The organism is Clostridium sp. MD294 (assembly GCF_000364165.2).
GTDB lineage: Bacteria > Bacillota > Clostridia > Lachnospirales > Anaerotignaceae > Coprocola.
In genome coordinates this window covers 2,364,529-2,479,871 of sequence record NZ_CP097810.1, presented here as the reverse complement: position 1 = coordinate 2,479,871, position 115,343 = coordinate 2,364,529, and the positions used below count along the sequence as shown (strand labels likewise).

98 protein-coding genes and 2 tRNA genes (2 of these 100 only partly in view) are annotated in these 115,343 nt (G+C 31.2%); 72 read left to right on the top strand and 28 right to left on the bottom strand.

Annotated features, from left to right (window positions below; translation table 11 throughout):
* Positions 1 to 234 carry the 5' end (the start) of a sigma-54-dependent Fis family transcriptional regulator gene (locus tag C820_RS12250; protein ID WP_004033404.1) on the bottom strand. 1,557 nt of this gene lie to the left of the window's left edge, so only the first 234 of its 1,791 coding nucleotides appear in the window; its start codon is at positions 232 to 234; its stop codon lies beyond the left edge, outside the window.
* Between the two features lie 206 nt (positions 235 to 440).
* Here C820_RS12250 and C820_RS12245 point away from each other — a divergent pair, with 206 nt between their 5' ends.
* From C820_RS12245 to dapA, 8 genes are all read left to right on the top strand, one after another.
* On the top strand, positions 441 to 1,589 hold the full coding sequence (locus tag C820_RS12245; RefSeq protein ID WP_004033406.1) for an iron-containing alcohol dehydrogenase: 1,149 nt from the start codon (positions 441 to 443) through the stop codon (positions 1,587 to 1,589).
* Between the two features lie 12 nt (positions 1,590 to 1,601).
* Positions 1,602 to 2,639: a 4-hydroxythreonine-4-phosphate dehydrogenase PdxA gene (gene pdxA / locus C820_RS12240; protein ID WP_004033408.1), complete on the top strand. Its 1,038-nt coding sequence runs from the start codon at positions 1,602 to 1,604 to the stop codon at positions 2,637 to 2,639.
* 16 nt (positions 2,640 to 2,655) lie between these two features.
* Positions 2,656 to 3,915, top strand: a complete 1,260-nt coding sequence (locus tag C820_RS12235; RefSeq protein ID WP_004033409.1) for a four-carbon acid sugar kinase family protein — start codon at positions 2,656 to 2,658, stop codon at positions 3,913 to 3,915.
* A 13-nt stretch (positions 3,916 to 3,928) separates the two neighbouring features.
* On the top strand, positions 3,929 to 4,900 hold the full coding sequence (locus C820_RS12230; protein WP_004033410.1) for a hydroxyacid dehydrogenase: 972 nt from the start codon (positions 3,929 to 3,931) through the stop codon (positions 4,898 to 4,900).
* A gap of 19 nt (positions 4,901 to 4,919) precedes the next feature.
* Positions 4,920 to 5,423, top strand: a complete 504-nt coding sequence (locus C820_RS12225; protein ID WP_004033411.1) for a tripartite tricarboxylate transporter TctB family protein — start codon at positions 4,920 to 4,922, stop codon at positions 5,421 to 5,423.
* A 13-nt stretch (positions 5,424 to 5,436) separates the two neighbouring features.
* Positions 5,437 to 6,933: a tripartite tricarboxylate transporter permease gene (locus C820_RS12220; protein WP_004033412.1), complete on the top strand. Its 1,497-nt coding sequence runs from the start codon at positions 5,437 to 5,439 to the stop codon at positions 6,931 to 6,933.
* 21 nt (positions 6,934 to 6,954) lie between these two features.
* Positions 6,955 to 7,965: a Bug family tripartite tricarboxylate transporter substrate binding protein gene (locus C820_RS12215; RefSeq protein ID WP_004033413.1), complete on the top strand. Its 1,011-nt coding sequence runs from the start codon at positions 6,955 to 6,957 to the stop codon at positions 7,963 to 7,965.
* 132 nt (positions 7,966 to 8,097) lie between these two features.
* Entirely contained in the window at positions 8,098 to 8,997 is a 900-nt protein-coding gene (gene dapA, locus C820_RS12210) for a 4-hydroxy-tetrahydrodipicolinate synthase (RefSeq protein ID WP_004033414.1), read from the top strand.
* 338 nt (positions 8,998 to 9,335) lie between these two features.
* Here dapA and C820_RS12205 read toward each other — a convergent pair whose 3' ends face one another.
* From C820_RS12205 to C820_RS12185, 5 genes are all read right to left on the bottom strand, one after another.
* Entirely contained in the window at positions 9,336 to 10,112 is a 777-nt protein-coding gene (locus C820_RS12205; protein ID WP_004033415.1) for a response regulator, read from the bottom strand.
* A 74-nt stretch (positions 10,113 to 10,186) separates the two neighbouring features.
* Positions 10,187 to 13,330 (bottom strand): response regulator, encoded by a 3,144-nt coding sequence (locus C820_RS12200; protein WP_004033416.1) that lies wholly within the window; start codon positions 13,328 to 13,330, stop codon positions 10,187 to 10,189.
* Between the two features lie 277 nt (positions 13,331 to 13,607).
* A complete protein-coding gene (gene carB, locus C820_RS12195; protein ID WP_004033418.1) occupies positions 13,608 to 17,660 on the bottom strand; it encodes a carbamoyl-phosphate synthase large subunit in 4,053 nt (1,350 codons plus the stop codon).
* Positions 17,660 to 18,739 carry a carbamoyl phosphate synthase small subunit gene (locus C820_RS12190; protein WP_004033420.1) on the bottom strand — a complete coding sequence of 360 codons (1,080 nt, stop codon included), beginning with the start codon at positions 18,737 to 18,739 and terminating at the stop codon, positions 17,660 to 17,662. Before C820_RS12190 ends, carB begins: the two co-directional genes overlap by 1 nt.
* A 347-nt stretch (positions 18,740 to 19,086) precedes the next feature.
* Complete coding sequence (locus tag C820_RS12185) at positions 19,087 to 20,361, bottom strand: adenylosuccinate synthase (protein ID WP_035295445.1); 1,275 nt, start codon at positions 20,359 to 20,361, stop codon at positions 19,087 to 19,089.
* Between the two features lie 144 nt (positions 20,362 to 20,505).
* Between C820_RS12185 and C820_RS12180 the strand changes: the two genes are divergently transcribed.
* Positions 20,506 to 21,048 carry a sigma-70 family RNA polymerase sigma factor gene (locus tag C820_RS12180; RefSeq protein WP_004033424.1) on the top strand — a complete coding sequence of 181 codons (543 nt, stop codon included), beginning with the start codon at positions 20,506 to 20,508 and terminating at the stop codon, positions 21,046 to 21,048.
* On the top strand, positions 21,041 to 22,516 hold the full coding sequence (locus C820_RS12175; RefSeq protein ID WP_004033425.1) for a hypothetical protein: 1,476 nt from the start codon (positions 21,041 to 21,043) through the stop codon (positions 22,514 to 22,516). Before C820_RS12180 ends, C820_RS12175 begins: the two co-directional genes overlap by 8 nt.
* A gap of 52 nt (positions 22,517 to 22,568) precedes the next feature.
* Here the strand turns inward: C820_RS12175 and C820_RS12170 are convergent, their stop codons facing one another.
* Positions 22,569 to 23,375 (bottom strand): hypothetical protein, encoded by an 807-nt coding sequence (locus C820_RS12170; protein WP_004033427.1) that lies wholly within the window; start codon positions 23,373 to 23,375, stop codon positions 22,569 to 22,571.
* 120 nt (positions 23,376 to 23,495) lie between these two features.
* Entirely contained in the window at positions 23,496 to 24,515 is a 1,020-nt protein-coding gene (locus C820_RS12165) for a LacI family DNA-binding transcriptional regulator (protein WP_004033428.1), read from the bottom strand.
* A 405-nt stretch (positions 24,516 to 24,920) separates the two neighbouring features.
* Between C820_RS12165 and C820_RS12160 the strand changes: the two genes are divergently transcribed.
* The 6 genes from C820_RS12160 to C820_RS12135 all read left to right on the top strand — a co-directional run bounded on the left by C820_RS12160 (position 24,921) and on the right by C820_RS12135 (position 31,694).
* Positions 24,921 to 27,125, top strand: a complete 2,205-nt coding sequence (locus C820_RS12160; RefSeq protein ID WP_004033429.1) for a PTS transporter subunit IIBC — start codon at positions 24,921 to 24,923, stop codon at positions 27,123 to 27,125.
* A 33-nt stretch (positions 27,126 to 27,158) separates the two neighbouring features.
* Positions 27,159 to 28,010, top strand: a complete 852-nt coding sequence (locus tag C820_RS12155) for an endonuclease/exonuclease/phosphatase family protein (protein WP_004033430.1) — start codon at positions 27,159 to 27,161, stop codon at positions 28,008 to 28,010.
* A gap of 66 nt (positions 28,011 to 28,076) precedes the next feature.
* Positions 28,077 to 29,582: a 4-alpha-glucanotransferase gene (malQ, locus tag C820_RS12150; protein ID WP_004033431.1), complete on the top strand. Its 1,506-nt coding sequence runs from the start codon at positions 28,077 to 28,079 to the stop codon at positions 29,580 to 29,582.
* Positions 29,583 to 29,873: 291 nt separating this feature from the next.
* Positions 29,874 to 31,070, top strand: coding sequence for a pyridoxal phosphate-dependent aminotransferase (locus C820_RS12145; RefSeq protein ID WP_004033432.1), 1,197 nt, complete (start codon positions 29,874 to 29,876; stop codon positions 31,068 to 31,070).
* Between the two features lie 71 nt (positions 31,071 to 31,141).
* The gene (locus C820_RS12140) at positions 31,142 to 31,285 is read left to right on the top strand and encodes a hypothetical protein (protein ID WP_004033435.1); all 144 of its coding nucleotides are present in this window, start codon (positions 31,142 to 31,144) and stop codon (positions 31,283 to 31,285) included.
* A gap of 336 nt (positions 31,286 to 31,621) precedes the next feature.
* Positions 31,622 to 31,694 (top strand) — tRNA-Arg (locus C820_RS12135).
* Positions 31,695 to 31,936: 242 nt separating this feature from the next.
* Here C820_RS12135 and C820_RS12130 read toward each other — a convergent pair.
* Both C820_RS12130 and C820_RS14495 read right to left on the bottom strand, forming a co-directional pair.
* Positions 31,937 to 32,602: a helix-turn-helix transcriptional regulator gene (locus C820_RS12130; protein ID WP_004033436.1), complete on the bottom strand. Its 666-nt coding sequence runs from the start codon at positions 32,600 to 32,602 to the stop codon at positions 31,937 to 31,939.
* Positions 32,603 to 32,699: 97 nt separating this feature from the next.
* A complete protein-coding gene (locus tag C820_RS14495; protein ID WP_004033437.1) occupies positions 32,700 to 33,482 on the bottom strand; it encodes a PocR ligand-binding domain-containing protein in 783 nt (260 codons plus the stop codon).
* Between the two features lie 227 nt (positions 33,483 to 33,709).
* Here C820_RS14495 and C820_RS12115 point away from each other — a divergent pair, with 227 nt between their 5' ends.
* Both C820_RS12115 and C820_RS12110 read left to right on the top strand, forming a co-directional pair.
* Entirely contained in the window at positions 33,710 to 34,744 is a 1,035-nt protein-coding gene (locus C820_RS12115; RefSeq protein WP_004033438.1) for an eCIS core domain-containing protein, read from the top strand.
* A gap of 23 nt (positions 34,745 to 34,767) precedes the next feature.
* The gene (locus C820_RS12110; RefSeq protein WP_162213019.1) at positions 34,768 to 35,937 is read left to right on the top strand and encodes an eCIS core domain-containing protein; all 1,170 of its coding nucleotides are present in this window, start codon (positions 34,768 to 34,770) and stop codon (positions 35,935 to 35,937) included.
* Between the two features lie 32 nt (positions 35,938 to 35,969).
* On the opposite strand, the gene C820_RS12105 is transcribed toward C820_RS12110, so the two are convergent.
* The 3 genes from C820_RS12105 to yunB all read right to left on the bottom strand — a co-directional run bounded on the left by C820_RS12105 (position 35,970) and on the right by yunB (position 37,726).
* The gene (locus C820_RS12105; protein WP_004033441.1) at positions 35,970 to 36,326 is read right to left on the bottom strand and encodes a hypothetical protein; all 357 of its coding nucleotides are present in this window, start codon (positions 36,324 to 36,326) and stop codon (positions 35,970 to 35,972) included.
* A 155-nt stretch (positions 36,327 to 36,481) separates the two neighbouring features.
* Positions 36,482 to 37,009: a hypothetical protein gene (locus C820_RS12100; protein ID WP_004033442.1), complete on the bottom strand. Its 528-nt coding sequence runs from the start codon at positions 37,007 to 37,009 to the stop codon at positions 36,482 to 36,484.
* An 87-nt stretch (positions 37,010 to 37,096) separates the two neighbouring features.
* Positions 37,097 to 37,726: a sporulation protein YunB gene (gene yunB / locus C820_RS12095; RefSeq protein ID WP_004033443.1), complete on the bottom strand. Its 630-nt coding sequence runs from the start codon at positions 37,724 to 37,726 to the stop codon at positions 37,097 to 37,099.
* Between the two features lie 229 nt (positions 37,727 to 37,955).
* Here yunB and C820_RS12090 point away from each other — a divergent pair, with 229 nt between their 5' ends.
* The 19 genes from C820_RS12090 to C820_RS12000 all read left to right on the top strand — a co-directional run bounded on the left by C820_RS12090 (position 37,956) and on the right by C820_RS12000 (position 67,803).
* Positions 37,956 to 41,045, top strand: a complete 3,090-nt coding sequence (locus C820_RS12090) for a transglycosylase domain-containing protein (RefSeq protein WP_004033444.1) — start codon at positions 37,956 to 37,958, stop codon at positions 41,043 to 41,045.
* Positions 41,046 to 41,130: 85 nt separating this feature from the next.
* Positions 41,131 to 41,204: transfer RNA gene (locus C820_RS12085), tRNA-Pro, on the top strand.
* Positions 41,205 to 41,913: 709 nt separating this feature from the next.
* Entirely contained in the window at positions 41,914 to 44,463 is a 2,550-nt protein-coding gene (locus C820_RS12080; protein WP_004033445.1) for a type I restriction-modification system subunit M, read from the top strand.
* A 1-nt stretch (position 44,464) separates the two neighbouring features.
* Positions 44,465 to 45,724 carry a restriction endonuclease subunit S gene (locus C820_RS12075; protein ID WP_004033446.1) on the top strand — a complete coding sequence of 420 codons (1,260 nt, stop codon included), beginning with the start codon at positions 44,465 to 44,467 and terminating at the stop codon, positions 45,722 to 45,724.
* Between the two features lie 94 nt (positions 45,725 to 45,818).
* Positions 45,819 to 46,994 carry a restriction endonuclease subunit S gene (locus tag C820_RS12070; RefSeq protein WP_004033447.1) on the top strand — a complete coding sequence of 392 codons (1,176 nt, stop codon included), beginning with the start codon at positions 45,819 to 45,821 and terminating at the stop codon, positions 46,992 to 46,994.
* Positions 46,995 to 47,086: 92 nt separating this feature from the next.
* On the top strand, positions 47,087 to 48,313 hold the full coding sequence (locus tag C820_RS12065; RefSeq protein ID WP_004033448.1) for a restriction endonuclease subunit S: 1,227 nt from the start codon (positions 47,087 to 47,089) through the stop codon (positions 48,311 to 48,313).
* A gap of 42 nt (positions 48,314 to 48,355) precedes the next feature.
* Positions 48,356 to 51,502, top strand: a complete 3,147-nt coding sequence (locus C820_RS12060) for a type I restriction endonuclease subunit R (RefSeq protein ID WP_004033451.1) — start codon at positions 48,356 to 48,358, stop codon at positions 51,500 to 51,502.
* A gap of 420 nt (positions 51,503 to 51,922) precedes the next feature.
* The gene (locus C820_RS12055) at positions 51,923 to 52,381 is read left to right on the top strand and encodes a hotdog fold domain-containing protein (protein WP_004033453.1); all 459 of its coding nucleotides are present in this window, start codon (positions 51,923 to 51,925) and stop codon (positions 52,379 to 52,381) included.
* A gap of 199 nt (positions 52,382 to 52,580) precedes the next feature.
* Positions 52,581 to 53,849 (top strand): Zn-dependent hydrolase, encoded by a 1,269-nt coding sequence (locus C820_RS12050; protein ID WP_004033455.1) that lies wholly within the window; start codon positions 52,581 to 52,583, stop codon positions 53,847 to 53,849.
* Positions 53,850 to 53,881: 32 nt separating this feature from the next.
* Positions 53,882 to 55,264 (top strand): dihydropyrimidinase, encoded by a 1,383-nt coding sequence (gene hydA, locus C820_RS12045; RefSeq protein ID WP_004033456.1) that lies wholly within the window; start codon positions 53,882 to 53,884, stop codon positions 55,262 to 55,264.
* Positions 55,265 to 55,314: 50 nt separating this feature from the next.
* Positions 55,315 to 55,842 carry a DUF1097 domain-containing protein gene (locus C820_RS12040; RefSeq protein ID WP_004033458.1) on the top strand — a complete coding sequence of 176 codons (528 nt, stop codon included), beginning with the start codon at positions 55,315 to 55,317 and terminating at the stop codon, positions 55,840 to 55,842.
* 119 nt (positions 55,843 to 55,961) lie between these two features.
* Positions 55,962 to 57,473 carry an NAD-dependent dihydropyrimidine dehydrogenase subunit PreA gene (preA, locus tag C820_RS12035; protein WP_004033460.1) on the top strand — a complete coding sequence of 504 codons (1,512 nt, stop codon included), beginning with the start codon at positions 55,962 to 55,964 and terminating at the stop codon, positions 57,471 to 57,473.
* A gap of 312 nt (positions 57,474 to 57,785) precedes the next feature.
* A complete protein-coding gene (locus tag C820_RS12030) occupies positions 57,786 to 58,244 on the top strand; it encodes a hotdog fold domain-containing protein (protein ID WP_004033467.1) in 459 nt (152 codons plus the stop codon).
* Positions 58,245 to 58,354: 110 nt separating this feature from the next.
* Positions 58,355 to 59,542, top strand: a complete 1,188-nt coding sequence (locus tag C820_RS12025; RefSeq protein WP_004033468.1) for a CaiB/BaiF CoA transferase family protein — start codon at positions 58,355 to 58,357, stop codon at positions 59,540 to 59,542.
* A gap of 73 nt (positions 59,543 to 59,615) precedes the next feature.
* Positions 59,616 to 60,470 (top strand): MerR family transcriptional regulator, encoded by an 855-nt coding sequence (locus tag C820_RS12020; RefSeq protein ID WP_004033471.1) that lies wholly within the window; start codon positions 59,616 to 59,618, stop codon positions 60,468 to 60,470.
* A gap of 172 nt (positions 60,471 to 60,642) precedes the next feature.
* Positions 60,643 to 61,227, top strand: coding sequence for a helix-turn-helix domain-containing protein (locus tag C820_RS12015; protein ID WP_004033472.1), 585 nt, complete (start codon positions 60,643 to 60,645; stop codon positions 61,225 to 61,227).
* A gap of 14 nt (positions 61,228 to 61,241) precedes the next feature.
* A complete protein-coding gene (locus C820_RS12010) occupies positions 61,242 to 61,913 on the top strand; it encodes a flavodoxin family protein (RefSeq protein WP_004033475.1) in 672 nt (223 codons plus the stop codon).
* 402 nt (positions 61,914 to 62,315) lie between these two features.
* On the top strand, positions 62,316 to 66,479 hold the full coding sequence (locus tag C820_RS12005) for a leucine-rich repeat protein (RefSeq protein WP_162213021.1): 4,164 nt from the start codon (positions 62,316 to 62,318) through the stop codon (positions 66,477 to 66,479).
* A gap of 325 nt (positions 66,480 to 66,804) precedes the next feature.
* On the top strand, positions 66,805 to 67,803 hold the full coding sequence (locus tag C820_RS12000) for a hypothetical protein (protein ID WP_004033485.1): 999 nt from the start codon (positions 66,805 to 66,807) through the stop codon (positions 67,801 to 67,803).
* 139 nt (positions 67,804 to 67,942) lie between these two features.
* On the opposite strand, the gene C820_RS11995 is transcribed toward C820_RS12000, so the two are convergent.
* The 5 genes from C820_RS11995 to C820_RS11975 form a co-directional block, all read right to left on the bottom strand.
* The gene (locus tag C820_RS11995; RefSeq protein WP_004033489.1) at positions 67,943 to 68,821 is read right to left on the bottom strand and encodes a DMT family transporter; all 879 of its coding nucleotides are present in this window, start codon (positions 68,819 to 68,821) and stop codon (positions 67,943 to 67,945) included.
* A gap of 177 nt (positions 68,822 to 68,998) precedes the next feature.
* Complete coding sequence (locus C820_RS11990) at positions 68,999 to 69,838, bottom strand: TPM domain-containing protein (RefSeq protein WP_004033491.1); 840 nt, start codon at positions 69,836 to 69,838, stop codon at positions 68,999 to 69,001.
* 12 nt (positions 69,839 to 69,850) lie between these two features.
* A complete protein-coding gene (locus C820_RS11985; protein WP_004033492.1) occupies positions 69,851 to 70,936 on the bottom strand; it encodes a TFIIB-type zinc ribbon-containing protein in 1,086 nt (361 codons plus the stop codon).
* A 322-nt stretch (positions 70,937 to 71,258) separates the two neighbouring features.
* A complete protein-coding gene (locus C820_RS11980) occupies positions 71,259 to 72,587 on the bottom strand; it encodes an SPFH domain-containing protein (RefSeq protein WP_004033493.1) in 1,329 nt (442 codons plus the stop codon).
* A 134-nt stretch (positions 72,588 to 72,721) separates the two neighbouring features.
* On the bottom strand, positions 72,722 to 73,597 hold the full coding sequence (locus tag C820_RS11975; protein ID WP_004033494.1) for a LysR family transcriptional regulator: 876 nt from the start codon (positions 73,595 to 73,597) through the stop codon (positions 72,722 to 72,724).
* A 123-nt stretch (positions 73,598 to 73,720) separates the two neighbouring features.
* Here C820_RS11975 and C820_RS11970 point away from each other — a divergent pair, with 123 nt between their 5' ends.
* Positions 73,721 to 73,957: a hypothetical protein gene (locus tag C820_RS11970; RefSeq protein ID WP_004033495.1), complete on the top strand. Its 237-nt coding sequence runs from the start codon at positions 73,721 to 73,723 to the stop codon at positions 73,955 to 73,957.
* A gap of 249 nt (positions 73,958 to 74,206) precedes the next feature.
* Positions 74,207 to 75,181: an alpha/beta hydrolase gene (locus C820_RS11965; protein WP_347562956.1), complete on the top strand. Its 975-nt coding sequence runs from the start codon at positions 74,207 to 74,209 to the stop codon at positions 75,179 to 75,181.
* 369 nt (positions 75,182 to 75,550) lie between these two features.
* Here C820_RS11965 and C820_RS11960 read toward each other — a convergent pair whose 3' ends face one another.
* A complete protein-coding gene (locus C820_RS11960) occupies positions 75,551 to 77,086 on the bottom strand; it encodes a YifB family Mg chelatase-like AAA ATPase (RefSeq protein WP_004033499.1) in 1,536 nt (511 codons plus the stop codon).
* Between the two features lie 151 nt (positions 77,087 to 77,237).
* Here C820_RS11960 and C820_RS11955 point away from each other — a divergent pair, with 151 nt between their 5' ends.
* The 14 genes from C820_RS11955 (at position 77,238) to C820_RS11890 (ending at position 94,430) form a co-directional block, all read left to right on the top strand.
* Positions 77,238 to 77,843: a hypothetical protein gene (locus C820_RS11955; RefSeq protein WP_004033500.1), complete on the top strand. Its 606-nt coding sequence runs from the start codon at positions 77,238 to 77,240 to the stop codon at positions 77,841 to 77,843.
* A 170-nt stretch (positions 77,844 to 78,013) separates the two neighbouring features.
* Positions 78,014 to 79,105 carry a DNA-processing protein DprA gene (dprA, locus tag C820_RS11950; protein ID WP_004033502.1) on the top strand — a complete coding sequence of 364 codons (1,092 nt, stop codon included), beginning with the start codon at positions 78,014 to 78,016 and terminating at the stop codon, positions 79,103 to 79,105.
* A gap of 12 nt (positions 79,106 to 79,117) precedes the next feature.
* The gene (gene topA / locus C820_RS11945; protein WP_004033503.1) at positions 79,118 to 81,235 is read left to right on the top strand and encodes a type I DNA topoisomerase; all 2,118 of its coding nucleotides are present in this window, start codon (positions 79,118 to 79,120) and stop codon (positions 81,233 to 81,235) included.
* A gap of 13 nt (positions 81,236 to 81,248) precedes the next feature.
* Positions 81,249 to 81,512, top strand: coding sequence for a hypothetical protein (locus C820_RS11940; protein WP_004033504.1), 264 nt, complete (start codon positions 81,249 to 81,251; stop codon positions 81,510 to 81,512).
* Between the two features lie 272 nt (positions 81,513 to 81,784).
* Positions 81,785 to 82,513, top strand: coding sequence for a 30S ribosomal protein S2 (gene rpsB, locus C820_RS11935; protein WP_004033505.1), 729 nt, complete (start codon positions 81,785 to 81,787; stop codon positions 82,511 to 82,513).
* A gap of 105 nt (positions 82,514 to 82,618) precedes the next feature.
* The gene (gene tsf, locus C820_RS11930; RefSeq protein ID WP_004033506.1) at positions 82,619 to 83,551 is read left to right on the top strand and encodes a translation elongation factor Ts; all 933 of its coding nucleotides are present in this window, start codon (positions 82,619 to 82,621) and stop codon (positions 83,549 to 83,551) included.
* A 152-nt stretch (positions 83,552 to 83,703) separates the two neighbouring features.
* Entirely contained in the window at positions 83,704 to 84,408 is a 705-nt protein-coding gene (pyrH, locus tag C820_RS11925) for a UMP kinase (protein ID WP_004033507.1), read from the top strand.
* Positions 84,409 to 84,435: 27 nt separating this feature from the next.
* Positions 84,436 to 84,990 carry a ribosome recycling factor gene (gene frr, locus C820_RS11920; protein ID WP_004033509.1) on the top strand — a complete coding sequence of 185 codons (555 nt, stop codon included), beginning with the start codon at positions 84,436 to 84,438 and terminating at the stop codon, positions 84,988 to 84,990.
* 83 nt (positions 84,991 to 85,073) lie between these two features.
* Positions 85,074 to 85,823: an undecaprenyl pyrophosphate synthase gene (gene uppS, locus C820_RS11915; RefSeq protein WP_004033511.1), complete on the top strand. Its 750-nt coding sequence runs from the start codon at positions 85,074 to 85,076 to the stop codon at positions 85,821 to 85,823.
* Positions 85,824 to 85,841: 18 nt separating this feature from the next.
* Positions 85,842 to 86,660, top strand: a complete 819-nt coding sequence (locus C820_RS11910) for a phosphatidate cytidylyltransferase (protein WP_004033512.1) — start codon at positions 85,842 to 85,844, stop codon at positions 86,658 to 86,660.
* 18 nt (positions 86,661 to 86,678) lie between these two features.
* A complete protein-coding gene (locus tag C820_RS11905) occupies positions 86,679 to 87,824 on the top strand; it encodes a 1-deoxy-D-xylulose-5-phosphate reductoisomerase (RefSeq protein ID WP_004033521.1) in 1,146 nt (381 codons plus the stop codon).
* A 20-nt stretch (positions 87,825 to 87,844) separates the two neighbouring features.
* Positions 87,845 to 88,915, top strand: a complete 1,071-nt coding sequence (gene rseP, locus C820_RS11900) for an RIP metalloprotease RseP (protein ID WP_004033522.1) — start codon at positions 87,845 to 87,847, stop codon at positions 88,913 to 88,915.
* Positions 88,916 to 88,999: 84 nt separating this feature from the next.
* Positions 89,000 to 90,049: a flavodoxin-dependent (E)-4-hydroxy-3-methylbut-2-enyl-diphosphate synthase gene (ispG, locus tag C820_RS11895; protein ID WP_286010440.1), complete on the top strand. Its 1,050-nt coding sequence runs from the start codon at positions 89,000 to 89,002 to the stop codon at positions 90,047 to 90,049.
* Between the two features lie 37 nt (positions 90,050 to 90,086).
* Entirely contained in the window at positions 90,087 to 94,430 is a 4,344-nt protein-coding gene (locus C820_RS11890) for a PolC-type DNA polymerase III (protein ID WP_004033531.1), read from the top strand.
* A 41-nt stretch (positions 94,431 to 94,471) separates the two neighbouring features.
* On the opposite strand, the gene C820_RS11885 is transcribed toward C820_RS11890, so the two are convergent.
* The 8 genes from C820_RS11885 to C820_RS11850 form a co-directional block, all read right to left on the bottom strand.
* On the bottom strand, positions 94,472 to 95,287 hold the full coding sequence (locus C820_RS11885) for a hypothetical protein (protein WP_004033532.1): 816 nt from the start codon (positions 95,285 to 95,287) through the stop codon (positions 94,472 to 94,474).
* 59 nt (positions 95,288 to 95,346) lie between these two features.
* Positions 95,347 to 95,850: a metallophosphoesterase gene (locus C820_RS11880; RefSeq protein ID WP_004033533.1), complete on the bottom strand. Its 504-nt coding sequence runs from the start codon at positions 95,848 to 95,850 to the stop codon at positions 95,347 to 95,349.
* A 15-nt stretch (positions 95,851 to 95,865) separates the two neighbouring features.
* Entirely contained in the window at positions 95,866 to 97,464 is a 1,599-nt protein-coding gene (locus tag C820_RS11875) for a peptide chain release factor 3 (protein ID WP_004033534.1), read from the bottom strand.
* Positions 97,465 to 97,611: 147 nt separating this feature from the next.
* Entirely contained in the window at positions 97,612 to 99,009 is a 1,398-nt protein-coding gene (locus C820_RS11870; RefSeq protein WP_004033535.1) for a copper amine oxidase N-terminal domain-containing protein, read from the bottom strand.
* Positions 99,010 to 99,145: 136 nt separating this feature from the next.
* Positions 99,146 to 99,796 (bottom strand): SGNH/GDSL hydrolase family protein, encoded by a 651-nt coding sequence (locus tag C820_RS11865; protein WP_004033536.1) that lies wholly within the window; start codon positions 99,794 to 99,796, stop codon positions 99,146 to 99,148.
* A 132-nt stretch (positions 99,797 to 99,928) separates the two neighbouring features.
* On the bottom strand, positions 99,929 to 101,107 hold the full coding sequence (locus tag C820_RS11860; RefSeq protein WP_004033537.1) for a tyrosine-type recombinase/integrase: 1,179 nt from the start codon (positions 101,105 to 101,107) through the stop codon (positions 99,929 to 99,931).
* A 408-nt stretch (positions 101,108 to 101,515) separates the two neighbouring features.
* A complete protein-coding gene (locus tag C820_RS11855) occupies positions 101,516 to 102,592 on the bottom strand; it encodes a hypothetical protein (RefSeq protein WP_004033540.1) in 1,077 nt (358 codons plus the stop codon).
* 32 nt (positions 102,593 to 102,624) lie between these two features.
* Complete coding sequence (locus C820_RS11850) at positions 102,625 to 103,056, bottom strand: helix-turn-helix domain-containing protein (protein ID WP_004033542.1); 432 nt, start codon at positions 103,054 to 103,056, stop codon at positions 102,625 to 102,627.
* Between the two features lie 135 nt (positions 103,057 to 103,191).
* Between C820_RS11850 and C820_RS11845 the strand changes: the two genes are divergently transcribed.
* Entirely contained in the window at positions 103,192 to 103,410 is a 219-nt protein-coding gene (locus tag C820_RS11845) for a helix-turn-helix domain-containing protein (RefSeq protein ID WP_004033547.1), read from the top strand.
* Between the two features lie 55 nt (positions 103,411 to 103,465).
* Complete coding sequence (locus C820_RS11840) at positions 103,466 to 103,675, top strand: hypothetical protein (RefSeq protein ID WP_004033550.1); 210 nt, start codon at positions 103,466 to 103,468, stop codon at positions 103,673 to 103,675.
* 45 nt (positions 103,676 to 103,720) lie between these two features.
* Here the strand turns inward: C820_RS11840 and C820_RS11835 are convergent, their stop codons facing one another.
* On the bottom strand, positions 103,721 to 103,939 hold the full coding sequence (locus tag C820_RS11835; RefSeq protein ID WP_004033551.1) for a hypothetical protein: 219 nt from the start codon (positions 103,937 to 103,939) through the stop codon (positions 103,721 to 103,723).
* A gap of 197 nt (positions 103,940 to 104,136) precedes the next feature.
* Here C820_RS11835 and C820_RS11830 point away from each other — a divergent pair, with 197 nt between their 5' ends.
* The 17 genes from C820_RS11830 to C820_RS11755 form a co-directional block, all read left to right on the top strand.
* Positions 104,137 to 104,898, top strand: a complete 762-nt coding sequence (locus tag C820_RS11830) for an antA/AntB antirepressor family protein (protein ID WP_004033554.1) — start codon at positions 104,137 to 104,139, stop codon at positions 104,896 to 104,898.
* Positions 104,899 to 104,961: 63 nt separating this feature from the next.
* Positions 104,962 to 105,186, top strand: coding sequence for a hypothetical protein (locus tag C820_RS11825; RefSeq protein ID WP_004033556.1), 225 nt, complete (start codon positions 104,962 to 104,964; stop codon positions 105,184 to 105,186).
* A gap of 90 nt (positions 105,187 to 105,276) precedes the next feature.
* On the top strand, positions 105,277 to 105,702 hold the full coding sequence (locus tag C820_RS11820; protein ID WP_004033558.1) for a hypothetical protein: 426 nt from the start codon (positions 105,277 to 105,279) through the stop codon (positions 105,700 to 105,702).
* Positions 105,703 to 105,715: 13 nt separating this feature from the next.
* Positions 105,716 to 106,339, top strand: coding sequence for a hypothetical protein (locus C820_RS11815; protein WP_004033560.1), 624 nt, complete (start codon positions 105,716 to 105,718; stop codon positions 106,337 to 106,339).
* Between the two features lie 74 nt (positions 106,340 to 106,413).
* Complete coding sequence (locus C820_RS11810; RefSeq protein WP_004033561.1) at positions 106,414 to 106,665, top strand: hypothetical protein; 252 nt, start codon at positions 106,414 to 106,416, stop codon at positions 106,663 to 106,665.
* 14 nt (positions 106,666 to 106,679) lie between these two features.
* Positions 106,680 to 106,913, top strand: coding sequence for a Veg family protein (locus C820_RS11805; protein WP_004033563.1), 234 nt, complete (start codon positions 106,680 to 106,682; stop codon positions 106,911 to 106,913).
* Between the two features lie 56 nt (positions 106,914 to 106,969).
* Entirely contained in the window at positions 106,970 to 107,134 is a 165-nt protein-coding gene (locus C820_RS11800) for a hypothetical protein (RefSeq protein WP_004033565.1), read from the top strand.
* Entirely contained in the window at positions 107,121 to 107,255 is a 135-nt protein-coding gene (locus C820_RS14490; RefSeq protein WP_286010431.1) for a hypothetical protein, read from the top strand. The genes C820_RS11800 and C820_RS14490 overlap by 14 nt, the downstream gene beginning before the upstream one ends.
* An 85-nt stretch (positions 107,256 to 107,340) precedes the next feature.
* On the top strand, positions 107,341 to 107,688 hold the full coding sequence (locus C820_RS11795; protein ID WP_004033569.1) for a hypothetical protein: 348 nt from the start codon (positions 107,341 to 107,343) through the stop codon (positions 107,686 to 107,688).
* Positions 107,688 to 108,845 carry a DUF2800 domain-containing protein gene (locus C820_RS11790; protein ID WP_035295463.1) on the top strand — a complete coding sequence of 386 codons (1,158 nt, stop codon included), beginning with the start codon at positions 107,688 to 107,690 and terminating at the stop codon, positions 108,843 to 108,845. The genes C820_RS11795 and C820_RS11790 overlap by 1 nt, the downstream gene beginning before the upstream one ends.
* Before the next feature lie 41 nt (positions 108,846 to 108,886).
* Positions 108,887 to 109,462: a DUF2815 family protein gene (locus C820_RS11785; protein ID WP_004033573.1), complete on the top strand. Its 576-nt coding sequence runs from the start codon at positions 108,887 to 108,889 to the stop codon at positions 109,460 to 109,462.
* A 72-nt stretch (positions 109,463 to 109,534) separates the two neighbouring features.
* Positions 109,535 to 111,802 carry a phage/plasmid primase, P4 family gene (locus C820_RS11780; protein WP_242824474.1) on the top strand — a complete coding sequence of 756 codons (2,268 nt, stop codon included), beginning with the start codon at positions 109,535 to 109,537 and terminating at the stop codon, positions 111,800 to 111,802.
* A gap of 366 nt (positions 111,803 to 112,168) precedes the next feature.
* Positions 112,169 to 112,489, top strand: a complete 321-nt coding sequence (locus C820_RS11775) for a VRR-NUC domain-containing protein (protein WP_004033578.1) — start codon at positions 112,169 to 112,171, stop codon at positions 112,487 to 112,489.
* Positions 112,437 to 113,810, top strand: coding sequence for an SNF2-related protein (locus C820_RS11770; RefSeq protein ID WP_004033580.1), 1,374 nt, complete (start codon positions 112,437 to 112,439; stop codon positions 113,808 to 113,810). The genes C820_RS11775 and C820_RS11770 overlap by 53 nt, the downstream gene beginning before the upstream one ends.
* Positions 113,811 to 113,943: 133 nt before the next feature.
* On the top strand, positions 113,944 to 114,372 hold the full coding sequence (locus tag C820_RS11765) for a hypothetical protein (RefSeq protein ID WP_004033582.1): 429 nt from the start codon (positions 113,944 to 113,946) through the stop codon (positions 114,370 to 114,372).
* A 79-nt stretch (positions 114,373 to 114,451) separates the two neighbouring features.
* Positions 114,452 to 114,886 carry a terminase small subunit gene (locus tag C820_RS11760; RefSeq protein WP_004033584.1) on the top strand — a complete coding sequence of 145 codons (435 nt, stop codon included), beginning with the start codon at positions 114,452 to 114,454 and terminating at the stop codon, positions 114,884 to 114,886.
* Positions 114,883 to 115,343: the 5' portion of a PBSX family phage terminase large subunit gene (locus C820_RS11755; RefSeq protein ID WP_004033586.1), read on the top strand. 778 nt of this gene lie beyond the right edge of the window; only the first 461 of its 1,239 coding nucleotides appear in the window; it begins with the start codon at positions 114,883 to 114,885; its stop codon lies off the right edge, out of view. Before C820_RS11760 ends, C820_RS11755 begins: the two co-directional genes overlap by 4 nt.

Here is a 115,343-nt window from a genome sequence, read left to right as displayed (position 1 = left end):
TGAAACTTCCACTACTGGAATTTCAACAGCAGAACGTATTAATTCAGCCGTTCCTCCACGAGATATAATGACATCATAATTGTTATGTGACAATTCTATTGCTATATTTTTTCCTGTACTTAAATCCCCTGTTTGTACCGTTAATTCAATATCATTTCTTTCTTTTGCAATTGCTGCAATCGTTTCTGCCATTCCTTCATAGGGAGCAACAGCAAGTATTTTTATTTTTTTCATAATAGTATCCTTTCAAATTGAAATAAAATTTATTGACATTATTTTATTATAACATATTATGTTTCAAAATAAAACAATTCTTTCATAAGCTGTATCAAAATAATACAAAAATAAACTTTTTTTGTATTGAAGTTTTTAAAAAATAAAGTAATATATAAATAACAAAACAAATCATATTAAAATGAAACGTTTAAGGAGATGAGGCTATGAACTATCAAATTAAAACTCCTTCTTGTGTTTATGGTGGAGAGGAAAGCATCAAAAATATTGCAACTATCATAGAACAAGAAAATATCAAAAAAGCCGTTGTATTTACAGACAAAGGTATTAGAAGTACAAGGCTTTTAGATATATTACTAACTGTTTTGAAAGAAATTGATTATGAAGTGTTTGACGATTTAACACCTGAACCAGCTTATCAAGATATAGAGCGTATTATGAAACAAGTAGAATGCTGCAAGGGAGATATTATTATTGCTATAGGTGGCGGAAGTGTTATGGATACTGCAAAACTTTGCTCTGTATTAAAAGACGCTGACTATACTGTAAAAGATTTGTTAGAAAATGCATCATTAGCAAATAAAAAAATGAAAACAATTATGATACCAACAACCTGTGGAACTGGTTCAGAAGCAACTTGCAATGCAATTGTGGCAATTCCAGAGGAACAGTCCAAAAAAGGTATTGTAAATGATGCTATGATACCAGACTATGTCATATTAGATGCACAGATGATTAGAAAATTGCCAAAATCTATTATTGCAGCTACAGGTGTAGATGCTCTAGCACACTGTGTAGAATGTTTTACTTCTAAAAAAGCGACTCCATTATCTGACTTATATGCACTAAATGGAGCAAAATTGATATTTCAAAATATTAGAGAGGCATATCATCAGCCTGACAATATGGAAGCAAAAAGCAATATGCTTTTAGGTGCTTTTTATGGTGGAATTGCTATTACAGGAAGTGGTACAACAGCTGTTCATGCACTTTCCTATCCTTTAGGAGGAAAATATCATATTGCACATGGTGTATCCAACGCAATACTATTTGCTCATGTTATGGAATTTAATAAAGATGCTTGCAAACAAAGACTAGCAATATTATGTGATGCAATAGAACCAACATTAATAACAAAAACAGTAGATGAAAAAGCACAATATATTATAGAACAAATAGCTGATATTGTGAAAGTAACCAATATTCCTACAGATTTAAAAGAATTTGGAGTAAAAATGGAGGATTTAGATTTCCTTGTAGATGCAGGTAGTAAACAAACAAGACTGCTTGTTAATAATATGAAGGAGTTAAGTTTAGAAGATATTAAAAACATTTATTTAAAAGTATTGAAATAAAGGAGGGAAAACATGAGTAGACCAATTATAGGCATTACAATGGGTGACCCAGCAGGAAATGGTGCAGAATTATCTATACAAGCACTATCTCATAAAGAGGTATATCAAAATTGCAAACCAATTATTATAGGTGATGCAAACTGTATGCAGCAAGCATTACAAATACTAGGAAAACAAAATGACTTTAAAATTAATGCAGTAAAAAATGTATCAGAAGCATTGTTTGAATTTGGAATAATTGATGTGTATGATATGGAATTAGTTGACATTGAAAAAAGAGTTTATGGAAAAATATCAGAAATGTGTGGAGAAGCTGCTTTTCAATATGTCAAAAAAGTAATAGAGCTTGCTCTTTCAAATGAAATTGATGCAACAGTTACAAATGCTATCAGCAAAGAGGCAATTAACTTAGCTGGACATCATTATTCTGGACACACGGAAATATATGCTGATTTTACAAAAACAAAAAAATATACAATGATGCTTGCTCATGATGAGCTTAGAGTAGTTCATGTATCTACTCATGTATCACTCCGTGATGCTTGCGACAAAGTAAAAAAAGATAGAGTATATGAAGTGATTAAAATTGCATATGATGCCTGTAAAGCAATCGGTATTCAAAATCCTAAAATTGGTGTTGCTGGATTAAATCCGCATTGTGGAGAAAATGGTATGTTTGGCACAGAAGAGATAGAACAAATACAGCCAGCAATAGATAAAGCACTTTCTGAAGGCATAAACATTCCAGAGAAAAAACCAACACCACCAGATACTATATTTTCAAAAGCATTAGGTGGCTGGTATGACATTGTTGTAGCAATGTATCATGACCAAGGACATATTCCTTTAAAAGTAAAAGGATTTGTATATAATAAAGAATTAAAAAAATGGGACGCAGTAGCAGGAATTAATGTGACATTAGGAATACCTGTTATTCGAGTATCTGTAGACCATGGAACAGGATTTGATTTAGCAGGAAAAGGTGTTTCTAATGAAATCAGTCTATCTAATTCTATAGAATATGCTATTTTACTTGCTAAAAACAAATAAGGCAGGTGTAAAATATATGTTGAAACTGTTAATAATTACAGATGATTTTACAGGAGCATTAGATACAGGAATACAGTTTACAAAACAGGGAGTCAAAATACAAATAGCAGTAGAACAAAACCCTGAAAATATTTCTGTTTCTAAAAATACGCAAGTACTGGTCATTGACTTAGAAACAAGACCTTTAGCAGCACGACAGGCATATAATATTGTAAAAAATGTCATGATATGGGCAAAAAACAAAAGAATTGACTATATTTATAAAAAAACAGATTCAGCATTACGTGGAAATGTAGGAGCAGAATTAAAAGCAGTTACAGATGTTTATGAACAATGTATCTATTTTATACCAGCATTTCCAAAAATAGGGCGTATTACAAAAAATGGAAAGCATTATATTGACAATGTACCTCTTTCTGAAACCGCTTTTGCAAAAGACCCTTTTGAACCTGTAATACATTCTCATATAAAAGACATTATTACAAAAGAATATCAAAATATAAAAGTTTGTTGTGTTCAAAAACAAATGAATACAAGCGAGTATTTACATAAAATAAATCAAGGTGTTGTTGTATTTGATGCAGAAACAGAGCAGGATATGAAAAATAGACTCTATGAATTAAATCAGTCAAATCAATTAAAACTTTTAGCGGGTTGTGCAGGTTTAGCAGAGTTTTTGCCAGATATTTTAGAACTGAAAGGAACAATAGAAATAAACTATGAAAAAAAGAAAGGGATTTATGTTGCTTGTGGTAGTCTAAATCCAATTACAAAAAATCAAATGGAATATGCTTGTCAAAATGGATTTAAAAGAGTAAATTTATCTGCAAATCAAAAATTATCACTAGAATATTATGATACAGAAGAAGGAAAACAATTTTTGAACAATTTAGAAAATATATGTAAAAATCATAAATGTGTTATTGTAGATACTTTTGATATAAAACAGCATGAAACAGAAAAACTAGCACAGCAAAAAGGAATGTCAAAAGAAGATGTTAGATTTGCTATTGCGAAATGTCATGGGAAAATTGTAAAACATATGCTTCAGCAAGGAATGGATTATACCATATTTATGACTGGAGGAGATACCTTAATGGGTCTAATGAAAAATTTAGAAAATACAGAATTGACTCCAGTATGTGAAATTAGTCAAGGTGTTGTACTTTCTATATTAAAATGGAATGAAAAAAAATTACAAGTTATTTCAAAATCGGGGGGATTTGGAAACCAAGATGTTTTTTTAAAAACTGCTGAAAAATTAATACAATCATAAGGGGGAAATCGCTATGAAATTTGTAATGACACAAGCAGTATGTAAAGAAGGAATTGCTAAACTAGAACAGAAAAAAGCAATGTATTATATAGGTAACGGCAATCCTGATGAATATTTAGAGGAAATGAAAGATGCAGATGCACTTATTGTAAGAATTGCAAAATGTGATAAAAATGTTATTGAAAATTCTCCAAATTTAAAAGTAATTGGAAGAACTGGTGTAGGTTATGATAGTGTAGATGTGGAAGCAGCCACAAAAGCAGGAATTCCTGTCGTCATTACTCCTGGTGCAAATAATCGTTCTGTTGCAGAACATGCAGTTGCAATGATGTTTGCAATATCCAAAAATTTCTATGAAGCAGAAACAGAATTGAGAAAAGGTAACTGGAATATCAGAGATGCAAAAAAAGCATTTGAACTTTTAGATAAAAAAGTTGGTTTTATTGGATTGGGTGCAATTGGCAGAGAAGCACAAAAAATTTGTAAAGCAATTGGTATGCAAACACTAGGATATGACCCCTATTTATCAAAAGAAAAAATGGAAGAAATTGGCTGTCTGTATTTTGAAGACTATCATGATATGATAAAAGAGTGTGATTTTGTTTCTATACATGTGCCTCTTGTGGAAAGTACTGCAAATATGATTGCTAAAAAAGAACTGGAAAGTATGAAAAAAACTGCTGTACTGATTAATTGTTCAAGAGGCGGCATTGTAAATGAAAAAGATTTGATTGATGCTTTAAACAATGATGTAATTGCAGCAGCAGGCACAGATGTATTTGAACAAGAACCTATTACAGAACAAAATCCTCTTTTAAAAGCCAAAAATCTTATGATTAGCCCTCATAGTGCGGCACAAACACAAGAAGCAGTCATCAATATGGCATCTATGTGTATAGAAGGCTGTTTTGCAGTATTAAATGGTGAACAGTGGCCTTATGTTGCTGACAAAAAAGTGTATGAACATCAAAAATGGAAAAAATAAATGATTAGGGGGTAATAAAATGGATTATAAAAAGAATTTATTTCCTGGAATTGTGCTTACAATTTTTTCAATTATCTATTTGATATTAACTTCTCAAATCAAAAAATTCAGTGGATTAGGTTCAGACCCTTTAGGAGCAAAGGCAATTCCTTATTTATGGGGAATTAGTTTATTGATTTTAAGCCTTATATTAGTCAAAAGGGGCGTGAAACAAAGAAGTTTAGAAATCAAAAATAATACCTATGTTAAAACACAACTTAATCTATATAATATCATAAAAGGAAATAGAGAAATTGTTGCAACATTTCTTTCTTTAGCAATTTATATTGCTTTATTGGAGCCAATAGGATTTTTGATTATGACAGCGGTATATCTTTTTGTACAAACATTGATACTGACACCAAAAGAAAAAAGAAATTATATTTTGACGCTGATTTCCTCCATAGTGATAGCAGTTGCATTAGATTATATTTTTGTATGTCTTTTAAATGTATTGTTACCACTTGGTATATTTGGATTTTAAAGGAGGGATAAAAATGATTGTAGAAGGATTAATAAATGTATTTGCTGACCCCTTAGTTATATTATTTATTGCAATAGGTGTTATTGTAGGAATTATATTCGGTTCGATACCAGGTTTAACGGCAACTATGGCGATTGTAATGTTTTTGCCTGTGACTTATACTATGACATCTACACAGGGAATATCTATGTTGATTGCACTGTATATAGGTGGTATTTCTGGAGGTTTGATTTCTGCAATATTATTAAATATTCCAGGAACGCCTTCCTCTGTAGCAACTTGTTTTGATGGCAGACCGCTTGCAGAAAAAGGAGAAGCAGCAAAAGCATTAGGGGTAGGTGTTGTATTCTCATTTATTGGTACAATTATTGGTGTGCTTTTGCTGATTGTAATATCTCCGTTATTGGCAAACCTTGCTATTAAATTTGGTCCTTATGAGTATTGTTCTCTAGCAATATTTTCACTGTCACTTGTTATTACACTGTCTGGTAAAGATTTAGTAAAAGGGCTTATAGGGGCAATTATAGGTGCATTACTTGCTACAGTAGGTTTATCTCCTATTGACTCTAGACAGCGTTTTACATTTGGTAGTGCTGATTTAACAGCAGGTTTTAAACTTTTAGTATTGTTAATTGGATTATTCGCAGTAACAGAAGTTATCAAATATGCGGGACAGGTTAGAAAACCAGAAAAAATAGAAGTTGAATCTGAAGTAAAATTAAAAGGAATTGGTTTTACATTAAAAGAATTTTTTAGTCAGATTGTAAATTGTATTCGTTCCTCATTAATTGGTGTTGGTATAGGTATTCTTCCTGGTATCGGCGGTGGAGTTTCTTGTATGATTTCTTATACTGTTGCGAAAAATTCATCAAAATATCCTGAAAAATTTGGAACAGGTATTATAGATGGTGTTGTAGCATCAGAAAGTGCTAATAATGGCGGAATTGGTGGGGCTTTGATACCACTTTTATCATTAGGTATTCCTGGTGACCCTGCTACTGCAATGTTATTAGGCGGCTTAATGGTACATAATGTATCTCCGGGACCATTAATATTTGATAAAAATGGAGCAGTAGTATATGGTATATTCTTTGCTATGATTATATCAGCAATTATGATGCTTTTATTTATGCTCATTGGTATGAGAGGATTTATAAAAGTTTTAAATGTACCAAAAAATTACCTGTTACCTGTAATAGTTGTACTGTGCTGTATTGGAGCAATAGGCGATAGCAATAGAATATTTGATGTATGGGGTGTATTGCTATTTGGATTACTTGGTTTTGGTTTGATAAAAGCAGGCATTCCATCTTCTCCAATGATATTAGGTTTTATACTTGGACCAATGTTTGAAGAAAATTTAAGAAAGGCCTCTCAATTGGCAAGCAGCGACAGTGCTTTTAGACACCCAATATTTTTCTTCTTTATGATAGTAACTATAATTGTTGTATTTATGTCTTTACGTTCTAATAAAAAAGCAGCACAAGCAGAAAATGCTGTCAGTGAATAAAAAAATATAGGAGGGATAATTATGAGTATCAAAAAAAGAGTATTATCAGGTTTTATAGCGGGAGTATTAGGATTAAGTGTTTTGACAGGGTGCTCTGGAAGCAGCAGCCGAAATGCTGCACAGACAAATGAAGCAGGAGATAGCTGGCCAGAATCTCCTATCAACATTATATGTACTCATGCAGCAGGAGGAGACACAGATTATAATGCTAGATTAATGGCTAGAATGTTGGAAAAAGAATTAGGTGTATCTGTTGTTGTAAATAATGTAACAGGAAGCAATGGAGCGATTGCATTAGGACAATATAAAGACTCAAAAAATGCAGATAACTACACATTTATTATGACAAATACAGCAGCATTAACGGGAAATTTGGCGACAGGACTTTCTGACTTTGGATATGAAGATTTTCAAACAGTAGCAATATTTGGAAAACAATCAGGTGAAAATATTGTTGTTCCTGCAGATGCACCTTACAATACAGTAGAAGAATTGATTGAAGCTTCCAAGTCAAATCCTGGACAAATCAAATTTGGTATTTCTACAGGTGGCGGCGTTTATATTGCAGCAACAATTATGTCAAAAGAATATGGTGCAGAATTTAATATTGTAGACGCAGGAGATGCTTCCAGTAGATTAACTTCTATATTAGGTGGACACATTGACGCTTCTATCGTACCATACTCTGGTATAAAAGAGTATATTGAAAATGGCGATGTAAAAGTATTATCTACATTATTAGAAGAAAAACCAGACTTAATACAAGATATTCCTACTGCAAAAGAACAAGGTTATGACAATTTAGTATTAAATACAATGTATGCTTGTCTTGCTCCAGAAGGAACAGATCCAAAAGTGATTGAAAAATTAAATGCAGCTATGCAAAATGTTTCACAAAATAATACAGAATATGATGAAGAAGTGAAAAAATATAATTATCAAAATCCATATGTGCTTAGTGTTGAGGATAGCAAAAATGAATTAAAAACACAAACAGAATTATTTATGAAATATGCTGATGATTTACAATAATATATTTACAATATCATTATAAAAGTTTTTTTCTCTCCTCTCGAAATTCCCCCTTAAAATTTTTTGAGAGGAGAGTATTTAAAAAATTGTAGGGTAACTATAATATAATAAAAATGATAGGAGGAATGAATTATGACAGAAATAAAAGGAATTATTGCCGCAATGCAAACACCAATGTATCCAGATGGTAGTATCAACGAAAAAGAAATGCGAAAACAAATTAATCGTCAAATTGATGCTGGTGTAGATGCCGTTTTTTGTCTTGGAACAAATGGTGAATTTTATATTATGAATGAACAAGAAAAAATAGACATTATGAAAATATTTGTTGATGAAGTAGCAGGCAGAGTACCAGTTTATGCAGGAACAGGGTGCATCAGCACTAAAGATACTATAATCCTCTCTAAAAAAGCAAAAGAAATCGGTGTTGATGTACTTTCTGTTATTACTCCTTATTTTGCAGCAATTGACCAAAATGAGTTATATGAACATTACTCCGCATTGTCAGAAGCTGTTGATTTACCGATTGTAATGTATAATATACCAGCTAGAACAGGTGCTAGTATTGCCCCAAAAACAGTAGGCAAATTAGCAAAAAACTGTAAAAATATTGTTGGTGTAAAAGACTCTAGTGGAAATTTTAATAACATACTGCAATACATTGACGAAACAAAAGGTAGTGATTTTTCTGTACTTTCTGGAAATGATGCTTTGATACTTTGGACATTGCTTGCAGGAGGAAAAGGTGGTATTACAGCAATTGCAAATATATTGCCAACAGTTATGGTTAGCATATATCAAAACTATTTAAAAGGCAACATGGACGCAGCGAAACAAGCACAATCTTCCATAGCGGCAATTAGAGATTGTTTTAAATATGGTAATCCAAATTCTATAGTAAAATGTGCTACTAATTTGATAGGTCAACCAGTAGGCCCATGTAGAAAACCTTTCGGAATGGTTTCTGAACAAGCAGAAAAAGAAATAATGAATGTTATTAACACTCATTATGCTGAATACATAGGTAAATAATCAATCAATTGTCCCCTTATGTTTGCATAAGGGGATTTTTTACTACTCGTTTTATAAATAATATACTTCTGATATTTCTTTATTATATAAAACTGTAATAATGTAAACTTACAAAATAACAATACTACCAATGAAAATACAAGCACCCCAAATTTGAAATTTTATTATACTATTATTTACTATGTACTATAACGAAAGCTTAATCAATTTTTTTAAAAAATAAAAAACCTGACTGCAAATGGCTATCAGTCAGGTGTATTGAATGGAGTATTTTTTATTTATATATTTTGATAATATCAAAAAATTCCTATTATTTGTTTGAATATGGATGCTATATATTAAGAATTTTTCAGTACTTTATCAATCTCCGCAATTAAACGTTTTTTTATAGGTGGTTTAAGTAAATATCCTGCTGGCTTCAACTTCAAAACCGCTTCAATATTCTCTCTGTCATTGACAGCTGTCAGAAAAATAACCGGAATATCTTTCATATCTTTATCTGCACGTATCATTTCCAAAGTCATTCTACCATCGCAAATAGGCATTTCATAATCTAATAGAATTAAATCCGGACGCTGTTTGCCAATAGAAGTCATTGCTTGTGCTCCAGATATTGCGATAGCCACATCATAGTATTCTTCCAGCATAATTTTTATTGTGCGAAGTGCTGTGCCATTATCATCTACTACTAAAATTCTTTTCTTTTTTACAATTTCCTCTTTTTCCTCTGCAATTTCTTGTTTCATTTCGTTTTCGTTCCATTTAAGTCGTCTGGATACTGCATCTACAATCATAGTATTTTCTATTGGACGAATTAAATTTTCAAACTGATTACTCTCATAATATTTATAAAATTTACTGGTTTGTTCTTTTGTACCAATAGTTAAAACTGGAGTTTGTGTATATTGTTCTTTCAACATACAAAAAATAGATGTATCTATATCATAGGCACCAATCAAACTGATTAAAACCAGGTCAGGATTAACAATTTTCATCATTCCCTCTAGAATACTTGCATTTTCAGAACAAAGCTGTACATAAAAATGCTGTGCCAAAAATTGATTTATTTCTTTGACGGCACCGTTAAGCCTTCCAATTAACAAAACTTTTTTCATTATAATCCTCCATTCTCAGCCTACATATTTATGTATAGGTATAATATTTGCATAACAGATTTAAAACGCTGTTTTTACTGTTTTAACTGTTTCATTAATAATTCTACATAGGTATTTACTTTAGTTGCGTCCAGATTAGTTACTGCCTCAGACAGTTTTTTGATATTTTGTTCTACATCATCTGAATACGCATAATTTTGCAATTGCTCCATTAGTTGGTCTGCTTTATCAATATCTAACTCTTGCATACTCAACCGAACCATTTCTAACAGTGCTAATATAATAGAAATATCATTTACTTGCAATCGTACTGTTTTCCCTATATCAAACACTCCTTGCAATTTTTGACGATAACTACGCCATTCTGATAAAAAAATAGGTGTAATGGACGCAATTGTTTCGATATTACACTCTCGTGATGCGTCTTCCAATAATTTAGCAACACCAGCAAGCGTTAAAATTCCTACTGTAGCTGCAAGGCTTTTCATTGCATGAACTTGAATACGATACTGCTCCATTTGTTCCACTTCTGTAATTTGCTCATACAACTGTTCTAAACGGTCTGCGGCAAAATCAATTTGAGCATAAAATTCGTTTATTGTATATTCTAATAACTTTTTATCTGGTAGATGTATCCATGTATATTGCCAGTCCAATCCATCTACTGGAGGAAGTTCCTCTAAAAATTCTGATGGTGAATAGTTATATTCTTGTTGTGATATAGCCTCTGCTAATAATTGCTCTGGTAATATATTTTTTATCAAATTTTCAAGTTTTTCTGGCACAATAGGTTTTGAAAGAAAATCGTCAAAGCCTTCTGATAGATATTGTTCTCTTGCTCCTGTAATTGCATTTGCTGTTAGTACAACAATTGGTGTATTTTGACATGGAAAATCCTCGAATGTTTTTATACGATGTAATGTTTCTATTCCGTCCATATCTGGCATCATATGGTCAATAAAAATCAAATCATAATAGTTTTTTTGTACTAGTTCTAGGCACTGTGTACCACTTTCAGCATCAGTTATTTGAATACCTGTTTCTTTTAGAAGATTTCGCAGTACTCGACGATTAACTGCATTGTCATCTACCACCAATATTTTCGCATCTGGTGCATAGAGTTTTGTTTTATAATGATAGTCCTGTGTCATTTGCTGTACTCTAAATTCAAAATTTCCTATTGGTGTATTATCAACAATATTTTGTTTTAGTTCAAAAAAGAATTTTGAACCTTTTCCATATATACTCTCAATATGGAGTTTGCTACCTAACAGTGCGAGAAGCTGAATTGTGATACTCATACCAAGACCAGTACCTTCTATATTTCGATTTTTGTCTTCCTCAATTCGTTCAAACTCTGCAGAAAGTTTTGGTAAATCCTCCTCTTTTATTCCAATGCCTGTATCTTCTACTTCAAATGTAAGTATTGCTACATCGTTTATCTGAGAACATTTTACTCGTAACCATACAGTTCCCTCATGAGTATATTTAACTGCATTTGTTAGTATATTGGTTAATACCTGACGAATACGTACATCATCTCCATATAGCTGACAAGGAATTTCAGGAGCAATATTTACTTCAAATTTAATATTTTTATTTTTTGCTCGTTGTGTGGTCATATTTACTAAATCATGTATCATACTGCTAATGTCATATGTTACTGGTACAATTTCCATTTTTCCTGACTCAATTTTTGAAAAATCCAAAATATCATTGATTAGGGACAATAATGTTTGTCCAGCCGTATAAATATCCATAGCGTACTCTTTAATAGTGGCTTGTTTTGCTTCACGTAAAATCATTTCGTCCATACCAAGTACAGCATTGATTGGCGTACGGATTTCATGGGACATATGTGCTAGAAACTTTCCTTTTGCTTCATTTGCAGCTAATGCCTCACGTCGTGCAGTATCTGCGTCTTGTTTTGCAAGAGTAAGCTGTATGTTCTGCTGCTCTATCACTTTTATTTCTTCCTCTAAAAGACGTGCGTTTTTTTCTACATTTTTTTGATACTCCTGTGAAAGTTGCAGAATATGAGCAGCTGCCATTATAATGCTAAACGCAGTCATACTGTACTGATAAATGTGATAAATGATGTTACCATTTACATTTGGAAAAATAATATTTATAATACTACCAAAAAACATTATAAAAATTGCCCCAATAACAAGCAATGTTTGAAAGTATCTGTGTTTATAATAAAATTGCAATAATCCTACAATAGACACTGTACAGACTATTACTATTGTAAATACTGGAAACAAAACCATATCTTCAATTGTTTGCACACCTAACACATTGAATAAAAGTTGTAATAATACACTAAACACTACAAATAATAGTAATATCGTATAACGGTGTGGATATATTGTACTCAAAACACACTCAAAATACATTGCTAAAAACAAAGAAATCATCAAAGGAAAATATTCCTGCAGAGTATATGCTTCGTGTATATTATAAAAAATAGATAATGTATCTGTTGCAATAAAGCAGCTAATTCCTGCTGCTATGCAAACAAGTGCTATGTATAACTCTCCTTTTGTAAGTTGATGTGTATATCGTCTAATTAATTCCAGCAATAACATAAGAAATGCTGAGAGTATAATTAGTAGACAACACCCCACATCAGTAATTTTGTTTCCAAATACATTAATTGTCACAGTATCTTGTGTATTTAAATTCACATAGTCAAGTATTGATGCAGCATTCGGATAGAGTGATGTTTGTACAATCCACAACTCACCATTTTCAAATTGATTTGGAATATTTACAATATGCTCACTTTCTCCAGTTATTTCCTTTGGTGTTCCATCTGGTTCAAATCCATATTTATAAAGTAGTTTTCCGTCTAAAAATACACATACAGCTGTGTCTATAGAGGTAAATCGCAGTAAGTCAGTATCTTCTTCTAGTATAATGGTTTGAAAAACAATAATATCATTAGGTTTACTTTTTCCTTTGTATGGAAGATTGACTTTCTGATAATTTCCTGTTGCAAATGCGTCACGAACTATCTCTTGCATATCATCATATGTTTGGAACCATACTCCAGTGTTGTCCAGCGAAACCATATGCCAATCCTCGTTAAAACTATATTGTATTGAATTTATAAATGGATTTATTTCTTCTTTTTGAAATTGTTTTACTGATATGACCATAGATACAAATAATAATAGAAATGTAAACCATGCTAATATTCGACATTTTTTCATATATTTTACCCTCGTATAATAAATTTATAGCAAGTCAAAACAGAAGATAAGAATATATAAATAAAATCTTTCTTCATTTTTTGCATAAATATGTTATTATATATCATTTATTGCCAGTTTGGCATTACATAATTATAACATTTTATATACAATATTGTCTAGTGTTGGATTTTTTAATATAAATTTAATATATTATTTTTTCTGTTCTAACAAAAATATAACAAAAAAACACAAGAAATACTTTTATGATATTTCTTGTGTTTTTCATTACAATGAATTAGATTTCAACAATACCTTCATATACTTTTTCGGCTTTTCCAGAAAGATAAACCGCATCATCAGTATATTTAATAAGCAAGTCGCCGCCTTTTAATTTTACAGTAATTTGTTTTTCTCTACTGCAATAACCGTTTAATACTGCTGCAACTGCTGCAGCACAAGCTCCTGTACCACAAGCCCAAGTTTCTCCGCTGCCTCTTTCCCAAACTCTCATTTTTAATGTAGTAGGATTGATAATTTGCACAAATTCCACATTTACTCTTTCTGGGAAAAGTGGACTATATTCAAATGTAGGACCTATTTTTTCAATATCTAAATTATCCAAGTTATTCCAGAATACAACAGCATGAGGATTACCCATAGAAATACAAGTAATACTATATTCTTTACCATCTATATTTACAGGGTAATTTAATACATTTTTAAATTGTAACCCTCTTATTCTGACAGGAATTTGTTCAGGTTCTAATATTGCCTGACCCATATTAACCGTTGCAAAATCTACTACACCATTTTGTACAAACAGTTTTAATTGTTTTACACCAGAGAGTGTTTCCACTGTCATATGTGTTTTAGGAACATAACCATTTTCATAGACATATTTTCCTATACAACGTAAAGCATTTCCGCACATTCTGCCTTCGCTACCGTCCAGATTGTACATTCTCATTTTAACATCAGCAATATCGGATTTTTCCATCAATACAACACCATCACCGCCTATACCAAAATGCCTATGAGAAAGTGAAACCGCAAGCGACTCCGGACTGGTAATTTCGTGACCGTCTAAACAATTAAAATAAATATAGTCATTACCACAAGCAGATAATTTTGTAAAAGGTAATTTCATACGTTTTTCTCTCATGTGGTTAATATCAATGAGTTCTGTACTATATTCAGAAAAACGGCTGATTAAACTATCTGCAAGTGCATTTGCTGTGTCTAAAGAAGTCAAACAAGGTATAGAATGTTCTACAGCAAGACGACGTATTTTTACACTGTCCAAACTTGGTAAACGTCCCTTTGAAGAAGTAGAAATAATATAATTGATTTTTCCACTTTCCAAAAGCACTTTAGAGTTATCTTTAGACTCATGTATTTTGTTTACTACTTTGACATTGATACCAGCTTGCAATAATACGTTTGCAGTACCTTTTGTTGCATAAATTTCAAAACCAAGTGAAGCATATTTTTTAGTAATGTCTACAATTTCTGCTTTGTCTGCATCACGCACTGTTACAAACATAGCACCTTGTTTTTTCATTTTGTAGCCAGCAGCAATTAAACCTTTGTAAAGTGCTTCACTGAGTGTTTTGCCTATACCTAATACTTCTCCAGTAGATTTCATTTCAGGCCCTAACTGTACGTCTACATCAATTAGTTTTTCAAATGAGAATACAGGTACTTTTACAGCAACATAAGGAGGTGTTTTATATAGTCCTGTGCCATAGCCCATATCTTTTAGTTTTTCACCAAGCATTGCTCTTGTAGCAAGGTCTACCATAGGTACACCAGTGACTTTACTAATGTATGGTATTGTTCTGGAAGAACGAGGATTGACTTCAATAACATAAATTTGATTTTCATATATAACATATTGAATATTTACAAGACCTTTTGTTTTTAAAGAAACAGCAAGATTTTTTGTATATTCAATGAGTTTTTGTGTCAATTCTCCGCTGACATTCCAAGCTGGATATACAGCGATAGAGTCGCCAGAGTGAATACCAGCACGCTCTATATGTTCCATAATACCAGGTATGAGTATTTCTTCTCCATCACAAATAGCATCAACTTCTATTTCCACACCCATAAGATATTTGTCAATGAGTATAGGATTTTCGATATTGTGAGAAAGTATAATCTGCATATATTCTCTAATATCTTCATCACTGTGAGCAATAATCATATTTTGACCGCCCAAAACATAAGAAGGACGCATTAAAACAGGATAGCCTAAATTATTGGCAACTTTTAAAGCATCTTCTGTTCTCATAACAGTGTAACCAGAAGGACGTTCAATGTTTAAACTTTCTAAAAGTTCATCAAAACGTTCTCTATCTTCTGCGGCATCAATGCTGTCGGCAGGAGTACCTAATATTTTAACACCATTCGCTTCTAAAAATTTAGTTAATTTGATAGCTGTTTGTCCACCAAATGCTACAACAACACCATAAGGTTTTTCTGTTTTGATAATGTTCATAACGTCTTCTGGTGTAAGAGCATCAAAATATAATCTGTCTGCTGTATCAAAGTCCGTTGAAACGGTTTCAGGGTTGTTGTTTGCAATTACTACTTCATAGCCAGCTTCTTTTAATGCCCAAACACAATGAACAGAAGCATAGTCAAATTCAATACCTTGTCCTATACGAATAGGGCCAGAACCAAATACAATGACAGTTGGTTTACCAGAACCGTGTGTTTGAATGTGCTCTAGTGCTTCATTTTCTGTATCATATGTGGAATAGAAATAAGGCGTTTCTGCTTTAAATTCCGCTGCACAAGTATCTACCATTTTAAATACAGCAGAAACTGGATTTTGTATTTTTTGATTTGAAATTCTTTCTATGACTTTGTCTGGATAGCCCAGTTTTTTGCCTTTTAAATATAAAGCATCATCAAGTGTTTTTTCAGATAATTCTTTTTCATAGTTTATTAAATTGAGTAGTTTATATAAAAACCACTTGTCAATTTTAGTAATATCGTTAATTTCTTGTGGTGTAATGCCTCTTTTGAGTGCTTCAAATACTACAAAAAGACGTTCGTCATCACAAATGTGTACTTTTTGTAATATTTGTTCTTTAGAAAGTGTTTCTAGTTTAGGCAAATTCAAACTGTCAAGAGAAATTTCTGCACCTCTTACTGCTTTCATAATTGCCATTTCAAAATTAGGAGCAATCGCCATAACTTCGCCTGTTGCTTTCATTTGTGTACCTAAAACACGTTTTGCATATACAAATTTGTCAAATGGCCATTTTGGCAGTTTCACAACAACATAGTCTATTGTAGGCTCAAAACAAGCATAAGTGCTGCCTGTTACAGCATTTTTAATTTCGTCTAATGTGTAACCTATAGCAATTTTAGCTGCAACTTTTGCAATAGGGTAGCCTGTTGCTTTGGAAGCAAGTGCAGAAGAACGAGATACACGAGGATTAACTTCTATAACAGCATATTCAAAACTATCTGGATTTAAAGCGAATTGACAATTACAACCACCTTCTACACCAAGTGCAGAAATGATATTTAAAGAAGCAGAACGAAGCATTTGATATTCTTTGTCTGCTAATGTGACTGCTGGAGCGATAACAATAGAGTCACCTGTGTGTACACCAACAGGGTCAAAATTTTCCATACTACATATCGTAATAACATTTCCTTTGCTGTCACGCATTACTTCAAATTCAATTTCTTTCCAGCCAGAAATACATTTTTCAACTAATATTTGTGAAATAGGGGAAAGACGCAAACCATTAGAAGCAATTTCAACAAGTTCTTCTTCATTGTTGCAGATACCACCACCAGTACCACCTAATGTAAAAGCAGGACGAATAATAACAGGATAGCCTATTGTTTCTACAAAACTAATTGCATCTTCTACTGTATTTACGACTTCAGAAGGAATAACAGGTTCTCCTATTTCAAGCATAGTGTCTTTGAACATTTGTCTGTCTTCTGCTTTGTCAATGGTAACTGGATTAGCACCTAATAATTTTACATTATGTTGTTTTAAAAAACCTTCTTTTGCTAACTGCATAGAAAGTGTTAAACCAGTTTGTCCACCCAATGTAGAAAGTACACTGTCTGGTTTTTCTTTTTCTATAATTCTTTTTAATGTATCAATGGTAAGGGGTTCAATATAAATACGGTCTGCCATTGCTTTGTCTGTCATAATGGTAGCAGGATTGCTGTTAACAAGAACAACTTCCAAACCTTCTTCACGCAATGTACGGCACGCCTGTGTGCCAGCATAGTCAAATTCTGCTGCTTGTCCTATGACAATAGGACCAGAACCAATTACTAAAACTTTTTTAATATCTTGTCTTAATGGCATTATTTGTTACCTCCCATCAATGTTATAAAACGGTCAAATAAAAACATAGTATCTCTAGGGCCACCATTTGCTTCGGGGTGGAATTGTACTGTAAAAACAGGAATTTCCTGATAATCAATTCCTTCACAAGTGTTGTCGTTAGCGTTTACAAAACGCATACTACAGCTAGAGGGAAGTGTATTGTGGTCTACTGCATAACCGTGATTTTGACTGGTAATATAAACATTACCTGTAACTAAGTCTTTTACAGGCTGATTAGCACCTCTGTGTCCATATTTTAATTTGATAGTTTTGGCATCGTTGGCAAGTGCAACAAGTTGATGTCCTAAACAGATACCAAATATAGGGATTTTTGTTTGTAATAATTTTTTGATTTGTTCAATGATTTCAATATTATCTGCAGGGTCACCAGCACCATTAGAAAGCATAATACCATCTGGTTTTAATTCCATAATTTGTTCATATGTGGTATAAGCAGGTACTGTAATGACTTCACAGCCTCTTTTTTCAAGTTCTTTATGAATGTGTTTTTTAGCACCAAAATCCATTAGTACTACTTTATATTTGGATATTTCTGGTTTTGAAATGGTTATTTCATGACAGGTTGTGTTTTTGACTGCATCAGCCACACGATAATTTTTTAATTCTGAAACAATACTATCTAAATTTTCAATAGAATTTACAATACGTGCATTCATAACACCATATTCTCTTATCATTCTAGTTAACTGTCTAGTATCTATATTACAAAGACCTATGACATTGCGTTCCTTTAAAAAAGTGTCAAGATTTCCTTCTGAGCGAAAATTGGAAGGTTCTTGACACCATTCTCTGACAATATATGCTTTTACATGAGTATTTGCACTCTCAAAATCAGCAGGAATTACACCATAGTTGCCAATTAAGGGAAATGTTTGTACAACAATTTGTCCATAATAACTAGGGTCTGTCAATGTTTCAAGGTAGCCTGTCATAGCAGTAGCAAAAACAATTTCGCCAGTGATTTCGCCTTCTGCACCGAAAGCATTTCCTTCAAAAAACTGCCCATTTTCTAATACAAGATATACTTTTTTTTCCATTTTCATTCCTCCGTCATAACGCTAGGGTTTACAAATATATCATTTTTAGAGCAACACAATAAAATTGAGCTTACACACAATTTTTTACATTTTATAGCATGAAAACAGCTTTGTCTAGTATAAAATAAAAAAAGAAAAAACTTTCTTTATATCACATAAAAAAATTGTTGTATAATATATACAACGACAAAGCAATATAGTAACAATAATTATAGTGTTATATATGCTATTTTAACAAATAAAACAATCAATAATATACAATCTATCCAAAAAACAAAGTAAATATACACTATATTTTTTTATTCGTTAAAAAAAGGGGAGAATATCTCCCCTCATAATATGAACTTTTAATACATTACAATATATTCTTCTCTTGCAGCACCTACAGAAACATATTTAATGTGACATTGTGACAATTGTTCTATATATTTAATGTAGTTTAATGCAGCTTTTGGTAAATCTTGAGGTTTTCTGCATTTTGAAATATCGCATTTCCAACCTTCTACATATTCTATTACTGGTTTTGCTGCTGCTAATTCTGCACCAATAGGAAATTCTTTTGTTTCTTTCCCATTTACAGTATAAGCAGTACAAACAGGAATTTTGTCTAAATAAGAAAGCACATCTAATTTTGTTAATGCTACTTCATCACAACCTTGTACTCTGATACCATAGCGAGAAGCAACTACATCAAATGCACCTACACGTCTAGGTCTACCAGTTGCAGCACCATATTCTCCACCAGCAGCACGAAGTGCTTCACCTTCTTCTCCAAACATTTCTACTGTGAAAGGTCCTTCTCCTACACAAGAAGAATATGCTTTCATAATACCTATTACATTTGTCAATTTTAAATTTGGAACGCCTGCACCAATAGGAGCATATGCGGCGATAGTAGAAGAAGAAGAAGTAAAAGGATAAATACCAAAGTCAATATCTCTCAAAGCACCAAGCTGTGCTTCAAACATTACTTTTTTGCCTTCTTTTACAGCATTGTTTAAATAGATGCTTGTATCACAAATATAATCTTTAAATTCTTGAGCATATTTATCTAACCAATCAAGCATATCATCATAACTTACTTCTGGAGCACCATATACATTTTGAATAGTTAAATTTTTCCAAGACAATATATTTTTTAAAGAAGCTCTGTATTGTTCAGGATAAAGTAAATCACCCATACGAATACATTTTTTCATATATTTGTCACCATATACAGGAGAAATACCACGTCTAGTAGAACCAAATTTTGCATCACCAAGACGGTCTTCTTCTAATATGTCAAGTTGTTTGTGATAAGGCATACAAATAATTGCTCTATCACTGATTTTTAAATTTTCTGGTGTAATTTTAACACCAGCATCTGTCAATTTTTTCTTTTCATTACTTAAATGCTCTAAATCAATTACCATACCAGTTCCCATGATATTTACGACATTTTCACGAAGTATACCAGAAGGTAAAAGATTTAATATAAATTTACCTTTGTCATTTATGACAGTATGACCTGCGTTATTTCCTCCTTGATAACGGGAAACGATATCATAATTTTCAGAAAGAAGGTCAACCATTCTTCCTTTTCCTTCATCTCCCCAGTTAATACCTACTATTGATGTTAACATAAGTAAAAACACACCCTTTCCAATGTGATGAATTGCAACGTATAAATTATAGTATACTTGGCTATATAAAATCAAGTTTTTCTGTTATTTCTGTCAGAAATTTGTTTTTTTATTACAATAGAATAGTATAAAGGGGGGAAATATATGGACAAAGAAGAACAAAAACTGCTAGAGTTACTTAAACAAAAACCAGATAAAGGTTTAGAGCAAATTATGAAGAAATATATAGGAATTTGTTATAGTATTGTAAAAAATCGTTTGGCAGATTTTTCACAACAAGAAATAGAGGAATGTGTTAGTGATGTATTTGTAGATATTTTTGATGGTAGAGAACATATTTCATTAGAAAAAGGTTCTTTAAAAACATATATTTGTGTCATTGCAAGAAGAAAGGCAGCACAAAAATATAAAAAACTTATACAAAAGCAGTCATTGCCATTAACAGAAGAATTTGCTATAACAAAAAATGAATATGAACAAATAGAAAACCGTTCTGTACTGCTGCAATGTATAAAAGAATTGGGAGAACCAGACAGCCATATATTTATTATGAAATATTATTTGGGATACAGCACAAAAATGATAGCAGAAAAATTTGATTTAAAACAAAATACTGTAGATAAAAAAGTACAAAGAGGATTGGAGAAATTAAAAAAGGTATTGCAGGGAGGTGTGTTTTATGAATAAAAATGTCAATGATTTTTTAGATAATATTACACAACAGGAATTAGAACAGTGGGAAGAAATACCTCTTATTACTATGGAAGACAGTATTACACAAAAAAGGATACAAAAAATGGTAAAAAAGAAATTAAAAAAGGGACATAAAAATACTGTTGCAATGACAGCAACAGCTTGTTTGATGTTGTTTGCTGTATTTTTGTCAGAACCTGTTAGGGCAGAATTGGAAAGAATATTTCATTTTATACCTAATATTGGTGTAGTAGAAAGTGATGTTGTATATGAAGTAGAAATGATTTGTGGAAAACTGCAAAAAGACAATGTCACAGTAGAATTAAAAGATTGTTATGTGAAAGGAGATTTTCTTTTAGGAACAATAAGCATTACAGATACAAGCCCCTATATTCATAAAGAGGAAATGTTTTCAGGTGAAAATATGACGATAGGGAAACAAATGGGTGAAAAATATACTATTACTTGGTATCATAATGGAGAACAAAGAGAACTTTTTTTTATAAAAAGTGGTGCAAATTTAAGAGATAATTTTAAACAAATAGAAAAAGAACTTCATCAAATTATAGAAAAATCAGAAAATGACTATTATGAAATAGGTGTAAATGGTTTTGAACAAAAACTATCATTTCGTTTGAAAGAAACAAAAGCAATATCAGATTTGAAAGGAATAGGAAATACAATAACACAATATGATACTTCTATTACAGCAAAAGCAGAAATGACAGAAAAAGGAGCAAAAATTGACTATTATGCTATTTGTTCAGAAGAAGCAAAAACAATACAGCAGTTTGGAGGATATAGGTCATATTTTGATTATATGCTATATTTTGAAACAATACCAAATGCGTATTATAATTGTTATTTAAAAACAAAAAGCGGTAATTTTGCAAAAATCATTACGGCAAAAAGTTTTATAGAAAATGGAGGAGAGGTCATATTTGATGCAACAAAAGAGGATTTCCCAGCAACATTTTATTATACAGCACTTTCTGCTAAAACAGACGAATGCGAATTTGTAGAGATACCTGTTCCAGAAATAGGACAAACAATACCATTAGATATTTGTATTCCTTTTCAATATGGCACAGTCAAAATACTTTCTGCTAATCATATACAGACAATAGACTATACTGGTGTTTATAAAGTAGATGAATATGGAAGAAATTATGCAGAAAAGGGTTCAATAGATAAATTGGTTTTAACTGTCAATATAGAGCCAAATCAAAAAGAAAGAGTATTGTATCATATTCGTACAAAAATAGCACAAGGGGACTATTATGGTGCATATGGTAGTGCCATTGATACCACACAGCAAAATGACATTTTTGGTAAAACAATTTCGTTTTCATTTTTGTCAGAAGAGTTTCAAAATGAAAATATAAAATCTATTCTATTACAGTTTGATGAGCCTACTTATTGGATAGGCAAAGAATATGCAATACCTGTTGCTATAGAATAATAAAGTAAAAAGGCATAATACTATCAAAAAACAGTAGTATTATGCCTTTTTATTATAATATTTTTTCATATAAAAACTCCAGTTTTCTTTTGTAATCTAATTCTATAAAATCCATAGGAGTGACACATTCCATTTTTTTATCAAAATAAGCAATACCTGCTTCACAAAGCAGATAATATACAAATTGAGAACAAAACATAATATTAGGTAAAAAAGAATGTTTTAATAAAAGTCCTATAGTATTGTAAGAACTGCCTTCGACATTTATCTTTTCTATTTTAGAAATCATACATTTTTTCTGTTCTGGTGTTGCACGCATTTGATACACAATAATGCAAGCTCCTTCTTTTTTGCGTAAATGTTGCACTGTTTCAGCGTTTAATCCCGGAGGAGAAATATTTTGACCATTATTATAACTCATAAGTGTTTTTAGTTGTGCATCAAATGCAATAGAAGCATGATTATAGTTCTTTTTTGTAAATAATGAAATCAATTCGCTTGCGGGAGTACCTGTATCAGAAAGCACAATGTAAATATAACCATTATTTACTGTTTGATAAGACTGCTGTATGATTTCATTGCTTATACTGTATTTATTGCAGTATTGAAAAAAGTGATGTCTGGGTAAATCTTTTAAAACTTCTTTTAAATTATAACATAGAAATTTGATATTATGTTGTTTTGTAACAAAAGTAGTATTTTGATACAAAAGCGTATAAAATAGTACAGAAATAGCTATGATACAATATAGCATACTATATTGCTGTATAACTACAATTATAATAAACAATATAGTATATTGTATTTTGATAAATTCTGTTATTTGCTTCTGTTTTTTCATTTTGTTATAGTAATACATTGTAAACCCTCCTGTCGTTTTATATATTCTATTATCAATAACGACAGTAAAAGCCAATTTATTACAGCATTAATAAAATGTTAAGTTTTTGTTTCGTTTTTTGTAATAGTATTTTTTTTATCATATTTCTCTGCAACTTTCTCTTACAATAAGAGAGTGTGGTACAATAATTTTTGTTGCAAGTAAATTAGGATTTTCAATGTGGTTAATTAGCTGTGACGCTGCTTCTATACCTAATTGATGAGAGTTTACATCAATAGAAGTAAGTTGAGGGGATGTAATGCGTGCAAACAGTGAATTATTAAATGAAACAATAGATAAATCTTTAGGTATATAAAGTCCTTTTTTGGCACAAGCTTGTTCCAATGCAACAGCTAATATATCATCGCTTGCTACAACAGCAGTAGGCTTTTGCTGTTGTTCCAATAATGTAGAAAAAGGTTCTGCATTATCCATAGTATGCTTGTCTATTTCAACACAATAATTTTCACGAAAAGGTAAGCCGTGATTTTCTAATGCTTTTTGATAACCTGCTTTTCTTTCTGCTGAAAAATACATATTGCTTTCTATTCCTACATAAGCTATATTTCTATGACCTAATTGATATAAATATTCCGTTGCTTCTATGCCTGCTAAAAAGTTATCATTGTCAATATAAATTGTCTGATTTACAAACTGTTTTGCCTTTCCAATTAAAACATATAAAAGACCTTCGTTATATAAATAATCTATTACAGCATCATCTTGTTTGGCGTATAATAGTATAAATCCTCCCGTTTTCTCTTCTTTGACAAGCGTTTGTATTGCTTTTAATATTTCATATTCATCTTGTCCTGTTATGACTGTGCTGATATATCCTCTAGTATTACAAAATTGACTTATGCCCCTTATTACTTCCAAATGAAAAGAATTTTCATAAACATCTCTGGAAGAAGGAGGTAATATAATACTGAGCATAATAGGAGAATTTTCTTGCTCAATAGTATTTTGAATATTTGGCTCATATCCTAACTGTGCCATAGCATAACGCACTTTTTGTTTTGTTTCTTTACTGATAGAGGGGTGGTTTTTGCACGTTCTGGATACTGTAGAAGGTGATACACCAGCTAATGCAGCAACTTCTTTTATTGTAACAGCCATAAATAACACTTCCTTTCGTTTAAGCAAATTTACGCAAATATTTAAAAATAATATGCTATGATTTCATTATAAAAAACAGTTTTTTAAAAGTCAATAAAAGCAATAGTATTACAGATATTTTCTCTATATTAGTAATTTTAAATACTCTAGTATTGTTATATTGCATAAAATAAAAATAAAAAATTTATATATTATGGAGAAATTGTATTTTATTATGAAATTTTGATTGATTTTTTGCTGCAAAAGAGATATATTGATATTGCGTAAAATAAATGCAATATCAATGCAATAAAAAATATATTTATGAATATTTGCATAAATATTGTTTCACATTTGCATAAGCATTGATAGCATAATTATTGTTTTAGGGTATATAAAGTAATCATAAAGAAAGGGAGGATATTTATGACTAACGAAAATAAAATTTCAATTATTGCTCCTTTATCAGGAGAAATTGTTGCACTGGAAAAAGTGCCAGACCCTGTTTTTGCAGAGAAAATAGTAGGAGATGGTATTGCAATATTACCTGATAATGGTAAAATTTACAGTCCAGTAAATGGAAAATTAGTTTCTGTTGCAGCAACAAAACACGCTTTTGGTTTTCTTTCAGAGGAAGGACTAGAAATGTTGATACATTTTGGTCTGGAAACAGTAGGATTAAATGGAGAGGGATTTACAGTACATAAACAAGAAGGTGAAGATGTAAAAGTAGGGGATTTGATAGCAGAAGTAGATGTTGACTTTATTAAAAGCAAAAATTTACCTACCATTACTCCAGTGCTGATATGTGCAGGATTAGATAATAAAACAATGGAAACTGCTTCAGGAAAAGTAGAAGCAACAAAAGATGCTGTACTTGTTGTTACACCAAATGCACAGCAGTCTTCAGTACAAACACCAACACAAGAAGCTGTTGTAGTAGAAACAACACCTACAGTAGAGGCAGCACCAACAGAAAAGAAAAAGAAGGCAATAATAGACTTTGACTTTTTACAGAAACTAGGCAAAGTACTTATGACAGTTATTGCAGTTATGCCAGCAGCAGGTTTTATGCTTAGTTTGGGAAAACTGATACAAATGGCAGGTACCGACGTCAATTTTATTTATTTAGTTGGAAGCACTATGGAAAATATAGGTTGGGCAATTATAAATAACTTACATATTTTGTTTGCAGCAGCAATAGGCGGTTCTTGGGCAAAAGAAAGAGCAGGCGGTGCATTTGCAGCAGTAATTGCATTTATATTGATTAACCGCATTACAGGTGCAGCATTTGGTGTTACAGAAGCGATGCTTTCAGAAGCAGGAGCAGTAGTACATTCTATACTGGGACAGGAAATGTTAGTTGAAAATTATTTCACATCTGTATTAGGAGCACCAGCATTAAATATGGGTGTATTTGTAGGTATTATAGCAGGTTTTGTAGGTGGCGTTGTTTATAATAAATTTTATAACTTTAGAAAATTGCCAGATGCCTTAGCATTTTTTAATGGTAAAAGATTTGTACCTTTGGCAGTTATAGCATATTCTACAGTAATTTCTATTATTATGATAGTAATATGGCCAGTAGTACAGTCAGGTATTAACGCATTTGGTATTTGGATAGCAAATTCTTCTTCCACATCACCAATATTAGCACCATTTATTTATGGAACATTAGAACGTTTGCTTCTTCCATTTGGTTTACACCATATGCTTACAATACCTATGAACTATACTGCATTTGGTGGAACTTATGTAATGCAAACAGGTATCAATGCAGGTTCAGAGGTATTCGGTCAAGACCCACTTTGGTTAGCTTGGGTAACAGATTTAATCAATTTTAAAGATGCTGGAGATATGGCAAGTTATACTAATTTAATGGAAACTGTTACACCAGCTCGTTTTAAAGTAGGTCAAATGATTGGTGCAACAGGTTTGCTTATGGGTATTGCACTAGCTATGTATCGTAGAGTAGATAAAGAGAAACAACATAATTATCGTTCTATGTTTTTCTCTACAGTATTAGCAGTATTTTTGACAGGTGTTACAGAGCCATTAGAATTTATGTTTATGTTCTGTGCATTACCGCTTTATATTGTATATGCAGTATTGCAAGGTTGTGCATTTGCTATGGCAGGTGTTATGGATTTACGTTTGCACTCTTTTGGAAATTTAGAATTTTTAACACGTGTACCAATGTCATTAAAAGCAGGATTAAGTGGTGACATTATTCATTTTATTATTTGTTGTGTTGCATTTTTGATAATAGGCTATGTGGTGGCATATTTTATGATAGGAAAATTCCAATTTGCTACACCAGGTAGATTAGGTAACTATGAAAATGAAGAAGGCGAAGAAGAAACAACAGAAGGTACTTCTACAAATAAAGGTGATGGAAATAGCCAGCCAGAAAGAATTATAGCACTTTTAGGTGGTCGTGAAAATATTGTGCTAGTAGATGCTTGTATGACACGTTTGAGAGTAACAGTAAAAGACCCTTCTAAAGTAGCAGATACACCTGCGTGGAAGGCAGAAGGTGCCAAAGGATTGGTAAAAAAGGATACAGGTATACAGGCAATTTATGGGCCAAAAGCAGACGTATTAAAATCTGACATTAATGATATATTATAAATTGTGTTTGAAAAATAGAAAGGGCGAATTGTTATGAAATTATTAACATTGAATACACATAGCCTTCAAGAAGAAAATTACCTCCAAAAATTGGAGCAATTTGTTCAAACAATTTGTCAAGAAAAACCAGATGTAGTTGCATTACAGGAAGTCAATCAATCAGTTAATGCTATTGTTGCTGAACAAAAATTTTTAAAGGGATATGTACATTGTTCAAATAATGAAATACCTATACGAAAAGACAATCATGCGGCACAAGTAGCTTTTCGTCTTTTTGAAAATGGAATTACTTGCTCTTGGACGTGGATTTCTGCTAAAATAGGATACGGGATATATGATGAAGGTATGGCGTTGTTGTGCTTAAATGGTGAAATTGTACAAACAGACAGCTTTTTTATAAGTGAGTGCCAAGATTACCAGTATTGGAAAACACGCAAAGTATTGGGAGTGCAAATAAGCGGTTGTAAAGATTGGTTTTATACGGTGCATATGGGGTGGTGGAAAGATGAACAAGAACCATTTTTAGCACAGTGGGAAAGATTTAAAAGTACTTTAAAGCAAAAACATAATGCTACCACAGTATGGCTTATGGGCGATTTTAACAGTCCCGCAGAAACACAAGGACAAGGATATGACGCTATTAAAAATTCTGGCTGGTATGATAGCTATACTATAGCAGAACACAAAGATAAAGGTACTACTGTAGAGGGTAGTATTGATGGCTGGAAAGATGACAAACACAATGAACAAAAATTAAAAGGCATGAGAATGGATTATATTTGGTGTAACAAAATATTACCTATAAAATATAGTGAAGTGCTGTTTAATGGCATCAAACAGCCTAAAGTATCAGACCATTATGGTGTGTGTATTGAAACAAAATAATAAAATATCGAAACACTTATAAATATGGAATATGTTGATTTTAAAAAAAGAAAGGAGGAATTATTTATGAATAGAGCAGCAGGAATATTGCTTCCTATTACAAGCCTGCCTTCAAAATATGGTATAGGTTGTTTTTCAAAAAGTGCCTATGATTTTGTAGACTGGCTAAAAAAAGCAGGTCAAACTTATTGGCAAATATTGCCTCTTGTACCAACAAGCTATGGTGACTCACCTTATCAGTCATTTTCTACATTTGCAGGAAATCCTTATTTTATTAGTTTGGAGGCACTCATAGAAGAAGGTGTTTTGACACAACAAGAATGTGATACAGCAGATTTTGGTGATAATGAAAGAGAAATTGACTACCAAAAAATGTATGAAAACCGTTATACTCTTTTAAGAAAAGCCTATGAACGTAGCAATATAACACAAAATGAAAATTATTTACGTTTTGTAAATGAAAATAGTTGGTGGCTGTCTGATTATGCACTTTTTATGGCAGTAAAATCAAGATTTGGTGGTGTTACATGGACACAGTGGGCAGAGGATATTCGATTACGTTGGGGATATTCTATGGACTATTATAGAAAAGAGCTTTATTTTGACATTGAATTTCATCAGTATATGCAGTTTAAATTTTTTGAACAATGGTATGCTTTAAAATCATATGCTAATGAAAAAGGTATTCGTATTATAGGTGACATTCCCATTTATGTAGCATTAGATAGTGCAGATACTTGGGCACACCCTGAATTGTTTCAATTAGACGCTCAAAATATACCTTATGCAGTAGCAGGTTGTCCTCCAGATGGCTTTTCTGAAAATGGTCAGTTGTGGGGTAATCCTTTGTATAAATGGGATTATCATAGAAGTACTGGCTATAATTGGTGGGTTGAACGTATGCAATATTGTTTTAGAATGTATGATGTGGTGAGAATTGACCATTTTAGAGGATTTGATGAATATTTTTCAATTCCTTATGGTGCAACAACAGCAAGAGAAGGACATTGGGAAAAAGGGCCAGGTATAGAATTGTTTCGCTGTATAGAAAACCGCTTAGGCTGGCATGAGGTAATTGCGGAAGATTTAGGTTATGTTACAGATAATGTACGTCAGTTAGTGCGTGAAAGTGGTTTTCCTGGTATGAAAGTATTAGAATTTGCTTTTGACTCTAGAGACTCCGGCTCAGCAAATGACTATTTACCACATAATTATATTGAAAATAGTGTTACTTATACAGGCACACATGACAATGAAACCATTGTAGGCTGGTTTGACTCTATTACAAAACAAGAACAAGTGTTAGCAAGAAATTATTTATGCGACCACTATACCCCAAAAGAAGAATTATATAAATGTTTTATATCGCTTGTTATGAGAAGTAATTCAAAAACTTGTATCATTCCTATGCAAGATTATTTAGGCTATGACAATATTAGTCGTATCAATAAACCTTCCACAGTAGGAAATAACTGGAAATGGAGATTGACACAACAAGAATTAACAGAAGAATTACAACAAGAAATACTTTCTTTGACAAAACGTTATGGTCGTATGAACTGGAGTGAATAAAGTCATAACAGCTTTATAATTTATTACTTTGTTTTCTGCGGGAATACCCGTCAGATATATATCTCCTCTTATATTATAGTATTTACTATAATAAAAACAAATGCAAAACAAAAAAAGAAGTCATATAATTGACTTCTTTTTTTGATATACTCTTAAATTTTAGTTGAGAAACAAAATAAAACAAATTATAATAGAGTTGGTAAGTAATATCAAAATGAAAAAGTATTTATAATGGTACAACAAATTAAAAAAATACTTTTATTAGAAACAGAAAATCAAAGGAGAAGAAGCATGATTTCAAAAAATATGCAGAAATTGATTAAAAAAAGTGAAGGGATTAGCAGCTTATTTTCAGATGCTAGAAAATTAAAACAACAATATGGTGCAGAAAATGTGTATGATTTTGGTATAGGTAATCCTAATGTCAAAGCACCAGAAAGTATCAATCAAACAGCAATTAAAATATTGCAACAACAAAATTCTTTACAAATTCATGGCTATACAGATAGTATAGGATATGAGGACGTACGCAAAAAAATTGCAAACAGTATTAATCGCCGTTTTGATACAGAGTTTGATGCAAAAAATATTGTTATGACAGTAGGGGCAGCGGGAGGATTAAATGTAATATTTAAAGTAATTTTAAATCCACAAGAAGAAATAATTACATTTTCTCCTTATTTTAGTGAATATGATGCTTATGCTATGAATGTTGGAGCAGTATTGAATGCTGTACCTGCTAATACAGAAACATTTTTACCTGATTTGAATACATTTGAAAAATATATCACACCTAAAACAAAAATAGTATTGATAAACTCACCTAATAATCCTACAGGTGTAGTATATGATGAAAGTATTATTGCAGAAATAGGCTGTATATTAGAAGAAAAACAAAAAGAGTATGGTACAACAATTTATTTAGTTTCAGATGAACCTTATAGAGAGTTGGTATATGATGGTGCAGAAGTGCCTTATGTGCCTCATTATTATAAAAATACCATTGTAGCATATTCTTTTTCAAAATCTCTTTCATTGCCAGGAGATAGAATAGGATATTTGGTTTTGCCAAGTGAATTATGTGACTATGAACAAATTGTGCAGGCGGCAGAAGTAGCAACAAGAGTACTAGGATTTGTCAATGCACCTGCTTTACAACAAAAAGTAGTAGCAGAATGTTGCGACGAATTGACAGATGTTGCATATTATGATGCTAATAGAGAATTGCTTTACACTGCACTGCAACAATATGGATATCAGTGTATTAAGCCACAAGGAGCTTTTTATCTTTTTGTAAAGGCATTAGAACAAGATGATAAAGCATTTTGTAAAAAAGCACAAGAATATAGGCTTTTGCTTACACCAGCAACAGGGTTTGGCTGTGCAGGATATGTGCGTATTGCATATTGTGTTTCAAAAGAAACAATACAAAATGCTTTACCTTATTTTAAACAATTAGCACAATATTATGGTGTAATAAAAGAATAATATATTTGTTTGGTAACACTTTTATTTGTTGTAACATAATATGATACTAATTAAGAGAGGGGGAAAATAATATGTATTGTTTTGGAAAAGATTTTACAAACGAAACAGAAATAAAATCCCTTTTAGAAGAATATTTAAAAAACAAAAAAATAGAAAATAATGCAGAATATCATAATACAGAAAATCAACAAAAATTGCGAACAGCTTTGTATTAACAATATAAAATCTCTCATGATGAAATATGAGAGATTTTTGTTTTATTTTATTACAATAAAATGGTTATTCTTTTTCATAGTAACTTTTATTATATAAATATATCTGTTATACTATACTAATAAAAAATAAAAATGTGATACAATATAGTACACTTATAAAAGAAATAATAAATATTACAGAGTATTTTTGCATAGTCTAAACAATATCACAAACAGAAAAGTGAAAATATTATTGCAATATCAAAAATGAAACTATTATACAATAAAGTGATAATATTGTCTATATAAAATTTGTTTGACAGAAGTTTTTTTTGCTTGTAGAATGATAAGTTGTATGCACTCTTAGCTTAGTGGAAAAAGCGTTCGGCTCCGGACCGAAAGACCGCAGGTTCGATTCCTGTAGAGTGCATAACCGCCTTTGATTTTTCAAAGGCTTTTTTTATAATATAAAACAGCTATATTAAAAATCATCATGAAAAGTATTTTCTTTTTATAATGTTTTTATAAAACTAGAACAAATATTTGTATATTATAATAAATTTCATTTCTGTATATTAAATTAGACTATATATAATAAAGAAGGAACTTTTTCACTTGTGAAAAGTTCCTTCTTTTGTTTGAAAAATTTTATTTTTTATTGCTTTAGAAATATTATTTATTAATATTTCGTATGTGCATATAAACAGTATTTTTAGAAATACCTAAATGATTTGATATTGTAATAACAGAGTCTTTTAAATTAAATATTCCTCTTTGATAGAGCATAGAAACAATTTCTTTATTTTTATTAGAGGAGGAAATAGACAAATCGTTATACACTATTTTTTTGACTTCTTCTAATGCACCTATCATTAAATCTTGTGCATTATCAACAAAGTTTTCAGAAATATTATTTTCACTTCCTATAATACCATTGTTCATAAAAGAATTTAAAAATTCAGATAGAGGAGTATCTAAAAAAATATTGATACAAAATAAACCAATTACTTTATGATATTGCCCATAAATAGCAGCAATAGAAGATTTAATTTGTTCTCCTCTTTTATTTTTGGAAAAATAAGTAATAAATTTGGGAGCTTCTTCTTCTTCTAATTTGGAAAGCATAGAAAGTGCAATGTCTGTAATAGGAGCACCTACCATACGCCCAGAATGATTACCATTTACGATTTTAATAATAGAGGAGTCTAAACTCTCTAGGCTATGTATGACAATTTCGCAGCTGCTTCCTAAAAATTCACCTAAAGCATCTGCAATATTTTTGTAGGATTCCAATATCATTTTATCACTTTCTGTAAGTAATACAGTAGGGTTTTTCATGACAAAATCTCCTTAGCATAGTATAGTAATAACTTCACAGTTTTATTATAATAAAATATGTTATATAGCATTAATGACATTTTATATAAATAATATATTATGTTGTAAAAGCACTTTCTAAATTTTCTACAGCATTGTTTATAGTGTGTGCATTTTGTATAATAGTTTTATAAATTTCAGCAGAGAACTCGCAAAGATGCCCCATTTCATTTGCTACAACACGAAAACCTGTGCCTGCTTCTCCTGCACGTCCTGCTTCTATTGCTGCATTAACAGAAAGCATTCTTTGTTGTTGTGACATTTTTGTTAATTCTTTTGTTTTAGAAGTAATTTCTCTTGCTTTTGTTATCATAGTATTTAATTCTTGTTCTAAAATAGGAATTTTTATTTCATTTCTTTTTAATATATATCTAAAATTTACAAAAGTATTTATCATTTCTTTTAACATAGCTGTCGCTGCTCTAATAGATTTTTCAGAACAAACAGTAACTTTTTTAAGTGCTTCAATATACTCAAATTCTGGTATATTTAATTCTTTTGCCATTACTTTAAATTGTTCTATATCTGGCTTTTTAGAAAGTACTTGTCCTCCTAATATACTTCCATATTGTACACCATTTATTATAATAGGCTCTGAAAAATCCATTAAACCTGCATGGCAAAAATAAGTACCTTTTCCTTCAGCATCACATTTTTCACACTTTTTCATGCCAATAGAAGAGTTTCTTGTATATTTCATACAGAAATCTGTAAAATGACTAGGTTTTGTAATAAATGCACCATTTAAGTCTACTATAACTGCTGCTATACCAGTAGCATCAGAAAACATATTCTGTATTTGCTGTAGTTCTTTTAAGTCGATAATATCTAATAGTTCCATGTTTGCTTCCTTTCTGTTGTAATATAGTATCATATTTTTAGCAATGATGCTATTATCTCTTTATAAAAAGTTTATATTAAATTATTTCATATTTTTGAAACAAAATCAAGTAAATTTTGTTTATAAATATAAAGTGATATATTGTCGAATTTTGTCGATAAATCGTGAATTTTGTGTTATAATAGCTATATTAATACCAAGTTTTACATAGGAAAAGGAGGAGTGTCATGTATCAACAGGGAAAAAACTATGATAATATACCTGATATAACACAAAAAAAACAATATGAAACAACAATACCATATCATTTAAAATATAATATAGAAAAAATTTTTGGAATATCTATGAGTGATGTTAAAGTACATTATCATTCTGACAAACCAGCACAACTCAATGCACTAGCATATACGCAAGGAACAAATATCTATATTGCATCAGGACAAGAGAAATATTTAAAACATGAATTGATACACGTAGTGCAACAAAAACAAGGTATTGTTAAGCCTACTACCATAATAAATGGTATTGCTGTAAATAATGACCCTATATTAGAAAAAGAAGCAGATATGCAATATATTAGAAAAAAGCCTCCAAGCAGTAATATTAGTATAGATGTAGTGCAATGTATGTTTGACTCTCAAACATTAGCACACAATATCAATGCACCAGAAGGCACACAAGCACATCATATTATTCCTATACAAGTAATACAAGAAGGTTTGGAGATGTGTACATTTCCATTAAGTGAATTTGATAAAGCATGGAATGGTATTGCTTTGCCAAGTAAGTATGTTTGTAATTATTTGCCTATACATCATGGCAGACATAACAACTATACTACTGCTGTTAAAAAATATATAGGACAAAATAATATGTATAGATTAGTAACAGACTTAAATTATGCCCAACAAACAGCACAACACTTTAGAAATATTATTGAAAACTATATTTTTGAAGGAGTAACACAGCTAAATAATATCAATTTGTATTTTAGAAATATAGGACGTCAAGCAATGTACGATTTTATACGATTAGAAAATTTAGAAAAAAGTAAAATAAAATATGGTGATTTGAGTGCTGTAGATTGGGCAAATTTAATTAGTTTTTATATTAAAATACAAATAGAAGGGGAATTGACAGAAGAAGAAAAAAATTGGGTACGTGTTATTACAAATAATGGAAGTATTATAAGCAATATAGAGGAACAGGTATATATACAACATAAAATTGGTGCTAGATTAAAAGGTATAAGGGAGTTATAATGATATTTAAAAGGGGTGATAGTATGTTTTTGTCACAAAAAGAGTATAAAAATACTGTTTCTCAAAAAAAAGAAACTATTTTACCACAAAAAGAATATAAAACACCACAACATTATGCTACTATGCCTGTTATGATACAAAAAAAGAAAAATGATACAGGTATACCAAATGATTTAAAACAAAATATAGAAAATCGTTCTGGCTTATCTATGAATGATGTCAAAGTACATTATCATTCTGATAAACCAGCACAGCTACAAGCATTGGCATATACACAAGGTACAAACATTTATATTGCATCAGGACAAGAAAAACATTTAGCACATGAATTAGTACATGTAGTGCAACAAAAACAAGGTATTGTGAAACCTACTATGAAAATAAATGGTGTTAGTGTAAATAATAATGCAATATTAGAAAAAGAAGCAGATAATGGCTATATTAGAACAAAAAATAATAGTGGTGTAACAACAGAAGTTACACAATGTATGTTTGACTCTCAAACATTAGCAAAAAATATTAATGCACCAGAAGGCACACAAGCACATCATATTATTCCTATAGAAATAATAAAAGAGGCATTACAGAGAACTGAAATAATAGATTTAGAAGAATTTGACAAAGCATGGAATGGTATTGCTTTACCTACCTATTATCAAAATCGAACTAGAGGAAAACGCCTACCTGAACATCGTGGCAGCCACAGTAATTATACCAATACAGTAGCAGAATATATTAGTGACGAAAACATAGTAAATATTGTATTAGATTTGGACTATGCAAAAAATATAGCAAATTATTTTAGAGAAATAATACAAGATTTTGATGTACAAAATGTAACACATATTGATGATATACAAAAGTATTATACAGAAGTCGGATTGAAAGCTATGCTTGATTTTGTAAAAATGAGAAGCTTAGAAACAAAGCAGCAAAATTTAATGCAAGAGTTAGAGGAATTTCAGGAAAAATATCCAAATCGCCGATATAATGAACAAAGGTTTCAATTAACTAATTTTGAGCAAAGAGAATTAGAAAGATTATATGAAAGTGGTGCAGAAGAATGCCTAGATGACCAAGAAAAAGATTATATATTGAGTGTTGTAGGAGAGCAATATATTATTAGAGATTTATACAAAGAAAAAGGTTTAGGTCTTCAAATTGGAAAGCGACTAAGGGGATTTTCTAATTAACATAAAAAAAGAGGTGTATTACACCTCTTTTTTTACGATAGAATATTGTGAAAAATATGGTAGAATATAATAAATAACATACTCATTATAACAGAAATTATTATCAAATGTTTTATTTCATTAATATATAAATGTTGTATTTGTTGTTGTTTACTTTTTTTGTTTATGTAAAAGCACAATAAAAAGACATATAAAATCAAAATAATAAATAAAATTGTTTTGATTTGAATAGAAGCAATAGAATATCCTACTATAAATAGTATCAAACGAATATGATTTTTTTTATATTGTAAAGGAAGTCTGTTATTAAAATTGTAAAGTATGTCTTTTGTGATATATATCATATAATCAATATAAAATAGTATAGAAATACAATTTAATACTACCATAACATTACCACCTTTATTATATTGTATTTATAGTAATGATACTATAATGTACCTTATTTTTCTATACCCAATTAAAAAAAGGACATATTATACTATATGTCCTTTTCTAAAATAGCAAATCTGAAATGTTTTCTCTATCATTATTTTACTACATTTTATTCTTCTACTTCCAAAGGAAGCCATTTTACAGAAATTCTATTTTGCATACCTTTTATGTCTAATTCTTCATCAAATAAGTCTTTGTCAATGGAAATATATTTTTGATTATCTCCAAAAAATTGTACTTCAAATGGCTGCAACACACCATCTAAAAATACAAGCATTTCTGTGCAATAAATATTCAAATAGCCACCTTCACTTAAAATATGTTTTTCTAGTTCTTGTTTAGAAGCAAATGTTGCTAAAACCCATTCTCCTGTCTGTCCTGTCATATCGTAAAGTTGATAGCCGTGAAAAAATAGTTTTTCTTCTCCAGTAGAACCTTTATCTTCATTTGCTTTACCTTTTACAAATAATGGTTGACCATTTTCTCCATTTTTAATGACTTCTACTCCTTTAATATAACAATCTACAAATTTTTTAACTTCTTCTGTTTTATTTGTATTTTTAATTACATTGTAGTCACCATGGTCATAACAATAACTTCCTAATTCCTCTAAAAAAACACGTAATGTTTTTTCCATAATATAAAACCTCCTAAATACTAAAAAATGATAATTTTTGCTATTATGTTGCATTAAATACTATTGTAACAGCAATATAAACAAATTTCAATTCCCTAAAGTCATATATCTTTCTGGTACAGTACCATTTATAATGGTATCTACAAGCATTATTTTTCTGCTTACAGACATTGTTTCACTTCTGAGAGGATTTACAATTCTAATGTCCATGCGAACATTTAACCATATTTTAAAATTAGTTTGATTGATGCCCTCTGCTGAAAATGAAGTTTCATAATCTACAGAAGCTATTCCCATAGGTTTGATATAAAAAGGAATATTTGGCCCTACATTAGAAAACATTTCTATACCAGTAATGACTCCTATGGGAATAGAAATATGTTCTTCTGCTATTTTTTCCATACCTTGCGTAATTGCTATACTTACGCTACTACAGAATGTGTTTATAAGTATAGTATTAACAGAAACTGCTGTATTGTCTTGCTGTTTTTCTATAAAAAAATCAGAAGAAGTAATGTTCAATTCTTTTATGGTATTTTGGACTGCTTTGTCTATAATAGTATTTGCTGTTGATTTAGATTGTATGTGCGAAATTTCTACAACTGTTTTAAAAATTTTAGTATCATACAATATCAATATCGTAAATATGATAGAAGTAAGTACCAAAAACAATAGAAATAGTTTCATAAAACGGTGTACTCTTTTATTTTTTTTCAATTTGTATCACTCCTACAAAAAGACATTTTAAAAATTGTTCCTTTTATTTATGTATTGTGTTAAAAAAGAGAAGTATTACAAAAACAATAGATGAAAACGTACAAAAATAATACAAAAAAAGGCTTTTTTTTCAAATAATTAATAAAAGTAATAAATTTGTAAGAGAAAAACCTTTCTAAAATGGAGTATATCTGTTATAATCAGTTCATATGAGGGAGGTTTTTGGAACATGGACGAACCAAAAAACACACAATATCCATCAAGGCAACAGCGTCCCACACAGCAACGCCGTCCTCAACAAGGGCAATCTCATTATATGGGTCAAAATGCTTCTTATTCTTACAATACAGGACAAAAACCATATAATAACTATTATAGTAATATATCTCAAAGACAACCAACAGGGCAAAGGCAAATGGGACAAATGCCGCCAAATACAACACAAAGGTCACAATATCCGCCGCAAAGACAAATGATGTCAACACAAAGACAACCTTCTGGACAAAGACAAACTACAGGACAGCGTCCTCCGTCTTCACAACAACGTTCTCAAATGCAGCAACGTCCTCAACAAAACAGAAGGAGAAAAAGAAAAAAGAAAAAAAGTATTATAGGTAAAATATTTAAATTTTTATTTATTACAGGTATGATACTTTGTTTTGCTATAGGTGGTGCAGCACTGGGTATGGTTATGGGTATTATAGAGGGTACAGACAATATAAATGTTGCCGATGTTGTACCAGAGTCTTATACTTCATTTATTTATGATAGTGCAGGAAATGAAATTGACAGTTTGCACGGAAAAGAAAACAGAGAATATGCAAAATTAGAAACAATACCTGTCAATTTACGTAGAGCTGTAATTGCTATTGAGGACGAAAGATTTTATCAGCATAGTGGTATTGACATAAGAGGTATGGCAAGAGCAATGATTACTAATATCAAAAGTAAAAGTTTTGAACAAGGTGCTTCTACATTAACACAGCAGCTTATTAAAAATGAAGTGCTGACAAATGAGAAGAAAATACAAAGAAAAATAAAAGAGCAATATTTAGCAGTAATATTTGAAAAAGATTTAGAAAAAACACTCGGCTCAAAAGAAAAAGCAAAGGACTATATTTTAGAATTATATCTTAACACTATAGCATTAAATCATGGTTTAAATGGTGTACAATCTGCTTCTAAATTTTATTTTGGAAAAGAAGTTAGTGATTTGACATTAGCAGAGTCTGCTTGTATTGCTGGTATTACAAAAAATCCTTCTCGTTATTCTCCTATTAGTAATCCAGAAGAAAACAAAAAACGTCAAATTACTGTATTAGATAAAATGTTAGAACTGGGTTATATTTCTGATGGAGAATATACACAGGCTAAAGCAGAAGACATTTATTCAAAATTAGTAGGAAGTATTACGGAAGAAGTCAGCGGCGAAGCGAAACATAGTTATTTTGTAGATGCTTTAATTGAACAAATTGCAAGTGATTTGCAAAATGAAAAGGGTATGACAAAAGCACAGGCATATGACAAAATTTATAGTGGTGGTTTGAAAATCAATGCTACAGTGGATATGAATATGCAAGGTATTATGGAAGAAGTTTATCAAGATGACTCTTTTTTCCCTTCTTCTGATAATACAATAGAGGCAACATATACTATTTCCATTATGGATACAGAAACAGAAAAACAAAGTCATTATTATGAAACAAAAACAGTAAATTCTGAAGAAGAAGCACAGGCTTTTGCAGCGGAAGTAAAAGCAAAATATGAAGATGCTGCACATCAAATGGTAGCAGAAAAATTATCTATGTCATCATCTTTACAATCTGCAATGGTGATTATGGACTATCATAATGGCGAAATTAAAGCGTTGATAGGTGGTAGAGGTCAAAAACAAGGTGATACAGTATTTAATAGAGCAACACAAGCATTACGTCAACCTGGTTCTTGCTTTAAAATTTTATCTGCCTATGCTCCTGCGATAGATATGGGATTATTAATGCCTGGTTCTATTATTATTGATGCACCTTTAAAAGTTGGTGAAAAAGAATTCCAAAACTGGGATAAAAAATATAGAGGTGCTACTACAGTAAGAGAAGGCGTCACTCGTTCTATGAATATATTAGCTGTTAAAGCACTCATGCAGGTGGGTTATGACAAATCTTATGAATATTTGGAAAACTTTGGTTTTACTTCTTTAGTAGATGAAGAAGAAAGAAATGGCCAAATTTTTAGTGATAAAGGTGCAGCACTTGCATTAGGCGGTATTACAGATGGTATTTCTGTATTAGAATTAACAGGAGCATATTCTGCTATTGCTAATGGTGGATTACATTATGAACCTAAATTTTATACTACTATTTATGACCATGATGGTAATGTATTTTTGGAAAATAAAGACGAACCAGTAAGAGTATTAAAAGAAACAACAGCATATTTACTTACTGATATGATGAAAGATGTTGTAGTACGTCGTCAGTATTATGCAACAGGTACAGCTGCAGCAATACCGGGCATGAGTGTCGCAGGAAAAACAGGTACTACTACAGATGATAAAGACCTGATGTTTGCAGGATATACACCATACTATTGTGGTGCAATATGGTTAGGATATGATAATCCAAAAACAATGACAAATAGTGGTACAGTACATTTAAAAATCTGGAAAGAAATTATGTCAAGAATACATGAAGGAAAAGAAGATACAGGATTTTCACGTCCTGACGGTATTGTATCTAGAAGTTTTTGCTCTGCATCAGGAATGGTACCACAGTCCATTTGTAGCAGAGATTATTATGGTAATGCTATTGGCTCTGATTTGTGTGCTTCTGATTTTGGTTCTTCTACAGAAGCGTGCAATTATCACAAAAGTTATTCTGTAGATTTATCTACTGGAAAATTAGCAAATTCTCACTGTAGAGCAACAAGTGTTGTATTGGCTGTTGACCCTGAAACAGGCGATATTGTGAATAAAGCAACAGGGGCTGATGGTAAAGTAGATATTGATATTCATAGTACTTGTACTGTACACAGTGCTAGTAATCCAGGATTTGTGAAACAACCTCCAAAACCAGACTCTGATATTCCTATTGGTGGTGATTATCCAGAGCAAAATAACACTGAAAATAACAACGAAAATGATAACAATAATAATACTAATAACAATACTACGAATAATACAGTGCCTGATAATAGTACTACTACAACACCATCTGTACCAGAACCAATAATACCTGAGCCTCCTCCTCCAGTAGCTGAGCCAGAACCGGAACCTGCTCCTATTGTTGGTATTGACTCTATGGCACCTATTGGTTCAGAATAATAAAAAATACTCCCTTTTTTATAAGGGAGTATTTTTTTAAATATATTGACAAAATATTTTTTTTTTAGTAAAATGTAAAAGTCGTCGAGGCGTGGCTCAGCTTGGTAGAGCGCTACATTAGGGATGTAGAGGTCGCAAGTTCAAATCTTGTCGCCTCGACTGCTTCAAAAGTGCTGTAAACTCAACGTTTTTAAGTGTTGCAGCACTTTTTTGTTTTCTCTTTTTACTTTCAAAATATACATAATTTATCATAATCATCGTTATATATCAAAAATTATGCAAGTCAGATGCAAGTCAACCTCCTTTTTCATATTTATACAATTTTATATTATATTTATACATCACCTTTCCATGAAGTCAGACAACAGCATAAAATAATAAAAAAACACTCCTTATATTTCAGAAGTGTTTTTTACATAACAAATATGATTTTTACTATATTTACAAAACTTTCATAATCTTTTCTTTTACTCTCTTACTAATTTTATTCACTGTAGAAACACTATAATCCATTTATTCAGAGATACTTTTTAGTATACTTGAATACTTTTGATATTATTTCTAATCTCTGTAAAAAGAACTTTTTATTATTAGATTTCCATTTTTTGAATTAAAAAGAATTGTAGAATAACTTTTTTTGTTTTTCTTTTTGTAAAAAACCTATTAAAATGATAGGAGATAAATTAGTATAATTGTACCTCTATGCTTTTATTTGAAATATAGAACTTATATTGAATTTTCTAATTTTTGTGCTATACTGATTACACTTATATTTAAAAAAAGATTTAGAAATATTAGTATACGTCAATTAGCATAGTATAAATAAATTGAATAAAATAAATAATATGGATATAATCGGAGGGAAATTATGAATAAACAACAGCTAGCAGCAAAAATTTGGGAGTCTGCAAATAAAATGCGTTCTAAAATAGAAGCAAATGATTACAAAGATTACATTTTAGGTTTTATATTTTATAAATTTCTTTCAGAAAAAGAAGTGAAGTATCTTAAAGAAAATGATTGGACAGATGAATATATTACTGAACTAGTAGAGGAAGATACTGAAATAGTTGAAAGTGTTCAAAAAAATTTAGGTTATTTTATTTCTTATGAAAATTTGTTTTCTACTTGGCTTATAAAAGGGAAAGATTTTAGTGTTCAAGATGTTCGCGATGCTCTTTCTGCTTTTAATCGTTTCATTAACGTTACACACAAAAAAGTATTTGATGGAGTATTTGATACTTTGCAAACTGGATTATCCAAATTAGGAGATAGTTCTGCTTCTCAATCAAAAGCAATTAGGGACCTTATTTATTTAATTAAAGACATTCCAATGGACGGAAAACAAGACTATGATATTATTGGTTTTATATATGAATATCTTATTAGTATGTTTGCAGCGAATGCAGGAAAAAAAGCAGGAGAGTTTTATACTCCTCATGAAGTTTCATTACTTATGTCTGAGATTGTAGCTGACCATTTAAAAGATAGAACAGAAATAAAAATATATGACCCTACAAGTGGCTCAGGTTCGTTACTTATTAATATTGGTAAAAGTGTAGCGAAATTTATAGAAAATGAAAATAACATAAAATACTATGCTCAAGAATTAAAACAAAATACATATAACCTTACCAGAATGAATTTGGTTATGAGAGGCATTTTACCGGACAATATTGTAACTCGTAATGGGGATACATTAGAAGACGATTGGCCATATTTTGATGAAAATGACCCAGTGGGTACTTATGACCCATTATATGTAGATGCAGTAGTATCAAATCCGCCCTATTCTCAGGTTTGGAATGCCACAGATAAAGAAACTGACCCTCGATATGCTCGTTTTGGACTTGCACCAAAAGGAAAAGCTGATTATGCTTTTTTGTTACATGACCTTTTTCATATTAAGAGTGATGGTATTATGACAATTGTTCTCCCACATGGTGTATTGTTTCGTGGTGGTGAAGAAGGCGAAATTCGTAAAGGCCTTATTGAACAAAACCATATCGATGCTATTATTGGTTTGCCAGCGAATATATTTTTTGGAACAGGTATTCCGACTGTTATTATAGTATTAAAACAGAAGCGTTTCAATACAGATATTATTATTGTTGATGCTTCAAAAGGTTTTGTAAAAGTAGGAAAAAATAATAAACTTCGTGCTTCTGATATTAAGAAAATAGTAGATGTAGTAACACAACGTAAAAGTGTTGAAAAGTTCTCAAAAGTTGTTAGTAGAGATGAAATAAGAAAAAATAATTATAATTTGAATATTCCAAGATATGTTGACTCATCTGAAGCTGCTGAGTCTTGGGACATATATGCTTCTATGTTTGGTGGGCTTCCACTTTCTGAAATAGATGAACTTAAGGCATATTGGAGTGCATTCCCAAAATTGAGAACTACATTATTTGAAAACATATCTTCTGATTATTGTAATTTAATAGTTGATGATGTAAAAAAAGTCATAAAACAACAACAAGATGTTTTATTATTTGAACAAAACTATAGAGCTACTTTTTTAGGTTTTGATGATTATTTATATCATGAACTTATTGACAATATGAATACTCTAAATATTTCTAAAGCAGAAGATATGTTTTCAGCAAATATATTCGAGCGTTTAAAAAATATTCCGTTAGTTGATAAATATGAAGTGTATCAATTACTTGACGATGAATGGACAAAAATTGCTGTTGATTTGGAAATTATACAAACAGAGGGCTTTGAAGCGACAAAAAAAGTTGACCCTAATATAGTTTTGAAAAAAAAGAATGGAAAAGAGCAAGAAGTGCAGGAGGGTTGGATAGGTCGAATTATGCCTTTTGATTTAATTCAAAATACACTTCTTATAGATGATAAAAATGCGTTGAAATCAAAAGAAAACCGTGTTACAGAAATTGCTTCTGAATATGAGGAGCTGTTTAATTCTCTTACAGAAGAAGAAAAAGAAGGTAGCTATGTAAGTGAGGACGGTTTTATAAATTCAGAGATTAAAAAAGTATTGAAATCAGATGACATTGAACCAGAAACAAAACAAAAACTAAATAAAGTGTTAGATCTTAATACTGAGGAAAAAGAACTGAAAGCTACAATTAAAAAAGAAATTATACTGCTTGAAAATAAAACAAAAAAAACAATAGAAGAACTTTCTGATGAACAGGTGATTGAGCTTCTAAAAGAAAAATGGGTAAAATCGCTTATTCATAATATTATGAAACTGCCTGATAGTATTGTAAATGAGCTGGTATCAAAACTTGATGCTATTGCTAAAAAATATGAAACGACATTTGCTGAAATAGAAAAACAAATTGCAGATACTGAAGCAACTCTTGCAAAAATGATTGATGATATTGAAGGTAATGAATATGATATGCTTGGACTTGCAGAGTTTAAAAAACTGCTGGGAGGTATATAAAGTGACAAAAAAAGAGGTAAAACCTCAAATTAGATTTGCTGGTTTTGAGGAAGATTGGCAACGATGTAAATTAGATGAGATTACGACAATGCACGCAAGAATTGGGTGGCAAAATCTAAGAACATCGGAATTTCTGAATAGTGGAGAATATATGCTTATTACTGGAACAGATTTTGAAGATGGAATAATAAATTATTCTACTTGTCATTATGTAGAACAAGAACGATATGAACAAGATAAACATATTCAAGTAAAAAATGGAAGCATTTTAATTACAAAAGATGGAACACTTGGAAAGGTAGCTTACGTTCAAGGGTTATCAATGCCCGCAACACTAAATGCTGGAGTATTTAATGTAGAAATAAGAAATAAAGATGAAGTGGACAGTAAGTATCTATTTCAATACTTAAAAGCACCGTTTTTAATGAAGTATGTAGATAAAAAAGCTACTGGTGGTACTATAAAACACCTCAATCAAAACATACTTGTTGATTTTCCAATTGTTATGCCAACTAAAGTAGAACAAAAACTGATAGGACAGTATTTCGAGCAACTAGATAACATTATTACACTTCATCAGCGTAAGTACGACAAATTGACCAATATCAAAAAATCAATGCTAGAAAAAATGTTTCCGAAAAAGGGTTCAGATGTGCCAGAAATTCGTTTTAAAGGATTTTCTGATAATTGGGAGCAACGTAAGGTTACTGAAATTGCGAAAATATATATTGGCTTAGTTACAACTATGACTAAACACTATACTGATGAGGGTACTCTACTTATAAGAAATTCAGACATTAAAGACGGAAGATTTGAGTTTGGAGATAGTCCGATATATTTAGAAAAGTCATTTGCACAGAAAAATGAATCCCGAATGCATCAGCTTGGTGATATAATTACAGTACATACAGGAGATGTTGGTACTTCCGCTGTAATCACTCAAAATGAAGCAAAATCAATAGGTTTTGCGACTATAGTAACTCGTCCAGATAGTGAAATAATTAATTCAAATTATCTTTGTTCATTTCTCAACACTGATAAGCATAAGAAATGGGCAGTAGGAATTTCTACTGGTGATGGGAGAACAAATTACAATTTGGGAGATTATTGTGAGTTAGTTGTTCCAGTTCCGTCAATTAAAGAACAGCAGAAGATTGCTGCCTTTATTCAAAAAGTAAATGACCTTATCACACTTCATAAGTATAAATTAGAAAAACTAAAAGACATTAAAAAAGCGTGTATTGAAAAGATGTTTATTTGAATAAATAGATTGTTTTTAAAAAAGCAGTTTTAATTGAAATACTGTCTGAAAAAGAAATAGGGAAAATTTAAGAAACTGCTAGGAGGTACATAAAGTGACAAAAAAAGAGGTGAAACCTCATATTAGATTTGCTGGTTTTGAAGAAGATTGGAAGTGGCAAAATTTAGAAGAAATTACATCACTTATTACTAAGGGAACAACGCCTTTATGCAAAAGTAATAATGGTACAGTCAATTTTGTAAAAATTGAAAGTATTGACAATTCATCAGGTGAAATAACAATAACACAAAAAATATCACATGAAGAACATGAGGGAAATTTACGCCGTTCTCAGCTTAAAGAAAATGATATTTTATTTTCAATAGCTGGTACACTTGGTAGAGTAACATCAGTAAAATCAAACATTTTACCTGCAAATATCAATCAAGCATTAGCCATTATACGTATTAAAAGTGGCTGTTTGAAATATATAAAAACATATCTTAAAAGTAAAGCAGTTGCAGATTTTATCAGGAAAAATCCAACAATAGGTGCACAACTAAATTTGTCATTGGAGCAAGTGGGCAATATAAAAATTGCATTACCAAGTGAAAAGGAACAGAAACAAATAGGCTTATTTTTTGAACAACTAGATAACATTATTATACTTCATCAGCATAAATATGACAAATTGATTAATATCAAAAAGTCAATGCTAAAAAAGATGTTTCCAAAAAAAGGTTCAGATGTGCCAGAAATTCGTTTTAAAGGGTTTTCTGATAATTGGGAACGATATAAGTTGGAGGAGGTAGTGACAGAAATAGTTGCAGGTGGTGACATTGATAATAATTTAATCCGTGAAAAAGGCCGTTTTCCAGTTATAGCAAATGCTATTACAAAAGATGGAATAGTTGGTTACTATGATACGAAATATAGAGTTGAAGCACCTGCTGTTACAGTAACAGGTCGTGGATATGTTGGACACGCAAAAGTAAGAAATGTTAATTTTACGCCTGTTGTAAGACTTTTATCATTGAAATCAAATCATGATGTTTTCTTTTTGGAAAATGCCATAAACACTTTGAAAATTGTTGTAGAGTCTACAGGAGTCCCTCAACTTACTATACCACAACTTTCAAAATATGAAATATCTCTTCCTAAAACACTTGTGGAAGAACAAAAGATTGGCTCATATTTTCGCAATATTGATACTATTATAACACTTCATGAGCGTAAGTTAGAAAAACTGAAAAATATCAAAAAAACGTGTATTGAAAAAATGTTTGTTTGAGTAAATAATTGTTTTTTAAAAAGCAGTTTTGATTGAAATACTGTCTGAAAAGGAATAGGGAAAATTTAAAAAACTGCTAGGAGGTACATAAAGTGATAAAAAAAGGTGTAAAACCACAGCTTAGATTTGCTGGTTTTAAAGAAGATTGGCAACGATATAAGTGGTCAGATACTGTTGATATTTCGACTGAAATGGTTGACCCTAATACTAGAAAATACGATGAACTCCCACACGTTGCACCAGGTAATATTGAGTCGTTTACAGGACAGTTATATGATAATATTAAACTTGTAAAATATGAAAACTTAATTAGCGGAAAATTCCATTTTTATAATGGAGATATTATATATGGAAAAATCAATCCACAACTTTGCAAGTATATACTTGCAAAGTTTGAAGGGCTTACGAGTGCAGATGCGTATGTTCTAAATGCTAAGAATGGAATAGTTCAACAATACCTTTATGCTATATTACAAACGAGAGATTTTTTCAATTATTCAATATCTGTATCTAAGCGTTCAGGTATACCAAAAATCAATAGAGATGAGTTAAATGTGTATAGTTTTTTAGCACCATGTGAAGAAGAACAGAAACAAATTGGAAATATGCTTTTAAAATTAGATGATATTATCACACTTTATAAGCGTAAGTACGACAAATTGACCAATATCAAAAAATCAATGCTAGAGAAAATGTTTCCAAAAAAGGGTTCAAGTGTGCCAGAAATTCGTTTTAAAGGGTTTTCTGATAATTGGCAACAGCGTAAGTTAGAAGAAGTGGCAAATTATAGGCGAGGTTCTTTCCCTCAACCATACGGAAAAAGTGAATGGTATGATGGCGATGGTGCAATGCCATTTGTTCAAGTTGCTGATGTATCTGATGAAATGAATTTAGTGGAAGATACCAAACAAAAAATAAGTAAATTAGCTCAACCTATGAGTGTATTTGCAGAGAAAAATTCGGTGTTGGTTACTTTACAAGGAAGCATTGGACGTGTTGCAATCACACAATATGGGGCTTTTGTGGATAGAACAGTACTAATTTTTGAAGAATATAAGGAAGAAATTGATAATACATTTTGGGCATATATAATAAAGCAAAAGTTTATAGATGAAGCTCGAAAAGCTCCAGGAGGAACAATCAAAACAATAACAAAGGAAGCATTATCTGATTTTGATTTATCTATTCCAAGCTATCAAGAACAGAAACAAATCAGCACGTATTTCAGTAACCTTAATAACCTTATCACACTTCATAAGCATAAATTAGAGAAACTGAAAGACATTAAAAAAGCGTATATTGAAAAAATGTTTATTTGAGCAAACGGATTAAATTTTATATAAAGTAAGGGGGAAATCACATTGATTTTTAATAAGGAGTCAGACTTTGAAGAGGCTTTGATTAAAATGCTGTCTGAAAAAGGCTGGGAAAAAGAAGTACTAAAAAATTGTTCTGAACAAGATTTGTTACAAAATTGGGCAAATATTCTTTTCGAGAATAATAGAGGCATTGACCGTTTAAATGATTATCCTCTTACAGATAGCGAAATGCAACAAATTTTAGAACAAATTAAAAAGTTGCGTACACCATTGAAATTAAACGGTTTTATAAATGGGAAAAGTGTTTCTATTGTGAGAGATAATACTGATGATGAGCTTCATCTAGGGAAAGAAGTTAGTTTAAAAATTTATGACCGTCGTGAAATTGCTGCTGGTCAAAGCCGCTATCAAATTGTTCAGCAACCTAAATTTTCTACTAAGTCTAAAATGTTAAATAGCCGTCGTGGAGATTTGATGTTACTTATCAATGGTATGCCAGTAATTCATATTGAATTGAAAAAAAGTGGTATTCCAGTAAGTCAGGCATATCATCAAATTGAAAAATACTCTCATGAAGGAGTTTTTAGCGGATTGTTCTCATTGATTCAGATTTTTGTGGCAATGGAACCTAACGAAACAGTTTATTTTGCCAATCCTGGTACTGATGGTAAATTTAATTCGGATTATTATTTCCATTGGGCAGATTTTAACAACGAACCTATAAATGAATGGGATAAAATTGCCTCTACATTGTTATCTATTCCTATGGCTCATCAGCTTATTGGTTTTTATACTGTTGCAGATGCCTCTGATGGTACATTGAAGGTTATGCGTAGCTATCAGTATTTTGCAGCAAATGCTATTTCTGATAAGGTTTCTAAAACAAAATGGGAAGCTGGAAATCAGCTCGGTGGTTATATATGGCATACTACTGGTTCGGGTAAAACAATGACCAGTTTTAAATCTGCACAGTTAATTGCAAGTTCTAAAGATGCTGACAAAGTTATTTTTTTGATGGATAGAATTGAACTCGGTACGCAATCATTAAAAGAATATCGTGGTTTTGCTGATGAAAATGAAGATGTTCAAGCAACAGAAAATACAGGTGTTTTAATTACGAAATTAAAAAGTACTAACCCATCTGATACGCTTATTGTCACTTCTATACAAAAAATGAGTAATATCAAATATGAAGCTGATGGACTCAAAGCAGATGACATTGAGCGTATGAATGAAAAGCGTATTGTTTTTATTGTTGACGAGGCACATCGTTCGACTTTTGGAGATATGTTAATCACAATTAAAAAGACTTTTACAAAAGCAATATTTTTCGGTTTTACAGGAACTCCTATTCAAGAAGAAAATCAAAAGAAAAAGAATACAACAACTACTGTGTTTGGAAATGAGTTACACAGATACAGTATAGCAGATGGTATTCGTGATAAAAATGTTCTTGGTTTTGACCCCTATAAGGTTTTGACATTTAGAGATAGAGATGTTCGCAAAGTTATAGCATTGGAAAAAGCGAAAGCACAAAATGAGCAAGAAGCTATTTCTGATGCTGAAAAAAGCAAAATATATTACAAATATATGGACGCAAGTCAAATTAGTATGGCAGGACATTTTGATAAATCTGGAAAATATATCAAAGGCATTGAGGATTTTATCCCTAATGCACAGTATAAGACAAAAGAGCATACTTCTACTGTAGTAAAAGATATATTGGAAAATTGGGTTACTTTAAGCCATAATGGCAAATTTCATGCTATTTTTGCAACAAATAGCATACATGAAGCTATAAATTATTATCGCATGATAAAACAAATGAAACCTGACTTAAAAGTAACCTCTGTATTTGATGCTAATATTGATAATTGTGATGGTATTAAATTTAAAGAAGATGGACTTGCTGAAATAATTGATGATTATAATGCTAGATACAATCAAGACTTTACTATTCCAAAATTTGCAAAAATGAAAAAAGATATTGCAGCTAGATTAGCACATAAAAAGCCTTATGAAAGAATTGAAAATGAAACTGAAAAACAAATTGACATTCTCATAGTTGTTGACCAAATGCTTACAGGTTTTGACTCCAAATGGATTAATACATTGTACATAGATAAAATACTTTTGTATGAAAATATTATTCAGGCATTTTCACGCACAAATCGACTATTTGGACATGATAAGCCTTTTGGTACTATTCGATATTATAGAAAACCTCATACAATGGAAAGAAACATATCTGCTGCAGTTAAGCTATATTCAGGAGATAAACCTCTAGGTTTGTTTGTTCAACATCTTACAGAAAATTTGAATAAGATGAATGAGCTATTTGAAGATATTTCTGAGTTATTCTCTAATGCGAATATACAAAATTTTGAAAAACTTCCAGATGATGTATCAGTATGCAGAAAATTTTCAAAAGATTTTAAAGAGTTTAACTCATATTTAGAAGCAGCAAAAATACAAGGGTTTAAATGGGAAAATAATAGTTATATTGATGAAAAAACTGGTGAAACGATTGAAATAGATTTTGACCAAAAAAGCTATTTCGTATTGGTTATGAGATACAAAGAATTATATGATAGTGATGGTGATGGAACAGGAGATGAAGTTGCTTATGATATTGCTGGATATATCACTGAAATAGATACTGATTTGATAGATGCAGATTATATGAATTCTCGTTTTGAGAAGTATATGAAATTGTTAAAACTTGAAGGGGCTTTTGCAGAAAACGTTGAACAGGCTGAAGCAGAGCTTCATAAAACATTTGCTACATTATCACAAGAAGAACAGAAATATGCTAATATATTTCTTCATGATATACAAACAGGAGATGTATCTGTGACAGAAGGAAAAACACTTCAGGATTATATTATGGAGTATTTGTTAAGGGCAAAGAATGAACAAATTCATAGAGTAACTGTTGCTTTAGGTGTTGATGAAACAAAACTAAAAAATATAATGAGTTTGCAATTAAACTCTAATAATATCAATGAGTTCGGTCGCTATGATGATTTGAAAAAAACGGTAGATAAAGCCAAAGCAAAAGAATACTTTGAAAAGATAGAGAAAACAAAAATTATACCACCTAAAGTCAATGTTAAAGTTGACAATTTGCTTCGTGAGTTTATTATTAGTGATGGATTTGAAATAGAACTGTTGGAAGAAAATGAATAAATAGCAAAGTATTAAAAAAGTCAAGGGATTTCCTTTGACTTTTTTGTTGTTTCATTTATAATATAACGCTTTATATAAAATTAACATTCTAGTAAGGGGACAGTATAAAATATAAAACATTACTATTATTTTTATATATTAAAATAAAATTACTATTATAATCTATTTGATTTTACATAATAATTTAAAAAATAATAATGTAAAAAAATAATAAATAATGATATAAATCAAAAAAATAGAAGTTTAGTATATTGCTAAAGTGAAATGAAAAAACCCTTCCCTTGGTAGAATGTAATAAAAATTTTTTTCTAAAAAACAACAAAAAAATCAAAAATATTTGTTGACACTCCTCTTACTGTACGAAATAAAATGTAATCAATTAAAAAAATTTAATTTATTTAGTATAGAGGAGGAAATATTATGGTAGGAAAAAAAGTAGTACATCATTTAATGATGAGTGCAAAAGATGCACATTATGTAGGTGGTTTAGTAAATGGAGCAAGAATAGTTGACCAATGGGGCGACGTTGGTACGGAGCTTATGGTTTATGTAGATGGCGACATCAGTTTATTTTTAGGATATGAAAAAGTAGAATTTTTAGCACCTGTATATGTAGGTGACTTCATGGAATATCATGGTTGGATTGAAAAAGTAGGAAATCAATCTTATACTTGTAAATTTGAAGCATGGAAAGTTGCTACACAATTAGATAGAACAGATGCAGATTTAAGTGGCGTAGCAACACCTAGTACAGCAGCAACAGCTTGTGAACCTCCAGTACTTTGTGGTAGAGCAACAGGAAGCTTGTTTATTGCGAAAAAAGACCAAAGAGGTCCTCAGGAGTCTTCTTTTATGGATAGAAAACACCCAGGTGAGTAATTTTTTACTAAGGAATTTAAAAAAAAGAAGTAATTATTCTCCTTTTTTTAAAAAATTATCCAATATTTAAAATCAATCCATATTTTTAATAAAACATAAGTATATTAAAACAAATATCGAAGACATTTTTATATACACACAATATGTTAATTATTTTGTATTTTTGCTCCAAAAATAAAATAGAAAAGGAGAGATAAAAATGTATAAATGTGATGTAAAAAGAATGGAAGATAAAATTAAAACTTTTTCGCAATTTGGCGATGCAGGTCATGGTGGTATTACTAGATATTCTCTTTCTGAAGAAGCCATACAAGCAAGAGATGAATTTGTTAAGAGAATGACAGCAATTGGTGCAAGTATTGAAACAGATGATTTAGCAAATATTTATGCTACAATTGCTGGCTCTGACCCTAATGCAAAGAGAATTGTTATGGGCTCTCATTGTGATTCTGTAAAAAATGGTGGTAACTATGATGGTATATTAGGTGTTATGGGTGCTATGGAAGTGTTAGAAACTGTAGTGAAAGAAAATATACCTCATGTACATCCACTTACTGCTATGATTTTTACAAATGAAGAAGGTTCTGAATTTCCCCCTTGTATGATGTGTTCTGGTATTTTAGCACATGATTATATGCCAGAGCGTTTTAAAGATAACTTTGAATACAATAAAATGATGGCATCAAAATCTATATTAGACCCTGAAATGACATTTGGCAAAAAATTAGAAAATTTCAAATACAAAGGTGATATTTCAAATAGAATGTCACCAGATAAATATAAAGCATTATTTGAATTGCATATTGAACAAGGACCTATTCTTGAAGATGCAAATAAAAATATTGGTGTAGTAACTTGTGTATTAGGACAAATGATTTATAGAGTAAAATTTTATGGTTTTGCTGCTCATGCAGGAACATTCCCTATGAAAAAAAGACATGACGCTTTTCATGCTGCTGCAGAAGCATTGTGTTATTTGCATGAAGAAATTGATAAATTAGGATATGAAGATTTAGTGTATACAACAGGTGAAGTTGTAATTCACCCTTGTGTAAATACAGTTATTCCTGACTTTTTTGATTTCTCTATTGATGTAAGGCATGAAAATCCTGATGTATTAAATAAAGTTCGTGAAATTCTTGCAACATTGCCAAAAAGAGAATGGAAAGGCTGCAAATGTGAGGTTGTTTTAGGTTGGAATAGAGATACTGTTTATTGGAATAAAGAATTAGTTGGTTATGTAAGAGAAGCAGTAGAAGAATTAGGTATTTCTCATATGGATATTAACTCTGGTGCAGGACACGATGCACAATATATTTCTTATATGCTTCCTACTACAATGATATTTGTTCCTTCTGATAAAGGGCTTTCCCATTGTGAAGTAGAACATACTTCAGCACAACAATGTACAGATGGTGCATCTGTTATGTTAAATGCTGTATTAAAAGCAGATAAAGCAACTGATTAAAAATGCAAAGCAAAAATAAGGAGGTATGATATATGAGCAAATTTGATATGATAATAAAAAATGGTATGATTGTAACAGCATCTGACCGCTATAAAGGGGATATTGGTATTATTGATAGCAAAATTGCAGAAATCGCAGTTAATTTACATGATGATGCTGATAAAGTAATAGATGCAGCAAACAAATTTGTATTTCCTGGCGGTATTGATGGACATACCCATTTAGATATGCCTTTTGGCGGCACATTTTCCAGTGATGACTTTATTACTGGAACAAAGGCAGCAGCTTGTGGTGGTACAACAACAATAGTTGATTATTCTGTACAACCTCAAGGAAAAAGCCTTTCAGAAGCAGCAAAAATATGGCATGAAAAAGCAGACAACAAAGCCTGCATTGATTACGCATTCCATATAGCTATTACTGATGTCAATGAAAATACTATCAAAGAAATGCCTATTATGGTAGAAAAGGGATATTCTAGTTTTAAAGTATATATGGTATATGATGGTATGAGAGTAGAAGATGGCGAATTTATAGAAATTCTAGAAAATGCTGCAAAATGTGGTGCAACAATAGGAGTACACTGTGAAAATTATTATGTTATAAAATATTTAACAGAAAAACTTTTAACAGAAGGCAAAATTGAACCAAAATATCACCCTATATCTCGCCCTGCTGCCTGTGAAGGAGAAGCTGCAAATAGAGCAATCCGTTTGGCAGAAATGGCAGATGCCCCTTTATTTATTGTGCATAACAGTTGTGAAGAATCTATTTCTGAAATTAAATCTGCTCGTGAGCGTGGTGTAAAAGTAATGGGAGAAACTTGCCCACAATACTTAATTCGTTCTATTGATGATTATGAAGAACCAAATTTTGCTGGCTCTAAATACGTTATGTCTCCTCCTTTGAGAGATAAAAAAAATTGGGACTATATTTGGAAATCTATTAAAGAAGGTGTATTGCAAACAGTTGCAACAGACCATTGTCCATTTTTTATGGAACAGAAAAAATTGGGCATTGATGATTTTACAAAAATACCAAATGGTGCACCAGGCATTGAATTAAGAATGCCAATTATGCTTTCTCATGGACCAAAACATGGTTTAACTTATGAAAAAATTGTAGAAGTTACTGCTACAAATCCTGCAAAGGTATTTGGTATGTATCCTCAAAAAGGAACAATTGCAGTAGGAAGTGATGCAGATTTATTTTTGTATGACCCAAACAAAAAAGTTACTGTAAATGTGGATATGCTTCATGAAAATGTTGACTATACTACTTTTGATGGAGAACAACTTGACGGTTATCCAGTAATGACAATCTGTCGCGGTAAAGTTATAGCAGAAAATGGTGAATTTGTGGGAGAAGAAGGCTATGGCAAATTTGTAAAACGTGGAAAAGGCCAAATTCTTTAATATGAATTATAATTTATCTATTCAACTGATATAAATAAGGAGGATAGCTTATGACATCTGTTGTTGCAATTAGTCTTTCTACAGGTATTGTTTGTGGCATTTGGAACTTTATTGCACCTATTATTGGTATGCTCGGCTGGGGTGGATTTGGTGGTTGTACTGCATTTTTTGCCTGTCCTGCTGGAGGGGGTACAAAGTCTTTGACAAAAACTTTAATTTGTATTATTACAGGTTTTATATTGTCATCAGCTTGTGTAATAGCAGGAAATATATTTAATACTGCAAATTCTGCAATTATTGCTTCCATATTCAGTGCAATATTGTCTTATGTTGCAGTTGCAGTAAGTAAGTGGAATTTATGGAGCTATGTTCCGGGAATATTTTTTGGCTGTTTTACTACGTTTGCAGCAATGGGAGATTTTATATATGAAGGAGTACTCTCTTGTTGTAATGGTATCAATTTTGTAATATTGCCATCACTACTTTTAGGCGTTTTTGTAGGATTTCTTTGTGAACAAGGAGCAAATATTTTACGAAAAATATTTAACAAAGAACAAAACCAAAACATAGATGCTTAAATAAATGAATATCATTTTTCAAATATAAATACTGCTTGCCATTGTGGAAAAGAGGCTGTTTTCTGCAATGGCATTTTTTAAAAAAATAATAATCAGTAAAATTAAAGGAGGAAGAAATTATGATTTTAAACAAAACTGTAGATATGTCTGAAGTAGCTCGTTGTTTACTTTGTCATGAACCTGCCTGTACAAAAGCCTGTCCAAAAGGGATTTCTGTTGGAGATATTATACGTAGTTTGTATTTTGATAATATAGATGGTGCTGTATTAAAAATGAGTGAAAGCTGTAATAATTGTGATGCTCCTTGTGAAAGAGCATGTGTAAAAGGAAAAAAATCACATTCTGTCGCAATTAAAAATGTGATGACTGCTTTAGAAAAAGATGCAAAAAATGAAAAAATTATTTCTTATAAAAATATTGATTTAAGTGCTTCTATTTGTGGTGTAAAACTAGAAAATCCATTTTTACTTTCTTCTTCCGTTGTAGCAAGCAATTATGAAATGTGTGCAAAAGCATTAAAAATGGGGTGGGCAGGTATTGTTTTTAAAACGATACAAGATTTTGAACAAAATGACTGTTCTCCTCGTTTTTCTGCAACAAAAAAACAAAATGGTTCTTTTTATGGTTTTAAAAATATTGAAGAGTTATCTCATAATACGGTTGAAGAAGATATGAAAATTTTGAGTCAATTGAAAAAAGATTTCCCTACAAAAATAATTGTTGCATCTATTATGGGACGAAATGAAGAAGAATGGACATCTATTGCAAAAGCGTGTGAACAAGCAGGCGTTGATGTTATAGAATGTAATTTTTCCTGTCCAAATTTAGAAAATTCTGATATTGGTATTACAATTGGTCAAGATGAAGAACTTATTGAACGTTTTACAAGAGCGACAAAAAAAGGCACAAAATTGCCAGTATTAGCAAAAATGACACCTAATGTTGCAGATATGGTACCATTTGCTCGTGCAGCAAAAAGAGGTGGTGCAGATGGCATTGCTGCAATTAATACTATTCGCAGTATTACCGGCGTAGATTTGAAAGAGTGTGTTGCAGAGCCTGCTGTAAATGGACGTTCTATGATTGGTGGATATTCTGGTGTTGCTGTAAAACCGATTGCTTTACGTTTTATTTGTGATATGGCAAATGATAGTGAATTAGAACTTCCTATTAGTGGTATGGGAGGTATTGAAACATGGCATGATGGATTAGAGTTTTTACTTTTGGGTGCAGAAAGCCTTCAAGTAACTACTTCTGTTATGGAATATGGTTATCGTGTAATAGAGGATATGTTAGACGGATTAAAACGTTATATGGGAGAAAAAGGAATACAAAGAGTATCTGATTTGATAGGTGGTGCAAAAAATACAGTTGTTGCTCCTCCAGAAGTAGAAAGATTTACTTGTTTATTCCCTGCTTTTGATTTAGAAAAATGTGTAGGTTGTGGTCGTTGTTATATTTCTTGTTATGATGGTGGTCATCAGGCAATTGATTTTGACACCAGTACTAAAATTCCAAAACTGAACGGAAGTAAATGTGTGGGCTGTCATCTTTGTAAATTGGTATGTCCTTCTAATGCAATTGGTACTGTAGAACAACGTATTAAAATTCCGGCAAATAAAAAAAATTAACGGCACGTTAAAAAAACTCTCCCAATAATATTATGAAATGAGAAACAATATAGTGTTATTTTTAAATAAAATAATATCAAATTTTATAATACTTTAATAAAATAGGCGAAAATATCGCCTATTTTTATTGAGCAAATATAATTTTAAAACCCTCCCCTTACTAGAGTTTTTGAAATATTTCTTTTAAAAATTTTATAAAAAAATTAAAACTCATTATTGACATTCCTTTTGATGGAACAAATAAAATCATATTAAAGCAAAACAAAAGTTTCGCTATCTATGATTATAAAATGATAAGGAGGAATTATTATTATGGTAGGTAAAAAAGTGGTACATCATTTAATGATGAGTGCAAAAGATGCACATTATGTAGGTGGTTTAGTAAATGGTGCAAGAATTGTAAATCAATGGGGCGATGTTGGCACGGAGCTTATGGTTTATGTAGATGGTGACATCAGCTTGTTTTTAGGATATGAAAATATTGAATTTTTAGCACCTGTATATGTAGGTGACTTCATGGAATATCATGGCTGGATTGAAAAAGTAGGAAATCAATCTTATACTTGTAAATTTGAGGCATGGAAAGTTGCTACACAATTAGATAGAACAGATGCTGATTTAAGTGGCGTAGCAACACCTGGTACAGCAGCAACAGCTTGTGAACCTCCAGTACTTTGTGGTAGAGCAACAGGAAGCTTGTTTATTGCGAAAAAAGACCAAAGAGGTCCTCAAGAAAGTACTTTCATGGATAGAAAACACCCAGGAGAATAATTATGTTAATGTAAATAAAAATCTTTTTATAAATTTTGGTAGTTTGAGAAGGAGCACAAACGCTCCTTCTTTTTCCTAAAATTTTTCTAAAAATAGGGGAGGAATGACTTATGAAAAGACCTTTAGAAGGAATTCGTGTTCTTGACTTAACACAAGCATATAGTGGACCATTTTGTACAATGAATTTAGCAGACCATGGTGCAGAAGTTATTAAAATTGAAACTCCACAAAAAGGCGACCAAACTCGTAATTGGGGTCCTATGAAAAATGGGTATAGTGGATATTATGCTTATATCAATCGTAACAAAAAAGGAATGACTTTAAATTTAAAAACAGAAGAAGGAAAACAAATTTTTACAGAATTGCTCAAAACAGCAGATGTTGTTTGTGAAAATTATAAAGTAGGTGTATTAGAACGTTTAGGATTTTCTTATGAAAAAATGAAAGAAATTAATCCTCGTATTATATATGGTTCTATAAGCGGATTTGGTTTAACAGGAGAGTTATCTATGCGTCCTGCTTATGATATTGTTGCACAAGCAATGAGCGGAATGATGAGTGTAACTGGATTTGAAGATGGTCCTCCTTGTAAAATAGGTCCTTCTGTAGGAGATAATTATAGTGGTGCTTATCTTTGTATGGGTATTTTAATGGCACTGTATGAAAGAGAAAAAACAGGTTTTGGACGTCGCATTGATGTTTCTATGATGGATACTTTATTTTCTGTTATGGAAAACTTTGTTGTAGAATATACTGTTGAAGGAAAAACACCACATCGTGCAGGAAATCAAGACCCTTCTATTGCTCCTTTTGACTCTTTCAAAGGAAAAGATGGAGATTTTGTTATGGGCTGTGGAACTGATAAAATGTATGCTGCTCTTTGTGGTGCTATGAATAGAGAAGATTTAATTGATGATCCTCGTTTTGTAACAAATTTGCTACGATGTGAAAATTATAAAGAATTAAAACCAATTATAGAACAATGGACTACAACAAAAACAGTAAAAGAATTAGAAGAAATTATTTCTGGATTGTCTATTCCTTTTGGTGAGATTTTAAGCATTCCTCAAGCAGCAGAGCACCCTCAAACAAAGGAAAGAAATATGTTATGGAAAGTATATCAACCTGGTATGGAACAAGAAATTCGTATTCCTGGCACTCCTATTAAAATTCATGGTGAAATAGATATGCCTCAAAAAGCTGCTCCTATTTTGGGAGAAGATAATACTGCTATATTGGAACAAATTGGTTATCAAAAGCTAGATGTAGAACAATTAAAATATAAAAATGTGATTTAATATTATTTTAAACAACCTTTCATGATATAATACAAGTTCAAGGATTGAATTTTAATAGAAAGGGAGAAGTGATATGGCACAACAGAAAAAAACATATTTGATAGGCGAAGTATCTAAATTATGCAATATTTCCGTAAAAACGTTACGTTATTACGATAAAATTGGTTTGCTAGTACCAGAATATCGAAAGGATAATAAATATCGTTATTATACTCATGAGCAAATTTTAACGATATTTATTATTTATAAACTTCGTTTATTGAATGTTCCTTTAAAAGAAATTAAAAAAATTGTATCTCAAAAAGATATGAATATCATGAAAGAATGTATACAGCAACGATTGTATGAAATCAATAAAACCATTGAGTCATTAAATGACCAGTATGCAGAAGGAGAACTTTTACTAGAACGTTTAGAAAAAGGTTATAACCTTTTAGAAGCGAGGCAAGATGGTTGGACAACAGAAAGTATACAAATTGAAGAAATACAAAAAATTCCTGTTATGTTTACAAGAAGTATTAAAAAAAATTATAGAAATAGCGATGTTTCTGTTGACAGATGGTTTGAATTGTTTGAAATGGTAACATGTCAAAAATTACGTGTAACAGGCTCTTTTATTCTAACATACCATAATAAACCTTTAGAACAGTTTTATCAAAATGATTGTGATTTAGAAATCAGTATTCAAGTAAATGAAAAAATTGACTCTCCTATGTCAAAAATGTTTGGAGGTTTTACTGCAGTAACAGCATTGCATATTGGCAGAAATGAAGATATTATTCAAACGCATATTAAAGCAATTAAATGGTTAAATCAAAATAATTATATTATTATAGGGCCAATTTCTGAAGAATATATCATTTCGCCTGTAGACGTTTCAAATGAAGATGACCATATTACAAAAGTGATTATTCCAATAAAAAAATAATATATTATAATGAATGAAAAAGAACGAGTAAATTTTGTATGTTACGAGTTCTTTTTTTTATTTGAAAAATAGTAATTCTAATAACAAATTTATAAAATATAACTCTACGATTGGTAGGTTGTAGTTTTTGTTTCTGAATGGTATTGTGTTACTAAAGGGGGTTGAATAAAAAATGAAGCATTATATTACAGGTACTACAATTAAAACACTTAGAGAAAAGCAGCATATGACACAATCTCAATTAGCAACAAAATTGTGCGTCAGTGATAAAACAATATCAAAGTGGGAAACAGGTCGAGGACTTCCAGATATTTCTTTAATTGAGCCTTTGGCTAGTGTATTACAGGTGTCTGTACCAGAATTATTATCTGGTGAATTGATTATCAATAAAAATCGTTCAGCAAATATTTTAAAGTCAAATTTGTATGTTTGTCCAATATGTGGTAATATTTTTCACTCTACAGGAATTGCTTTAATTTCCTGCTGTGGCATAACTTTACCACCATTAGAAGCAGAAATTGCTGACAATGAACATCAATTAAATTGTGAAATAATAGAAAATGAATATTTTTTATCAGCTAAACATGATATGACAAAAACACATTATATTTCATTTATAGCATATTGCACTGATAATCATTTTGAAATAGTAAAATTATATCCAGAAGGAAATATTGAGGCAAGATTTTTAAGTCGAGGACAGGGAATTTTTTTCTGGTATTGTAACCATCATGGATTATTTTGTAAAAAGATTTAGAAAGGAAGATATTTATGAAAGTAACAGTATTTAATGGAAGTCCTGCGGGGGAAAATAGTGCAACAAATGTCATTGCAACTTCTTTTTTAAAAGGAGCATCACAAGCTGGAGCAGTAACAAAAAATATCTATTTAAAAGAATATCATATTACACAATGTCAGGGTTGTTTTTACTGTTGGTTTTCAACACCTGGAAAATGTAGACTACATGACGATATGGAACAACTTTTAAAATACTACCAACAATCCGATATTATTTGTTTTGCTACACCAGTATATACTTGGAACATGACTGCTTTGTTAAAAAATTTTGTAGACCGTCTTGCTCCATTAAAGTGTCCTCAAATTGTAGAAAAACAAGGGCACTTTGACCTTAAAAATGAACATACTAAAACACAAAAATTTGTTGTTTTATCTAATTGTGGATTTCCAGGAGAAAATAATTTCGATATTATGAAAGCTGTTTTTTCTTGTTGTAATCCGTCACTTGAAATTTATAGAAATTGTGGTAAATTGCTTAAAAGTAAATCTCCGCTTGCACAAAATATAGTTCATAATTGGCTGCAAAGTGTAGAACAAGCAGGGAAAGAAATGGTTTCACAAGGAAATATTACAAATGATACAAAAATAGCTTTAAATATGCCACTAATGTCTATTGAGGAATATATTTCTTTTATTGGTATGTAGATAGTTATAATGAAGTTTATACTATTACAATTTTTTTGACAGATATTTTAAGTAACAATAAAAGCAATAAAATGAAAAATGTATAAATCAATAAACAAATAACAATACCGCTGTCAAATGATAGTGGTATTGTTATATATAAATGAAAAAGAATAGCAAACAATCTGTTTTGTAATGTATTGTAAAATAAAAAATAGAAAATTATAATCGCAATTTTTTAATTTTATAATATATATAAAAACTTTTAAGCCAACGTGGACATTTAGAAAGAAGTAGATTATAATGGAAATTGAAATATAAAATGTTGGTTGTCTATACAATATATAGTAATAAATATAGTAATTAAAATAATAGAACTCTAATATTTTATATTAAACTGAATAGATAGGGGGTTATTTAAAATTGAAACAACAAGTATTTGCACTTTTTTTGGCTACGTGTTTGCTCTCATCAGATATACCAAAAGTACACGCTTCACAAGAAGATACAACAAATCAAGAAAATTCTTACAGTGAAGAAAATGTAACAAAGGAAGAAAACACAACAGAGCAAGAAAATTCTTACAGTGAAGAAAATGTAACAGAAGAAGAAAACACAACAGAGCAAGAAAATTCTTCTAATGAAGAAAATGCAACAGAGGAAGAAAACACAACAAATCAAGAAAATTCTTCTAATGAAGAAAATGTAACAGAGGAAGAAAACACAACAAATCAAGAAAATTCTTCTAATGAAGAAAATGTAACAGAGGAAGAAGACACAACAGAGCAAGAAAATTCTTCCAATGAAGAAAATGCAACAGAGGAAGAAAACACAACAAATCAAGAAAATTCTTCCAATGAAGAAAATGTAACAGAGGAACAAGACACAACAAATCAAGAAAATTCTTCTAATGAAGAAAATGTAACAGAGGAAGAAAACACAACAGAGCAAGAAAATTCTTCTAATGAAGAAAATGTAACAGAGGAAGAAAACACAACAAATCAAGAAAATTCTTCTAATGAAGAGAATGTAACAGAAAAAGAAAATACAACAAATCAAGAAAATTCTTCTAGTCAACAAATTCCAACAGAACAAGAGGTTTATGAAGAACAGAAGAAAATGGCAACAGAGCCTTTTATTGAACCAATAGCAGAGGGTGAAATTCCTACTCCTATAGAAGCCTATAATCGTATGATTGCTTATCAAAATGTAACAGGTTATAAACAAGGTGACCCATGGACTGACCTTACTAACATTCCGGGTACAGACAGCCCAAACTATAGATGGAATGGAGGAAACGCTGGAGGTATGGTACCAGAACTTGGTTCAGGTTGTGCAGCTTTTTCTTTTATACTCAGTGATGCGGCATTTGGTAATTTGCCGGCGAGAGCGTTCAAAACAGGAGATTTTAAATTTTCAGATGTAAAAGTAGGAGATGTACTAAGAGTAAATAATAATAGCCACAGTGTTATTGTGCTTCAAGTAAGCGATGGTGGTGTGAAACTTGCAGAGGGTAACTTTAACAGTTCAGTCAATTGGGGACGTTCTATGTCAGCGAGTGAAGTAGAACAGGCTACTTATTTGGTTACTCGCTATCCAGAAGGCTATAATCCAGATGACTCTGGGAACAACGAAACGATTGAAGGCGGAGAGGGAAAGTTAGGAACTCTTGACTGGAAAGTAACAAAATCTGGTAAACTTGTTATATCTGGCAATGGAGCTATGCCAGATTGGGAAACTTTAGACGGACAACCATGGGACAAATTTAAAGATAACATACTATCAATTGTAATTGAAGATGGTGTAACTAACATAGGAAACAATATTTTCTATGGAAGTAAAGCAATTAGTGTGACTATTCCTAGTAGTGTAAAAACAATAGGCAATAGTGCTTTTAGAGGGTCTTCGCTTATTTCTGCAACAATTCCTTCTAGTGTGACAACGATTAGCGACGATGCTTTTCGTAGTTGTAGCAGTCTTGTTTCTGTGAATGTTTCTGATGGTGTAAAACAAATTGGTCAGAGAGCATTTCAGGGTTGTTCACAGCTCGACTCTATTGAATTGCCTGCCAGCATTGAAAGCGTTAGTGCTGGAGCATTTTTTGAATGTCTTAAACTAAAAAGTGTGAAATTTGCTCCTAGTAGTAATGTAGTAACAGTGGGAGATAATATGTTTTCAGGCTGTCATGGGTTGATTAGTGTGACACTTCCCTCAAAAATAGATCGTATTAGTACAGGAATGTTTACAAGTTGTATTAGTCTTTCTAGCATAAGTATTCCACAAGGTGTAGAAACAATTGGACAGCAAGCATTCGCTTCTTGTGGTCGACTGGCTCAAGTCACTATTCCAAATGGTGTAACACAAATAGAGCAGTCTGCATTTTCAAATTGTAGTTCATTAACTAAAATAAATATTCCAAACAGTGTAAAAACAATAGGAGTGCAAGCATTTGTAAAGTGCAGTAGTCTGAAAGATATTTATTTTAGTGGTACTGAGAATGAATGGAATACTATCAGAAAAATGACACCTACAGATTTTGACGGTAAAAACATATACTATGATGCAAATTTTACTTACAAATTGACTGTTGAAAACGGTACTGGTGCTGGCGAATATGAGGCTGGAGAAGAAGTTACTATTGAAGCAAATGCAGCACCAACAGGAAAAGTATTTGAGAAATGGACATCAAATAATGGTGGTTCTTTTGCATCTGCTACAAGTTCTAGCACTACATTTACTATGCCAGAGGGTGATGTAACAATTACTGCAGTATATAAAGATACTTCAACACCAGTTGAACCATCAAAAGACTACACTGTAACTGTTAAAAATGGTACTGGTAGTGGTAAATATGCAGCTGGAAAAACAGTTACTATTAAAGCAGACGCAGCACCAGCAGGAAAAGTATTTGATAAATGGACAAGTGACAGCAATATCACATTTGCATCTGCTACAAGTTCTAGTACTACATTTACTATGCCAGAAAGTGATGTAACAGTTGAAGCCACATATAAAGATATTTCAAAACCAGACCCATCAAAAGACTATACTGTAACTGTTAAAAATGGTACTGGTGGTGGCAACTATGATGCTGGCGATACAGTTCTCATTGAAGCAAATGCAGCACCAGCAGGAAAAGTGTTTGATAAATGGACAAGTGACAGCAATATCACATTTGCATCTGCTACAAAGTCTAGCACTTCATTTACTATGCCAGAGGGTGATGTAACAGTTACAGCAACATATAAAAATAACACAAGTTCATTGCCAGATACTACAAAACCACAAAGTGTTACAATTAGTAAAACGAGTGCAGAATTAGAAGTTGGAGAAACTTTTGAATTAGAAGCGAAAGTTATTCCTAGCACTGTTTTACAAGATATTGTATGGAGCATTGATAATGAAAATTTAGCAGAGTTAACTGTTGATAATTCAAAACCTACTTTTGCTAAAATTACTGCAAAAGCACAAGGTACTGTTATTGTTACAGCAAAATCAAAATCACACACAGAACTTTCTGCAATATGTACTATTGATATAAAAGCAAATGCTTCTAATTTAGCTGCATTAAATGATGCGATTGCTAAAATAAGTGCTAAAAATTATAGTGTTAATGGAAAAACTGTAAGTACAGAAAGAGAAGCTAAAAATTGGATAGAAGAAAAAATTGAGGCTTTAAAATTAAAAGATATTACAATTGATAGCATAGATATTACAGATTTTGAACCAGCTAAAAGCAAACAAAAAGGTAAATTTATATTTACTGTTACATTGTCTAAAGGGGAAGGAAAAGATAAAGTAACAGTAACTTCTAAGCCATTAAGTGTAACACTTACTCAAACTGGAAATTCCAGCTCTAGCTCTGGAGGAGGTTCCAGCAGTGGTGGTAACAAAGGCTCAAGCAGTTCTAGTAACAAAGATACAAAAAATGAACAAAATAATCAAAACGAACAAAATAATCAAAATGAACAAACAAAAAACGAAAATACTGATATTACAAATAACACAGATAATACAACAGCAAATAATGCTTCCAAATCAGTAGATAATTTTGTTGACGTATCTAATCATTGGGCTGCTGATAGTATTCAGTTTGTAGTAGAAAGAGGGTATTTTGCAGGAACATCTGAAAATTCTTTCAGTCCTGATGTTCCTATGACGAGAGCAATGGTTGTTTCTGTTCTCGGACGAGTTGCAAATACACAAGGAAATACTATAACAAAATTTGGCGATGTTGACCAAAATCAATATTATGCTCCTTTTATTGGCTGGGCTTTAGAAAATGGTATTGCAAGCGGTGTGTCTGAAACAGAATTTAACCCTAATGCAAATGTTACAAGAGAACAACTTGCAGTGATGTTTTCAAACTTCATAAAATCTCAAGGATATGATTTGAATACAGAAAAAGAGGTTTCATTTAATGATAATGGACAGATTAGCCCTTGGGCAGTAGAGAGTGTTGAATTTATGGTAAAATCTGGTATATTAAATGGTAGAACAGATGGAAGCTTTGACCCTAAAGGAGTAGCAACAAGAGCTGAAGTTGCAACAATATTAAAATTATTTCTTGAAAACACAAATAAATAATAAATGATATGCTTTCAGCTTGTTAAAAAAGTCAGCCAATAGGCTGACTTTTTTTGTTTTATCAATATAGTAATAAATATATTAAAAAAAGTAGAAAATCAAATTGATATTATAGAAATAGTTAATATAAATAGTATGAAATAAAAAAAATGATATTTCAGTAAATAAAATAGAAACTACAATAAAATACAAAATATAATTTATTTTTAATTTAAAGTAGAAATAAATTATAACTATGTTATAATACAAATAACTGTAAAAGTTGGTTCATATTATAATATTTTTTATATTACTATACTTCATAATAAAAATAGGAGGACTGCTTATGAAAAAGCTTTTGAAATTTGTGTTATTTTTATGTTGTATTATCATGATAAATACTATAAGTTATGCTAAAACAGCAAAAGTGATTTATTCAGATATTACCGCATATATCAATGGTTTGCCTATACCTTCCTACAATTTAAACGATAACACAGTTGTTATTGCCAAAGACTTAGAACAGTATGGCTTTGATTTGAATTATGTTGATGAAGAACGCTGTTTATATATAGACTATAATCCAAATAAAGAAGTAACTGCAGATTATAAAATTGAAAAAGAAAATAAAAAAATAGGTTCTGTAGCTTTTACTGCCCAAGCGACTGATATTTTTATAAAAGTAAAAGGTTTTAATATTAGTTATGATACTTCTTATAGTATAGACGGACAAATATTAGTTAGCATAGATGGAATAGATGGGTTGGAACATTCTTATGGTGAATATATAACATGGGATTGGGAAAAAAGAACAATTTCATTTGATTATGTGAAAAATTGGGAGATATTACCACGTATTGACTATGCACAAGAAAAGTCGAAAAATATTTCTAGCTTTATGATAGAACTTAACAAAATAAAACAAAACGAACTATATGAATGTGAAAACGAAAAACAAGAGTTTTATGCAAAGGGAGAAAATGAACAGTATCTTTCTTCATTTAAAATTGCATGGCGTGAAAAAATGACTGTAAAAGATTTGACAAAAAGTAGATTTGGAAATGGAAAAATAACAATTAATTTCTGTATTTATAAAACACTCGAAACAGAACAACTAATAAAATTATTAAATTCTATTTTAACAATTAATGTAGAAGAAGATGTCGCAACAAAAAATATTATTACTGCAAATGAACATATCAAAGTATTTATCAATGGGAAAAGTGTGCCTATTTCTGCAATAGAATTAGAACAAAGTTTTAATGATTATGTTTATTATATAGAACTAGATAAAGAAATAAAAAATTTGGAAGAAATACAAAGTATTAAAATAGAATGTAAATAATTGTTGTATTATAATAGCATAGCAGAAGTACAGTATAAAAAATAGTATGAAATATTGAATAGCCTTTGTTTTGACACAAAGGCTATATTTATTAGTATATTGTCATTTTTTCTGTAATATTGAATGAATTTGTTAAATGTTATACTTCTTTTTTGTTTTCCCCTAATACTGCTACTATCATTCCAGCTATAATAATTGTACCGCCTATTATAAAGTTGATTGTTATATTTTCTTTTAATATAATAATACCTAATATTGTTGTAACAACAGGAAGCAAAGCATAAAATAAAGAACAGTTTGCTGCTGATAAGTTTTCTAATGCTTTACTCCAAAAGAGATTTGAAATTGCTGTAGGTACAACACCCAGCCATAAAACAGCAAATAATACAACAGGTGTGAATTGAGGTATTCCATTTTTTATTATTTCATATATCATGAATGGAGTATCTGCTACCATAGCAATAAACATTCCATAAATAGTGACCCATATTCCTTCTATATTTGTACAGCACTTTCGTATCATAACAGAACTTAATCCCCATAATATCATACCAGTAAAGCTAATAATAACTCCTAATATAGAGCTTACTCCTTCTACATTACCAATAATGACAATAGAACCTATCACGGTGATTAAAATACCTATAAATTGTTGTATAGAACTTTTTTCTTTTAATATAATTACTGCAAATAATATAATTATAACTGGTGTAATAGCATTAATAATAGCTGCTATAGATGCTGCAATAAATTTTGTACCAATTAACTGCAATCCATTGGAAAGAAAATAACCCAATACACCAATAAACAATATATTTTTTTTGTCTTCTTTTGTTAATTTTGGACAAGGTATTTTTCTATAAAATATAGTTAATAGTATGGAAGCAATAAGGTATCTAAAAAAAATTAACATAAAACCTGATAATGCAGTAAAAGCTAATTTTGCTGCAATAAACATACTACCCCAGCCTATCATTGCTATTACACAATACATTTTTGATTTATTATATTCTGTCACAAAGTATTTCCACCTTTCACATAACTGAAATCATAATTTGAATTTCTCAAATTAGTTATTATATTTTTAATTGTAGCATCATAAACTGATTTTTTAGATATATTTATATTATTGTAAAAGAAATCCCCACTTATTAAGTGAGGAAATTGTATTATGAAATAAAATAAAAATAATTTTTTAAAATTTTCCACCGCTACCACCATGTGTTCTACCAGAAGAAGATGTGTGTGTATTTGAACCGCCTGAATGACTACCTGATGAATTGTTTTCTGGTTTTTTTCTGCGGTCAATATGACTATATAGAAACAAGTCACTATTTTTTGTTATATTCATACTACCGTTTTTTACATAAATGTCTGCTGCTGACTGAGGACGTATGGTTTTTAATTTACTTTTCATAATACCTGTTACAATCAATGAAATAATAAATCCTATACCAAAGCAAATCAAAAAATTGCCAATAAACCAAAAAGGTTCTTTTGGCATATTATCAACATCATATGGTTTACCTGCTTTTGCTTGTGTGATAAAATCATCACATAAATCTGCAAAAATTGTAAATGCTTCTGCATAGTTGCCTTCACTTAAATCATTTAAGAATTGTTCAGACATATATTTCATACCTGCATCTGTAACTGCTGTTATTGCATAACCTGTCGTTGATATGTACCAATCTCTTTCTTCCATACTGATTATAAAAAGTATGCCATCTTTTTCATCACCAAAACCATAATCATAATAATCGTAAAAATCATCAGCATATTTTACAGAGGATACTCCTCTTAAAGAAGGAACTGTAACTACTACAATATCAGTCTGTTGCCTTTCACTGATTTCATCTAATTTATAAAGAAGTTGTGTTTTTTCAGCATCTGAAAGTAATTCTGCATCATCTACAAGTCGTGGCATATTAGCTGCTGCAAATATAGTGTGTATAGAAGTGACAAAACCAATAAAAATAATAAAAACAATATAAAAAAAACGTATACAAAACAATGTATGTGATTTATTTTTCATATTTTGCACCTCCTACAACGCCCAAATGATATAGGACAACACATATAACACGATACCTATCAAAGCTGTTAAGCCAAACAGCCATTTTTTGTATGCCACTTTATCTAGTGGTAAATCTCCTATCATTTTTCCATTTTGACCATTCATAGCAAAAAGATAATTTTGATTATTCCATTTTGTATTTAAAAGCCATACAGGAAAAAGAGCGTATTTTATTTCTCCATTATGTAATTGTATGCTGCTACTTTCTTTCATAACGGATTGATAACCTTTTACTGTTGCATCAAAAGCTTTTTCTGCACTTTTTCGAATACGTTCGTTCGCTCTTTTCATACTTTGTTCACTATCTATATCATATTTATTTGCTAAATAGCCTGCTAAATAGGCAGTTTGAAAATCTACTGCCTGTGAAAAATCAAAAGGTTCTAAAGACTCCATTAAATCATCTGGCATTTTAATAGAACCATCAACAGGAACTCTCTCAAATCCAATACTTCCATTTCTGCATACAGAAAAAAAGCTAGTTTCTGTATAATAATATTTACTATCACTCCATGCTCGGGTTTTTGTTGCTTTGTAACGCATAGTTACATCTGCATCAGCATTAAATAACCAGTATGGAACATAAATGCCCTTTACTTCTTTTATGTGATTTTGGTCTTTGAATATTTTGGGCAACAGACGTTTTCCTTCATAATGCTTTTTTAGAGCAGCTTCTGCAGCTTTTTTATCTAGTTTAAATGGTATTATATAATTTGGCTTTATTGTACCTGATAACTGTTCCATCATAACAACAGCATTTCCACAAAATGGACAGGAAGTTGCTGCTGTGTTTTTATCACAAGTAATTTCACCACCGCAGGATTTGCAAACATAGCAATGTAGATTATTTGCTTCTTGTTCTTGCCATTCTTCTTTTTTAGAGTTTTCCCATGTCATATCATCTGCTTGTTCATTTTTTAATTCATTGTCATAATTTATCAATGTTTCTATATCAAATGTTGTATCACAATAAGGACATTTCATTTTTTGTAATGTACTATCAAAAGCTATAGCACCACCACAACATGGACATTTATATTCTTGTATTTCTGTCATATAAATACTCCTTTCAGTTTATAGTATGTAAATGGAATGTCGCCTTATAATATAAAGCGACATTTTAGCGTGTTGATAAAGTCGACACGCTAAGTCAAAAACAGGTTTTCGACTTGTTTAAATAGAAGTATAAACAGCTTGTTTCATAGGCTTAAAAGCCTTAAAACTCGCTGTTTTCCTCAGGCGGGCAAAGCTCGCCTTGCGGATTAGAATGGAGAGTTGCACTCCCCATACCCCTTGCTTTTTGCGGCAAAATGAGGTTTTTTAGACTTACAGGAATGTCGCCTTATGATATAAAGCGACATTTCATTTTTATTAGCATTTACATTCTATCATTTTCATCAAAAATATCTCCACATTCTGGGCAAAATTTTGGTGGAGAGCTAGGGTCTTCTGGTTTCCAACCACATTTATTACATTGATAAAGCAATGTAGCAGTTGGTTTTTTTGTACCACAATTGGAGCAGAACTTTCCCTTATTTACTGCACCACAATGACAAATCCATTCACTATCATTTTGAGGTTTTGCAGTACCACAGTTAGAACAAAATTTTCCAGTTGCTACCGTGCCACAATGGCATTTCCAACTACCTGATTTTATTGGTTGTTGTGTTGTTTGTTGTACTGGTTGATTTATTTGTTGCTGCTGTCCCATAGTAAATAGATTTTGTGCATTTGTACCACCTGCATTCATTGCCATACCCATACCTACAAAACCATTCATAGCACCCGCTGAATTAGAAGCTGCTGCTTTCATAGCATCTGCTTGTGCACCTACTAAAGTAGCTCCAGCCATATTAGTATTTTGTAAAACTGCTGTGCGTTGAAGTTGCTGAATTATTTTGGTATCTTCTTCTGACAAACTAACAGAACCAAGTGCTATACTAATTACTTTTAATCCACGTAATTGTCCCCACTTTGTGGAAAGTGCAACATTCATAGCATTTTCTAATTCTGTGTTATGAGCAACGATTTGATTTGGACGTAATTCTAAATCTGAAAGTCTAGCAAATGCAGGCTGCAATGCACTAATAAATTCGGTTTTTAGCTGCCCGTCTAGTTCATTACGTGTAAAGTCTTGTTCCACATTTCCGCAAACATTTGTATAAAATAGTAGTGGATCAGTAATTTTATAAGAATATACACCTGAGCAACGTATAGAAACATCTACATCTAAATTAATTTTAGCATCTACCACACGAAAAGGTATCGGATTTGGTGTCCCAAATTTATTATCAAGCAATTCTTTTGTATTAAAATAGTATATACGTTGGTCTTTTGCAGTATCACCACCATATGTAAAACGTTTTCCTATTGCTTGAAATGTTTCTTTGATACCTTTACCAAGACCTCCAGTAAAAATACTTGGTTCTGAAGAAGTGTCATATTGAAATTCTCCAGTTTCAGCACATACTTCTACCACTTTCCCCTGTTCAACAATTATCATACATTGACCATCTGCTACTGCAATGATACTGCCATTTGAAATAATATTATCATTTCCCTTTTTATTGGAAGAATGAGAATTGATACGTTTTTTACCTTTTGTAACAAGGACATCTTTATCCATTGCATCACAGTAAAAAAATTCTTTCCATTGGTCTGCAAGTGTTCCTCTCAATGCACCCATTCCTGCTTTAATAAGTCCCATAATAAAAACTCCTTTACTAATTTAAAATTACATTTACAATAATTTGGCTATTTATCTGATTTTTTGTATAGTATAACGAACTTTTATGCTCTTTTCAATATTTTGATTTGTATTTTATAGTATATAAATATAGTTTAATAAATTTCTTGTTTGATTTGTTCTATTAATAATTTTGTAATAGGCGTAAAAATCTGATATTTTTTCCATATCACATACATTTTTGTTTTTAAAACAGGTTCTAATGGCCTAAAACAAAGTTCACTTTCAGAACTAGTATCAGCAAGTTTGTCAAAAGTAAGCATACAACATACACCTTCTTTTACAAATATAGAACCATTATAAAAAAGATTGACAGAACCACATATATTAAGCATATCAATGTTTTCTCCACACCAACGAGGAATATCTGTTAGCATAGATTGTTCTGAGCATATCATAGGAACACCATACAAATCTTTTGCATGAATTACCTTTTTTTCACAAAGAGGATTATCTTTCCTCATTAAAACACCCCATATATCTGCCTCTGGTATTTCAATATAATGATATTTTGATAAATCAGGAGGTTCTACAATAATGGCAAAATCAAATAAACCTTTATCAAGTCGTTCTGTTACTTGTTCTGTATTTCCACTTAAAATATGATATTGAAATAGAGGATATTTTTGTTTGAATTTTTTTATTACTTTAGCGATGTATCTTATTTGATAAGACTCAGCACAGCCAATTCTAACTTCTCCACCTGTAATATCATCAAGTGTTTTAAATTCATTTGTAGTTTTGTCAACCATATCAATAATATCTTCTGCTCTTTTACGCAGAAGCATACCTTCATCAGTAAGTTTTATGCAGCTGCTTCCTCTACGAAAGAGTTTTTTGCCAAGTTCTGTTTCAAGTTCTTTCATTTGTTTGGAAAGTGTTGGCTGTGAAACATGAAGCCTTTCGGCTGCTCTTGTCATATTTTCTTCTCTGGCAATTTCTAAAAAATATTTTAAAACTCTTATTTCCATAATATCCCCCCCAATTTAGTATAACATTTTGTGTTATTACTGTAAAGAATAACATGATATGAATGATAAGTATTAGACATATTAGCATTTATAGAATATACTACAGTTAATGGAGGTGATGATATGGCAGAAGCGACAGATACATATGGTATACTTTATCAAAATTTAATAGATGCTAATTGTGATGATATTATGATTGAAAAATGTATGAAGTTTGCTCAAGAAGGAAAAAAGGCTGAAATGTTATCATTACTATTACAACATAGAACATCACTATTGAATATGCTTCATAAAAGACATAATAATATTGATTGTATTGATTATCTTATTTATAAAATAAAAAAGGAACAAGAACAATGAAATGAAAACAAATATAAATTTTAACAATGTTAAAAACTGGCTGTAAATAGCAAAATATAAATAAAATTTTTACATAGAAGAGAAGGAGAAAAAATGAAAAAACGAATTTTTTTAACACTTGCTACAGTGATGCTTGCTTTATCTGCAACAGCATGCAGTACACAAACACAAGCAAAAAATAATACATCTGAACAACAAGAATTGGAGGAAACAAATTTGATTAATTATGCAGATATGAAAGATATGACAATTCACACAGAAGCTATTGCACTCACAGAGGAATGGGATAAAGTTTTTCCGCTCAGTGATGAAGTAAATCATAGAAAAGTTACATTTACAAATCATTTTGGCATTACTTTAGCTGCTGATGTTTATGAGCCAAAACAATATACAGGTAAGCTTCCAGCGATTGCGGTTTGTGGGCCATTTGGTGCAGTAAAAGAACAAAGTTCTGGACTTTATGCTCAAGAAATGGCAAAAAAAGGATTTTTAACAATGGCTTTTGACCCTTCCTTTACAGGAGAAAGTGGTGGTTATCCGAGAGCATTTAACTCACCAGATATTAATGTAGAAGATTATCAAGCAGCAATTGATTTTCTTTCAACACAACAAAATGTTGACGCTGAAAAAATTGGAATGATTGGAATTTGTGGTTGGGGCGGTATGGCAGTACAAACAGCAGCAATTGATACTAGAATAAAAGCAACTGCTGCAATTACTATGTATGATATGAGCCGAAATACAGCACTTGGATATTTTGACTCCATTGATGAAAATGGAAGATATGAAGCTCGTGTTGCATACAACAATCAAAGAACAGAGGCATATAAAAATGGAGTATATACTTCTGGTGGAGGTTTACCAGAACAAGCTCCAGAAGATGCCCCTCAGTATTTAAAAGATTATATTGACTATTATAAAACAGAAAGAGGTTATCACCCTCGCTGTGCTAATTCTAATAATGGCTGGACAACAACAGCAAGTGGCTCTCTTATGAATATGCGTTTGTTTGAATATGCTCCCGAAATTAGAAGTGCTGTTTTATTGATACATGGAGAAAATGCTCATTCTTTAATGTATAGTCAAGAAGCATATAAACTTTTAAAAGGAGATAATAAAGAACTTATGATTATTCCTGAAGCTTCTCATACAGATTTATATGACCAAATGGATGTAATTCCTTTTGATAAGCTAGAAACATTTTTTAAAGATGCTTTTCAGTAAAAAATATTACTAAAAAATGATTTAAGTGATTTGTAAGTAATATAATACCAAAAAATTTTATTATTATAGTTTATAAAAAAAGAACAAGTAATATAAAAAATTGCTTGTTCTTTTTCATTTTGAATTATGTATCTATTATAGTGTTTACTTCAATAATATCAAGTGCTGATTTTAATTAGCAAAAAAGGAGAACATAACATTGTATAATTTTAGTTCTTTTGAAAGAAATTTTAATTTTTATTTTATTACAAAAAAGTGTCATATTTCGTCACTTTTTTATTCAGCACAAGCAATTTTTACTCATACTTTATGAAACTACTCTCTTATACTTCTCATAGAAACATGACCTCTTTTGTATTTTTTGTATTGTTACATTTTATATTTTCTATCCAAACTACGATACTGTATTACTTCTGCAATATGTTTTGTATTGATGTCTTTACAACCTTCTAAATCAGCAACAGTACGAGCAACTTTTAATATTTTGTGATATGCTCTGGCACTAAAATTCATACGGTCAAATGCTGTTTGCAATAATGTTTTTTCTTTTTGTCCTAAATGACAATAGTGTTCAATTTGTGCTGCACCAAGCTGAGAATTAAAAAAGAAATTTTCATTTTTATATCTTTCTAATTGTATTTGTTGTGCTTGAAGCACTCTTTGTTTTATTTGTGCAGAACTTTCTCCGCAACAGCTCTGTTCTAATGATTGATAGGAAAGTGCAGGCAGTTCTACCATTAAATCAATACGGTCAATAAGTGGGCCACTAATTTTATTGTGATATTTTGTAATTTCATTCAAAGAACAATGACAACGATTACTGTCCCCTAAATAGCCACAAGGGCAGGGGTTCATAGCAGCAATTAACATAAAATTAGAGGGATATGTTAATGTTCCGCTGACACGAGCAATTGTTACTTTAGCATCTTCTAAAGGTTGACGCATAATTTCCAAAGCACCTCTTTGAAATTCTGGTAATTCGTCTAAAAATAATACACCATTATGTGCTAGTGATATTTCTCCAGGACGTGGTATTCTTCCACCTCCTGTCAGTGCAGAAGGAGATATTGTGTGATGAGGAGAACGAAAAGGTCTTTGACGAATTAATGTATTTTGAGAAGGCAATAGACCTGCCACACTATATATTTTTGTAATTTCAATGCTTTCTTCAAAAGTTAAATCAGGTAATATAGTGGAGAGCCTTTTTGCAAGCATTGTTTTGCCTGTTCCAGGAGGCCCAATCAATAATGCGTTGTGCATACCACTAGCAGCAATTTCTAATGCTCTTTTGGCACTTTCTTGTCCCTTTACATCAGAAAAATCTAAAAAAGTGTTTTGCTCTATGTCTTTTGAAAAAAGAGAATGAAAATCAACAGTAAAAGGAGAAATTTGTTTCTTTTTTTGTAAAAAAGCAATGACATCATTTAAGTGTGTTATGGGATAGACTTCTATATCTTTGACAAGTGCTGCTTCTTCTGCATTTTCAATAGAAACAATACAACGAGAAATTCCTTTTTCTTTGGCATTATGCACCATAGGCAATACGCCCTTTACAGGACGTACAGAGCCGTCTAAAGATAACTCTCCTAATATTAATGTATTTTCGACAGTAGTGGGAGAAAACAATTCCATACAGCACAAAATACCTATAGCAATAGGTAAATCAAAAGCAACTCCTTCTTTTTTCATATGAGCGGGTGCTAAATTGACTGTAATTCTTTTCACAGGAAATAAAAAACCAGAATTTTTAATAGCTGTTCTGACACGTTCACGAGACTCTTTTACAGCAGAGTCAGGTAGTCCTACCAAATCAAAAGCAGGTAAACCATTGCTTAAATCTACTTCCACATCTATAAGGTGTCCATTAATACCTAATATCCCACTACTAATTATTTTTGAAAGCATTTTCATTCCTCCTTTTTGAAACAGTATTGTACTGTTTTTTTCATAATAACAATAATTTTATGATTTTTCAACAAAAAACAAAACATATGTATGGTGATTTTAAATAGAATATGTTATGATAGTAAAAATAGGGGAAGGTGGAAAAAAACATATGAAAAGAAAAATAAATATGCTATTTTGTATTATGTTGCTTTTTTTAGTAGAAGGCTGTACAAAAAAAGAGGTAGAACAATCACAACAGCAACAAGTACAACAACCATCAGTACAACAAAAGATAACTCCTTCTGTTTATAAAGAGGAAAAAATATTTGGAACTTATAATGTATATGAAGATTGGGTGTTTTTGGAAAATTATTCTGAAGAAGAAAGTGCTTTTTATATCAAAAAAGGAGAAGAAATTACAAATACAACAACAAATATTTCTGTAGAATATCGTCAAAATCAATATAAAAAAGAAGAATATGATATATTAATTTCTGCAATATTATATCAATTAAAATTGGAATTAAAACAAGAACAATATCATAATTTAGTAACAGAGGAGTTTACCTCTCCAAATGGGTATTGTGTATTTCGTATTGAAGTAAATGATGAACAAAATGACCCACCAGTAAAAACAATACAACATTATATTATAGGAGAAAAAGCTCATATTGTAGTACAAACAACAGATTTCGGAGAAAAAGGAACAGAAAATGTAGAAGAAGTTGCTGATAATATTGTGGAAAGTTTTGTATGGAGAGAGATTGAAATATAAAATAAAAGCAGCATTTTTAGTATTTAGGACTGTCAAAAAACAGTCCTTTTTTTATAAAAAATATAAATTTCAAAAAATTTATATTGAATTTATTTCAAAAAGGTTTTATGATAGGAGAGATTTCGAATATTATTTTGTGGCACTGTATATTGGGAGAGGGGGAGAAATATATGGAAGAATATTATATGATGTGGCTTTCTCGTATTCCCTCTATTGGTGTTCATAAAGCAATGTTGTTATTAGACTATTTTGGTACAGCAGAGGAGATTTGGAAGGCTTCTTTTAGTGATTTAAGAGAAGTAAAGGGAATAGGCACTTTTTGTTGTCATGCAATAAAAGAGGCAAAAAAACAAACACAGTTAGAGAAATGGATAGAGGAATTAGAAGAAAAAGAAATTCGTTTTGTTTCTATTAAAAATGAGCAATATCCTTATTTATTAAAACAGATATATGACCCTCCTATTGGTTTTTATATGAGGGGATATTTGCCAGATGATAATATTGATAAAGTAAGTATTGTAGGAGCAAGAAGATGTTCTCATTATGGTGCTTCTGTAACATATAAATTAGCGAATGATTTAGCAAAGGCAAATATTACTGTTGTAAGTGGTATGGCAACAGGTATTGATGGAATAGCACATAAAGGAGTATTAGATGGAGGAGGGCAAACCATTGCTGTATTAGGGACAGGAGTGGATATTTGCTATCCTGTGGAACACAAAGAGCTTATGGAACGTATTATACAAAATGGTTGTGTTATATCAGAGTATCCACCTAATACACCAGTTTATCCTCAAAATTTTCCAAAAAGAAACCGTATTATCAGTGGATTATCTGCTATTACAATTGTAGTAGAAGCTGGTAAAAAAAGTGGAACACTCATTACAGCAGACCAAGCGTTAAATAATGGCAGAGAAGTTTTTGTAGTACCAGGAAATGTAACAAGTGCTTTAAGTGAGGGCACAAATAATTTAATTAAACAGGGCTGTCCTATTATTACAGAGTTTGAAGATGTTTTAGTGGCATTAGGTATTGCTTTTTCAGAAAAGGAAAAACAACAATTTCAACAGCATATGCTAGAAAATATGAAAAAAGAAGAAAAAGAAGTCTATGATTGTATTGGGCAAGAGGCGATTGATGTAGAAACCATAAGTAGAAAACTAAAAAGAGAGATACAAGAAGTACAATATTCATTAACATTACTAGAAATTATGGGAAGAATACGAAAATTACCTCAATCAGGTTATATTAGAGAATATTGAGAGGTGTTATTGATGTCAGAAAAAAAAGAAGTGAAAAAGCCAAAAAAGACAAAAGAAGACAAAAAACATCTGGTCATTGTAGAGTCACCTGCAAAAGCAAAAACAATAAAAAAATTTTTGGGAAATACTTATAAAATAGAGGCATCTATGGGTCATGTGAGAGATTTACCTAAAAGTCAGCTTGGAATTGATATAGAACATGACTATGAACCAAAATATATTACAATAAGGGGAAAAGGGGAATTACTAAGCCAGCTAAGAAAACAGGCAAAATCAGCAGATAAGGTCTATTTAGCAACAGACCCTGATAGAGAAGGAGAAGCGATTAGTTGGCATTTACTTCATGCTTTAAATTTAAAAGAAAAACCAATTAGTCGTATTACATTTAATGAAATTACAAAAAATGCAGTAAAAAAATCCATTTCAGAAGCGAGAGAGATTGATATGGATTTAGTCAATGCACAACAGGCAAGAAGAATTCTTGACAGAGTAGTAGGATATACTATAAGTGATTTGCTTTGGCAAAAAGTAAAAGGCAGATTAAGTGCTGGTCGTGTACAATCTGTTGCTTTAAGAATGATTTGTGACAGAGAAGAAGAAATAAATAGTTTTATACCAGAAGAATATTGGACAATTACAGCACATTTGACAGATGAGTATAAAAATGATATAAATGCTAAATTTTATGGTACAGAAAAAGAAAAAATAGAATTACACAATGAAACAGAAACAAATAGCATTATAGAACAAATAAAATTAAAAGAGTTTGTTGTAACAGATGTCAAAAAGGGTACAAGAATAAAAAAACCTGTTGCACCTTTTACAACAAGTACATTGCAGCAAGAAGCAAGCAAACATTTGAATATGACAACACAAAAAACAATGATTATAGCACAACAGCTATATGAAGGTATTGATATAAAAGGAGAAGGAACAATCGGTATTGTTTCTTATATTAGAACAGACTCTTTTCGTGTTTCTGATGAAGCATATCATCAGGCAGTACAGTTTATTGATGAAACTTATGGTAAAGAATATGTAAATCCTGAAAGAGCAGTATATAAATCAAAAGGAAAAACACAAGATGCTCATGAAGCAATTAGACCGACAAGTGCTTCTCGTACACCAGAAAGTATTAAAGAGTCTTTGTCAAAAGACCAATATAAGCTATATAAATTGATTTGGGAAAGATTTATTGCTAGTCAAATGAGTCCTGCTGTATATGATACATTATCTGTGAAAATAAAATGTGATAAATATCAATTTAGAACAGGTGGTTCTGTATTAAAATTTGAAGGATTTTTAAAAGTTTATAATTATAGTAAAGAAGAAACAGAAAAAATTGTAAATTTAGAACAAGGGCAAATATTGCAGCAAAAAGAGATAGAAGGTATACAACATTTTACACAACCCCCTCCACGATTTACAGATGCTTCTCTTGTAAAGACATTAGAAGAGATTGGTGTAGGGCGTCCTAGTACGTATGCTCCTACATTGACAACAATACAAACAAGAAATTATGTAACAAAAGAAAATAAAAATCTTTTTCCAACAGAACTAGGTGAAATTGTAAATGATATTATGAAAAATTATTTTTCTGATATTGTTGATATTCATTTTACTGCAACAATGGAGGATAAATTAGATAAAGTGGAAGAAGGAAAAGGAGAATGGAAACAGATTATAAGAGAGTTTTACCCTCCTTTTCATAAAGAAGTGTTAGATGCAGCAGAAAAGTTAGAAAAAATAGATATTAAAGATGAAGTAACAGATATTATATGTGAAAAATGTGGTAGAAATATGGTAATAAAATATGGCCGTTATGGGAAATTTATTGCTTGTCCTGGTTTCCCAGAATGTCATAATGCAAAGGCATTTTATGAAGAGGCTGGTGTGTCCTGTCCAGAATGTGGCGAAAAAATACTCATAAAAAAGACCAAAAAAGGTAGAAAATATTTCGGCTGTGAAAATTCAGAATGTAATTTTATGTCATGGAATAAACCAACAGGAGAAAAATGTCCTCGTTGTGGTAGCTATATGGAAGAGAAAGGAAAGAAAAATACTAAAATTGTTTGTTCAAATATACAATGTGGCTATATACAACAAGAGAAAAAAGAAAAAGCAGAATAATAGAGTGGCATAAATGAATAAAAAATATCAATTAAAAATAATACAGTGTATATTAGCTTTGATATTTATTTCAATAATTATTTTTGGTGATTTTTCTATTACTCTAAAATGTTTTTTAGGCGTGTTGTTAGGAGTATCTTTTGATTTGGATATTGTGATAAAATATATTAGCCAATGGAAAACAAAAAAATATATTGACAATAAGAAAGAGCTTATAAAAGATATTATAGAATTAGTGATGATTTGTTTGTTTATAGTAGTAGGCTTGACTTTTTAAAAGTAGTTTATAAATAATATGATTTTTATATGAATTTTAGTAAAGAAGTTATGGCAAGGAGATATGCTGTAACTTCTTTTTTAATTGATATTGTTTGTAAAAATAGAATTTTTACAAATTTTGAAATAAAATGGTTGTAATATTTTTTTAGCTATGATATAATGCACAAGGTAAAAAATATAACTCACCTATTTTCATACACTGAACTGGTGCTTTTTAAAGTCGTTTAGAAAAATGGAAAATGGGGCGGACTAACCAAGGAGGTAAATAAAATGAGCGTAATTTCTATGAAACAATTGTTAGAGGCTGGTGTACACTTTGGCCATCAGACAAGAAGATGGAACCCTAAAATGGCAGAATACATTTTTGCTGAAAGAAATGGTATTTATATCATTGACTTACAAAAAACAGTAAAAAAAGTAGATGAAGCATATACAGCAGTAAGCGATATTATAAAAGATGGTGGAGAAATTCTTTTTGTTGGTACAAAAAAACAAGCACAAGACTCTATTAAAGAAGAAGCTGAAAGATGTGGTATGTACTATGTAAATCAGAGATGGTTGGGTGGTATGCTTACAAACTTCAGCACAATTAAAACTAGAATTGCTAGATTAAAAGAATTAGAAGAAATGCAGGAAGATGGTACATTTGATGTATTAACAAAAAAAGAAGTTGCTGCATTACTTCATGAAAAAGAAAAATTGGACAATAACTTGGGTGGTATTAAAGAAATGACAAGAGTACCAGACGTAATGTTTATTGTTGACCCAAGAAAAGAAAGAATTGCTATTCAGGAAGCACATACATTAGGTATTCCTATTGTTGCTATAGTAGATACAAACTGTGACCCTGAAGAAGTTGATTATGTTATACCAGGAAATGACGATGCAATTAGAGCAGTAAAACTGATTGCTTCTAAAATAGCAGATGCTGTTATCGAGTCTAAACAAGGCGAAGAAATGGCTGGCATGGAACAAGAAGAAGCAGAAACAGAAGAATAAGCATAATATAAGGCAATATGCCCAAGCCTCAGCCTGCTCATTGGGCTGGGGTTTTTTTGAGAAAATAAGTATCCACATAAAATAAAATATGGAGGTTTTAAAATTATGGCAGTAGATATGAAAAAAGTAAAAGAACTTAGAGAAATGACAGGCGCAGGTATGATGGACTGCAAAAAGGCATTAGAAGAAACAAACAATGATATGGATAAAGCAGTAGAAGTATTAAGAGAAAAAGGCCTTGCAGCATCTGCGAAAAAAGCAGGAAGAATTGCAGCAGAAGGTATTGTTGCGATACACTTGTCTGATGATAATAAAGTTGGTGCGATTGTAGAAGTAAACTCTGAAACAGACTTTGTTGCAAAAAATCAAAAATTCCGTGATTATGTTGACGCTGTGGCAAAACAAGTTACAAAATCAAGTGCAGTAGATATGGACGCCTTTTTTGCTGAAACATGGCAAGATGACCCACAGTTTACAGTAAAAGAAGAATTAAGCCAGCAAGTTGCTGTTATTGGCGAAAATTTGAATATCAGACGTTTTGAAAGATATACAAAAGAAAATGCAGGTAAATTAGTTTCTTATATTCATGGTGGCGGTAGAATTGGCGTTATGATTGAATTAGCTTGTGAAAAAGAAGTAGATGCTTTGGAAGAATTGGGCAAAAACATTGCTATGCAAATTGCAGCATTAAACCCACAATTCATAGCAACAAAAGACGTTCCACAAGAATTTATTGATAAAGAAACAGAAATTTTGACAGTACAAGCAAAAGAAGACCCTAAAAACGCATCTAAACCTGACAATATTATTGCAAAAATGATTGAAGGCAGATTGAAAAAAGAATTAAAAGAAATCTGTTTAGTAGAACAAGCTTATGTAAAAGATGGTGATATGACAGTACAACAATATATCAATTCTGTTGCTAAAGAAATTGGTGCTGATATTACAATTACACGTTATGTTCGTTTTGAAACAGGAGAAGGTCTTGCGAAAAAAGAAGAAGATTTTGCTGCTGAAGTAGCAAAACAAATACAATAATATTTATTGTAAAGAAACAAAAGAAAAAGGAAACATTGCCTATGCGTGTTTCCTTTTTTTGGGATATTTTATAAGAATTTTGACAGAATATGAAAAAAATATAGCATTTTAAATAGTTGTGTGGTACATTAGTAAAGAAGGGAGCTGTTGCAATGTATAAAAGGATTGTATTAAAAGTCAGTGGAGAAGCTTTAGCTGGAGAACAAGAGGGAGTTACATTTTTTCAGCCTGTTGTGGACGAGCTTGTAAGACAAATAAAAGTTATATTACAAAAAGGCACTCAAGTAAGTCTTGTCATTGGCGGAGGTAATTTTTGGCGTGGAAGAAGTGCAAATTCTCAAATGGATAGAACAAAAGCAGATCAAATTGGTATGTTAGCGACAGTGATGAATGCGATTTATGTAGCAGATGCACTTCGACAAACAGGTGTTGAAACTGTAGTACAAACGCCTTTTATTGTTGGTACAATGACAGAACTTTTTTCAAAAGAAAGTGCTTTAACACATTTGAAAAAAGGAAAAGTAGTAATATTTGCTGGTGGTTTAGGGCACCCATTCTTTTCTACAGATACGATTACAGCTTTGAGGGGTGCAGAGTTAGATGCAGATGGATTATTTTTTGCAAAAAATATTGATGGTGTGTATGATAGTGACCCTGCTGTCAATAAAAATGCAAAAAAAATTGATTGTATCAAATCAGAAGATATTGTAAAAAATAATTTAAAAGTCATTGATATGGCAGCAGCAAATCTTTGTTTTGAAAGAAAAATTACTGTTGTAATATTCGGCTTGAATGAAAAAGACAGTATTATTAGAGCAGTTAGTGGTGAAAAAATTGGTACGATTGTAACAGCGTAAATAATGCAAAAAGTAGGAGGAATGATTATGGCAACAGACACAACTGTTTATGAGGACAAAATGAAAAAAACATTGACATCACTTGAGGGAGAATACATTACTATTAGAGCAGGACGTGCAAATCCTCATGTTTTGGATAAAATTACAGTAGATTATTATGGCACACCAACACCTATTAACCAAGTAGGAAATATTACAATACCAGAGGCAAGACTTATTCAAATTCAACCTTGGGACGCTTCTATGCTCAAAGCGATTTCAAAAGCAATTTCTGCTTCTGATTTAGGTATTAATCCTAATAATGATGGAAAAGTTATTCGTCTTGTATTTCCAGAATTAACAGAAGAACGTAGAAAAGAACTGACAAAAGATGTAAAGAAAAAAGCAGAAAATGCAAAAGTAGCATTGCGTAATATTCGTAGAGATGCCATAGATAATTTCAAAAAAATGGAAAAGAAAAAAGAAATTCCAGAAGATGAATTAAAAGATTTGGAAGAAAAAATACAAAAAATGACAGATAAATATGTAGGAAAGATTGACACAAAATGCGAAGTGAAGTGTAAAGACATATTGTCTGTATAAGATTGTAATAATATGAAGGACAGGAAGCAATGCCTTTCTGTCCTTGCTGCGTTATTTTTTAAAAGACTTTAAGGAGAAAAATTATGTTTCCTTTTATAAATAATAATAAAGAAGAAATAAATTTAGATGAAAAAAATATGCCAAAACACATCGCTATTATTATGGATGGTAATGGTAGATGGGCAACAAAAAGAGCATTGCCTAGAAAAGCAGGACATAAAGCAGGTGCAAAAACGCTTGAAAATATTTCACAGTCTGCAGTAGATTTAGGAATAGAGCATTTGACAGTATATGCTTTTTCTACTGAAAATTGGAAAAGGTCTGAAGAAGAAGTAAAAAGCATTATGGATTTGCTTAGAGAATATTTAAAAAATTATATTGATAAAGCAAAAAAGGATAATGTTTGTATTGATGTTATAGGAGATATTACACGTTTAGACCAAGACATACAACAACAAATTATACAATTAAAAGAATTGACAAAAGAGAAAACAGGGATGAAACTTCATATTGCATTAAATTATGGTGGTAGAGATGAACTGTTGAGAGCGATTAGAAAAGTATGTAAAGATGTTGCAGAAGGAAAATATAAAGCAGAAGAAGTTGGAGAGAAAGAACTAGAGCAATATCTTGATACAAAAGATATGCCAGACCCAGAACTTCTCATTAGAACAAGTGGAGAAGAACGTATTAGCAATTTTTTACTTTGGCAAATTGCTTATTCAGAATTAAGTTTTTCTGATAAGCTGTGGCCTGATTTTACAGAAGATGACTTAAAACAATCCATTTACCAATATCAAAATAGAGAAAGACGTTTTGGAGGCAGAAAATAGCAGGAGGAGGGAAACAATATGACAATTAGAATTCTTTCAAGTGTTGTTGGTTTGCCTGTACTAATTTTTTTTGTAATATATGGTGGAATACCTTTGCAGGCTGTTATATTATTAGCAGGCTTAATTGGTATGCACGAATTTTATAGTGCTTTTTCTCTAAAAAGCAAAGGAGTGCAATATATTGGCTATTTTTTTGCTATAGTGTATATGATTTTTATTGATAAAATTATAAATATGCAAAATATGTTTAATGTATTTGTTTCTTTGCTTTTGCTAATATTGCTAATTTATACTGTTCTTTTTCACCAAAAAACAAATGCAGAAGAAGGGATGTTAGTTTTTTTTGGCTTTTTTTATGTTATGTTTCTTTTATCTCATGTGTTTTTAATTCGTTCCTATATTTATGGAAATATTTTTATATGGCTTGCGTTCATTTCTGCATGGGGGTGCGATACAGGTGCATATTTTACAGGTGTTACAATGGGTAAACATAAATTGATACCTACATTAAGTCCTAAAAAAACAATAGAGGGAGCGATTGGAGGCGTTGTAACAGCGACAATGTTAGCACTTTTATATGGTTGGTTTATAGAAAAAAAATTCCCTCTAGAAGAAGTAAATGTGTTTCTTCTTTGTGGATTAACAGGTGTTTTTGGTTCTATATTATCACAAATTGGGGACTTAGCAGCATCTGCCATGAAAAGATATACAGGTATAAAAGATTTTGGAAAATTAATACCTGGACATGGTGGGATATTAGACAGATTTGATAGTGTACTTTTGACAGCTCCTGTTGTATACTATATTATGATGTTTTTAATACGTGTAGAATTGTAAAAGCTTGGAGATGATATTTTGAGAACCATAAGTATATTAGGGTCTACTGGCTCTATAGGAACACAGACGTTAGATGTTGTAAAACATTTAGGAAATATAAAAGTTGCTGGTTTAACTGGCAATCAAAATGTGAAATTGATGGAACAACAATATTATACATATCGTCCTTCTAAAATTGCTATGATGGATATAGGCAGAGCATTGCAACTAAGGGAAAGATTGGTAGGAGAACCTGTTACAGTGCTTTGGGGAATGGAGGGCCTTATGGAAATTGCTTCCATGAAAGAGGTGGATATGGTTGTAACATCTGTAGTAGGTAATGTAGGTATTGCACCGACATTTGAAGCAATACGACACGGAAAAGATATTGCTTTAGCAAATAAAGAAACACTTGTTTCAGCGGGACAGCTTGTCATGGACGAAATCAAAAATAAAAATGTAACGCTTTATCCAGTAGATAGCGAACATTCTGCAATTTTTCAGTGTTTACAAGGAAATAAATCAAATGCGATAAGAAGAATATTATTGACTGCTTCTGGAGGGCCTTTTAGAGGAAAGACAAGAGAAGAATTAAAAAATGTAACAGTAGAAGATGCTTTGAAGCACCCAAATTGGAATATGGGAAAAAAAATTACAATAGACTCTGCTACACTTATGAATAAAGGTCTTGAAATGATGGAAGCGAAGTGGCTTTTTGGTGTAAAAACAAATCAAATTGAGGTTTTAATACACCCTCAAAGTATTATTCATTCCGCTGTAGAATATGAAGATAGTGCTATTATTGCACAAATGGGCGAACCAGATATGAAAGTGCCTATACAATATGCTTTAACTTATCCAGAAAGAACAAAAAATGATTATGCTAAAATGGATTTTACAAAAAGAAACTGTTTGACATTTGAAAAGCCAGATTTTGAAACATTTCAATGTTTGTCATTAGCATATAAAGCATTGGAAATAGGGGGAACTATGCCAGCTGTTTTAAATAGTGCAAATGAGGTAGCAGTACAAAAATTTATAGAGAAAAAAATCGGTTTTTTAGATATTCCTTTACTAATAGAACAAACAATGAACGCATATACTGTGAAAGAAAACTATACATTACAAGATTTACTTGCTGCAGATAGATGGGCAAGAAATTTTGCAGAAGAAAACAGTATATAGGAAGGTAGGCGGCAAAAAATATGATGTCTATTATTATATCTATTATTGTGTTAAGTGTTATTGTAATAATACATGAATTTGGGCATTTTATTGTAGCAAAAAAGGGTGGCATATTAGTAGAAGAATTTGCTGTAGGTATGGGGCCAATGATTGCCTCAAAACAAATAGGAGAAACGTTGTATTCTTTAAGAGCATTACCTATAGGCGGCTTTTGTCGTATGATGGGAGAGGATACAACAGGAGAGGTTGCAGAAAGAAGCTTTTCAGAAAAGAGTGTTTGGATAAGAATTGCTGTTGTATTTGCAGGCCCTTTTATGAATTTTATATTGGCGTTATTGTTAGTTATTTGCATTGTTTCTACTACTGCTGTTGTAACACCTGAAATCACAGCACTTTCAGAAGGCTATCCAGCACAGCAAGCAGGTTTGCAAATAGGAGATGTCATTACAAAAATCAATGATAAAAATATTTATATTTATGATGATTTACAAATGATTATGACAGAAAACAGAGGGCAAGCAATAGAATTAGAAGTACGTCGTGACAACAAAAAAATTACAACAACAATATTGCCAAAAGCAGATGAAACAGGAAGATATTTGATTGGCTTTTCTCCTCTCATTAAACAAGGTATTTTTTCAAAAGAACAAACAAATTATCAAAAAGCAAGTATATGGGACACAATAAGCTATAGTTTTGATACTATGGTGTTTTATATAAGATATACTGCTATGGGATTAGCAAAAGTATTTACATTTCATGCTTCCAGAGAAGAAATTTCAGGGCCTATAGGTATTTTCCAAATTGTAGGAGATAGTTATGAAGCAGGTATAAAATATAGTATAGGTGCAGCAATACAAAATATATTGTATATTGGTGCAGTACTGAGTGCAAATTTAGGAGTGTTAAATTTGTTTCCTATACCAGCTATGGACGGAGGCCGTCTGTTATTTTTGTTATTAGAAGCAATACGCAGAAAACCTGTTAATCCTGAAATGGAGGGAAAAGTACACTTTGCAGGATTTGTTTGTCTTATGCTTTTTATGGCATTTATTATGTATAATGATATTACAAAAATTTTCGTTGGATAATATTACAAAAAATACTTGCCCCTAATAATATGGCTGCAAGTGTTTTTTTGTTTTAAAAAGAGGAGTGTATTATGAATGAGTGAAATAAAACGAAAACAAACAAGAGTAGTAAAAGTAGGAAATGTTGTTATGGGAGGAAATCATGCTGTTGTAATACAGTCTATGTGTAACACAGATACAAGAGATGTAGAAAAAACAGTAAAACAGATATTAGAATTAGAACAGGCAGGCTGTCAAGTGGTAAGGGTGGCTGTACCTGATATGGCAGCAGCAGAAGCAGTAGGAGAAATTAAAAAAAGAATTTCTATTCCTCTTGTTGCAGATATTCATTTTGATTATAAATTGGCATTAAAAGTGATGGATTTAGGAATTGATAAAGTGCGTATCAATCCCGGAAATATTGGAGAACAAAGCCGCATACAGGCGGTAGTAGAAAAGGCAAAACAAAAACAAATTCCTATACGAATTGGTGTAAATAGTGGTTCTTTAGAAAAAGATTTGATACAAAAATATGGTGGCGTTACACCAGAAGGATTAGTTGAAAGTGCATTGCGTCATGTCAGAATATTAGAAAAATATCAATTTTATGATATTGTGGTGTCTATAAAGGCATCAAATGTGCCTTTTAGTGTACAAGCATATACATTACTTTCTGAAAAAATTGATTATCCTATACATGTAGGAATTACAGAAGCAGGCACTGTTTATAGTGGTACTGTAAAATCTGCTGTAGGTATTGGAACGATATTGTTGCAAGGTATTGGGGACACTATAAGGGTTTCACTAACAGGAAATCCTGTGGAAGAAATCAAAGCAGCAAAAGAAATATTAAAAAGTGTTGGTATGCTAGAACAAGGAATTGAATTGATTTCTTGTCCAACTTGTGGCAGAACACAAATTGATTTGATTTCTATTGCTAATGAAGTAGAACAAAAATGTAAAAATTTGAATAAAAAATTAAAAGTAGCAGTTATGGGTTGTGTTGTGAATGGGCCAGGAGAAGCAAGAGAGGCAGATATCGGTATTGCTGGAGGAAAAGGGGAAGGTCTTCTTTTTAAAAAAGGAGAAATTATTAAAAAGATACCAGAAAATGAATTAGTAGAACAACTAATAAAAGAAATAGAAATGATGTAGTATTTTAAAAAATATTGAAATAGTAAGGAGGGGTTTTGTGACAACAAAAACATTTCCTGCTGTTTTTGAAAGAATATCTCTTTCTGAAGCAGTACAAAAAGCATTTTGTAATAGTGTTGTAGAAAATATTATTGTACACAAAAGGCAAAAAAATTTAGAAGTACATTTAATTTCTGATGAGATACTGCAATATACTGCATTGCAGCAGCTTCAAAATGAGTTGTTAAATCAGCTTCCTGGTATAAAAGAAGTGAGTATCAGCCCATTTTTTAATGTAAAAGAAAAATTTTCAGAAAATGAAATTATTGAAAAATGTTGGGAAAATGTAGTGTGTGAAATTTCATCAGAAAGTCCCATTTGTAAGGGTATTATGAAAGAAGCATATTGGCAACTACAACAAAAAAAATTATTAATTTATGTAAAAAATAATACTGCATATTATATGTGTAAAAAAGGCATAGAAGAAAAAATTCAGCAATATTTACAACAACAAACAGGGTTACAATTCCGTGTAATGTTTAAAGATGTACACATTTCTGAGCAAGAAAAAGAAGAATTGTCTCAAAAACAAATTTCTAAGCAAAATGAAATGATAGCACAAATAAGTGCAAAACAGGCAGAAGCAGAAAAAATGCGTAATGCACAACAAACAGAAGCTGTTTCTGAAGGCATTATAAAAGGAGTTCTTTTCGGTAAAGAATTTAATGGTGCTGTTTCAAAAATATATGACAGTAAAATAGAAGGTGAAAAAGTAATTATTGAAGGCAATTTGTTCCATGTAGAAACGAGAGAAATAAAAGGAGAAAAATATATTGTTTCATTTGATATTACAGATTTATCAGACTCTACTACTGTAAAGTTTTTTGTCAAAAAAAATATTTTTGAAAAAGAATTAAAAACATATATAAAAAGTGGCAATTATGTGCGTGTACAAGGAGAGGTACAGTTTGATAAATATGCTAAAGAAATTAACATTATGGCAAAAAATATTATGCTAGCAGAAGCACCTCCTAAAAGAAAAGATAATGCAGAACAAAAAAGAGTAGAACTGCATTTGCACACACAAATGAGTAGTATGGACGGTGTAACAAATGTAAAAACATATATTAAAAGAGCAATAGAATGGGGACACAAAGCCATTGCTATTACAGACCATGGTGTAGTACAAGCATTTCCGGATGCTATGAATGCAGCTAATGGTACAGATTTAAAAGTAATTTATGGTGTAGAAGCGTATTTGATAGATGATTTAGGTAATGTTGTGATGTGTCCAAAAGGACAAAGCTTACAGGATACATTTATAGTATTTGATATTGAAACAACAGGACTTTCTAAAGAGAATGATAAAATTACTGAAATTGGTGCTGTCAAAGTAGAAAATGGTAAAATAACAGATAGATTTAGTACATTTGTAAATCCTAAAAGACGTTTAAGTGAAGAAATCGTAAAACTAACAAATATTACTGATGATATGTTAAAAGATGCCCCTACGATTGATACAGTATTGCCTGAATTTTTGAAATTTTGTGGAAATAACGTACTTGTGGCACACAATGCAGGTTTTGATGTAGGTTTTATTCGAAACAATGCAGAAGCATTACATATGCCTTCTGTAGATAACACTGTTTTAGATACTGTAGAATTATCCAGAACACTTTTACCAGAGTTAAAAAAGCATAAATTAGATATTGTTGCAGAGCATTTAGGGGTTTCATTAGAGGGACATCATAGAGCTGTAAATGATGCAGAAGCTACAGCAGAAATTTTTATAAAATTAATTGCTATGTTGGAACAAAAAGGTATTACAAATATAGATGAAATTAATGTTTTGGCAAGTAGAACAGTGAATTATAATAAATTAAAATCGCATCATGCTATTATATTGGTAAAAAATAATACAGGATTAAGAAATTTATATGAATTGGTATCAAAAGCACATATCAATTATTATTTTAGACGACCACGTATTCCTAAAAGTGAATATTTGAAATTAAAAGAAGGGCTTATGATAGGAAGTGCTTGTGAAGCAGGTGAATTATATAGAGCATTGCTTGACAATAAACCGAAAGAATATATTGAAGAAATTGTAAATTTCTATGATTATTTAGAAATACAGCCTTTAGGAAATAACCATTTTATGATTGCTTCACAAAAAATAGATGCAGTTCGTTCTGTAGAAGATATTAAAGATTTTAATAGAAAAATTGTGCACTTGGGAGAACAGTATAATAAATTGGTAGTAGCGACTTGTGATGCACATTTTATAGACCCAGAAGATGCAGTGTATAGAAAAGTAATTATGACAGCAGAGGGATTTTCTGATGCAGAAAATCAACCACCATTATATTATAGAACAACAGAAGAAATGCTTTCAGAATTTCAGTATTTAGGAGAACAAAAAGCAAAAGAAATTGTTATAACAAATACAAATAAAATTGCAGATAGTATTGAAAAAATAAAACCAATACCTGATGAAACATTTCCACCTAAAATTGATGGTGCAGAAGAACAGCTCAAACAAATTACAATGCAAAAAGCAATATCAATATATGGTGACCCTTTGCCAAAAATTGTACAACAAAGATTAGATAAAGAATTAAATTCTATTATTAAAAATGGATTTTCTGTGTTGTATATTATTGCACAAAAGCTAGTTTGGAAATCTGTTGCAGATGGCTATTTAGTAGGTTCTCGTGGTTCTGTTGGTTCTTCTTTTGTGGCAAATATGGCAGGTATTACAGAAGTAAATTCATTACCTCCACATTATGTTTGTCCAAAGTGTAAATATTCTGATTTTGAGTCTGATGTTGTAAAAGCAGCAGCTATGGAAGAAGGCAGTGGTTGTGATATGCCAGATAAAAATTGTCCAGTTTGTGGCACATTACTCAATAAAGAAGGACATGATATTCCTTTTGAAACATTTTTAGGATTTGATGGAGATAAAGAGCCTGATATTGACTTAAATTTTTCGGGAGAGTATCAGCAAACAGCACATGCTTATACAGAAGAATTGTTTGGTACAGGTCACGTTTTTAAAGCTGGTACAATAGGCACATTGGCAGAAAAAACAGCATATGGTTTTGTAAAAAAATATTTTGATGGAAAAGAAATAACAGCTCATAATGCAGAAATTAACCGTTTGGTACAAGGTTGCACAGGTATTAAAAGAACAACAGGACAACACCCTGGTGGTCTTATGGTTGTACCAAGTGACCATGATATTTATGAGTTTTGTCCTATACAAAGACCAGCAAATGATATGAATTCTACCATTACTACAACACATTTTGATTATCATTCTATTAGTGGACGTCTTTTAAAATTGGATTTGCTAGGACATGACGACCCTACTGTAATTAGAATGTTGTATGATTTAACAGGAGTAAATCCTCAAAGCGTTTCATTGGGAGATAAAGGTACTATGTCATTGTTTGAGTCGCCTAAAGTATTAGGAGTAACATCAGAGCAAATAGGCTGCGAAACAGGTACATTAGGCATACCAGAATTTGGAACAAAATTTGTAAGACAAATGCTTCTTGATACAAAACCTAAAACATTTGCAGATTTATTAAGAATATCAGGACTTTCTCATGGTACTGATGTTTGGATAGGTAATGCTCAAACATTAATAGAAAATAAAGTTATTACATTAAAAGAAACAATTTCTACACGTGATAGTATTATGATTTATTTAATCAATAAAGGAGTAGAAAAAAAGAAATCATTTAAAATTATGGAAAAAGTAAGAAAAGGAAAAGGATTAGACGAAAATGACATTGCAGATATGAAAGCAAATAATGTGCCAGATTGGTATATAGACTCCTGCCAAAAAATAAAATATATGTTTCCAAAGGCACACGCTGCTGCATATGTTATGATGGCATTTCGTATTGCTTATTTTAAAGTAAATTATCCTTTGGCTTATTACGCATCGTATTTTACAGTAAGGGCGTGTGATGATTTTGACTATACTTCTATGTGCTTGGGAGAAGAAATAGCAAAACAAGCAATACATGACATTAATGCAAAAGGTATAGAAGCAACTACAAAAGAAAAAAATAAATTGACAGTATTAGAAATTGTTGTAGAATTTTATGCAAGAGGATTTCATTTTTTACCTATTGATTTATATGAGTCTGATGCAAAAAAATTTATTATAAAAGGAAATGGATTAATTCCTCCTTTTCATTCTTTGCAGGGACTGGGAGATACAGCAGCACAAAGTATTGTAGAGGGCAGACAAAAGGGAGGAGAATTTAAAACAATAGAAGAATTTAAAGAAAGAACTTCTGTAGGCAAAACACTTGTTGAATTGTTAAAAGAAAATGGTGTATTAAAGGGAATACCAGATACAAATCAGTTGTCATTATTTATGGATTAAACAAAAAAGAAAGTCCTGCTATGATATTAGCAGGACTTTTTTTAACAGTTTTCAAAATAGTTTTTTATAAAATCAATAACTTTTTTTTGATTGCCACAACGAGGACAAGTATATATACCACAATAATAAGACAATATTTTAATAAGATGTTCTTCTCCTAATATATATAATACATTACTTAACCAAACAAATGTATCGTCAAATGATATGTTATTCCATTGATTTGGCTGATATATAGCTGGTGTGATTTGGTTTAATTCTTGTTTGTTTGAAAAAGAAAATGATAATTGTTCATCACAATATTCACAGTTATCACACAATATATAAAATATGTCCCAAGCAGAAAGCACTAAAATATGAGCAAGATGTCTATCTCCTAATATTGCTAAAAGAGAAGTACAAAATCCTGATTTTTCAGCAGAGGACATTTGATTTAACAATTCCATATGCTCAAAGAAAAATTTTTTTGTTTTTTGTTGTAGTATAGAAACACTTTTTTCATAATTATCTAATATAGATTGTTCGATTTTATCTTCTTTAGAATGATTTTCTGGAATATCTGTTGCAATACAATAACCAACATTTGAAATGATGTAAAATTGTTCTAAAAAATTATTTTCGTATTGTTCTAGCAATGTTACAATATAAGGCAGAGCAATATATGTAGCATTATAAAAACTCATTTGATGACTTATATTTTCAAATAAATTTTCAAAAGCAATATAATAATCTGAATTTTCATTTTTTTTATAAAAAAGTTGTTTTTCATTTGTGAGTACTATAATATCGTCTTTTACACTTCCATAAGCTCCTTTGTACATATCCCATAAAGGGGAATTAAAATCTATTAAATTCATAATTGTTCCTTTCTATATTTATCTAGATGATGTTTACTATTTTTTTATATAGATAAATTTTAATATTGTGTCTGTATTTTTTTTATAATTTCATTTAGTGAAATTGGAGTATAATTTATTCTTTCTACAGACACACAATAATGTTGACTACTATATGTGTTAAACATTGGGGAATTGTGAACGTGTCCGAATATATTTGCATAGGGCATATTGCTGTTTATATACATTGGCATATGAGATAATATCCAAAATTCATTTAATATAATAGGCATATCATACACTTCTGTAAAACCAACAGAACGATAATATTCATTGCTATATTTGTCATGATTTCCTTTTATAAGATATTTTTTACCATTTAATTGATTTAATATAGAACATTCGTTTTTATCAGCACCAAAATCACCAATAACATAAACAATATCACTGTTTTTTACAGTACAATTCCACCTATAAATAATTTCATTATTCATTTGTGTAATACTTTGAAAAGGTCTATTTTCATATCTTATAATAGTTTGCTCTGAAAAATGAGTATCTGCAATAAAATATATGTTAGTCATATTACCACCTTATTTTTATGATTGATTTAAATAGGCTTCATCATCTACATCTAATGCTTCTACTAATAAAATTTCTTCATTTTTTTCTATAAATGTGTTCATAGTATAACTATTTGCAAAAAGGAAAACAGGTCTTTCAAATCTGTCATAAACAAGTGAACAACGAGAAGAAACATAATTTTTTAAATCAATGTCTTTTGAAACAGTAGGAGATACCCATCTTGCTACACTATAATCTAAATCTTCCATACGTACTTCTGAATTGTATTCATTTTTAAGACGATATTCAAATACTTCAAATTGTAACACTCCTACAGCACCAAGTATAATATCGTTATACTCATTGTGATAAACTTGTATTGCACCCTCTTGAGCCAACTGTGAAACACCTTTTTGAAATTGTTTTGCTTTTAAAGAGTTAATAGGGTGTACTCTTTTAAAAAATTCAGGTGGAAATGTAGGAAGTGGTTCAAAAAATATTTTATCTTTACTTGTAGTTAATGTATCGCCAATTTGATAATTACCTGTGTCATAAATACCAATAACATCACCAGCATAAGCTTTTTCTACTGTTTCCCTTTCATTTGCCATAAGTTGCGTAGATTGACTTAATTTGAATTGTTTTCCAGTACGAGAAAGTGTAACATTCATTCCTCTTTCAAATGTACCAGAGCAGATACGTAAAAATGCCAGTCTATCTCTGTGTGCAGGGTTCATGTTAGCTTGAATTTTAAATATGAAACCGCTAAAAAAGTCATCAGTAGGTTTTATTGCTCCTGTAGTTGTTTTCCTTTCGCCAGGAGCAGGTGACCAATCTAAAAAGTGATTTAAAAAGGGAACAATACCAAAATCTACTAAAGCAGAACCAAAAAATACAGGAGAAAGTTTTCCTTCTTTTATTGCTTGTAAATCAAAAGCATTTCCAGCACCATCTAATAATTCAATTTCATTACGAAGTATATCAATATTTGCTTCACTGATAATACCATCTAATTTATCACCATATACACCATTTGCACCTAAATCAATTACATCATTTTTTCTATATATATATACTTTGTTTTCTAATCTGTCATAAATTCCTTCAAATGTTAAGCCATTTCCTATAGGCCATGTGACAGCAGTAGAAGGCAGTCCAAGTGCATCTTCTAAATCTGCCATACAATCAAGAGGGTCTTTTGATTGGCGGTCTAATTTATTTATAAATGTAAATATAGGAATTTGACGCATACTACATACTTTAAAAAGTTTTTCTGTTTGTGCTTCAACACCTTTTGCTGCGTCAATTACCATAACAGCACTGTCTACAGATGTCAATATACGATATGTGTCTTCACCAAAGTCGTTATGTCCGGGAGTGTCCATAATAGAAACAACTTTATCATTATATTCAAATTGCATAACAGAAGAGGTGACAGAAATACCTCTTTGCTTTTCAATTTCCATCCAGTCTGATTTTGCAAATTTTTGATTTCTTCTTGCCTTAACAGTACCAGCCTCTCTGATTGCACCACCATGAAGAAGCAATTTTTCTGTTAATGTTGTTTTACCAGCATCAGGGTGAGAAATGACACCGAAAATACGTCTTTTTTGTATTATTTCTTGATTAACCATATAAATTAATTTCCTTTCTTTCTCTTTTTTACCATTATTCTATTGTAACCGAAATAATGAAAAAAGAAAACAATAATATGATATTTATAATGAATTTTTACAATAAAAAAGTCCCATTCGTTTTTATAAACTTTTGGGACTTTTATATTATTCTATATTTTCTACAATGTCCATAATATTTATAGCATCACCAGAAGGTTGTGATAATGCTTTTTGATCTGTGGCTTCCATAGTCATACCACAATTAAACACCATAGTTAGCATATTTGGTACACTTAAATGAAATGTTACAGTAGCAGTTGTATCATTTTGATTTGCAGATACTGTAATATAATTTGTACCACCTGTGCCAGCAGTAATATTCATGTCGTAACCAGAAATTTCGTTATTACTTTCTAAAAGTTTAATAGTAAAATGAATATCAGCACCATCTTGACTAAAATCGAATTGTGAAGTATATCCATCTGCTTGCTGTTGGAAAGAATTATCTCCAAAAAGTGCTACAAAACTGCCTATAGATTGTTGAAAATCGTTGTAATCGTTTACACTTGTTAATGGTACAGAAGCAAGTGCATTTTTGATATAGTATTCAAAATTAAAGTCATTATATTTTGTCGTTTCTACTAATTCAGAGAAATCAATGTCCATACCCATAGAAGAATAAAATTCATTTAAATCCATGTAGTACCAAGCATTTCCGTCCATATCTGCAAGAGCAAATAATGGAGATTGGAAATAAATTTTTGCTGTAGAAATATCTGTAATATAATTGATTTCTATATTTTCTAATGCGTTTACAACAGTATTTGCAATTTCTGATGTTTCTTCATCAGGTGCTTCTGTTGCAATATATTTTTTCAATCCTTCTGTGTTTAATTGCATTGCCATAGACATATTTTGTTTGTCTTGTTCTGAAATACCTTCAAATGTACCAGAACCTGTAATTGGCATCAGTTCTGCTGTAGTTTCATTATAAGGCATATTTAATTCAAAAGAAAAAGTACCTTTGAAAATATAAGGCTGTTGAGAGAATTTTTTGTTATATTCCATATAACGGTTCATAATAGAGAAAGAACCAGCATCTGCTAATAATTTGTCTGTGTCAATTAACAATGCTGTTTTTTGTTCTGCGTCCCAGCCTACTGGATAGTCAAATGCTTCTCCTAAAAAACGTATTGGTATGTAAGTATTTCCAGAAGAAATCACCATAGATGTTTCTAAATTTTTTTCTACACCATTTTTTATTACAGTAACATTTGTTTCTCCAGGGTGAAATTGTATTGTTGTATCGCCTCTTTGTGCTGTTGTTAAATGTTGTGTGTCGTCATAATATACTTCTGCACCCATTTGCTGCAATGTATCACGGAGAGGAACAAATACACGATTTTTGCGGTTGATAGGTTTTAAATTATCAAAAGCAATCATTTCACCATTAATTTGTAAATTCATATCATTATTTTCTTCTGCCCATGTTGTAACAGAAATACTTGCTGCTATAGTGAATGTGGTTAATATAGCAGTAAATTTTTTTAATATTTGTTTCATATAATTACCTCCTTTTACTATAAAATAATATAATATTAATATTATATTTTTATTAGTATAGCACAATAACATAATAAACACAATGAAAAGGATAAACAAAAAAAGCAGAAGTATAATACTTCTACTTTATTGTATTCTATTCTTTTAATATACCATTTCTATCTACAAGACGTGTAATAGCAGAAAAAATGCTATCATATAAATAATCATATCCTTTTTCACTTAAGTGTATGCCATCATATTGAAAAAGAGAAGTAAATTCTTCCTCACTTTCGTATTTTAATATAGAAAAAAAGTCAATCATAGTACAATGATATTGTTCTGCTACTTTTTTTATAATATCACAGTATTTTTCTACTCTATCTGTTGTAGTAAATGGAAAAAAATCTGTATCTACAACTGGAGGGGGTGTGATTAAAACAACAATAGGACGACAATGATGTAATCCTGTATGATTATTGTGATTTTGTATTTGCTCTATTATAGAACACATATTTTTTTCATATTCATAAGCAGTACGATATTGGTCTTCTACTAATGCACTATCATTAGAGCCTAAAAGTATAAAAACAATGTTAGGGTGATAATCTAAAACGTCTTTTTGTATACGTTGTAATGCTTCTCTTGTAGTATCACCATTTATACCACTGTTTATTATTTTCCAGTTGACAGAAGGATAACATTGAGGTAAAAAAGCCTCTAAACGCCTTGTATAAGTACATTTTTTGCTTACACCATAGCCAAATGTAATACTGTCACCAAAGGCAACAATTGTTGTTTGTATCATTTGCTGCTCCTCCTTATTTATATTATATTGATGTTATAATTCAGTGATAAAGAATAAATCAAGTAAGAAGGGCAAAAAATATTATATTTTCAATACTTTTAGGCACTTCTTACTTAAATATTTTATTTCAATTTATGCTTGTTTGTCCCACTCTTGTCCCACTTTTTCAAAATTTAGCTTTTGTTCTAATGTTTCAGCAGCCGCAATGTCGGCATCTATAAGAGCGTGGACATATCTATTTGTAGTGACTAAATTAGAGTGCCCTAAACGACTAGAAACGGTTTTGATATTTGTACCACTTGCAAGTAGTATTGTAGCCGAAGTATGACGAAGGGCGTGAAATTTAATGTGTGATAAAGCATTTTTTTGTAAAAAATATTTAAACCAATTTGAAATACTATATGGCGATATATAATCTCCTTTTTTATCTGTAAAAATCATATTATGTTTATTCCATTCCTTTTCAGAGGATAATTTTATTTCTAATTGTCTATTTCTATATTGTTTTAACATTTCTATCATATAGCTAGGTACTGCAATAATACGATTGCTTGTGTTATTTTTAGGTGATTTGATACCTTTTTCCCCTTTAATATTATATAAACTTTTGCAAATATTGATTTGATTTTTTTTCCATATCACGTCAGACCACTGCAAAGCGGCAATTTCCCCCTTTCTACAGCCAGTACATAATGCTAGGTGAATAAGTACCCTCCACATAATAGGCTCATTTTCTAGGCACTCTAAAAGCTTTTTAATACCATTTTCATCTAATATATCTGTATGAGTTGGGGCAGCTTTTGGGAAATTTAATTTTGTTGAAACAGATGGATTGTATTCTAAAAACCCCATTTTACAAGCAAAACAAAATAATGATTGTACAACTGCATAATATGTTTTTATAGAAGTTGCTGATATACTTTTTTCTGAAAGAGCATATATAAATTTTTGTAGGTGCATTGGTGTAACTTCTGCTAATTTTATATGACCCAACGCAGGTACAATATAATTTGTAATAATACTTTTATAAACATGATAAGTAGTAGGAGAAAGTGCCTTTTTCTGCATTTCTAAATAAATATCACAAAATTCATATAGTTTTATTTTATTGTCTATTTTTGTAACAATACCATTTTTTACTTTTTCTTCAAACTGTACAGCAATTTTATTTAATTCTTTTTCTATTTGACGTTCTGTCATTTTGTCATCTGGTTTCCATGACATAGAATTTACTACTTTTTTACCATAAAGGTCAGTACCGCAAAATACTCTAATTTGATAAGAGTTTCCTCTTTTTCTAATCGTTGCCATATTATATCAATCCTTTCTTGTTTAAAAAAACTTGAAATTGTAGGACGGCTTTGATATAATAATGGTGACTAAACTTATTATATTAATTCTTTTTTTAAAGTCCTTAGTGTGTTGTAGACATTAGGGACTTTATTATTTTATGGATAATTGATAAGTGCTTCCGTGCTTTACACGTTTGATTTCTCCTTTTTTTTCGTATTATACAATATTTGTGTTATAATAAATAAAAAAGGAGTGATAGTATGAAATATAAACTATATAAACTTGAAATAAAATTATTAATATATATTCTTTGTGATAAATTAGATTTTCTATTGTTTCGTCCTATTATACCTATGATAGTTATTGATAGATATATATCTTTTCTAAGGAAATTACAAAAGAATATACTTGATGATGTGGATAAAATTAATCAGCAATTTCGTTAACAGGTGTATTTTGTAAAATATTATCTGTTAATATAGTTGTTTGAGTTTCAATATTATATTTTTCGTTGTTTAGTTTTCCAGAAGGATTACTATCAAGATATTTTATTGTTGTAGTAATGATTTTTTCTATTTGTTCTAAATTTTCTCCATTATTTTCAACATTAAATCCTAATTCTTGATATTTTTTTAGTAAGCTTAGTCTAAATTCTTCTTTGTTTACTTCAGTTTGTTTCATTTTTAAGTTAATTTGATTATTTTTAAGTTTGTAGTATATAGTAGCACCATAATCAACTGTTGCAATGATTATTTTTATCAGTGCTGTTACTGCTATAATAGAAACGAATATTGAACCACTTTCTACCTTTTGTATGTAATAATCTTTTGGTTCATCTTCTGGCAAAAGAGCTTGTATATTAATAATCATATTTGATACAAGCTCAATATCTTTGCTCATAGTTATTAAATCAGAAGTTTTTTTATTAGATTGTATATTCAATTCTGTATACTCAGGATTATTTTGTATTTGTTCAGGTACTTCATTATATAATTCGGCTGCAATAGACTGAAAAAATGAAAAATTTAAATATAAAGTAATATAATAGTTATATGTTTCCTCAAATTTAATATGTACCTTATGAGCATAAGTAAATTTTGTGTAATCATTATTTTCATATGAACTAAAGTTATTGCACATAGTTATAAATTCTTTTGTATAATCCAAAAAATTTTTAAGTTGTTTATTGAGAGTATCTGAATAAAGACGTAAATGTGAAAAATTAGTTATTGTTTCAGTTGTTGAAAAAGAACATATAGTTATTTTTTTTGCTAAGTCAAAAATAATATTTAAGTAAGAAGTATCATCTTTAGGGACAAAAATGTCTTCAATGGAGATATTATTTTTGTAAGATAACTCGTCTTTTGATAAATTTAATATAATATTAGAATAGTTATATACAACTTCAGCTTTATAGTTTTCCAATGAAGTAGTGAATTGTTTTAAATCTTTAAAAAGGTTACTAAGTAATTCACAATCAGCAAGTATATTATTTAAAACCATTATATATTACTCCTTTCAAAATTTAACTTTTATTATATCTTTTCAGTTTTATCTTGCATTTCAAAAACAAAGTTCATAAATTTTGTTCTATCACGAGCCTCTAAAGAACGATATATATTTAGTATTTCTGTTTCTTCTTTTGATAGTTGTGTACTTTTATTAGTAGATGAAGGAACAGAAATAGAAGTATCCCCTTTTATAATATTGCCTTGTATAAAATTACTGTCGTTTATATCATTGATATTATTCACATAATGAATGTTTGTTTGTTCTTCAGTTTTCCCTATTAAATAATCTACTGAAACATTAAAATAGTCTGCTAATTTAGAAAGTGTACTTCCTTTAGGAACAACCCCTTTTTTCCATTTATTCATATTGCCACTACTCATACCCAATTCTTGAATTAAATTTGTCAGCTTAATACCTTTATTATCACATAATAATTTAAGTCTTTCGTAAAACATCAATAATCCTCCTTTAAATTAAAAAATATTCTTAAAGTGCAAAAAAAAGTATTGACAAACGCACTTTAGGAATGTATAATATAATCAAGGTTAAAGAAATTAACCTAATTATATCACAAAAAGGAGGTTTTCACAATGAATATAGGTGAAAATATCAGATTAAGGCGAATTTCAAAAAGAATGAGCCAAGAGCAATTAGCTCAAAAAGCGGAAGTTTCCGCTACTATGATAAGCTACATTGAAACAGGTTTGAAACCATTACCTTTAAAAACAGGTTATCTGATTGCAAAAGCATTGGATTGTACAGTAGATGAATTGATAGAAAAAGAATGTCAAATTATAGCAGAAAAATAAAGTAACAATGTCCAAGCGGTGCAACACAAAATATAGTAGGTTAGGAGGTGGAAAGGTGAGAAAAGAAAAAATCCATCAACCTTATAATAAATTTAAGGGATTTCTTAAAGAAAAGGAATTGACTTATTCAGATGTAGGAAAAGTATTAAATATTTCAGTAACAGCGGTTTTAAACAAAATAAATGGAGTTTCTGATTTTTATGTAGAAGAAGTAAAAACTCTACAATCTAAATATGGAATGGAATTATCTGTTTTCTTTAATTAAAAAAATAGATAGGTATTTTGCAATAACCTACCTATTTAGTAAATCCTATTTTCTTAATGTTAGATGATTTAAGTATATAGGACATTCTCCTTCAATATTGCATTTAAAATAATCTGAACATTTAAAAGAAAATGCTCGATAGTTATCAAAAGAACTACCTAATATAGGTATAAAAACATAATGTAAGCTAATTGTTTGTTCATCGTCTATAAAAGGACAGTATTCTGTATAACTTCTATCGAAAGGAAAACGAGTTCTAATCATAAATATCACCACCTTTCTATAAAACAATTCTTAATTGTGATATAAGAATTGTAATATAGAGAATAAGAAATGTCAATATATAGTTTTTAAAAATATAAACACACAATATATTGACAACTATCTTTATTGACATAAGATTTAGGTAAGCAAATAAAAATATGATTATCACATATTAAAAATAAAAAGGAGGAAAACAGATGAAGGAATTATTAGAAAGAAGTAAGCAAACACCTATTGAGATTTTATTGCAAGTAGATGGAGAAGGTAAGACGACAGCAAAAGCACTATATGAATTTTTAGGATTAAGCAAAAATAATTATACTAGATGGTGCAAAAAGAATATACTAGAAAATTCTTTTGCAGAAGAAAACGTTGATTTTTGGGCATTCCTCATTAATGAGGAATGGGGTGGACAGGCTACAACAGACTACAAACTAACAGCTTCTTTTGCCAAAAAGCTAGCTATGAGTTCACAGACAGAAAGAGGAGAACAAGCAAGAGAATATTTTGTAAAGATAGAAGAAAAGTTTAAAAAAGTAGTGAGCAAAAAAGCAACATCAAATGAAGAACAAAAAGCAAAAATGATGAGGGCAGAAGCAATGCTATTAAATGCCAAAAACAGAACATTTAAAACACTTATGCAGTCTATAGATAATAAAAAGTTGTCGCCCATTGCAATAGAAGTTTTTGGATTGAAAACATTAGAAGGTACATTTGGTGTTGATGTAGGTAATTATCTGCCCAAAATTGAGAAAACTTATTCAGCTACAGATGTGGGTAAAATATTAGGAATTTCTGCGAATATGGTAGGTAAAATTGCAAATGCAAATAATCTAAAAACAGAAGAATATGGCATATTTGCACTTGATAAATCCAGATATAGCAATAAAGAAGTAGAAAGTTTTCGCTACAATCAAAAAGGTGTAGACGCATTAAAAGAGTTTTGTATGAGTAAGTAACACAATTAGCAATAGTGTCCCAAGCGGTGCAACACGAAATATAGTAGGTTAGGAGATGTGGAAATGAAAGCAAAAGACATAAAAATCGTTGAGGATTACAAGGGAAATAAGTTTTTACAAGTTGACACTGATACACCTTATAAAGAGGAGAAAAAAACCATAGGTACTATAAAATTTGGAAGAAAAAATGGCAAACCATATTGTACAATTAGTAACAATATAGAAATCAGTCTAAAAAAAGAGGATAGGCGAACACTAAACGGTGTTATGTTCGCCAAGATTGTGTAGTTTTAAGTATAAGCAACAATGTCCAAGCGGTGCAACAAATCAAATAGTAAAAAGTCAGTAGGACGGCTTTGATAAAAAGGGAGGATTATTATGCAAAACATTAGCATTGATTTTATATCCCAAAATGATATTAGAATTAGTATTGATGGTAAAAAGCTAGAAAATATATCAAGTTTTTCACTAAAAATAAAGGAAGGTAAAAATCCGAAATGTGTTTTTGAGAAAAAAGCATTTAAGGAACAGAACCAACTAGAAGTAATAAAGGGTAATAAAGTGCCACAGCTTCGCACAATCAGAGAAGCGGTAGAAGCATTAAAGAAAGAGGATACAGAAACAGCAATTACAGAATATGCAGTGCGACAGTTAATTAATCAAAATAAAATACCTTTTTCTTTTAAAGGTAGGACTAAGGTTGTTGATTTAAATGTATTAAAAAGCTATTTCAGCGGTGAAGGAAAAACACCAAAAGTAATAAAGAGAAAGATAGAACCTGCATATATAGAACCTATATTTTAAAGGAGGAAATCATATGAAAATTGCAAGAGAATTAAATTTGAATGAAAGTTTAGAGGAGTTAGTACAGGAGAAGTTAGATGTGCTTCAAAATGAGAAAGCAAGAGTAGTATTTTATAAAGAAGAAGGCAAATGGCAGACAAATGTTATTGTGTTGCAAGAGGATAACACGGTAAGTGAAAGAGATTTGAAAACATTAAAATGGATAAAAAGTGTAGATGATAAAGCGTTAGTAATAGAAAAGCGTGACTTTAAAAAAAATTGGAAAGATGAACTTGTTACATTAGAAGAAATGGTTGGCACAATAGAATACAAATATAATCAGATGGATTGCCATAACAATATTGGTAAGTTTTTAGAAAAATGTGAAGAAATGCAAAAAAATCAGCCTACAACATTAAAATTTGACAAGAAGGAATTTTTGCAATCAAGATTAGGTGGTATGTTACACAGTCATATGGATATATTGCAATATGGAAATGAATATAAACCTAAATATAACATATTTGAAGAAATAACAGTTATAAAAGCAATATTAGCAGCAATAAAACAATGTTATGGTGTGACATATTATATTGCATTTAATCAAGATAAATGTGGCATTTTCTCACCAGATACGAATGATTGGTTATTTGAGTAATGAGTTAAATAATCACAATATATAGTGTCCAAGCGGTGTAACAAAAAATTAAGAGTAAAAGGAGATAGTAACATATGGCAACTATGGAAGGATTAAGAGAAATTGTAAAAGAAGGTTACAAAAAATGGGCAGAAGAAAATGAAAAAACAGCGAGTGAACTTAGAGCAATAAGCGAAGCAGCAAAAGAAATGACAGAAGAAGAAATAAAACAGTATTATGAAGAATTACAATTCAAATATTTTACAGCAAGTTTTTTGAAAACAAGCTTAAATATGTATGAAAAAATGCAAGAAGAAACACAAGAAAATATACAAAATGAGGAGTGATAAGGGGGAATGTTATGACAGATTTGAAAAGGCAAGCGGAAAAAATGGGCTTGCAGGTGGGCAGAAATGTCACAATATATCAAGCAGTACATAGAAATCAGACACAAAAGGAATATAAAAAGAAATATGACGCAACGGTAGAAAAGTTGTATCCATATGTTTTTACAGTAAAACAAAAAGGAAATGGCACTATAGAAAGCTTTCAGTATGGACAAGTAGTGTTGACAAAAGAGGTGAGATTGAATTAAAAAGATGTCATAACAATTAAAAATCTAATTTATGTAAAAAAAGAAAAGGAGCAGATATGTACCAATATGTGATATGTTTTATGGTGGTTGTGGTAGTAATGTGCGTTGTGGCAGATGTTGCCTTTCGCATAGAAATGAAACATTACAAAAAGAAATTAGCGAGGAAGTGGAATGTTGAGAAGGGTAGTACAGGTGATAATAGCGGTTATGATAGGCGTTAGTGTATTTATATGGGCGGAACAAGCAGCCTATAAGCAACGTGGCTATCAAGCATACGGCGGGGAGTACATATTAGCGGTAATAGCAGGTGTAGTAAGCTACTGTATTGCAGGGAAGGTATAAAATAAGCCCCTAAGGAAGTGGCTTTCCAAAAGGGGCTATAAAGTATACTACAGTATTATAGTAGCATAGAAAGGAGAAAAATGCAATGAAAATTACAATAGAATTTAATGAAAATGATATTGAAAAACACAGAAGCGAAATTGTGGAGGCATTACTTCAAATTACTGATATAGGTTATGTATCACAAACAGATATGCAAAAACCAGAACAAAAGCAGCCAGAAGTGGAAAAGAAACAAGCAAAACCAGTAAAACAAACTCCACAATATGATGTGGTAGACCTCCAAAAAGCAGCGTTTGAAAAGGCAAAACAGATTGAAAATGGTGTTGAGAAAGTGAAAGCACTGATTAAAAAGTATGGTGTAGAAACGCTCCCAGAAATGGACAAAAAGCATTATGAAGCATTTTTAAAAGAGTTAGAGGAGTTGGTATGATGGCGGAACACGCAGTACTATCGGCTTCTAGTGCCAAAAAGTGGCTAAACTGTACGGGCTCGGTGGCTATGGAGAGCGTCATGCCATATGAAGAAAGCGAGTTTGCAAAAGAAGGTACTGTAGCACACAAGCTAGGTGAATTGAAAATAAAAAGAGAGCAAAACGATATATCGTATGTGGAATATTGCAAGGCGGTAGAAGGACTTGAAATAGATGAAGAAATGCAATGTTACACAGAAAATTACAAAGATTTTGTGATAGAAAGGTATCATAATGCCCTACAAAAATGCAGTTATGTCACATTAGAACTAGAGAAAAAAGTAGATTATTCAAAGTATGCAAAAGAAGGTTTCGGTACTTCTGACGTTGTGATAGTGACAAGTGGCTATTTGGAGATTATAGACTTGAAATATGGCAAAGGCGTGAAAGTGGAGGCTCGAAATAATTATCAGTTGATGTTGTACGGCTTAGGGGCTTTAGAAGCATACGACTGGCTATATGATGTTAACACTATTGTAATGACAATATATCAACCACGTATAGATAATATCAGTACATTTGAACTGTCTAAAAGCGATTTGTGCCAATGGGGAGAAAGTATCAAGGATATTGCGGAAATTGCCTATAATGGTAATGGTATGTGTGTTGCAGGAAAACATTGTACAGAGGGATTTTGTAGGGCATTGCCAAAATGTAAGGCATTTTCGGAATACGTGGGTAGTATTGAGCAATACCAAGATAAAGCAATAGAAATGTTGTCAAATGATGAAATAGCAGAAATATTGTACAAAGTAGATGATTTGGTAAAATATGCTAAAAAAGTAAAAGAATATGTTTTGAAACAGATGTTGAATGGAGAAGAATTTACAGGCTACAAACTGGTAGAGGGCAGAAAAAGCAGGTGTTACAGTGTGTCGGATAGTGAAGTTGTTGCTATGCTTTTGCAAAAAGGGTATACAGAAGATATTGTATACAAAAAAGAATTGAGAAGTGTTGCGGATATGAAAAAGGTATTAGGGGCAGATTTTGATGGCGTACTAAGCGAATTTGTTTTAACAAAAAGGGGAAATCCTACTATCGCAACGCTTGAGGACAAACGCCCTTTGTACAACAGTGCGGAAAGTGATTTCAAGGACATAAATGTTGATACTTTTTGATACTAAAAATAAATTACATATAATATGAAGGAGGAAAAAATATGAGTATTAAAGTAGTGATTGGTGAGGTTAGATTTAGTTATGCGAATGTGTGGGAGCCTAAAAAAATGGAGGGCAGCGACGAGGTAAAATATTCCACCTGCGTGCTGATACCCAAAAGCAACAAAGACGCTGTTAGAAAAGTGATGAAAGCCATTGAGGAAGCAAAACAAGAAGGAATTGTGAAGTTCGGCGGAAAAATTCCTAACAATTTAAAATTGCCTTTGAGAGATGGTGACAAAGAAAGAGAGGACGACGAAAATTTCACAAATTGTTATTTTTTAAATGCAAGTTGTAAATTTGCACCTGGCGTTATTGACAGAAAAAAACAGCAAATAATAGATACAACAGAGTTTTACTCGGGCTGTTACGGCTATGTTAGTCTAAACTTCTATGCCTTTAACACCAACGGAAACAAAGGCATTGCGTGTGGTCTGAACAATATTATGAAAACACATGATGGAGAATTGCTCGGCGGTAGAAGTAGGGCGGAAGACGATTTTGCAGACATCAACATTGATGACAATGTAGAAGAAGGTTTTTACACAGTAGACGAAAATGATGATTACATATTTTAGTAGAAAAGCAAAGCCCCGCTTGTAACAAAGTGGGGCAATTTTATAAAAAGGAGTGATGAAATATTGCAGAATATGAAAAAATACAAAAATTGGGTATGCCATAGAAACAAAATACCCATTGACCCCAATACGGGACAAAATGCCAAAAGCAATGACCCAAATACTTGGGGGACATATCAACAAGCTAAAATGCTTATGGAATGTGACAAAAGTATAAGCGGTTTAGGTTTTATGTTTTCTAATACGCCCTATGTGGGCATAGACATTGACCACTGTATACAAGATAAAAAGTTTAGCGATTTATCACGTGAAGTCATTACCACAGTTCAAAGCTACACCGAAATTAGCCCCAGTGGCACGGGCGTACATATCATTTGCAAGGGCAAATTGAACGGTGCGGGGAGAAAAAATAGTGAATTGGGACTTGAGATTTACGATACGGGTAGATATTTTACAGTGACAGAAAGGGCTTTGAAAAATTTTAAAATAATAGGAGAAAGACAGCAGGAAATTGACAGCATTTGTGAAAAATATTTTACAGAAAAAAAGCCCCAAACTATGCCAAAACAACAAGCCATAAGCTATTTAGAGGACGAAAAAATAATTGATATGGCTTGTAGAAGCAAAAACGGTGTGAAGTTTTTTGATTTGTATGAAGGAAATTGGCAAGCCTATTATAAAAGTCAATCTGAAGCGGATATTGCACTTTGTAACATTTTGGCTTTTTGGACGGGCGGTGATGGTGACCAGATGGACAGAATGTTTCGTGCAAGTGGCTTGATGCGTGACAAGTGGGACGAAAGACACGGCTTACAAACTTATGGCGATATGACCATTACAAAAGCGATAGACGATTGTAATATTTTTTACGACCCTACCGCTATGCAAAATAACGCCATTAATAAGGTAGAAACACCATCAAATATCCACCAAAACGAACAAAATCAAGCCCAAAATGCAGAAAACCCGCCCGAAATGCAGTCAAATGAAGCGGAAAATGCAGAAAACGAACGCTTTCTTGATAGATTTCATAAGTTTAATGGCAAGGGACAGATAACGGGCGTGTTTGATGCCGAAATTGCAGAACATATTATACAGACAGAATACATTATATGCGTTAGAGGTGTGATGTATTTGTATCAAAATGGTGCGTATCGTGTAGATAATGACGGAAATTTCATCAAAAATATCATACAAAGTTTGATTTATAAAGAGTTTCAAAATTCTCATACGATAAACAGAATTTACAACTTGATTGCTATGCAGTCTTGTATACAAAAGAGTTATGCAGATGTCAATAAATATCCTAGTAGTTGGATAAATTTTAAAAATGGTATGCTTAATGTTGAAAATATGGAGTTATTGCCTCACGACCCGAAATATTATTCTATGAACCAGATACCGCACGATTTTAAACAGATTTATAAACAAGATTTGCATAAATATCCACATTCTCAACACTTTCTTAAAACTTCCCTTGATGTGCCAGATATTGATACAATTTTCCAGTATATGGGTATCTGTATGACACATAGTACAGCGTATCAAATATTTTTATTGCTAAAAGGTGAAGGAGCAAATGGAAAAAGTGTACTAATAGATATGTTTCATGCGGTGATAGGAGAGCAAAATATTTCAAGTTTGTCTATGGAAAAACTCACGCAACGCTTCTTTTCATCGCAATTACTTTTTAAATTGTGTAATACTTGTGCGGATATTTCCAAAATTACTATAGATGATGATGCAGAATTGAAAAAAATTATAGGTAGTGATGTCATACAAGCGGAATTTAAGGGCAAAGATAGCTTCACATTTAGACCATACGCCAAAATGCTTTTTAGTGCAAATAGATTTCCTTATGTCGATGATAAATCTGAAGGATTTAAAAGACGTTTGAGAGTAGTTGAAATGAATAAAAAACCACAGCAGAAAGATATTTATTTGAAAGAAAAAATGTTGAATGAGTTGGATTTTTGGATATGTATGGCAACAACAGGGCTTAAAAAGGTGCTTGGGCAGAATGACATATATGAAAGTGAAAATAGCAAAAAGGTAAGAGAAAATATACATAAAGAAAGCGATAGTGTATATGCTTTTATTGAAGATTGCTTGATAATAAAAGAAGGACATAATGTTAAACGTTCTGAAGTATTTAGGGAATATGATGATTATTGTGCTTATTATGAACGTGTTAGAGTGAAAAAGAAAACGTTTTTTGATGAACTGAAAGCGAAAGGTTTTGAGACAAGTAGGAACAGAGAAGGCTATGTGATATATAAAAATTTTGATTTTTCACAATGGAGATATGAAGAGCAAATATATTGTCCTAAATCAAAATGACTATAGTAAGTAACGACAAAAAGTGATGATAAAAATGAAATATGAATAGCAAGAGTATTATATAAAATATATTATTTTAAAAAATGACTATAGCAAGTAATGATAAAAATAATAAAATGATGATAAAAATGACGACAGATTTTTTTTAAAAATATCATCACTGAAAGCCTTGATATTACTAGGTTTTTGAAACAATGATGACAAAACTGATAAAATTTTTAGGTGTTTTGTATATTTTAAAAAACGATATATAAATCCATATATTATAAAAAAAAGAGGATAGCAAAAATTTTTGTCGTCATTTATACATTAAAGTGTTAAAGCAAAATGACCCTATGGATTGTGGGCTAAAAGGAGTGTGGAGCAATGAGAGAAAAGTTAATTGAGCAATATTTTGTAAAGAAAGTGAAAAAGGCAGGAGGGTTGGCGTTGAAGGTAAATTCTACCAGTATGAAGGGATTGCCCGACAGAATGGTGCTACTACCGAATGGAGTGTTATTTTTTGCGGAAATCAAAGCGACGGGAAAAAGGGCTAGGGCGTTGCAGAATTTCGTACATAAAAAATTGAGGGGGCTGGGGTTTGCTGTTTACGTCATAGATAGTTATGAACAAGTAAAGGAGGTTTTGACGAAATATGAAATTTATACCGCACGACTACCAGAAAATGGCAATACAGAAAGTGCTTGATACCCCTAGAGTTGGTTTGTTTTTGGATATGGGACTAGGCAAAACCGTTATTACATTGACTGCTATAAACGAGTTAATGTATTGGAATTTTGAGATAACAAAAGTTTTGGTAATTGCACCGCTGAGAGTGGCAGAAGATACTTGGAGCAGAGAGTGCCAAAAATGGGAACATCTCAAACATATTAAAATCGTGAAAGTTTTGGGAAAAGTGACACAAAGAGAAAAGGCACTTTGTGACAATGGTGACGTTTACATTATCAATAGAGAAAATATTGTGTGGCTGGTAAAAGAAATGAGCAAAAAAGGGAATAATTGGTATTTTGATATGGTAGTCATTGATGAATTAAGTAGCTTCAAATCCCCTAAATCGCAACGTTTTAAGGCACTGAAAAAATACATACCGCTGTCTAAAAGAGTGGTCGGTTTGACGGGAACCCCTGCCCCTAACGGCTTTATGGACTTGTGGAGCCAACTCTATTTGATTGATGGGGGCGAAAGGCTCGGTAAAACATTGACGTATTACAGAGAGCGTTATTTTGTGCCAAATCAAAGAAATGCTACTACAATATTTAATTACACTATCAAAAAAGGAGCGGAAAATGCCATAAAACAGCAAATTTCTGATATTTGCGTGAGTATGCAAGCAAAAGATTGGCTCAAATTGCCCGCTAGAATGGATTTGATAGAGGCAGTGACATTTTCGGAATGTGAAAGAAAACAGTACGAATTGTTCGAAAAAGAAAGTTATTTGCAGTTTTTGGAACAGGAAATCACTGCAAATACTGCTACAGCATTGACAAATAAACTACTACAATATTGCAATGGTGCGGTATATACACAAGATGGCGGTCGTGTAGAGGTAAATCGTAAAAAATTGGAAAGATTGGAAGAAATCGTTGACACCGCAAACGGACAACCTATATTGTGCTTTTATAATTTTAGGTTTGATTGTGACAGTATAATAAAAAAATTTCCTTTTGCCGTGAAATTAGAGGGAGAAAATGATATAAAAAATTGGAATGATGGCAATATTCCTTTGCTTCTGGTGCATCCAAAAAGTGCAGGGCACGGGCTGAATTTACAGCAAGGCGGTAATATTATAGTATGGTTTGGGCTGAATTGGAGTTTAGAGTTGTATCAGCAGGCTAACGCCCGACTTCACAGACAGGGACAGCAAAAAGCGGTGATTATACACCATTTGATGGTAGAAGGCACTATTGAAGAAAGAGTTTTTCAAAGCCTACAGAAGAAGGAAAACGTACAGGAAGGGCTTTTGCAGGCTTTGAAAGTGAAGTATGAAAGACAAAACCTTGAGGGCTAGCCCTCAAACTCCTACAAGCCTTTGAAAAGGCTTGAGCGAAACTTTAAAAGCGAAACATGCGTTTCGCTAAAAACTTTTGCTTTTGTAATAGTATATCATACAGTATTGTGATAAACAATAGGAGGCGGAATTTATGAAAGCAAAAGAATATTTACAGCAATTACAAAAATTGGATATTATAATCAATCAAAAATTACAAGAATTGTACGAATTGAAAAAAATGGGTGGTATAAAGTGTATAGATTATACAATGGAAAAAGTGCAAAGTAGTCAAAAACATTGTGCTACTTTTGAAAATGTTTTGATAAAAATAATAGATATGAAAAATGAAATCAATGCTGAAATTGATAGATTTATTGATATGAAACATAACATTATCAATCAGATACAATCATTAGAAAGCTACATATTTATAGAACTACTTTATAAAAGGTATGTGGAGTACAAAAGCCTAGAAGTGATAGCGGTAGAGATGAATTATACATATCAATATATTAGAAAGTCGCACAAATATGCCTTAGAAGAATTTGAAAAGTCAACAAAAATCAACACCAATATGTGATATAATGGTAGTATGAAATATTGGGAGTAGTCAAAGGGCTATTCCCTTTTATTATTTATTTTGTTAGGAGGTGTGGCACATGACAGCAAAACAAAAGCGTTTTTGTGAAGAATACCTTGTTGATTGCAATGCCACACAAGCGGCTATTCGAACGGGGTATTCTAAAAAGACAGCGAGAGCAGTAGGACAAAGATTGTTGACAAATGTTGACATTAAAAAATATATAGAGCAGCAGCTTCAAAAGCTGAAAAATGAGAAAATCGCCGATGCACAGGAAGTGCTAGAGTATTTGACTTCCGTTATGAGGGGGGAGCAGAAAGAGCAAGTCGCTTTGTTGACGGGGGAAGGCGTACAGGATTTGGTGCAAAAAGATGTTTCAGCGAAAGACAGAATAAAAGCCGCTGAACTTATAGGCAAACGCTATGCTTTATTTACGGAAAAACTAGAATTGCAAGGCGAAACAACGATACAGATTGTGGACGACATACCAATGCAAGAAGGCGATACTGTTTGATTAGTTTAAAACAGCTTATAGCACCATCATTTTATGAAATTCATAACGATTTGAAACAATTTCGACATACCCATTATTGGCTGAAAGGTGGCAGGGGTAGCACAAAGTCATCGTTTATATCACTAGAAGTGATACTCGGTATGATGAAAGACCCTCAAGCGAACGCTGTTGTACTAAGAAAAGTCGGTCAAACGCTTCAAAGTAGTGTTTTTGAGCAGTTGCAATGGGCGGTGTCGGCACTAGGCGTTGAAGCGTATTGGCAAAGCAAAATTAGCCCTATTGAAATGAAGTATGTTGCTGACGGACACGAAAATAAAATTGTATTTCGAGGGGCTGACAATCCTAAAAAAATCAAATCTATCAAATTTAGTAAAGGCTATTGTAAGTACATTTGGTATGAAGAGGTTGACGAATTTGCTGGTATGGAAGAAATTCGTACTATCAATCAGTCGTTGTT

Bases quoted from the DNA above. Each gene is read 5' to 3' on its own strand.
- topA (WP_004033503.1), top strand. From the start codon at position 79,118: ATGTCAGAAAAAAAAGAAGTGAAAAAGCCAAAAAAGACAAAAGAAGAC.
- C820_RS11970 (WP_004033495.1), top strand. From the start codon at position 73,721: ATGGCAGAAGCGACAGATACATATGGTATACTTTATCAAAATTTAATA.
- dapA (WP_004033414.1), top strand. From the start codon at position 8,098: ATGACAGAAATAAAAGGAATTATTGCCGCAATGCAAACACCAATGTAT.
- C820_RS14490 (WP_286010431.1), top strand. From the start codon at position 107,121: ATGATAGGCGTTAGTGTATTTATATGGGCGGAACAAGCAGCCTATAAG.
- C820_RS12230 (WP_004033410.1), top strand. From the start codon at position 3,929: ATGAAATTTGTAATGACACAAGCAGTATGTAAAGAAGGAATTGCTAAA.
- C820_RS11795 (WP_004033569.1), top strand. From the start codon at position 107,341: ATGAAAATTACAATAGAATTTAATGAAAATGATATTGAAAAACACAGA.
- tsf (WP_004033506.1), top strand. From the start codon at position 82,619: ATGGCAGTAGATATGAAAAAAGTAAAAGAACTTAGAGAAATGACAGGC.
- C820_RS11860 (WP_004033537.1), bottom strand. From the start codon at position 101,107: ATGGCAACGATTAGAAAAAGAGGAAACTCTTATCAAATTAGAGTATTT.
- C820_RS12110 (WP_162213019.1), top strand. From the start codon at position 34,768: ATGTTTTTGTCACAAAAAGAGTATAAAAATACTGTTTCTCAAAAAAAA.
- C820_RS11980 (WP_004033493.1), bottom strand. From the start codon at position 72,587: ATGGGACTTATTAAAGCAGGAATGGGTGCATTGAGAGGAACACTTGCA.
- C820_RS12220 (WP_004033412.1), top strand. From the start codon at position 5,437: ATGATTGTAGAAGGATTAATAAATGTATTTGCTGACCCCTTAGTTATA.
- C820_RS12225 (WP_004033411.1), top strand. From the start codon at position 4,920: ATGGATTATAAAAAGAATTTATTTCCTGGAATTGTGCTTACAATTTTT.
- C820_RS12140 (WP_004033435.1), top strand. From the start codon at position 31,142: ATGTATTGTTTTGGAAAAGATTTTACAAACGAAACAGAAATAAAATCC.
- carB (WP_004033418.1), bottom strand. From the start codon at position 17,660: ATGCCATTAAGACAAGATATTAAAAAAGTTTTAGTAATTGGTTCTGGT.
- C820_RS12105 (WP_004033441.1), bottom strand. From the start codon at position 36,326: ATGGTAGTATTAAATTGTATTTCTATACTATTTTATATTGATTATATG.
- rpsB (WP_004033505.1), top strand. From the start codon at position 81,785: ATGAGCGTAATTTCTATGAAACAATTGTTAGAGGCTGGTGTACACTTT.
- hydA (WP_004033456.1), top strand. From the start codon at position 53,882: ATGAGCAAATTTGATATGATAATAAAAAATGGTATGATTGTAACAGCA.
- rseP (WP_004033522.1), top strand. From the start codon at position 87,845: ATGATGTCTATTATTATATCTATTATTGTGTTAAGTGTTATTGTAATA.
- C820_RS12165 (WP_004033428.1), bottom strand. From the start codon at position 24,515: ATGGCTGTTACAATAAAAGAAGTTGCTGCATTAGCTGGTGTATCACCT.
- C820_RS12185 (WP_035295445.1), bottom strand. From the start codon at position 20,361: ATGTTAACATCAATAGTAGGTATTAACTGGGGAGATGAAGGAAAAGGA.
- C820_RS12055 (WP_004033453.1), top strand. From the start codon at position 51,923: ATGGTAGGAAAAAAAGTAGTACATCATTTAATGATGAGTGCAAAAGAT.
- C820_RS11960 (WP_004033499.1), bottom strand. From the start codon at position 77,086: ATGCTTTCAAAAATAATTAGTAGTGGGATATTAGGTATTAATGGACAC.
- C820_RS11870 (WP_004033535.1), bottom strand. From the start codon at position 99,009: ATGAAACAAATATTAAAAAAATTTACTGCTATATTAACCACATTCACT.
- preA (WP_004033460.1), top strand. From the start codon at position 55,962: ATGATTTTAAACAAAACTGTAGATATGTCTGAAGTAGCTCGTTGTTTA.
- C820_RS12050 (WP_004033455.1), top strand. From the start codon at position 52,581: ATGTATAAATGTGATGTAAAAAGAATGGAAGATAAAATTAAAACTTTT.
- C820_RS11845 (WP_004033547.1), top strand. From the start codon at position 103,192: ATGAATATAGGTGAAAATATCAGATTAAGGCGAATTTCAAAAAGAATG.
- uppS (WP_004033511.1), top strand. From the start codon at position 85,074: ATGTTTCCTTTTATAAATAATAATAAAGAAGAAATAAATTTAGATGAA.
- C820_RS12205 (WP_004033415.1), bottom strand. From the start codon at position 10,112: ATGAAAAAAGTTTTGTTAATTGGAAGGCTTAACGGTGCCGTCAAAGAA.
- C820_RS11790 (WP_035295463.1), top strand. From the start codon at position 107,688: ATGGCGGAACACGCAGTACTATCGGCTTCTAGTGCCAAAAAGTGGCTA.
- C820_RS11775 (WP_004033578.1), top strand. From the start codon at position 112,169: ATGAGAGAAAAGTTAATTGAGCAATATTTTGTAAAGAAAGTGAAAAAG.
- C820_RS12130 (WP_004033436.1), bottom strand. From the start codon at position 32,602: ATGAAAAACCCTACTGTATTACTTACAGAAAGTGATAAAATGATATTG.
- C820_RS12200 (WP_004033416.1), bottom strand. From the start codon at position 13,330: ATGAAAAAATGTCGAATATTAGCATGGTTTACATTTCTATTATTATTT.
- C820_RS11855 (WP_004033540.1), bottom strand. From the start codon at position 102,592: ATGGTTTTAAATAATATACTTGCTGATTGTGAATTACTTAGTAACCTT.
- C820_RS12245 (WP_004033406.1), top strand. From the start codon at position 441: ATGAACTATCAAATTAAAACTCCTTCTTGTGTTTATGGTGGAGAGGAA.
- C820_RS11940 (WP_004033504.1), top strand. From the start codon at position 81,249: ATGAATAAAAAATATCAATTAAAAATAATACAGTGTATATTAGCTTTG.
- C820_RS12100 (WP_004033442.1), bottom strand. From the start codon at position 37,009: ATGGAAAAAACATTACGTGTTTTTTTAGAGGAATTAGGAAGTTATTGT.
- C820_RS11810 (WP_004033561.1), top strand. From the start codon at position 106,414: ATGGCAACTATGGAAGGATTAAGAGAAATTGTAAAAGAAGGTTACAAA.
- C820_RS12010 (WP_004033475.1), top strand. From the start codon at position 61,242: ATGAAAGTAACAGTATTTAATGGAAGTCCTGCGGGGGAAAATAGTGCA.
- C820_RS14495 (WP_004033437.1), bottom strand. From the start codon at position 33,482: ATGGAACTATTAGATATTATCGACTTAAAAGAACTACAGCAAATACAG.
- C820_RS11830 (WP_004033554.1), top strand. From the start codon at position 104,137: ATGAAGGAATTATTAGAAAGAAGTAAGCAAACACCTATTGAGATTTTA.
- C820_RS11955 (WP_004033500.1), top strand. From the start codon at position 77,238: ATGAAAAGAAAAATAAATATGCTATTTTGTATTATGTTGCTTTTTTTA.
- malQ (WP_004033431.1), top strand. From the start codon at position 28,077: ATGAATAGAGCAGCAGGAATATTGCTTCCTATTACAAGCCTGCCTTCA.
- C820_RS11785 (WP_004033573.1), top strand. From the start codon at position 108,887: ATGAGTATTAAAGTAGTGATTGGTGAGGTTAGATTTAGTTATGCGAAT.
- C820_RS12235 (WP_004033409.1), top strand. From the start codon at position 2,656: ATGTTGAAACTGTTAATAATTACAGATGATTTTACAGGAGCATTAGAT.
- C820_RS11990 (WP_004033491.1), bottom strand. From the start codon at position 69,838: ATGAAAAATAAATCACATACATTGTTTTGTATACGTTTTTTTTATATT.
- C820_RS11815 (WP_004033560.1), top strand. From the start codon at position 105,716: ATGAAAATTGCAAGAGAATTAAATTTGAATGAAAGTTTAGAGGAGTTA.
- C820_RS11985 (WP_004033492.1), bottom strand. From the start codon at position 70,936: ATGACAGAAATACAAGAATATAAATGTCCATGTTGTGGTGGTGCTATA.
- C820_RS12215 (WP_004033413.1), top strand. From the start codon at position 6,955: ATGAGTATCAAAAAAAGAGTATTATCAGGTTTTATAGCGGGAGTATTA.
- C820_RS11825 (WP_004033556.1), top strand. From the start codon at position 104,962: ATGAAAGCAAAAGACATAAAAATCGTTGAGGATTACAAGGGAAATAAG.
- C820_RS12080 (WP_004033445.1), top strand. From the start codon at position 41,914: ATGAATAAACAACAGCTAGCAGCAAAAATTTGGGAGTCTGCAAATAAA.
- C820_RS11865 (WP_004033536.1), bottom strand. From the start codon at position 99,796: ATGATACAAACAACAATTGTTGCCTTTGGTGACAGTATTACATTTGGC.
- C820_RS11805 (WP_004033563.1), top strand. From the start codon at position 106,680: ATGACAGATTTGAAAAGGCAAGCGGAAAAAATGGGCTTGCAGGTGGGC.
- pdxA (WP_004033408.1), top strand. From the start codon at position 1,602: ATGAGTAGACCAATTATAGGCATTACAATGGGTGACCCAGCAGGAAAT.
- frr (WP_004033509.1), top strand. From the start codon at position 84,436: ATGGCAACAGACACAACTGTTTATGAGGACAAAATGAAAAAAACATTG.
- C820_RS11770 (WP_004033580.1), top strand. From the start codon at position 112,437: ATGAAATTTATACCGCACGACTACCAGAAAATGGCAATACAGAAAGTG.
- C820_RS12115 (WP_004033438.1), top strand. From the start codon at position 33,710: ATGTATCAACAGGGAAAAAACTATGATAATATACCTGATATAACACAA.
- C820_RS12040 (WP_004033458.1), top strand. From the start codon at position 55,315: ATGACATCTGTTGTTGCAATTAGTCTTTCTACAGGTATTGTTTGTGGC.
- C820_RS11975 (WP_004033494.1), bottom strand. From the start codon at position 73,597: ATGGAAATAAGAGTTTTAAAATATTTTTTAGAAATTGCCAGAGAAGAA.
- C820_RS12030 (WP_004033467.1), top strand. From the start codon at position 57,786: ATGGTAGGTAAAAAAGTGGTACATCATTTAATGATGAGTGCAAAAGAT.
- C820_RS12025 (WP_004033468.1), top strand. From the start codon at position 58,355: ATGAAAAGACCTTTAGAAGGAATTCGTGTTCTTGACTTAACACAAGCA.
- C820_RS12020 (WP_004033471.1), top strand. From the start codon at position 59,616: ATGGCACAACAGAAAAAAACATATTTGATAGGCGAAGTATCTAAATTA.
- pyrH (WP_004033507.1), top strand. From the start codon at position 83,704: ATGTATAAAAGGATTGTATTAAAAGTCAGTGGAGAAGCTTTAGCTGGA.
- C820_RS12145 (WP_004033432.1), top strand. From the start codon at position 29,874: ATGATTTCAAAAAATATGCAGAAATTGATTAAAAAAAGTGAAGGGATT.
- C820_RS11820 (WP_004033558.1), top strand. From the start codon at position 105,277: ATGCAAAACATTAGCATTGATTTTATATCCCAAAATGATATTAGAATT.
- C820_RS12160 (WP_004033429.1), top strand. From the start codon at position 24,921: ATGACTAACGAAAATAAAATTTCAATTATTGCTCCTTTATCAGGAGAA.
- C820_RS12170 (WP_004033427.1), bottom strand. From the start codon at position 23,375: ATGTATTACTATAACAAAATGAAAAAACAGAAGCAAATAACAGAATTT.
- dprA (WP_004033502.1), top strand. From the start codon at position 78,014: ATGGAAGAATATTATATGATGTGGCTTTCTCGTATTCCCTCTATTGGT.
- C820_RS11765 (WP_004033582.1), top strand. From the start codon at position 113,944: ATGAAAGCAAAAGAATATTTACAGCAATTACAAAAATTGGATATTATA.
- C820_RS11880 (WP_004033533.1), bottom strand. From the start codon at position 95,850: ATGACTAACATATATTTTATTGCAGATACTCATTTTTCAGAGCAAACT.
- C820_RS12175 (WP_004033425.1), top strand. From the start codon at position 21,041: ATGAATAAAAATGTCAATGATTTTTTAGATAATATTACACAACAGGAA.
- C820_RS11800 (WP_004033565.1), top strand. From the start codon at position 106,970: ATGTACCAATATGTGATATGTTTTATGGTGGTTGTGGTAGTAATGTGC.
- C820_RS11780 (WP_242824474.1), top strand. From the start codon at position 109,535: ATGAAAAAATACAAAAATTGGGTATGCCATAGAAACAAAATACCCATT.
- C820_RS12090 (WP_004033444.1), top strand. From the start codon at position 37,956: ATGGACGAACCAAAAAACACACAATATCCATCAAGGCAACAGCGTCCC.
- C820_RS12190 (WP_004033420.1), bottom strand. From the start codon at position 18,739: ATGGAAAAAAAAGTATATCTTGTATTAGAAAATGGGCAGTTTTTTGAA.
- C820_RS11760 (WP_004033584.1), top strand. From the start codon at position 114,452: ATGACAGCAAAACAAAAGCGTTTTTGTGAAGAATACCTTGTTGATTGC.
- C820_RS12015 (WP_004033472.1), top strand. From the start codon at position 60,643: ATGAAGCATTATATTACAGGTACTACAATTAAAACACTTAGAGAAAAG.
- C820_RS12000 (WP_004033485.1), top strand. From the start codon at position 66,805: ATGAAAAAGCTTTTGAAATTTGTGTTATTTTTATGTTGTATTATCATG.
- C820_RS11885 (WP_004033532.1), bottom strand. From the start codon at position 95,287: ATGAATTTAATAGATTTTAATTCCCCTTTATGGGATATGTACAAAGGA.
- C820_RS12180 (WP_004033424.1), top strand. From the start codon at position 20,506: ATGGACAAAGAAGAACAAAAACTGCTAGAGTTACTTAAACAAAAACCA.
- C820_RS11910 (WP_004033512.1), top strand. From the start codon at position 85,842: ATGACAATTAGAATTCTTTCAAGTGTTGTTGGTTTGCCTGTACTAATT.
- C820_RS11835 (WP_004033551.1), bottom strand. From the start codon at position 103,939: ATGATTAGAACTCGTTTTCCTTTCGATAGAAGTTATACAGAATACTGT.
- C820_RS11850 (WP_004033542.1), bottom strand. From the start codon at position 103,056: ATGTTTTACGAAAGACTTAAATTATTATGTGATAATAAAGGTATTAAG.
- C820_RS12155 (WP_004033430.1), top strand. From the start codon at position 27,159: ATGAAATTATTAACATTGAATACACATAGCCTTCAAGAAGAAAATTAC.
- C820_RS11875 (WP_004033534.1), bottom strand. From the start codon at position 97,464: ATGGTTAATCAAGAAATAATACAAAAAAGACGTATTTTCGGTGTCATT.